This window comes from Streptococcus panodentis, assembly GCF_017884005.1.
Lineage (GTDB): Bacteria > Bacillota > Bacilli > Lactobacillales > Streptococcaceae > Streptococcus > Streptococcus panodentis.
Genome location: NZ_QFAY01000005.1, coordinates 20229 through 130719 on the forward strand (window position 1 = coordinate 20229; position 110491 = coordinate 130719).

Annotated in this window: 87 protein-coding genes and 1 pseudogene; 28 read left to right on the forward strand and 60 right to left on the reverse strand. The window is 48.9% G+C overall.

Going from position 1 to position 110491, the window contains the following annotated elements; genetic code table 11:
* Window positions 1-385: 385 nt before the first annotated feature.
* Both DHL47_RS03205 and pheS read right to left on the reverse strand, forming a co-directional pair.
* Window positions 386-898 carry a GNAT family N-acetyltransferase gene (locus tag DHL47_RS03205; RefSeq protein ID WP_209550877.1) on the reverse strand — a complete coding sequence of 171 codons (513 nt, stop codon included), beginning with the start codon at window positions 896-898 and terminating at the stop codon, window positions 386-388.
* 14 nt (window positions 899-912) lie between these two features.
* Complete coding sequence (gene pheS, locus DHL47_RS03210; protein WP_209550878.1) at window positions 913-1962, reverse strand: phenylalanine--tRNA ligase subunit alpha; 1050 nt, start codon at window positions 1960-1962, stop codon at window positions 913-915.
* A gap of 373 nt (window positions 1963-2335) precedes the next feature.
* On the opposite strand from pheS, the gene DHL47_RS03215 reads away from it, so the two are divergent.
* From DHL47_RS03215 to DHL47_RS03225, 3 genes are all read left to right on the forward strand, one after another.
* Window positions 2336-2674, forward strand: a complete 339-nt coding sequence (locus DHL47_RS03215; RefSeq protein WP_209550879.1) for a hypothetical protein — start codon at window positions 2336-2338, stop codon at window positions 2672-2674.
* A gap of 63 nt (window positions 2675-2737) precedes the next feature.
* Entirely contained in the window at window positions 2738-3220 is a 483-nt protein-coding gene (locus DHL47_RS03220; RefSeq protein ID WP_209550880.1) for a CPBP family intramembrane glutamic endopeptidase, read from the forward strand.
* Window positions 3221-3245: 25 nt separating this feature from the next.
* Window positions 3246-3485, forward strand: coding sequence for a hypothetical protein (locus tag DHL47_RS03225; RefSeq protein ID WP_209550881.1), 240 nt, complete (start codon window positions 3246-3248; stop codon window positions 3483-3485).
* 103 nt (window positions 3486-3588) lie between these two features.
* Here the strand turns inward: DHL47_RS03225 and trpX are convergent, their stop codons facing one another.
* Entirely contained in the window at window positions 3589-4593 is a 1005-nt protein-coding gene (trpX, locus tag DHL47_RS03230; RefSeq protein WP_209550882.1) for a tryptophan ABC transporter substrate-binding protein, read from the reverse strand.
* Between the two features lie 822 nt (window positions 4594-5415).
* Here trpX and DHL47_RS03235 point away from each other — a divergent pair.
* A complete protein-coding gene (locus tag DHL47_RS03235) occupies window positions 5416-7065 on the forward strand; it encodes an Rqc2 family fibronectin-binding protein (RefSeq protein ID WP_209550883.1) in 1650 nt (549 codons plus the stop codon).
* A gap of 300 nt (window positions 7066-7365) precedes the next feature.
* On the opposite strand, the gene DHL47_RS03240 is transcribed toward DHL47_RS03235, so the two are convergent.
* From DHL47_RS03240 to DHL47_RS03300, 13 genes are all read right to left on the reverse strand, one after another.
* Window positions 7366-12954, reverse strand: a complete 5589-nt coding sequence (locus DHL47_RS03240) for a CshA/CshB family fibrillar adhesin-related protein (RefSeq protein ID WP_209550884.1) — start codon at window positions 12952-12954, stop codon at window positions 7366-7368.
* A gap of 347 nt (window positions 12955-13301) precedes the next feature.
* Complete coding sequence (locus DHL47_RS03245; RefSeq protein ID WP_209550885.1) at window positions 13302-21428, reverse strand: CshA/CshB family fibrillar adhesin-related protein; 8127 nt, start codon at window positions 21426-21428, stop codon at window positions 13302-13304.
* A 169-nt stretch (window positions 21429-21597) separates the two neighbouring features.
* Window positions 21598-22089: a flavodoxin family protein gene (locus DHL47_RS03250; protein ID WP_209550886.1), complete on the reverse strand. Its 492-nt coding sequence runs from the start codon at window positions 22087-22089 to the stop codon at window positions 21598-21600.
* A 472-nt stretch (window positions 22090-22561) separates the two neighbouring features.
* Window positions 22562-23281 carry an acetolactate decarboxylase gene (gene budA, locus DHL47_RS03255; RefSeq protein WP_128835990.1) on the reverse strand — a complete coding sequence of 240 codons (720 nt, stop codon included), beginning with the start codon at window positions 23279-23281 and terminating at the stop codon, window positions 22562-22564.
* A 31-nt stretch (window positions 23282-23312) separates the two neighbouring features.
* Complete coding sequence (alsS, locus tag DHL47_RS03260) at window positions 23313-24977, reverse strand: acetolactate synthase AlsS (RefSeq protein WP_128835988.1); 1665 nt, start codon at window positions 24975-24977, stop codon at window positions 23313-23315.
* An 83-nt stretch (window positions 24978-25060) separates the two neighbouring features.
* Entirely contained in the window at window positions 25061-26290 is a 1230-nt protein-coding gene (locus DHL47_RS03265; RefSeq protein WP_209550887.1) for a tetratricopeptide repeat protein, read from the reverse strand.
* Window positions 26280-27464: an AI-2E family transporter gene (locus tag DHL47_RS03270; protein WP_128835984.1), complete on the reverse strand. Its 1185-nt coding sequence runs from the start codon at window positions 27462-27464 to the stop codon at window positions 26280-26282. The genes DHL47_RS03265 and DHL47_RS03270 overlap by 11 nt, the downstream gene beginning before the upstream one ends.
* A gap of 467 nt (window positions 27465-27931) precedes the next feature.
* On the reverse strand, window positions 27932-29305 hold the full coding sequence (locus tag DHL47_RS03275; protein ID WP_209550888.1) for a sensor histidine kinase: 1374 nt from the start codon (window positions 29303-29305) through the stop codon (window positions 27932-27934).
* Window positions 29302-29958, reverse strand: a complete 657-nt coding sequence (locus DHL47_RS03280; RefSeq protein WP_209550889.1) for a response regulator transcription factor — start codon at window positions 29956-29958, stop codon at window positions 29302-29304. Before DHL47_RS03280 ends, DHL47_RS03275 begins: the two co-directional genes overlap by 4 nt.
* 273 nt (window positions 29959-30231) lie before the next feature.
* Entirely contained in the window at window positions 30232-31449 is a 1218-nt protein-coding gene (locus DHL47_RS03285; RefSeq protein ID WP_209550890.1) for an ABC transporter permease, read from the reverse strand.
* 12 nt (window positions 31450-31461) lie between these two features.
* Entirely contained in the window at window positions 31462-32136 is a 675-nt protein-coding gene (locus DHL47_RS03290) for an ABC transporter ATP-binding protein (RefSeq protein WP_128835980.1), read from the reverse strand.
* The gene (locus tag DHL47_RS03295; RefSeq protein ID WP_209550891.1) at window positions 32123-33388 is read right to left on the reverse strand and encodes an efflux RND transporter periplasmic adaptor subunit; all 1266 of its coding nucleotides are present in this window, start codon (window positions 33386-33388) and stop codon (window positions 32123-32125) included. The genes DHL47_RS03290 and DHL47_RS03295 overlap by 14 nt, the downstream gene beginning before the upstream one ends.
* 28 nt (window positions 33389-33416) lie before the next feature.
* Window positions 33417-33683 (reverse strand): hypothetical protein, encoded by a 267-nt coding sequence (locus tag DHL47_RS03300; RefSeq protein ID WP_128835976.1) that lies wholly within the window; start codon window positions 33681-33683, stop codon window positions 33417-33419.
* 342 nt (window positions 33684-34025) lie between these two features.
* On the opposite strand from DHL47_RS03300, the gene DHL47_RS03305 reads away from it, so the two are divergent.
* Window positions 34026-35036, forward strand: a complete 1011-nt coding sequence (locus tag DHL47_RS03305; RefSeq protein ID WP_128835974.1) for a lactonase family protein — start codon at window positions 34026-34028, stop codon at window positions 35034-35036.
* A 112-nt stretch (window positions 35037-35148) separates the two neighbouring features.
* Here the strand turns inward: DHL47_RS03305 and DHL47_RS03310 are convergent, their stop codons facing one another.
* On the reverse strand, window positions 35149-35739 hold the full coding sequence (locus tag DHL47_RS03310) for a hypothetical protein (protein ID WP_209550892.1): 591 nt from the start codon (window positions 35737-35739) through the stop codon (window positions 35149-35151).
* Window positions 35740-35819: 80 nt separating this feature from the next.
* Window positions 35820-37124 carry a surface-displayed alpha-enolase gene (gene eno / locus DHL47_RS03315; RefSeq protein ID WP_128835969.1) on the reverse strand — a complete coding sequence of 435 codons (1305 nt, stop codon included), beginning with the start codon at window positions 37122-37124 and terminating at the stop codon, window positions 35820-35822.
* A 194-nt stretch (window positions 37125-37318) separates the two neighbouring features.
* On the opposite strand from eno, the gene DHL47_RS03320 reads away from it, so the two are divergent.
* On the forward strand, window positions 37319-37774 hold the full coding sequence (locus DHL47_RS03320; protein WP_128835966.1) for a DUF1694 domain-containing protein: 456 nt from the start codon (window positions 37319-37321) through the stop codon (window positions 37772-37774).
* Window positions 37775-38113, forward strand: coding sequence for a nuclear transport factor 2 family protein (locus DHL47_RS03325; RefSeq protein WP_209550893.1), 339 nt, complete (start codon window positions 37775-37777; stop codon window positions 38111-38113).
* Here the strand turns inward: DHL47_RS03325 and DHL47_RS03330 are convergent.
* The 9 genes from DHL47_RS03330 to DHL47_RS03370 all read right to left on the reverse strand — a co-directional run bounded on the left by DHL47_RS03330 (window position 38110) and on the right by DHL47_RS03370 (window position 50918).
* Entirely contained in the window at window positions 38110-39228 is a 1119-nt protein-coding gene (locus tag DHL47_RS03330; protein WP_209550894.1) for a glycerate kinase, read from the reverse strand. The two genes, DHL47_RS03325 and DHL47_RS03330, sit on opposite strands and share 4 nt — an antisense overlap.
* Before the next feature lie 9 nt (window positions 39229-39237).
* Complete coding sequence (serB, locus tag DHL47_RS03335) at window positions 39238-39885, reverse strand: phosphoserine phosphatase SerB (protein ID WP_128836316.1); 648 nt, start codon at window positions 39883-39885, stop codon at window positions 39238-39240.
* Between the two features lie 111 nt (window positions 39886-39996).
* On the reverse strand, window positions 39997-41721 hold the full coding sequence (gene ezrA / locus DHL47_RS03340) for a septation ring formation regulator EzrA (protein ID WP_209550895.1): 1725 nt from the start codon (window positions 41719-41721) through the stop codon (window positions 39997-39999).
* A 243-nt stretch (window positions 41722-41964) separates the two neighbouring features.
* Complete coding sequence (gene gyrB / locus DHL47_RS03345; protein ID WP_128835961.1) at window positions 41965-43914, reverse strand: DNA topoisomerase (ATP-hydrolyzing) subunit B; 1950 nt, start codon at window positions 43912-43914, stop codon at window positions 41965-41967.
* 12 nt (window positions 43915-43926) lie between these two features.
* Window positions 43927-44493 carry an HAD-IA family hydrolase gene (locus DHL47_RS03350; RefSeq protein WP_338060079.1) on the reverse strand — a complete coding sequence of 189 codons (567 nt, stop codon included), beginning with the start codon at window positions 44491-44493 and terminating at the stop codon, window positions 43927-43929.
* 1008 nt (window positions 44494-45501) lie between these two features.
* On the reverse strand, window positions 45502-46050 hold the full coding sequence (locus DHL47_RS03355; RefSeq protein ID WP_209550897.1) for a DJ-1 family glyoxalase III: 549 nt from the start codon (window positions 46048-46050) through the stop codon (window positions 45502-45504).
* 74 nt (window positions 46051-46124) lie between these two features.
* The gene (locus tag DHL47_RS03360) at window positions 46125-47360 is read right to left on the reverse strand and encodes an FtsW/RodA/SpoVE family cell cycle protein (protein WP_128835953.1); all 1236 of its coding nucleotides are present in this window, start codon (window positions 47358-47360) and stop codon (window positions 46125-46127) included.
* A gap of 12 nt (window positions 47361-47372) precedes the next feature.
* A complete protein-coding gene (locus DHL47_RS03365; RefSeq protein WP_209550898.1) occupies window positions 47373-48347 on the reverse strand; it encodes a YeiH family protein in 975 nt (324 codons plus the stop codon).
* A gap of 111 nt (window positions 48348-48458) precedes the next feature.
* The gene (locus DHL47_RS03370; protein WP_209550899.1) at window positions 48459-50918 is read right to left on the reverse strand and encodes a bifunctional DnaQ family exonuclease/ATP-dependent helicase; all 2460 of its coding nucleotides are present in this window, start codon (window positions 50916-50918) and stop codon (window positions 48459-48461) included.
* A gap of 132 nt (window positions 50919-51050) precedes the next feature.
* On the opposite strand from DHL47_RS03370, the gene DHL47_RS03375 reads away from it, so the two are divergent.
* Entirely contained in the window at window positions 51051-51692 is a 642-nt protein-coding gene (locus tag DHL47_RS03375; RefSeq protein ID WP_128835948.1) for an MBL fold metallo-hydrolase, read from the forward strand.
* 368 nt (window positions 51693-52060) lie between these two features.
* Here DHL47_RS03375 and ftsX read toward each other — a convergent pair whose 3' ends face one another.
* From ftsX to DHL47_RS03395, 4 genes are all read right to left on the reverse strand, one after another.
* Window positions 52061-52987, reverse strand: coding sequence for a permease-like cell division protein FtsX (gene ftsX / locus DHL47_RS03380; protein WP_209550900.1), 927 nt, complete (start codon window positions 52985-52987; stop codon window positions 52061-52063).
* Window positions 52980-53672 carry a cell division ATP-binding protein FtsE gene (ftsE, locus tag DHL47_RS03385; protein WP_128835946.1) on the reverse strand — a complete coding sequence of 231 codons (693 nt, stop codon included), beginning with the start codon at window positions 53670-53672 and terminating at the stop codon, window positions 52980-52982. The genes ftsX and ftsE overlap by 8 nt, the downstream gene beginning before the upstream one ends.
* A gap of 45 nt (window positions 53673-53717) precedes the next feature.
* A protein-coding gene (prfB, locus tag DHL47_RS03390) for a peptide chain release factor 2 (protein ID WP_209550901.1) occupies window positions 53718-54813 on the reverse strand; the annotation gives its coding sequence in 2 pieces (ribosomal slippage) (window positions 53718-54740 and window positions 54742-54813; 1095 coding nt in all).
* Window positions 54814-55019: 206 nt separating this feature from the next.
* Window positions 55020-55820 (reverse strand): Cof-type HAD-IIB family hydrolase, encoded by an 801-nt coding sequence (locus DHL47_RS03395; RefSeq protein WP_209550902.1) that lies wholly within the window; start codon window positions 55818-55820, stop codon window positions 55020-55022.
* A 137-nt stretch (window positions 55821-55957) separates the two neighbouring features.
* Between DHL47_RS03395 and DHL47_RS03400 the strand changes: the two genes are divergently transcribed.
* Entirely contained in the window at window positions 55958-56818 is an 861-nt protein-coding gene (locus DHL47_RS03400) for a metallophosphoesterase (protein ID WP_209550903.1), read from the forward strand.
* On the opposite strand, the gene DHL47_RS03405 is transcribed toward DHL47_RS03400, so the two are convergent.
* The 3 genes from DHL47_RS03405 to DHL47_RS03415 form a co-directional block, all read right to left on the reverse strand.
* Entirely contained in the window at window positions 56812-57603 is a 792-nt protein-coding gene (locus tag DHL47_RS03405) for a DUF2785 domain-containing protein (protein ID WP_209550904.1), read from the reverse strand. The two genes, DHL47_RS03400 and DHL47_RS03405, sit on opposite strands and share 7 nt — an antisense overlap.
* An 87-nt stretch (window positions 57604-57690) precedes the next feature.
* The gene (locus DHL47_RS03410) at window positions 57691-60387 is read right to left on the reverse strand and encodes a cation-translocating P-type ATPase (protein ID WP_209550905.1); all 2697 of its coding nucleotides are present in this window, start codon (window positions 60385-60387) and stop codon (window positions 57691-57693) included.
* Between the two features lie 731 nt (window positions 60388-61118).
* Complete coding sequence (locus DHL47_RS03415) at window positions 61119-61505, reverse strand: YwiB family protein (protein ID WP_209550906.1); 387 nt, start codon at window positions 61503-61505, stop codon at window positions 61119-61121.
* A gap of 141 nt (window positions 61506-61646) precedes the next feature.
* Between DHL47_RS03415 and DHL47_RS03420 the strand changes: the two genes are divergently transcribed.
* The 4 genes from DHL47_RS03420 to DHL47_RS03435 are packed head-to-tail and all read left to right on the forward strand — an operon-like array spanning window position 61647 to window position 66223.
* Window positions 61647-62960, forward strand: a complete 1314-nt coding sequence (locus DHL47_RS03420; RefSeq protein WP_209550907.1) for an HD domain-containing protein — start codon at window positions 61647-61649, stop codon at window positions 62958-62960.
* Window positions 62950-63759: a sugar-phosphatase gene (gene yidA, locus DHL47_RS03425; RefSeq protein WP_128835929.1), complete on the forward strand. Its 810-nt coding sequence runs from the start codon at window positions 62950-62952 to the stop codon at window positions 63757-63759. The genes DHL47_RS03420 and yidA overlap by 11 nt, the downstream gene beginning before the upstream one ends.
* Window positions 63759-64973 (forward strand): aminoacyltransferase, encoded by a 1215-nt coding sequence (locus tag DHL47_RS03430; protein ID WP_209550908.1) that lies wholly within the window; start codon window positions 63759-63761, stop codon window positions 64971-64973. The genes yidA and DHL47_RS03430 overlap by 1 nt, the downstream gene beginning before the upstream one ends.
* 14 nt (window positions 64974-64987) lie before the next feature.
* A complete protein-coding gene (locus tag DHL47_RS03435; RefSeq protein ID WP_209550909.1) occupies window positions 64988-66223 on the forward strand; it encodes an aminoacyltransferase in 1236 nt (411 codons plus the stop codon).
* Between the two features lie 373 nt (window positions 66224-66596).
* Here the strand turns inward: DHL47_RS03435 and DHL47_RS03440 are convergent, their stop codons facing one another.
* The 6 genes from DHL47_RS03440 to ftsW all read right to left on the reverse strand — a co-directional run bounded on the left by DHL47_RS03440 (window position 66597) and on the right by ftsW (window position 77055).
* Window positions 66597-70184 (reverse strand): GBS Bsp-like repeat-containing protein, encoded by a 3588-nt coding sequence (locus DHL47_RS03440; protein ID WP_209550910.1) that lies wholly within the window; start codon window positions 70182-70184, stop codon window positions 66597-66599.
* 62 nt (window positions 70185-70246) lie between these two features.
* Complete coding sequence (gene tpiA, locus DHL47_RS03445) at window positions 70247-71005, reverse strand: triose-phosphate isomerase (protein WP_209550911.1); 759 nt, start codon at window positions 71003-71005, stop codon at window positions 70247-70249.
* Window positions 71006-71342: 337 nt separating this feature from the next.
* Window positions 71343-72539, reverse strand: coding sequence for an elongation factor Tu (gene tuf / locus DHL47_RS03450; RefSeq protein WP_128835923.1), 1197 nt, complete (start codon window positions 72537-72539; stop codon window positions 71343-71345).
* A gap of 122 nt (window positions 72540-72661) precedes the next feature.
* Window positions 72662-72892, reverse strand: coding sequence for an anti sigma factor C-terminal domain-containing protein (locus DHL47_RS13685; protein ID WP_338060080.1), 231 nt, complete (start codon window positions 72890-72892; stop codon window positions 72662-72664).
* A 53-nt stretch (window positions 72893-72945) separates the two neighbouring features.
* Window positions 72946-75792: a phosphoenolpyruvate carboxylase gene (gene ppc, locus DHL47_RS03460; protein ID WP_209550912.1), complete on the reverse strand. Its 2847-nt coding sequence runs from the start codon at window positions 75790-75792 to the stop codon at window positions 72946-72948.
* Between the two features lie 36 nt (window positions 75793-75828).
* On the reverse strand, window positions 75829-77055 hold the full coding sequence (gene ftsW, locus DHL47_RS03465; protein WP_209550913.1) for a cell division peptidoglycan polymerase FtsW: 1227 nt from the start codon (window positions 77053-77055) through the stop codon (window positions 75829-75831).
* A 149-nt stretch (window positions 77056-77204) separates the two neighbouring features.
* Here ftsW and DHL47_RS03470 point away from each other — a divergent pair, with 149 nt between their 5' ends.
* From DHL47_RS03470 to lysS, 6 genes are all read left to right on the forward strand, one after another.
* Entirely contained in the window at window positions 77205-77693 is a 489-nt protein-coding gene (locus tag DHL47_RS03470) for a glutathione peroxidase (protein ID WP_209550914.1), read from the forward strand.
* Between the two features lie 120 nt (window positions 77694-77813).
* Window positions 77814-78668: a glycoside hydrolase family 25 protein gene (locus DHL47_RS03475; RefSeq protein ID WP_128835914.1), complete on the forward strand. Its 855-nt coding sequence runs from the start codon at window positions 77814-77816 to the stop codon at window positions 78666-78668.
* Between the two features lie 491 nt (window positions 78669-79159).
* The gene (locus DHL47_RS03480; RefSeq protein ID WP_128836308.1) at window positions 79160-80002 is read left to right on the forward strand and encodes a DUF368 domain-containing protein; all 843 of its coding nucleotides are present in this window, start codon (window positions 79160-79162) and stop codon (window positions 80000-80002) included.
* A complete protein-coding gene (locus DHL47_RS03485; RefSeq protein ID WP_128835912.1) occupies window positions 80002-80502 on the forward strand; it encodes an aminoacyl-tRNA deacylase in 501 nt (166 codons plus the stop codon). Before DHL47_RS03480 ends, DHL47_RS03485 begins: the two co-directional genes overlap by 1 nt.
* 60 nt (window positions 80503-80562) lie before the next feature.
* Window positions 80563-81210, forward strand: a complete 648-nt coding sequence (locus tag DHL47_RS03490; RefSeq protein WP_128835909.1) for a histidine phosphatase family protein — start codon at window positions 80563-80565, stop codon at window positions 81208-81210.
* Window positions 81211-81338: 128 nt separating this feature from the next.
* Window positions 81339-82829, forward strand: coding sequence for a lysine--tRNA ligase (gene lysS / locus DHL47_RS03495; protein ID WP_209550915.1), 1491 nt, complete (start codon window positions 81339-81341; stop codon window positions 82827-82829).
* Window positions 82830-82978: 149 nt separating this feature from the next.
* Here the strand turns inward: lysS and DHL47_RS03500 are convergent, their stop codons facing one another.
* From DHL47_RS03500 to DHL47_RS03510, 3 genes are read right to left on the reverse strand one after another with little or no spacing between them, the layout of a single operon-like run.
* Window positions 82979-84247 carry an ABC transporter permease gene (locus DHL47_RS03500; protein ID WP_209550916.1) on the reverse strand — a complete coding sequence of 423 codons (1269 nt, stop codon included), beginning with the start codon at window positions 84245-84247 and terminating at the stop codon, window positions 82979-82981.
* Window positions 84247-84945: an ABC transporter ATP-binding protein gene (locus DHL47_RS03505; protein WP_128835907.1), complete on the reverse strand. Its 699-nt coding sequence runs from the start codon at window positions 84943-84945 to the stop codon at window positions 84247-84249. Before DHL47_RS03505 ends, DHL47_RS03500 begins: the two co-directional genes overlap by 1 nt.
* A complete protein-coding gene (locus tag DHL47_RS03510) occupies window positions 84929-86095 on the reverse strand; it encodes an efflux RND transporter periplasmic adaptor subunit (protein WP_209550917.1) in 1167 nt (388 codons plus the stop codon). The genes DHL47_RS03505 and DHL47_RS03510 overlap by 17 nt, the downstream gene beginning before the upstream one ends.
* 208 nt (window positions 86096-86303) lie before the next feature.
* Between DHL47_RS03510 and gorA the strand changes: the two genes are divergently transcribed.
* The gene (gene gorA, locus DHL47_RS03515) at window positions 86304-87653 is read left to right on the forward strand and encodes a glutathione-disulfide reductase (RefSeq protein ID WP_209550918.1); all 1350 of its coding nucleotides are present in this window, start codon (window positions 86304-86306) and stop codon (window positions 87651-87653) included.
* 620 nt (window positions 87654-88273) lie between these two features.
* Here gorA and DHL47_RS03520 read toward each other — a convergent pair.
* Together DHL47_RS03520 and DHL47_RS03525 are read right to left on the reverse strand one after the other, a co-directional pair.
* Complete coding sequence (locus DHL47_RS03520) at window positions 88274-89005, reverse strand: cyclase family protein (RefSeq protein WP_128835899.1); 732 nt, start codon at window positions 89003-89005, stop codon at window positions 88274-88276.
* 20 nt (window positions 89006-89025) lie between these two features.
* On the reverse strand, window positions 89026-90168 hold the full coding sequence (locus DHL47_RS03525) for a 5-methyltetrahydropteroyltriglutamate--homocysteine S-methyltransferase (RefSeq protein ID WP_128835897.1): 1143 nt from the start codon (window positions 90166-90168) through the stop codon (window positions 89026-89028).
* Between the two features lie 450 nt (window positions 90169-90618).
* Between DHL47_RS03525 and DHL47_RS03530 the strand changes: the two genes are divergently transcribed.
* Window positions 90619-91158 carry a biotin transporter BioY gene (locus tag DHL47_RS03530; RefSeq protein WP_209550919.1) on the forward strand — a complete coding sequence of 180 codons (540 nt, stop codon included), beginning with the start codon at window positions 90619-90621 and terminating at the stop codon, window positions 91156-91158.
* Between the two features lie 406 nt (window positions 91159-91564).
* Here DHL47_RS03530 and DHL47_RS03535 read toward each other — a convergent pair whose 3' ends face one another.
* The gene (locus tag DHL47_RS03535) at window positions 91565-91777 is read right to left on the reverse strand and encodes a YdbC family protein (RefSeq protein WP_128835892.1); all 213 of its coding nucleotides are present in this window, start codon (window positions 91775-91777) and stop codon (window positions 91565-91567) included.
* 90 nt (window positions 91778-91867) lie between these two features.
* Between DHL47_RS03535 and DHL47_RS03540 the strand changes: the two genes are divergently transcribed.
* Window positions 91868-92224 (forward strand): hypothetical protein, encoded by a 357-nt coding sequence (locus DHL47_RS03540; RefSeq protein WP_209550920.1) that lies wholly within the window; start codon window positions 91868-91870, stop codon window positions 92222-92224.
* 346 nt (window positions 92225-92570) lie between these two features.
* Here DHL47_RS03540 and DHL47_RS03545 read toward each other — a convergent pair whose 3' ends face one another.
* The 3 genes from DHL47_RS03545 to DHL47_RS03555 all read right to left on the reverse strand — a co-directional run bounded on the left by DHL47_RS03545 (window position 92571) and on the right by DHL47_RS03555 (window position 95739).
* Complete coding sequence (locus DHL47_RS03545; protein ID WP_209550921.1) at window positions 92571-92903, reverse strand: CHY zinc finger protein; 333 nt, start codon at window positions 92901-92903, stop codon at window positions 92571-92573.
* Window positions 92904-92917: 14 nt separating this feature from the next.
* On the reverse strand, window positions 92918-94204 hold the full coding sequence (locus tag DHL47_RS03550) for a peptidase U32 family protein (RefSeq protein ID WP_209550922.1): 1287 nt from the start codon (window positions 94202-94204) through the stop codon (window positions 92918-92920).
* Window positions 94205-94809: 605 nt separating this feature from the next.
* A complete protein-coding gene (locus DHL47_RS03555; protein ID WP_209550923.1) occupies window positions 94810-95739 on the reverse strand; it encodes a peptidase U32 family protein in 930 nt (309 codons plus the stop codon).
* A gap of 130 nt (window positions 95740-95869) precedes the next feature.
* Between DHL47_RS03555 and DHL47_RS03560 the strand changes: the two genes are divergently transcribed.
* A complete protein-coding gene (locus DHL47_RS03560; protein WP_128835881.1) occupies window positions 95870-96175 on the forward strand; it encodes a DUF3270 domain-containing protein in 306 nt (101 codons plus the stop codon).
* Between the two features lie 209 nt (window positions 96176-96384).
* Here DHL47_RS03560 and DHL47_RS03565 read toward each other — a convergent pair whose 3' ends face one another.
* The 10 genes from DHL47_RS03565 to DHL47_RS03610 all read right to left on the reverse strand — a co-directional run bounded on the left by DHL47_RS03565 (window position 96385) and on the right by DHL47_RS03610 (window position 104598).
* Window positions 96385-96882: a YtxH domain-containing protein gene (locus DHL47_RS03565; RefSeq protein WP_209550924.1), complete on the reverse strand. Its 498-nt coding sequence runs from the start codon at window positions 96880-96882 to the stop codon at window positions 96385-96387.
* Between the two features lie 15 nt (window positions 96883-96897).
* Window positions 96898-97296: a DUF948 domain-containing protein gene (locus tag DHL47_RS03570; RefSeq protein WP_128835877.1), complete on the reverse strand. Its 399-nt coding sequence runs from the start codon at window positions 97294-97296 to the stop codon at window positions 96898-96900.
* The gene (lgt, locus tag DHL47_RS03575) at window positions 97286-98095 is read right to left on the reverse strand and encodes a prolipoprotein diacylglyceryl transferase (protein WP_209550925.1); all 810 of its coding nucleotides are present in this window, start codon (window positions 98093-98095) and stop codon (window positions 97286-97288) included. Before lgt ends, DHL47_RS03570 begins: the two co-directional genes overlap by 11 nt.
* Entirely contained in the window at window positions 98088-99023 is a 936-nt protein-coding gene (gene hprK / locus DHL47_RS03580) for an HPr(Ser) kinase/phosphatase (RefSeq protein WP_209550934.1), read from the reverse strand. The genes lgt and hprK overlap by 8 nt, the downstream gene beginning before the upstream one ends.
* Window positions 99024-99645: 622 nt before the next feature.
* On the reverse strand, window positions 99646-100137 hold the full coding sequence (locus tag DHL47_RS03585; protein WP_209550926.1) for an NUDIX hydrolase: 492 nt from the start codon (window positions 100135-100137) through the stop codon (window positions 99646-99648).
* 74 nt (window positions 100138-100211) lie between these two features.
* Complete coding sequence (locus DHL47_RS03590) at window positions 100212-100625, reverse strand: hypothetical protein (protein WP_209550927.1); 414 nt, start codon at window positions 100623-100625, stop codon at window positions 100212-100214.
* A 205-nt stretch (window positions 100626-100830) separates the two neighbouring features.
* Window positions 100831-101106: a PspC domain-containing protein gene (locus DHL47_RS03595; RefSeq protein WP_277592702.1), complete on the reverse strand. Its 276-nt coding sequence runs from the start codon at window positions 101104-101106 to the stop codon at window positions 100831-100833.
* 306 nt (window positions 101107-101412) lie between these two features.
* Window positions 101413-101847 carry a SprT family protein gene (locus DHL47_RS03600; RefSeq protein WP_209550928.1) on the reverse strand — a complete coding sequence of 145 codons (435 nt, stop codon included), beginning with the start codon at window positions 101845-101847 and terminating at the stop codon, window positions 101413-101415.
* Window positions 101834-103966: a Tex family protein gene (locus DHL47_RS03605; RefSeq protein WP_209550929.1), complete on the reverse strand. Its 2133-nt coding sequence runs from the start codon at window positions 103964-103966 to the stop codon at window positions 101834-101836. Before DHL47_RS03605 ends, DHL47_RS03600 begins: the two co-directional genes overlap by 14 nt.
* 167 nt (window positions 103967-104133) lie before the next feature.
* The gene (locus tag DHL47_RS03610) at window positions 104134-104598 is read right to left on the reverse strand and encodes a TM2 domain-containing protein (protein ID WP_206512676.1); all 465 of its coding nucleotides are present in this window, start codon (window positions 104596-104598) and stop codon (window positions 104134-104136) included.
* A 154-nt stretch (window positions 104599-104752) separates the two neighbouring features.
* Between DHL47_RS03610 and DHL47_RS03615 the strand changes: the two genes are divergently transcribed.
* The 5 genes from DHL47_RS03615 (at window position 104753) to zwf (ending at window position 110022) form a co-directional block, all read left to right on the forward strand.
* Entirely contained in the window at window positions 104753-104896 is a 144-nt protein-coding gene (locus tag DHL47_RS03615; protein ID WP_209550930.1) for an SPJ_0845 family protein, read from the forward strand.
* Complete coding sequence (locus DHL47_RS03620) at window positions 104893-105798, forward strand: permease (RefSeq protein WP_209550931.1); 906 nt, start codon at window positions 104893-104895, stop codon at window positions 105796-105798. The genes DHL47_RS03615 and DHL47_RS03620 overlap by 4 nt, the downstream gene beginning before the upstream one ends.
* Window positions 105795-106610 (forward strand): TIGR03943 family putative permease subunit, encoded by an 816-nt coding sequence (locus DHL47_RS03625; RefSeq protein WP_209550932.1) that lies wholly within the window; start codon window positions 105795-105797, stop codon window positions 106608-106610. Before DHL47_RS03620 ends, DHL47_RS03625 begins: the two co-directional genes overlap by 4 nt.
* Before the next feature lie 244 nt (window positions 106611-106854).
* Window positions 106855-108243, forward strand: a complete 1389-nt coding sequence (locus DHL47_RS03630; RefSeq protein WP_420853828.1) for an MFS transporter — start codon at window positions 106855-106857, stop codon at window positions 108241-108243.
* A gap of 318 nt (window positions 108244-108561) precedes the next feature.
* Window positions 108562-110022, forward strand: a complete 1461-nt coding sequence (gene zwf, locus DHL47_RS03635) for a glucose-6-phosphate dehydrogenase (protein ID WP_128835856.1) — start codon at window positions 108562-108564, stop codon at window positions 110020-110022.
* A gap of 97 nt (window positions 110023-110119) precedes the next feature.
* Here the strand turns inward: zwf and DHL47_RS03640 are convergent.
* A pseudogene (locus DHL47_RS03640) lies at window positions 110120-110491 on the reverse strand (transposase); the annotation flags it as partial.

The following is a 110491-nucleotide window of genomic DNA, read 5'->3' on the forward strand; positions in this document are numbered from 1 at the left end:
TCACCGAAGAACTTGAACGACCAAATTTTAGGGATTTGTCTGAAATCCTGATTTCAGAAACAAATCATCTAAATTTCAAGCTTTTAGGTCGTATTCCATTCCTCTCTTTAAATTTTCTGAACTTATACTGTGCCAAGACTACAAAGGATACCAAGGGCGTTTAAAACGACTGAAAAATAGGAGATTGACGAAGCATTCGATGAATGCTAGGAAATCTATCTTTTTTCCGAGTTTTTAGCCCGGGTTCCATTCCTTTCTCTATTCTATCACCGAAGAACTTGAACGACCAAATTTTAGGGATTTGTCTGAAATCCTGATTTCAGAAACAAATCATCTAAATTTCGAGCTTTTAGGTCGTATTCCATTCCTCTCTGTAATTTCTCTTTTAGTTCAATTTCTTGCGCAGCAGCCAGTCTGTATCCACTGTCTCGCCAGTGATATAGTCGTGCTGGCTGAATTTTTCAAAACCATACTGAAAGTAAAAGTCCTGAGCTCTAAAGTTCTTTTCCCAAACGCCCAGCCAGGCCCAGTCAAAGCCGCGCTTTCGGGCTTCTTCCAGGGCAAAGTCAAACAGTTCCTTGCCCAGCCCCTGCCCCTGATGAGAGGCCAGGACATAGATGCGCTGGATTTCAAAGGCATGATCCAACTCATGCTCAGTCTGGGCCTGTCCCCAGTTGAACTTAAGGAAGCCAGCGATTTTCTGGTCCGCATCCAGCACGAAATAATGCTCCGACTCAGGGTCGGCCAGTTCCGTTTCGATGGTCGCCAGCGACAGCTCATGGGCAAAATAATGGGCCATATCCGCTTCCTTGATGAAGGGTCCGAAGGTCTCCTGATAGGTCGCAACTTCCAGCTCCCGCAAAATAGGAGCTTCCTCTCTGCTTACTCGAACTAGCATGGGCTTACACTTCCTTACTTAAACTGCTGAGAAAAACGAACGTCTCCCTGATAAAAACCGCGAATGTCATTGATACCATAGCGCAGCATAGCCACCCGCTCCTGGCCGAGACCAAAGGCAAAGCCAGAGTAGCGATTGGCATCAATGCCGCTCATTTCCAGAACGCTTGGGTGAACCATGCCGGCACCAAGGATTTCAATCCAGCCGGTATGCTTGCAAACATTGCAGCCCGCCCCACCGCACTTAAAGCAGGAAACATCCACTTCCACTGACGGCTCTGTAAAGGGGAAATAGGAGGGGCGCAGACGAATACTGCGGTCTGCACCGAACATCTTCTGAACAATCAGCTCCAAGGTCCCCTTTAAATCAGCCATGGAAATCCCTTGACCGACAACCAGCCCTTCAATCTGATGGAACTGGTGGGAATGGGTCGCATCGTCCGTATCCCGGCGGAAAACCCGCCCCGGAGAAATCATTTTCAGCGGTCCCTTAGAGAAATCATGGGCATCCATGGCCCGCGCCTGCACTGGGCTGGTATGGGTCCGCAGCAGAATCTCCTCTGTAATGTAGAAAGTATCCTGCATATCGCGGGCAGGGTGGTCCTTGGGCAGGTTCATGCGCTCAAAGTTGTAGTAGTCTGACTCAACCTCAAAGCCGTCCACGACCTGATAGCCCATACCGATGAAAATATCCTCAATCTCCTCGCTGGTCTGACTGAGAATGTGACGGTTACCGGCCGGAATCTGACGGCCGGGCAGGGTCACATCCAGCGACTCTTCAGCCAGTTTCAAAGCGACCAGCTCCTCTTCCATTTCCTGGGCCGTCTTTTCAAAAGCTGCTGTTAGAATATCCCGGGCTTCATTGACATGCTTGCCGATTATGGGCCGCATCTCTGCTGAGATGTCCTTCATGCCTTTCAGCACTTCCGTCAGAGAGCCTTTTTTCCCCAAGACCGCCACACGCAAGTCCTGCAGTTCCTTTTGGTTTTCAGCCTTGAGCTCCTTGAGAGCAGCCAGGGTCTCTTCACGCAGGCTTTTCAGTTGTTCTTCAATCGTTTTTGTCATCTTTCCTCCAAAATAAAAAGCGCGCCAACACCCACAAGCGGAGCGTTGACACGCGGTACCATCCGTTTTTTATCCGGTTGCCCGAATCTTAATTGGTCAGTCCCTGTGCAAGTGAATTCGCTCAATTTCCATCTGAAAGGCTCTCAGTCATAACCTTTCTCCCTGTTAAACTTCCCTTGAGTTACTAGTCTTGCGGACTTCTATTCAATTCTCATCCATTCTACCAGATTTTACAGACTTTGGCAAGCCACTTCGATGGATTTTGGCAGACGGTTTCGCACGGTTTTTGCAATTTCTGCGAGCCTTGATTTAAACTTTCGGCCAAATCTTACAAAAATGTAAGATGGCGGGGGCAAAATGTAAGATTCATCGATTGTTCCTAAGTCAGGAGATTGCTACAATAGAAAGCATACTGCAAGAAACAAGGAGAAGAATTTTTATTCCGAAACAGATTAACGCACTGGCCCAGACCGCTGGTGTCATCCTCACTCTCATCGGGATTTACATCTTGAGCCTGCTCATCAGCAGCTGGATGACAGCTTCCATCATTTCCCTCCTCGATCTTTCCCAGCAGGAGCTGACCCAGCTTCCGATGGCAATGCTGGTATTGGTGCCCGGTTTCCTGACCAATCTTCTGCTGCTCTTTGCCTGGGTCAGATTGGCCGAAAAACGACCGCTGCAAGCACTGGGCCTGCCCAAAACAGGAGCCTAGAAAGACCTGCTGCAAGGCTGCCTAATTGCACTTCTGATGAACAGCGCCCTAGTTGCAATTCTGATGGCACTGGGCCTTGTCAGATTTCAAGGAATCGGCCCGGCATCGGTTCAGCTCAGAAACTTGCTCCTGCTTTTTGCCGCTACCTTGCTGCAAGGCGCAAACGAGGAAATCATTTTTAGAGGCTGGTTTTTCCCTGCCCTCAGCCGGCACTATGGCAAGTGGTTCGGCCTGGTAGCTTCCGCCTGTCTTTTTGGTCTCCTGCATATCCTATCCGGCTATCAAGATGCCGGGTTGGTCCTCAACATCGTCCTATTTGGCGCCTTTCTTTGTCTCTATGTCTGGGAAAAAGGCAGGATCTGGGGCGCTATCGGTATCCACGGCATGAACAATTTCCTCCTGACCGGTGTCTTGGTTCTCGACACGGCAAATCCTGCTGCCCAGACCTTTGGTCTCTTTGTCTTTGACAGCCCAAGCCCAGCTCTATCTGCCGGATTGATGGGAGCTGGCAGGCTTCAGTCCTGTACGGAGGCCTGGTCCTCCTGATGGTCATCCGACGGCTGAGGAAAGATTGGAAGAAAGACCAAACAGCAGGCAGGAAGCAATCAAAGAAAACTTTAAAACAGTTTTAGGACTAGCCTTTCATCCCCTTTTTGAAAAACCAGACAGAGGGCAGGAAGAAGACAAAGCTATAGCCAAGAATCCAAGGCAGGGGGGGCGATTCTGGGACAGACGCCCCCGAACCGCTGAAGCTGCAGCGGTCTGTGACAGTTTTGCTACTGAAAGGATGATGTTCAATAGTAAAATTTAGTGTAAGAGCTACCGCCCATTGGCCTGACTTTTATCCCTTGTCAACTTTTGATTTTCTTTGCGTATCAAAAGAAGCCTGCCGAAAGGTCAGACTTCTTTTCATTTTATTCAATCACCTGTCCGGCATCTTTCAGGACATCCTCGGGGATGGTGATGCCCAGCACTTGGGCGTTTTTCTTGTTGATGACGGATTTTCCGGTATTAAAGATTTCCACTGGTGTGTCAGCCGGTTTGGTACCTTTGAGTATCTTGGCTGCCATTTTTCCTGTCGCTACGCCTAGATCATACTGATCCACGACGACAGAGGCCAGGCCGCCTTCTTCAACCATAGCTGTCGCACTGGGATAGATGGGCTTTTTGGCTTCCTGATTGCTGGAGACAACCGTCGCAAAGGCAGAAGCAATGGTATTGTCAATCGGAATCCAGATGGCATCCACCTTGCCGGTCATGACATTCATAGTTGATGCAATCTCATTGGTCGAAGGCACAGAATATTCCTCAACTTTGTAGCCGGCTTTTTCAGCCAGAGCTTTAAACTCTTCGACCTGCGTTTTGGAATTGTCCTCGCTGCTGGAATAGAGGGCTCCGATGGTCTTGACATTTGGCGTCAGCTTTTGAATCAAATCCAGCTGCTGCTGAGCAGGGTTATGGTCAGAAACGCCGGTGATATTGCCGCCTGGCTGCTCCAGATTTTTGACCAGATTGGCCCCGACAGGATCGGTGATAGCCCCCATAACGATGGGCTTGTCCTTAGTCGCTGCGGCCAGACCCTGAGCCGACGGAGTGGCAATGCCCACCAAAACGTCATTGCCATTGGACACCAGCTGCTTGCTCATGGTAGAAACCTTGCTCTGATCCCCCTCAGCATTCATAAAATCAATCTTGAGCTGGTCGCCCTTGTAGCCTTCTGCAGCCAAACCATCCTGGATCCCCTTGTAAATCAAGTCCAGCGAGGGATGACTGACATACTGGAGAACACCGACCTTGGCCGTCTTGCTGCTGCCCGAGTCAGAACTGCTGCCCTTGCTGCCCAGACTGGAATAAATCGCAGCCCCCACTGCCAATACTGCTAAAAATCCGAGAATTACTGCTAACCGTTTATTTTTCATTATTGAAACTCCTTTTGAAATAATATTTTTCTGTCTGCATGTCTTTGCATCGCCATCGCTGAAACATCCTATCCCTCCTCAAAACAAAAAAGCCCCACACAGCTAAAAACTGCGTGAGGGCGTAAATCGCGGTGCCACCTCATTTATGGAAAAACAGACACTTTTTCCATATCTCTATCTTGTCATCAAACAAGCTGCACGGTAAGGTGTGCGGACCGAATTCTTATTGTTTCAAATTCCTTTTAATAGCATTAGTCCAATTTCACAAATGCCCCCTGCCTGCTTGCACCGACCGCAGGCTCTCTAAAAACAAAGCAAGTGCTACTTTCTAATTAATTTTATTTTAAGGTTTTCTGACAGGATTGTCAAGAGCTTTTGAAAGAAAATCACGCTAAACTTTTGAACAGAAATCAATCCTGTCTGCATTACACTATTCTACGGAAAAGATAAATATAGTCTTTTAGTTTGCTTTTAGTTCTTATACGGTATCCTCTAAAAGATACATCCCTCTGTGGGTGAGGGCGCAGCCATCATGGGCGTCTGTCCCACCGCCTTTGAGTCGGCAGATAAAGCTTCCGTGAGGAAGACTCAAAAGTACGGCAAGGCGAGCTAACAAAGTCATAAAAGATAAACTAAATAACGAGACCTGACAAAGCAGCAGACAGATTCGGCATTAAGATAAGGCAAGTACAGATTCTGCTCAAGGATATTCAGTTTATGAACGCCTCACTTATTAAATTGGCCTATAGCTGTTCCCGCTCCTCTACCTTTTTCTCTCATTTTCTGTTATAATCATCTGTAGCAACTTTCAAGGAGTCAATCATGTCTTTTGACGGATTTTTTTTACATCATATGGCGGAGGAGCTGAGGGAAAAACTGCTCTGCGGCCGCATTCAGAAAATCAACCAACCCTTTGAGCAGGAGCTGGTCCTGCAGATTCGCGGCAGGGGCAAGAACCACCGCCTGCTTCTGTCGGCCCATTCGGTTTTCGGCCGAGTGCAGCTGACCGAGACCGTTTTTGAGAATCCTCCCATTCCCACTACCTTTATCATGGTCATGCGCAAGTACCTGCAGGGAGCCGTGATTGAGGCTATCCAGCAGGTGGACAATGACCGGATTTTGGAAATCAGCGTGTCCAACAAGAATGAAATCGGCGACAGTGTGGCCGTGACTCTGGTCATCGAAATCATGGGCAAGCACAGCAATATCATTCTCTTGGACAAGGCCAGCGGCAAGATTATCGAGGCTATCAAGCATGTAGGCTTTTCCCAGAACAGCTACCGGACGATTCTGCCCGGCTCTGTCTATCTGAGTCCTCCCCAGACTGACAGCCGCAATCCTTTTACAATCAGCGATGAAAAGCTCTTTGAAATCCTGCAGACCGAGAATTTGGAAGCCAAGCGGCTGCAGCAGCTCTTTCAGGGACTGGGCCGAGATACAGCTGCCGAGCTCAGCAGCCGTCTGACTGCTGACAGGCTGAAAAACTTCCGGGCTTTCTTTGCCAGTCCGACCCAACCCAGTCTAACCGAAAAATCGTTCTCTGCTCTGCGCTTTTCTGACAGCAAAGAAGCATTTGCCAGCCTGTCCCAGCTGCTGGACTTTTTCTATCAGGATAAGGCCGAGCGTGATCGGGTCAGTCAGCAGGCCAGCGAGCTGATCCGCCGGGTGGAAAATGAGCTGGATAAGAACCGCAAAAAGCTGGGCAAGCAGGAAGCTGAGCTGGCCGCCACCGAAAATGCCGAAGCATTCCGCCAAAAGGGCGAACTGCTGACGACCTTTCTCCATCAGGTCCCCAATGACCAAGAGCAGGTCGAGCTGGATAATTACTATACGGGGGAGAAGATTGTCATTGCTCTGGACAAGGCTCTGACGCCGAATCAAAATGCTCAGCGCTACTTCAAACGCTACCAGAAGCTCAAAGAAGCCGTCAAGCATCTGACCGGATTGATTGAAGAAACCAAGGCCACTATCCTCTACTTGGAAAGTGTGGAGACTGCCCTTGCTCAGGCCAGTCTGGCTGAAATCGCTGAAATCCGTGAGGAGCTGATCGAGACCGGCTTTATCCGCCGCAGGCAGCGGGAGAAAAGCCAGAAACGTAAAAAGCCAGAAAAATATCTGGCTTCTGACGGCAAAACCATCATTCTGGTCGGCCGCAACAATCTGCAAAATGAGGAGCTGACCTTTAAAATGGCCAAAAAAGATGAGCTTTGGTTTCATGCCAAGGACATCCCCGGCAGCCATGTCGTCATCACAGGCAATCTTCAGCCCAGCGACGAAGTCAAGACGGACGCTGCGGAGCTGGCAGCATACTTCTCTAAGGCGCGCCTGTCCAATCTGGTCCAAGTCGATATGATTGAGACCAAACGGCTCAATAAGCCAACTGGCGGCAAGCCCGGCTTTGTGACCTACACTGGTCAGAAAACCCTGCGGGTGACACCAAACGAAGAGAAGATTAAGAGGATGAAAATGTAAAATCGCTCTCTAAAACTTGTCGTTTTCCAGCAGGTGCCAGCGATTCCTACGGAAATATCAAAAAAGAGATGAGAACCGATGTGCTCTCACCTCTTTTTCTGCTTTTATCGCCCTTTAGTTTATCTTTGATTAGGCCGTTAGCTCGTCTTTCCGTACCCCGGTACAGCTGACACTTCCTAGCGGAAGCTTTATCTGCCACCCTGTGTTTCAAGCGATAGGCTGAAACTGTCCCTCGGACAGTTCGTAAACTAAATGACTATATAAACTTCTGCTGGTTTATCGGAAGCAGTTTTGAAAATCTTAGTCTTCTGACTTTTTCTTTCTTTTGGCCAATCCCAGCAGGCCCACGCCTGCTGCCGCTGCCAGCAGTCCGGAAGCCAGATGGCCTCTTTCTTTTGTGCCCGTCTCAGGCAGGGCTGCCTGTTGGGCCTGCGGCTGAGGCTGACTGACAGCGACAGCTGGCGATACTGACGCCAGAGCCGGCGGTGCCGGTCTGACAGGCATTTCTGACGGCTGTTCAGGCTGGTCGGTAACCGTCGGACGATAGACCGCTGAAAGGATATTGCCGTTGCGATCCTTGCGGATGACTGTCACGCCGCTGGCCACCCCGACAAAGTCTGCTTCCGGAATGAAAGTGACCGTGCCGTCAGGATCAAGACTGTAAGTCCCCTGACCAGAAACCGTTTTTTGAGTGCTGCCGTCATCAAAAGTCGGCGCCACAGCCAGATCAAGATCCCCCTCAAAGACTGGTCTGCCAGTCTGAGGCTGGCCTTTGCGGCCGACCGATGTTTGGTCTTGGCTCACAGCCGAACCCAGAACCGTCGGTGTGTAGCTGGCAGTCACTGCATTGCCGTAAATATCCAGACGTTTGACAATCACGCCGCTGGCCACCCCGACAAAGTCGGCTTCCGGCACGAAGGTAATAGCCCCCAGAACCGCAAAAGTGTAAGTCCCTTCACCCGGAACGACTTTTACGGTGCTGCCGTCATCAAAGGTCGGATCAACTGTCAGATCAATAGCTCCCTCAAAGGTTGGGCTGCCTGTTTGAGGCTGACCCTTGCGGCCGATTGAGACCGTATTCTGACTGCTTGCTGCCTCGACAACTGTCGGCCGATAGTGAGCACTGGCCGCCGTGCCGTTTACATCTCTGCGGACCACTGTCACACCGGTGCCCTGACCGACAAAGTCTGCTTCCGGAGCAAAGGTTACCTGACCTGCTGCATCGACACGATAGGTTCCTTCGCCGACAATCCTTCTCTCCTTTGTCCCATCATCAAAGCTTGCGGCTGCTGTTTCATCCATCGGTACAGCTGGGTCACCGGCGGTAAAGACCGGTTTGCCCGTCTGCACCAGCCCTCTGATATTGGTAGATGCCGCATCTTCACCTATCGGAGTCACCTTCTCAACTGTTGGTGTGTAAGTCGCCGTCACTGCCGTACCGTTCTGATCCACACGTCTGACCGTGACTGGATCCGGCGTTCCGACAAATTGCTTGTCTGGCCTGAAAGTAACTGTGCCATCTGCTGCCAGCTCAAAGATACCGATATTCGGCACTTCCTTGCGGCTGCTGCCGTCCTCAAAGGTCGCTGGAATACTGCTGTCCAGTTGGATGGCTGGATTTCCAGCGGTGAAGTCTGGCCGACCAGTCTGCACCTGGCCTTGCTTGCCGGTGGATGTCGCATCCGTTGCACTTGGAGTGACAGCTGTCACTGTCGCTTGGTAGGTTGTCTTCGCCACTGTTCCATTCACATCCGCCCAGCTGACTTCGATTTCTGCCGTCTGGCCAGTGAAAGTTTTAGCCGGGGTGAAAGTGACCTTGCCTTTGGCATCCACTTCAAATCTGCCGACATTTTCCACTTCTTTGACATTCGTACCAGTGTCAAAGATTGGTGTGCTGCCGCTTGGGAAGCCGATGGAGGAAGCGCCCGCTGTGAAAGTCAGCTGGCCTGTTTGGACTTGACCCTGCAGGCCTTCTGTTTTAGCACCTGTTGCGCTTGGAGTGACAGCAATCACTGTCGCTTGATAGGTCCCTGTGGCTGGTGTCCCATTCATATTGACCCATCGTACAGTGATTAAATCTGTCGTACCGACAAAGCTTTTGTCTGGAATGAAGTCAATTCTTACATTCCCATCTGAAAAAGTAATGAACCGACCGACATTTTCTACAGTGAGAGTGGTGCTGTTACTTTCAACAAAGACCGGTGGGACTGATCTGTCCATTCCCAGACCGGATCCGCCATTAAAATAAAGGCTAACTTCTTGCATCTGACCCTGAAGTCCCGTAGTTGATTTGTGGTCTCCTGTGGGAATGATTGGTCTAACAATTGCTTGATAAGTCGTTACCAGCTCATCAGAAATGAGATCTTTTTGATGCAGGACATCAAGCTTATATACAACTTTGATTTCAGCTGTCCCGACATAGCTCTTAACCGGTGTAAAGGTTATTTTCCCTTGACTGTCTATTTCAAACTTGCCGACACCTTCTCTGACAACCTCGGTCACTCCTCCTTCAAAGCTGATACTGGATAGCGGAACGGCTGGATTTTCTTCATACCATAATTGAGCTTTTTGAACGGATCCCTGCTCACTGGAAGAGGAAGTATCATGCAGAACTGGAGGAGTATAGATAACCTCTGGCTGATAGACTGCTTCCGTCACATTGCCGTTCTGGTCAACTGCTCGAACAACAGCCGGTTCCGGCTTACCGTAATAGTCAGGATTCCATGCAAATGTAACATCCCCATTTTGATACAGGGTATAGGTTCCAGCAATTTTTCCCGGAAGCCAATGGGGAACCTGCAGGGTATTTCCTGTCTGCACCTGCCCATTGACTACAAACTGCAGCTGACCGACAAAAGGCACTCTTTCTGTCTGACCATAAATTGTCGCTTCTCCCGGAATAAATTCAAGATTGCCAACGCTGCTGCCTACATATTGATCTTCCCGCGTCTCAGCTCCTTTAGAGCTAGGGAGGGCCTGCTTGACCTCAGCCTGATAGGCCGCTGAAGCTGCCGTGCCATTGATATCCACCCGAGTGACGGTCTCAGCTGCTGGCTTGCCGCTGTAGCTAGGATCTGGCTGGAAGGTCACCAAATTGTTATTATCAATAGTATAGGTCCCGACACCAGCCACCGTCTTGGTCTGGCTGCCATTGTCAAAGGCCGGCAATTTGCCTGTATCAATCGGAATGCGGGCATCCCCCTCAGTGAAGACCAACTGACCAGTCTGAACCGCCCCCTGAATCCCCTCGCTTTTAGCATCAGTTCCGACAGGACGTACAGCTGTCACAGTCGGCTGATAGCTTGCCCGGTGACGAATGTTTCCTGTATCCAGCACCTGCAGAGTGACAGCATCTGCAAGCCCGACAAAGTCCTTATTAGGCTTGAAGGTCACGCGTCCGCTGGCCCCATCAAGCTCATAGGTTCCGACAGTCTGCCCATTTGAAGTAGCAGCAACTGTATTGGAGTTAAGCGGCTCGCCCGCAGCATCCAGGAACTGAGCCGGTCTGCCCGCATCAGGATTGGTCGGAATATTGTTCTCAGAACCATCATTAAAGACCAGCTCTTGGACCTGCTCCAGCCCTTGGATGCCGCTTGAAGTGTAGTGAGACGTTTCCAGAACAGTCGGTACAAAGCGGCCGTCCATATTGTGCAGCTGATCGTTGACATTGTCAGCTGACTGCCAGTCAGTGGTCAAACCATTTGAGTCAGAGCGGCGGATACTGATTCCTGCTGCTTGACCTGTGAAGTCTGCTTTAGGCTCGAAGACCACTTTCACATTGGCGCCGTCTGCCGTCACCTGGTAGCGGCCTTCTGAGCGTTCATACCAGCCTTGGGCGTCTTTCTGCAGAGAATGTCCTGCATCGTCCAAAACCAGCGGTTGGCTGCTCTCGTCAATAACAGCGGCTCTATCATAATCTTTCTGGTCCGCACCCTGAGCTGTGAAGAAAATGGTGGTTTCCTGTCTCTGCCCTATACCACCGACAGTTTCTTTCCTTTCCCCCTGAGGCGGGAGAGGCCGCAAGATCTGCAAATCCTCTACTTCTCCGCTGAAGGCTGTTCCAGTTGGTTTTTCGATGTCACCTGCATTGAGAGCAATCCGCAGGCGGACACCTAGTTTATCCAAAGTCTTATCATAGCTGACTGCGGTCGGTCCAAAGGTCAGAGTGTAGTCTCCTGCAGTTGTGACCTCGGTAAGAGCACTGGCTTCGCCATCATCAAACTGCCCGTTGTTATTAAAGTCAATCCAGGCCCTCATATAGGCTTTTTCATTGCCATTGGCCGAAGCCTTGACCTTGAGGGTATAGCTGCCATCCTTGAGTTTGGCAAAGTCAAAGAGATCCTTGGTCTTGCTGATCTGGTCGTCTGTCAGCAGCTGGGTCAGCCCTTCGTCTGCCAGTTCATCCTTGTCATCAAAAGTCCAGTCATTGCCGTCGGAAATATCAATATCGGCCTCATGGTCTCCCAAGTAAGGCTGCTGGATTGAAGCATTGGTCAGGGCGTCCTTTGTGGAGACGGTATGATAGGCCCTGCCGTAGCTCTCCGGTGCATCGCCTTCGTCCACTACCATAATCCCCATCATGGCCGCCTGCTGACCTGAGGAAGCCACATAGAAACCAACTTCAGAAGCACCGCGGGTCATCACGATAGGCACTGTTCTGTCTTTAGAGACATTCGGGCCAAATACCTGACTGCCCAATCCTCCAGTGACTTGATCCGGACTGAGAAAAGCCAGCCAGTCAACAGTTGTATCCTTAAAAATAGAGTTACCAGTAATCCATTTATCAGTTGTCTGGTAGGTATCTGTGATATTACCGCGTTTCCATTCAGCTACATATTCCCAGCCGGATCCGTTGGTGGTAAAAATAGCAAATTCTGCCGGATTAGCCTCCTCGCCGTCCGCCATGACAATGGTCGGCTGCACGGGCTTACCGCGGTAGACAGCTTCTACTTTGAACTCCACTCCGTAGTTAGCAGAGTCAGTAGACACCAGGAGCTGGGTCTTGCGGCCCTGAGTGTCAATCCCCTGCGATTTAATAGCAGACCACTGATTCTGAGCCTCGCCTTTGATTTTTGGACTTGTTCCTTTTCCGTAATGGTCGCTGATGGTCAGCCAGCTGTTAGCCGCATCGGCCTTATAAGTTCCGGCAGTATCCTTTCCTTCCACCCGTTTCTTATAAATTTCGGTGGCATTAAAAGGGCGCAGCGCTGTTACTGTTAAGGTCAGCTGATAGCCCGGAGAAATCTCCTTGCTGAAGACTGTTCCAACCTGAAAAGCACCGTCCGCATCCAAGTTTGTCAGAGCGTTGGTATCTCCAAAATCCAGCCAAGTAATCTGCTTCATCAGATCTTCCGGCCGTTTCTTTTCTGAGTCAGCCAGAGTCGGCTTGGCTGCTTTCGGACTGGCAGTCGCATCTTCTATCTCCGAGCTGGCAGATGGAGCCGCTGCTGCTGAAGCTGCTGGTTCAGCTGAAACCGCTGCTGGACTTGTCTGATTTTCAGCTGCCGGCTGGGCCTGCGTTTGGGTCTGACTGACTGAGTCAGCAGACGGAGCTGCGGCTTCAGTCTGACTTGCAGGCTGCGGATTTTCCTGAAGCTGCGCTGCTGCAGATGGAGATTCTGAAGCCGCCGGCTGGCTGCTTTCTGCACCACCAGAGCCCTGATCTCCACTCTCTGCTTGGGCAGCGGGACTTGCAGCCGTTTCAGCAGGGACAGCCGGACTGCTGGTCAGCTCTTGCTGATCTGCTGAAGCTGCGGCTATCTCATCTGCACTGGCAGCAGCTGCTGTCCCTAAAAGAAAAAGGGTCGACAGCAAAACAGAGCAGACTCCGACATTGAGCTTGCGAATTGAAAACTTTCGCACATGAGGGTTAAATAAGTCTTTTCCCATAATAATCTCCTAAACCATAAATTATTAGTAATTCTTATTATACACTATTTCATTTTAGTTAGCTATATAAATGACCAAAATGACTGAGAATTTATCAAAAATTAGACAGATTGTACAAATGCTCCATTTTTCCCAAAAAGAAAAAAAGATTCGCAATGAATCTTTTCTCTTTGATACTGCTCCTCAATGAACAGTATCAACAAACAAGACAGGAGCAGGCGAAGTTTGAAGAGAGCTTCCAAGAGCATGAAATCAGACTATGCTCAAAAGCTCCTCTGTCCACCGCCATCCTCTCCTATTTTCCTGTTGTTATACAATCCGCTTGGAGGAAGTTTTGGAGCTGCATTTCAGTCTTCTGCCCTTTTCTTTCTCTTCTCCAGCCCAATCAGTCCCAAAGCAGCTGTTCCTGCAAGCAGGCCTGCAGCTAGGTAGGAAGTTTCTTCTGTACCGGTCTGCGGAAGTGCTCTTGGAGCCGCGCTCTTACTCAGCGCTGGTGGTGCAGGCTGAGCCGGCTGGCTTGGACGGTCCGGAGCTTCTGCTGGTACAGAAAGCTCTGTCACGGTCGGGATGTAAGCTGCGGAAATGGTATTTCCGTTGCGGTCTTTGCGAACGACTGTCACGCCTGTCGCTTGGCCGATAAAGTTCGGCTCTGGCCTGAAGGTCACCGTGCCGTCAGCTGCGATGGTATAAGTCCCTTCGCCTGGTACGACTTTTTCTGTACTGCCATCTTCAAATGTCGGCGGCACGATTGGGTCCACGTCGCCTTCAAAGATTGGTTTTCCAGTCTGCGGCTGACCTCTGAAGCCTGTACTTCCAGTATCTTCTGTAGCCGTACTTCCTAAAACAGTCGGAGTATAGGTCGCGGTCACGGCATTGCCATAAATATCCAACCGTTTGACGACAACTCCGCGGGCGGTTCCGACAAAATCGGCTTCCGGCACGAAGGTCACTGCGCCCAGCATCGCGAACTTGTAAGTTCCCTCACCTGGCACAACCTTTTCGGTGCTGCCGTCGTCAAAAGCCGGAGCCACTGTCTGGTCAATCGCTCCCTCAAAGATTGGCGTGCCGGTTTGCACTTCTCCCTTGCGGCCGACTGATGAAGTGTCTTGGCTGCTGGATGGCGCCACCACTGTCGGCAGATAGCGAGCGGTGACTGGTGTGCCATTGCGATCACGGCGGACAACGGTCACACCGCTGCCCTGACCGATAAAATCAGCTTCTGGCCTGAAGGTCACCGTGCCGTCGGCTGCGATGGTGTAAGTACCCTGACCCGGAATCGTTATTTCCTTGCTTCCGTCATCGAAGGCCGGCTCGGCTGTTTCGTCGATTGGCACCAACGGATTGCCTGCTTGGAAGATAGGTTTGCCCGTCTGCGCAAGGCCTTTGATATTGGTAGATGCCGCATCTTCACCTATCGGAGCCACCTTCTCAACTGTCGGTGTGTAAGTCGCCGTCACGGGCGTACCATTTTTATCTACACGTTTGACCGTCACTGGATCTGGCCTGCCGACGAACTGTTTGTCTGGCGTGAAAGTGACGGTGCCGTCGGATGCGATGGTATAGGTCCCCTGACCTGCAATAGTTTTCTCCTTCGTGCCGTCGTCAAAGCTTGGCTCTACGCTCTCATCGATTGGAACCAGCGGGTCACCGGCTGTGAAGCTTGGCTTTCCTGTCTGCGGAACTCCCTGCGGGCCGCTGCTGGTCACATTGGTACCTGCAGGAACTACTTCTTTTACTGCCGCTTGATACTTGACTGTCACTGGGGTGCCATTAGTGTCGATACGAGTCAGCTCTATTGCCGGTGTTTCACCCTTGAACTGCTTATCTGGCGTAAAAGTGACATTGCCTGCAGCGTCGACCTCAAACCGACCGACCTTGGCAATCTCTTTCACATTGGTTCCGGTATCAAAGACCGGCGTACTGCCAGCTGGGAATCCGACCTGCGGATTTCCAACTTCAAATGTCACCTTGCCATTTTGCACCTGGCCTTGCAGGCCTTCGGTCTGATCCCCTTTGCCAGTCGGAGTGACCTTGGTAACCGTAGGCGTGTAAGTCGCCGTCACCTCCGTGCCGTTCTTGTCCACACGTTTGACCGTGACTGGATCCGGCGTACCGACAAACTGCTTGTCCGGCGTGAAGGTGACAGAGCCATCCGGCGCCACCTCAAAAATACCGACATTCGGCACTTCCTTGCGCTTGGAGCCGTCATCAAAGGTCGCTGGAACATCATCATCCAGCGGCACAGTCGGGTCTCCGCCTGTGAAGCTTGGCGTACCCGTTTGCGGCTGGCCTTGAGGTCCTGTACTGGTTGCAGTCGTTCCGTTTGGCACGATTTCCTTCACCACCGCTTGGTATTTGACGGTCACTGATGTCCCGTTGGTGTCGAAGCGAGTCAGCTTCTGCTCTGGCGTTTCACCCTTGAACTGCTTGTCTGGTGTGAAGGTCACATTGCCCTCCGCATCCACTTCAAACTTGCCGACAGTTGGCACTTCTTTGACAGCTGAGCCATTGTCGAAAAGCGGGGTCGTGCCTGATGGGAATGGAACAGAAGCATGGCCTGGTGTGAAGGAAACTTGGCCTTTTTGCACCTGGCCTTGCAGACCTTCGGTCTTAATGCCTTTTCCGGTCGGAGTGACTTTCTCAACCGTAGGAGTGTACTGAGCTGTCACCTCCGTGCCGTTCTTGTCCACACGTTTGACCGTGACTGGATCCGGCGTACCGACAAACAGCTTATCTGGCGTGAAAGTGACAGAGCCATCTGGGTTGATGGTGTAGATACCCTGACCTGGGATTGATTTTTCTTTTTTGCCGTCAGAAAAAGCCGGTTCAATGGTTTCATCAATCGGAACCAGCGGATCGCCGCCAGTAAAGATTGGCATACCAGTTTGCGGAAGGCCTTGTGGACCGGTACTGGCTGCACTGCTTCCAGTTGGCACAACTGCTTTCACTATGGCCTGATACTTAACAGTCACCGGAGTGCCATTCGCATCAAAGCGAATGATTCCTAACTCTGGACTTGCACCTATAAATTGCCTTTCAGGCGTGAAGGTCACTTTGCCGTCCGCATCCACTTCAAACCTGCCAATGTTCGGCACTTCTTTGACTGCCTTCCCATTACCAAAGAGCGGAGCGGAGTCCGCTGGGAATGGAATAGAAGCATGGCCTGGTGTGAAGGAAACTTGGCCTTTTTGCACCTGGCCTTGCAGGCCTTCGGTCTTGGCGCCTTTTCCTGTTGGAGTAACAGCTCTTACAGTCGCCCGATAGGTCGCCTTGGCTACCGTGCCATTGCTATCTGTATGGCGGATTTCCAGCTCTGGTGTCTGGCCAATAAATGTCTTGACCGGTGTGAAAGTCACCTCGCCCTCCGCGTCGACTTCAAATTTTCCGACCTTGGCAATTTCTTTCGTATTGGTGCCGGTATCAAAGACGGGCGTTTTGTCTGATGGGAAGCCGACCTGCGGATCTCCAGCTTTAAAGGTCACCTTGCCTTTTTGAACTAAACCTTGCGGTCCGTCTGTCTTAGCGCCAATTCCTGTCGGCGTGACCTTGGTCACGGTTGGCGTGTACGCAGCTGTGACCGGCGTACCGTTCTTGTCCACACGTTTGACCGTGACTGGATCCGGCGTACCGACAAACTGCTTGTCTGGCGTGAAAGTGACAGAGCCATCCGGCGCCACCTCAAAAATACCGACATTCGGCACTTCCTTGCGCTTGGATCCGTCATCAAAGGTCGCTGGAACATCATCATCCAGCGGAACGTTTGGATTGCCTTCTGTAAAGCTTGGCGTCCCCTTTTGCGGCTGGCCTTGCAGGCCTGTACTGGTCGCCGTTGTGCCGGTCGGTACAACGGCTTTCACCACCGCTTGGTACTTGACAGTCACTGGAGTGCCATTCTCATCCGCTCGGATCAGCGTTATTTCAGGAGTTGTTCCCTTGAATTGATTGTCCGGCGTAAAGGTCACCTTACCATCCGCATTCACTTCAAACTTACCTACACCGGCCACTTCTTTGACAGTTTGGCCATTATCAAAGAGCGGAGTTGTTTCAGATGGAAATGGGACTGATGCATGGCCTGGCGTGAAGCTGACTCGGCCTTCTTGAACCTGCCCCTGCAGGCCTTCTGTCCGATCACCAGTTCCAGTCGGGATAACAGCTTCTACAGTCGCCCGATAGGTCGCCTTAGCCACCGTTCCATTGACATCGGCATAGCTGATGTCAAGTTCTGGTGTTCTGCCGACGAAGGTCTTATCCGGCGTAAAGGTCACCGTGCCATCGGCAGCCACTTCGAATCTACCGACTTGGTCAATTGCTTTGACATTGGTGCCGGTATCAAAGATAGGCGTTTTGTCTGCCGGGAAGCCGACTGATGGCGCCCCAGGGGTAAAGGTTACAGTGCCTGTCTGTACTTGGCCTTGCAGGCCTTCTGTCTGCGCACCTGTCGCTGTCGGAGTCACAGCCACCACAGTCGCCCGATAGGCGGCCTTAGCTACCGTTCCATTGACATCGGCATAGCTGATGTCAAGTTCCGGTGTTCTGCCGACGAAGGTCTTATCTGGGGTAAAGGTTACCGTGCCATCGGCAGCCACTTCGAATCTACCGACTCGGTCAATTTCTTTGACATTAACGCCGGTATCAAAGACGGGCGTTTTGTCTGCCGGGAAGCCGACCTGCGGATTTCCAGCTTTAAAGGTCACCTTGCCTTTTTGCACCAAGCCTTGCAGACCTTCTGTCTTGCCGCCAGTTCCTGTAGGAGTGACCTTGGTAACGGTTGGGGTATAGGTTGCCGTGACCGGTGTGCCGTTCTTGTCCACCCGCTTGACGGTGACGGGATCCGGCGTACCAGAATAGGACTTGTCCGGCGTAAAGGTCACCGTGCCGTCTGGCGCCACCTCAAAAATACCAACTTTGGGTACTTCCTTACGCTTGGATCCGTCATCAAAGGTCGCTGGAATATTATCGTTTAATGGCACATTGGGGTTGCCGCCCGTGAAGCTTGGCGTGCCCTTTTGCGGCTGGCCTTGCAGACCTGTCGAAGCAGCGTTCGTGCTGGTTGGCATCACTTGGGTCACCTTTGGCTGATACACCGCTTCAGCTCTTGATCCGTTCTTGTCCGTCACACGCAGGCGCGCTGGCGTAGGTATTCCATAAAAATCCGGGGCAGGTTGAAAATGAATTTCGTCATTTCCCTGCAGCGTATAGGTCCCTTGAAGCTTGCCGTTTGTATCATAAACCAGCAGGCTGTTTCCTGGCTGGACTTGCCCATCAACCACGAATCGTGGTCCTTCTGTTGCTAGGGGGACAGTCACCTTCTGTCCATTCACAGTTGCCTGTCCTGGCATAAACTGAAGGCTGCTCTTTTGCAACTGACCTTGAAGCCCTGTCGTCTGTGCATCTTGGCCTGTCGGAGTCGCGGCTTTGACATCCGCCTGATAGCTAGCGGTCACTTCTGTCCCATACACATCCACGCGCTTGACAGTCTCTGCATCTGGACGGCCGGTATATGCCGGTAACGGGGTAAAGGTGACCAACCCTTGCTCATCCACCTGATAGGTCCCTACACCTGCCACCGTTTTGGTCTGACTGCCATTGTCAAAGACTGGCAGCTTACTACTATCTATCGGTACACGCTTATCACCCGAAGTGAAGGTCAGCTGGCCTGTCTGAACTGCCCCTTGAATGCCTTCACTGCTAGCGTCTTGAGCAGTCGGTTTGACTGGCCTTACCTTTGGCTGATAAACCGCTTGGTGGAAAATACCATTGGCATCCATCATCCGAACAGACACCGGGTCAACCGTTCCGACAAAGTCCTTATTTGGCTTGAAAGTAATCTTACCAGTAGCCGGCTCCACTTCAAATCGGCCAACTTCTTGACCATTTGATATTGCCGGAAGACTTCCATCATCTGTTGTCGTGCCATCAGCCTTCACGAATTTCACAGGATGCGCTGCGCTTGGACTCGCTGGAGTTCTAGTAGCATCGCCATCATTAAAGACCGGAGTCTGTTCCTGATCAACTCCTTGGATATCGGTCGTTTCATACTTGCTATAGTTGAGAACTGTTGGAACATAGCGCCCATCCATGGTATTCAGCTGGTCGTTGATGGCCCTTTCAGCCTGATTTTTCGCAGTCCAGTCTGTGCTGGCGCCATTGGTATCAAAGCGGCGGATATTGATCCCCTGCGCCGTGCCGATGTAGTCCGCCTTAGGCTCAAACACCACCTTCACATCTGCGCCGTTCGGCGTAACCTTATAGCGTCCCTCAGCCGTGCTGTACCAACCCTCTGCATCAGCCGTCAGCTCATTTCCTTTCGCATCCAAGACCAAAGGAGCTTTCGTCGTGTCAATGGCTACTTTCTTACTTTCATCGTTTTGATCGATGCCCTGAGGTGTAAAATGAAGAGTGGCCGCTTGCTGCTGGTTGCGGATGCCGACGCTTTCTTTTTTCTCACCCTTTGGCGGATAAGTCAGTTCGACCTGCAGGTCTTCAACTTCACCGCTAAAGGCCGTGCCTGTAGGCTTTTCAATATCTCCTTTATTCAGAGCAATACGGACCCGCATCCCCAGCTTGCTCAGAGCCGGATCAGTCATGGCAGGATTTTTCTTGAAGCTGACAGTATAGTCACCCGCAGTCGTTACTTCGGTAAACTCACTGGCTTCATCTTCATCAAAGACGCCATTGTTATTAAAATCTATCCAAGCGCGGACATAGGCCTTTTCGTAGCCATTCGCCGAAGCATGGAGCCGCAGAGAGTAGTCTCCGTCATGAAGACGGTTTACTCGGAAAAGGTTGTTGGTTTTTCCGACCAAATCATCAGACAGCAGCTGATCCACCCCTTCATCGGCCAAATCTGTTTGCTCATCATGCTTCCAGTTATTCCCAGACGTGGTGTCAATGTCCGCCTCTACTCGGCCTAAAAACGGCTGTGGGTTTGGGCCTCCTGTTTCAGCATTATACCTTGAAATCGCATGGATGGCCTTGCCATAAGAGTCCGGCGCATCCCCCTCATCTACTGCCATGAAGCCAATCATCGCAGCCTGCTGACCAGAGGAAGCAATATAGATTCCAACCTCTGAGGCACCGCGCGACATCACCAGTGGAATGGTATTGTATCTGGAAACATTCGGACCGAATACCTGACTGCCCAGTCCGCCGGTCTTTTGATCCGGACTGACATAGGCCTGCCAATGAACGCCACTGGCGTCCTTCCCAATATACTGGCCTTCAGTAGTCGGCTGCATAGGCTTGTAGGTTTCTGTGATTTCCGTCGTCGCACCGTTCGTGTCTATGACAGTCCGCTTCCACTCTGCTAAGTGCTCCCAGCCCTGTCCATTTGTCGTAAAGATGGCATACTCACCTGGGTTGGCTTCTTCTCCATCCGCCATGACGACTGCAGCCTTGACCGCCTTACCGAGATAGGTGGCTTCAACCTTGAATTTCACACCATAGTTGGCTTCATCTTTAGGAACCTGCAGTTGGGTCTTACGTCCCTTGGTGTCAATCCCCTCTGACTTGATAGCCGACCATTGATTCTGCGGAGCTCCTACGATTTTAGGACGATAGTCATCACCGTACCAATATTGATAGGCATAATTTGTGCTGTTATTATACTGCAGCCAGGTATTCTTGGCATTTGGATCATAGCTGCTTTCATATTCTGTCCCTTTTACCCGGTCACGATAAATCTCTGTCGCATAGAAAGGTTTCAGCTCGGTTACCGTCAGCTTGATACGATAGCCCGGTGAAATCTCTTTTTCATAGACTGTTCCAACCTTAAGAGAGCCATCGGTGTCTAGGTTTTTGAAAGCATTGGTATCCCCAAAATCCAGCCAGTTGACCTGCTTCATCAGCTCATCCGACCGCTTCTTCACGGACTCTTCCAGCGTTGGCTTAGACACAGCAGGGTTTGCCGTCGCATCTTTCAAACCAGAAGCAGCAGTTGCTGTTCCTGCAGCATCGGCAGCGCGGAAGGATGTTCCTGTCTCCATGGGCTGGCCGTTGCGCTCAGACCTTGGCATCGCCGCAGTAGCCGGCTTCGGTGTGACCTCTGCTCTATATGAGCGAGGCTGAGCTGGTGCGGCAGAAGTCGCTTCATTAGCGGAGACAGCTGTTTCTGCCGCCGGAGCAGCCCTTGTTTCAGTGTCTCTTGCGTCTTCAGTCGGTTCAGGTGCTGCCTGCTCGCTAGCTGCAGTTGGACTCACTGGCTGGTCCTGCCCCTCCCCAATTTCTGGAGCAGGGGCCTCAGAAACAGCGGCTGCGAATGTGTCAGCAGCCGCTGGCTGGCTGACGGCTGCATTCAGCCCGCTTTCCGGCAGCGATATGCTGTCATCCGCTGATCCGCTGGTACTTTCATCTGCACTGACCGTAGCCGCAGTCCCCAAAAGGAACACGGTAGATAACAATACCGAACAAACTCCAATGTTTAATTTTCGAATCGAAAACTTACGCAAATGGGGGTTAAATAAATCTTTTCCCATAGAATCTCCTAATATAATAAATTATTCGCAATTGGTATTATACACTATTTCATTTGAGTTATCCAAGTATATGACTGTAATTTCGGACAATTCTGTACAAAAATAGACAGATTAAAAAAAGGCTCCAATTTTCAGCCATAAAAAAAGATTCGCGAAGGAATCTTTTTTCTTATTTGTCCGCAAGGAGCTTCTCCAATTTCTGCTGCAGAGGCGCCAGCTCCCAGCCCTCAATCTCTTGCAGTTCATAATTGGTGACCGCCAGTCCCTGGTATTTAAGTCCGTAATTGCGACAGAAACGGTGCATGGCATAGTCCAGCATTTCAATCTCCTTACTGGGCTGAGAACCCTGCAGGAGAAAGAAAAGCTGCTTGCCCCTGAGAGCCTCCGGCGGATAGGGGATGTCAGCAACCCTGTCTAAGAAAGTTTTGAGCAAACCCGAAAAAGACCACCAATAGATGGGGCTGGTAAAGACCCAGACATCGGCCTCTGTCAGTTTTTCATAAACCTGAAAAAACTGGTCCTGCTCTGCTTTCTGACCGTACTGCTCAATATGAAAGTCCACCAAATCCAAGGTCTCATATTTTCGGCCTTTCAGAAAGAGGCGGGCTAACTGCACACTATTGCCGTTTTTGTTGGGGCTGGCATTGATTAGATAAATCATGGCTTCTCCTATCTTGGATTTATTCCTATCGTTATTATAGCAGAAAAAAGCTCAGCAAACAACGGCTGACAAAAGAAGCTGGGACAACCCTACCCAGCTTCGTCTATTTCTATCGTTTGATTGCAAGTTGCAGTGGTTGGGGGGGAGATTTTGTTGACTTTGGTCAACCAACATCTCCCCCTGCACAGTTCATCAAGCGCTTTAGCGCCATCACCCCCCTGCTGAACAGCTTCTCATTCGTTGATAAATCAGCTCTTACAAGCCGCTGTTTTGACAGCATGCTTTGTTTGGCTGTATTCACCAGCTCAGACCATCATTCCCTGATTGATGAGCTGTGCGGAGGGGGAAGACCAACTCTTTTGACTTGTTTGGCGTTCTTTCCCACTCCTCCGGACTGCCAGAGCAAGGCGGCGCTGGCCTGATTTGCAGAGTTCTTGAGCAGTATCAGCCCGATATTCTTCAGCTATCAATGCTATTCAACCCGATCAATATCTTCTCTCATCTCATCCATATTAAACTTAGCAAACAGATACTTGCGGTCCTGCACCGGAAAGCGCTGATCCAGCTGATCAACCGCTCCCAGCTCGACAATGCCTTCTCTGATGACAAAGTCCATGACATGACCGCCAAAGGTCAGGTCATCGGATACAAAATGCAGATGATAGCCCGCCAGACTGACCCCATGGAAAATTTCCGGTGTCCAAATGCCGACAATGGTCCCCGACACATTGTCCTTGCTGTATTCAGGCTGGTTGACGGCCACTTCCGCAAATTTTCGCTCAGTGGTTGACTTCGGAATCATCCGGACATGCATATGGGCAAAATCTCCGTGAATCTTGATAGAGCGGAAAAGATTTTCTCCGTCATAGTAAGACTCAATCCGCTTTTCCAGCTCCTGATCATCCATCTCAAAGCGCTGGCGGAAAATAACCTCGGCTTGATGAGGCACTACAGCTGCATAGGGAACCGTCACATCGTCTGCCAGCTCGACCACTTCCAGCTGGTCGCCTGACCCCTTGGCCTGATAGGCCTTGCCATCCAGCACAATCAGCTCACCATCAATGGAGTCCAGAGTCCCCAGGCCCAAATCTCCGTACTGCAGCAGCTCACCAATCGTCATGCTGCCGTCATAAAGCCCGGCCATGAGAGCTCCCAGAGTATTGTATTGAAATAATTTTACTGGCTCTGCCATTTTTTCTCCTTTTCTATCAACCTTTTTCTAACTAATAAAACTCATCCGGCAAAATAGTCTCTCCCAGAGTGCTGCTGTCCTTGTAGTCAACCGGCAGGTCAATGATGACCGGCCCCTTTTCCTCAAAGGCAGCCTGCAGCAAATCTGCAAACTCCTGCTGAGAAGTTGCACGGAAGCCTTTGGCTCCAAAGCTTTCTGCGTATTTTACAAAATCAACCGGACCAAAGTCAACACCGGACGAACGGCCGTATTTCATCTCTTCCTGAAATTCGACCATATTGTAGCGGCCGTCATTCCAGATAATGTGGACAATGGGCAGCTGAAGGCGGACAGCTGTTTCCAGCTCCTGGGCCGAAAAGAGAAAGCCGCCGTCTCCGGATACTGAGATAATCTTGGTATTGGGACGGACCAGAGCTGCGGAAATGGCCCAAGGCAGGGCCACCCCCAGCGTCTGCATTCCATTTGAAAAGAGCAGATGTCTAGGCTCATAGCTCTTAAAATAACGGGCCATCCAGATATAGTGGGTTCCCACATCCACTGTCACCGTCATGTCATCCTTGGCATTTGCCTGCAGGACCTCAATGATGTCCAGCGGATGCAGACGGCCGGGCTCGGTCTGACTGCGGTCAAACTTGACATCGCCATCCATCTTATTGCGCAGGCTCTGCAGGTATTCTCTGGAGCCTTCCGGCAGCTGGTAGCCGTTGACTGCAGGCAGCAGCAAATCCAGCGTATTGGCAATATCCCCAATCAGCTCACGCTCAGGCTGGAAGTAGGTATCAATCTCAGCCGGCTCCACATCAATGACAACAATGCGGGCAGAGATTTCAGCATTCCAGTTGCGGGCTTCATATTCAATGGGATCGTAGCCGATAGCGATGACCAGATCCGACTTCTTCAGCAGCATATCGCCCGGCTGATTGCGGAAGAGCCCCACCCGTCCAAAGAAGGTGTCTTCTTCCAGCTCCCGGGACACAATGCCGGCTCCTTGGAAGGTTTCCACCACTGGCAGCTGGACCTGCTCCAAAAGCCGGCGGAGTGCAGCTGTTACGGTAGCATTGGAAGCGCCGTTGCCCAGCAAGAGCACCGGCAGGACAGCGTTTTTAATCGCCTGAGCCAGATAATTAATATCGGCTACTGAGCTGGAGCCCAGCTGAGGATCCGTCAGCGGCTTGATAGCCTTGACCTTGACCGGGCTGTCAACTACATCCTGGGGGATAGAGATAAAGCTGGCTCCCGGCATTCCAGACTTGGCGTGGCGGTAAGCATTGGCAATAATTTCCGATAAGGTATTGCCGTCCTGAACCTCTACCGAATACTTGGTAATCGGCTTAAAAAGGGCCGCATTGTCCATAGACTGGTGGGCCCGCTTCAGCAGGTCCGAGCGCTTGACCTGACCAGCCAGTGCCAAAACAGGGTCGCCCTCTGCCGTTGCCGTTACCAGACCTGTCGCCAGATTGGACGCACCGGGTCCGCTGGTTGCGATGACGACCCCCGGCTCTCCGGTAATCCGGCCAATCCCCTGAGCCATAAAGGCAGCATTCTGCTCATGGCGGGCTACAATCAGCTCCGGTCCCTTGTCTTCCAAGGTATCAAAAACCCGGTCAATCTTGGCACCCGGGATGCCAAAAACATAGTCTACCTTGTGATTGATTAAACTGTCAACAATCAGATCTGCTCCAAATTTTTCTGTCATTTTCTCATTCCTTCCTGATTTTCATGACAAACATTATAACACAGGTGACTTAAAAGATTCTAAGAAAGCGCTTGTTAAAGATTTTACAAACTGTCAAGCACATCCTGCATCCCGCCGTCATCCGGCACCAGCTTGAGATATTTCTGAGCCTGAACTTTCGCCTCTTCAAAGCGGCCCAGCTCCCGCAGCAGATAGGTATAGCTCTCCAGAAATTCTGGATTTTCCTGCAGATCACGGGCCAGCCCGTCGTAGGCTTCCGCTGCCCGGTCCAGATTTTCCAAGGCCTGATAGGCACGCGCCAGATTCCATCGTGTCAGGACATTGTCCACATCCTGCCCCTCAAAAGCCAGAACCTCGTCATAGCGTTCCTGCTCCAAGTAAAGAGTGGTCAGGCGCAGAGCTGCCTCTTCTATGTCATCCGCATTTTCAGCGGCCTGCAGAAGATAGGCTTCCGCTGCCTTCTCATCATGGAGCTCATAGGAGAGCTGGGAAGCCAGCAGCAGGAGGCGGGTATCGAAGGGATTCTTATCCAGACCCTGTTTTGCTATAGCCAAAGCTGCTTCTGTCTTGTGCTCAGCATGCAGAGACAGGGCATAGCCGTATTCATAGCCTTCAAAATCCGGCGAAATCGTGTCCAGCTGCTTAAAATAGAGACTGGCTTTTTGGTATTCCTCCTGCTCGCAGAGCAGGCTGGCCAGTTCATAGACTGCCCTGTCATCATATTCCAGCTCAATAGCCTTTTCCAGAAACTCAATGGCTGCTTCAAACTTCCCCAGACTGGCATAGCAGAGACCGATCCGCTGGTAGGTCGAAACCCCAGTCTGCTGGTAAACGGAGCGGTTATCCAGACTGGCATATTCCTGAATCGCCTGCGAAAAATTCCCCAGCTCCAGATCTATCTCCGCCAGGCCAAAAGTCACCAAGGGCTCCTCGGTCAGCTGTGCTGCAGCGGCCAGTTTCTCTCTGGCCACATCGGGCAGGCCCTCCATTTGATAGAGATCTGCCTTGGCCAGAAGAGCCGCAGGATAGAGCGGACTGTCTGGCTCAATCTCCTCCAGATAGGCAAACGCTTCCTCCAGCTCCCCGTCATCGCTGGCAATGGCTGCCAAGCTGATATAGGACTCAGGATAAAGAGGGGCCAATTTTTCATAAATCCGCTTGGCCTGCGGGAAAAAACCGATACTTTCCAAGTAATCGGCTAGATCCAATAATTCTTCCTGACTGTCACTGGCCAACGCCGCTTCAAAATACTTGTCCGCCTGGACCAGATCTTGATGCTGCAGGGCTTCCAGCATGTTCTGACTATTGCTCACTGGCTTCTCCTATTTCTGCTGCTTGCTGAGAATCATCCTCATAGAGACCGCTGACCTTTCTGTACCACTTAAAGAGAGCGGCAATGGCTACCTTGGCCGAGGCATAGACCGGTATTCCCAAGAATACCCCCCAAATCCCAAACATGGATCCCGATGTCAGCAATACGAATAAAATCGTAATGGGATGAATGCTGAGCTGACTGCCCAGAACCAAGGGAGAAACGAAACGGCCTTCGATGGTCTGCTCAATGATGAAAACAAGGATTGTCTTAGCCAACATGATGGGCCCGCCGGCAATAAGGGCGATAGCCAACGCCGGCAGCATGGCCAGAAAACTTCCCAGATAAGGGACCAGATTGAGGATGCCCGCAATCACGCCCAGCGTCACCCCGTAGCGCAGACCGATAATCTTGAAAAAGATGATAAACATGACCGCCACAATAATAGCAACCGTCACCTGACCGCGTACATAGTTAGCCAGCTGGGTATTGACATCGGTCATCACCTGACCAAAAGAATCGCGAAACTTGGTCGGAAGGAACTGCACCACATAGGACCGCAGATTTTTACCGTCCCGCAGGAGATAAAAGAGGATAAAGGGCATGATAATAATCGCCACCACAATCTGCGAGGTGGTGCTGATGAGATTGCTGGCCCAGTTGACTGCCCGCGAGGAAAAATTGCTGGCCCAGTCTGTAATCTGGCTGGACAGATTGCTGGTAAACTCCTCCAGCTGCGGCTTGACATCCTCCGAGATATAATTTGTCAGCACATTGTCAATAAACCGTTCCGCTTCTTTCAGATAGGCCGGCACATTCTTGACAAAGGTCATCATCTGGTGCTGCAGGCTGGGAATCGCCACAGCCAGCCCCCAGACAATCAAAAAAGCTATCAGCACAAAGACAAGGGTAATGGCCACCAGCCGATTGATTTTATGCCTTTCCATAAAGTCCACAATGGGATTGAGCAGATAATAAAGCAGCCCGGCCAGAATGACCGGCAGCATAATAACAGTCAGAAATTCAAGAATCGGGGTGAAAATAAAGGTGATTTTACTGAGAATAAAAATATTGAGTCCCAGCAGTAAAGTCACTAAAAAGACTGTAATTGCTTTGTTATCTAAGAACCATTTAAAAAACCAAGACAGGCTGAAATCTTTTTCTTTGTGTTCCATATCCTTCTCCTTTACCATGTCACTTCATTGTAACATTTTTTTCAGAAAAATTCTCAGCTCATACTCAAATGCTGTCTATTCCTGCCTAATTGCAGAAGATTTTCCTGGAGATGAAGAAGCAAAAAACGAATGATAAGGGCAGGTGACAAGGGCTCAGCCATCATTCATTCGTTTTCTATTTATTTTGAATCCTTCTCACTGCAGGCAGGCTGTTACAGTTTCGAAGCGCTCTGCTTTGCTGCAGTCCCAGCCAGTCAGCACCCCCCGCTCTCTTCACTATCAACCGCAGCATCCGTAACTCTTGCATCCAAGAGCCTATGAAACTCCTCTTCAGGAATAGAGCTGCTTATAGCCGATGAACATCAAAAACCAACAAGCTAAGGAAGGGCAGCACAGGCTCAAGCACTGCTCTGATCTTGCGGATAGAGCTGCCGCCAAGAAGTATCGTCTGAGGTTTTGGCAGAGGGTTAGCTCTCCATGGACGGCAGAAAAATAGTGAACCGCATGGCTTTCAGATCCACAGCCTCAAACAGATAGCTCAGACCATGCTTGTCCAAAATCTGCTGAACGATGAAGAGTCCCAGACCAGTGCCGCCATCCTTGCGGTTGCGGCTGTAATCCGGCCGGTAAAAAGGCTGAAAAATCTGCTGAATCTGAGTCTGATCCAGTACCCGCTCCGCTTCATTTTCGATGATTAGCTGTCCGCTTTCCAGCCGGAGGACTATCTGTCCGCCCGCCACTGTATAATGAAAGGCATTGTCCAGAAGATTCTTGATAGCCTTGAGCAGGTAAGTCCGATTGCCCTTGACCCTTGCTTCTGCCAGCTCCACCTGAAAATGGTAGTGCCGCACATCCGCTAAAATCCGGTAGCTGCCTAGGTTTTCCTCCAGCAGCTGCTTGAGGGAGAAGACTTCCTGCTCCTTTTCTGTCTGCATCTCCAGCTTAGAAATGGCCAGGATGGATTGGACCAAGTCCGACTGCTCTTCCAGAATTTCCCGGCACTTCTGCAGATAGCGGTCACGGTCCTTGAACTCACCGACTCCGTATATCATGCCGTCAACCATGCCCATCATGCTGGTAATAGGGGTCTTGAGCTCGTGCGAGGTCATGCGCAGAAATTCCGCCTTCTCCCGCTCGCTTTCGGCCACCTTTTCATTTTCCTGCCGCAGGGCCTCCATACTGGTCAGCAGATTGGCGTAGAGGCGATTGATATCATCAGCCAGCTCGGCAATTTCATCCCGGCCTTTGACCGGACAAACCACATCCGGAGCCAGGCTGATCATCTGCCGGGTACTTCTGGAAATAGCCTTGATCCGCTGACTGGAGGCACGGCTGTACAGATAGGCAGCAATCCCCCCCAGACTGAGCGACAGCAGCAGCACAAAGGGGTAGAGATTGAGCAGAATGCGGCTGGCATCCGACACCGGCTGCAGGGAATACTCACCGTTCAGAGTCAGCTCCTGACCATCTGCTGCCGCAATCGTTTCCGTCAGAGTTTTGCTTTCATAGTCGCTGTTGGCAATGGTCGGAACAATGGTCAGCTGCAGAGAATCCTCTGCACCGCTCTCCACAGAAGGATAAAGAATGGTATTGTCCTTGGCCAGCAGCGTGAACCAGATTTGATTGCTTTTTTTGCTGTAGTCCGTTAAGAGTTCACCGATTTCCTGACGGGACTTTCCCTTTATCTGCCGGGCAACCTGATCAAACTCCCGCCGGGCTTCACTGCTTTTGACCTGCTGGTAGTAGAGCGGCATGGCAAAGTAGAGAGAGGCCAGCACAACCGTCACCACGACAAAGATGATAGAGGAGGTCAGAAGAAAATTCTTTTTGACAATTTTCACTCTTCTTCTCCTCCCAGCTGGTAGCCCATGCCGGTGATGGTTTTAAGCGGCAGCCCCGGGATTTTCTTGCGGATATTCTTGATATGGTTGTCCAGCACCCGGCTGTCCAGCTCGCTGTAGCCCCAGATGCCGTTCATCAGTTGGTCGCGCGTCACCAGATGTCCCTTGCGCTTAGCCAGAGCCTGCAGGATTTCAAACTCCTTTTTGGTCAGGGCCATCTTCTGCTCCTGCCAGTAAACCGTACAGTCATCCAGAGAAACCCTTAAATCACCGATGATAATTTCTGAAGGAAGCGCATTTCGGCGCAGGATATTTTCAATCCGCTTGACCAGAATCAGCGGTGAAAAAGGCTTGGTAACATAGTCGCTGATAAGATGGTTAAAGCTGACCAGCTGAGTATACTCATCATCCAGCGCTGTCAGGATCATGACCGGAATCTGTGAGGTCTTGCGGATTTCTTTCAGCACTTCCAAACCGCTTTTAGTAGGCAGCATCATATCCAAAATCACCAAGTCAAAGGACTCTGACTCAAAAGCCTGCAGGGCTTCCCCGCCGTCAAATACCGGCTTAACCTCGTACCGGCTTTCCTTTAAAAACTCGCAGATAACCTGATTGATGGTGCTATCGTCTTCCACTACTAAAATTCTGTGCATACGTTCTTTTTCTCCTTGTACTTGTTTGGCCTTTCCAGCAGCTGGTCCAGCACGCCTGCTCCTGATCTGCTTTTGTGCTCTTGCCGGCTCATTCTCAAACAATGGGATTCACAGTCCCGGCAGCAGCAGACATGAGGGCAGACTCTGATACTCTTTTTATTTTTAGCTTCGCATCCTTCTCTCAAGCGGCGGCAGACGGCAGATTCTTTGAGAATCCACGCCAACCGTCGTTCGCTCCAGCAGCCCCACTATTGGAGCTTGCAGCATGTGGGCTTATTCAAATCGCAGAGCCTCGATCGGATCCAGCTTGGAGGCCTTGACAGCCGGCAGAAGACCAAATACTACTCCTATTATACAACAAAAGAGCAAACTGACAAAGACCGAAAAGAGGGATAAAATATAAGGATAGGCCAGCGATTGCGTAATAGCAAAGCCCGAGGCAATACCAGCAAGCACGCCAATCATCCCGCCCATGAGAGTCAGGATGACCGCCTCAATCAGAAACTGCTTGAGAATGATCTTGCGCCGAGCCCCCAGAGCCTTTTTAATCCCAATCTCACGGGTCCGCTCAGTCACCGACACCAGCATGATATTCATGACACCGATACCGCCGACCAGCAGGGAAATACTGGCAATGCCGGCCAGCAGGACAAAGTTGGACTGATTGAGATTATCCAGCTGGCGCTCAAATTCCTGCAGATTGAGCACACCAAACATATAGTCTGACGGCGGTATCTGCTGGTTGAGATAGTCACTGACTTTCTTGGCTGCCTTCTTCAGATCATCGGCCTTGTGGGTCTGGACTGTCACTTCCGGATTGACATTGATGGTATCAAAAATCCGGTGCCACTGCTGCAGAGGGATATAGGCTGTTTTTTCAGCTCCTGCTGTTAGGCCGCTTTGCTCCTTGGACTCAAAAACCCCGATGACCTTAAAAGGATTGCCCAAAACCTCCACATACTTACCGATGCCGTCTCCCTGAGGAAACAGGCTGTCGTAGAGACTCTTTTCCAGATAGGTCACCTGCTCTTGATTTTTAAAGGCTGCTGACTCAAAGCCCTCTCCTTCCAAGAGGCGCAGCTGCATGATGTCTGCTGCTGTCTGCGAAACGGCCTGGACCTTGCCGGACGACTTCTTGCTCAGATAGTAAAGTTTCTCGTCTGTCCCGTAAGTCATCAGGGCATTTTTGACTCCAGAGATTTCCTTGATCTTGCTTAATACCTCCTCTCCCATAAAAGGGATATAAGAGGGCTTCTGAGCTTGGGCTTTCTCTGGGATAGAGGGATCGATGGCACTTTTCTTGTCGTAGACGACCTTGATGGTATTGTTGCTGCCGCCAATCAGCTGGCGCTTGGTATTTTCCGTATTGCCCTCAATGATGGAAAAGATTGCAATAATGGCCCCAATCCCGATGATAATGCCCAGCATGGTCAGCATGGAGCGCATTTTATGCGACAAGATTGAATTCAGGGCTACAAAAATATCTTCCATACAGCCTCCTCTCTATCCGATGGCCTTGGTCTCTATATTGCCATCCCGCAGGACCACCGTCTCCTTGCATAGCTGGGCTACTTCGGGCTCGTGGGTAATGATGACAATGGTTTTGCCCTCGTCATTAAACTGCTTGAAGAGATCCATAATCTGAACACTGGTCTTAGTATCTAAGGCCCCAGTCGGCTCATCACCCAGGATAAAGCTGGGATTGGTGACCAAGGCCCGCGCAATAGCCACCCGCTGCTTCTGCCCGCCGGACAGCTCCATGGGCTTAAAGCCGCTCCGCTCTTCCAGACCGACCAGCCGCAGCATGTCCATGGCCCGCTCCCTTCTTTCCTTTTTTGAGATTTTCATATAAGTCAGCGGCAGCTCTACATTTTGGCAGGCTGTCAGCTTGGGCATGAGGTTGAAGTTCTGGAAAACAAAGCCAATCTTCTGATTGCGCAGATCGGACAGCTGATTGTCCGACAGCTCAGAGACATCAGTCCCTTCGATATGATAAGAGCCTGAGCTTGCCTTGTCCAGACAGCCGATGATGTTCATCAGGGTGGACTTGCCAGAGCCAGACGGCCCCATGATGGCTAGAAAATCCCCTTCCTTTACATGCAGATCGATGCCTTTTAAAATCGGGAACTCCTGACTGCCCTGCCGATAAGACTTGTGGATGTCCTTAAGCTTTAACATGCTGACCTACCTCCATCCCTTCTTCCATACCCTTTCGCGGTGTCGAAATGGTGTCCTGCAGGCTCAAACCGTCCGTGATCTCTACCAAACGGTCGGAGACTTTTTTGGTCTTGACTTCCTGCATCTTCAGGGTCTTGCCCTCTACCTTCCAGACATAGGTCTTGCCGTTTTTGCTGAAAGTATAGGACTGATTGACCACCAGCTTACCGGCTTCGGGAGCATTTTCCATGATATTGACGTAAGAGTGAGAGCCGACCAGCGGCATATCGCCCCCCTGATCCAGCTCGACAGTATAAGGGTACTTGCCTTGGTTGGGGTTTTCCTGTTGTTTATTCCCACCATTATTATTGGAAGTATTTTCTGCTGTCAGACTGCCGACCTGGGTCACCGTGCCGCTCCAGCGCTTCTTAGGATCTTTGCGGTCCACGACTTCCACTTTCTGGCCCACGCTGAGCTTCTCACGGTCAAATTCGCTGACCGAGCCCTTGACCAGAGTCTTGGACTTATCCATGATTTCGATGAAGTTTTCTTCTTCCTTTTTGGCCTTGGACTGGGTCGGCAGGTCTTCGTTCATAGAGGTAATTGTTCCGGCAGTATCGGCCGTGACGGTATCATACTTCATTCGGTCTGACTCTGTCTGGGCTGTCACCTGAGCCTTCTCAGCCTCGATCTGGGCTGTCGTCACCTCATTGTCCGCAGTCTTGGCATCGCTGAGCGCCTGAGCCAGCTCATCTTCGGCGGACTTGATCTGCTCCAGCAGGGACTCGTCCTGACTGGCATTGTACTGGTCCTTGAGAGCATTGAGGCTGGCCAGCTTGCGGTTATAGGTTTCCCACTTGATGGCAGCGCTGTTTTGAGCCGCCGTAATGCTGTTGGCCTTGGACTGAGCGTCGTATTGAGCCGATTGGGCTGTCAATTCCTGCTCTGTCACATAGGAAAAGAGGGGCTGCCCCTGTGTGACGGTGTCGCCATTTTTGACAAAGACTTCCTTGACTTCCCCCTTAGAAGGGTCAATCTTGACCTTACTGCTATTGTTAGCAACGACTTCCCCAGATAAAACCAGGCTTGTTTTTTTGCTGTTATAGACAGCTTCCTGGACCTTCAGCGAATCAATCTTCCTGTCTGCCATTTGCATGGCCTCCTGTTGATTGACCTGTCTAAGAAGCAGGTAGCCTCCCAGCCCAGCACAAGCGAGAATGACCGCGCTGCCCAATAGAATGGTCTTACGATTCATTTTTTTTCTTCGAAACATATTGCCTCCAGCCTACACGTCTTATACTTTATTTATCAGCTGATCCAGATTCGTCTTCTGGGATTTCCTCACCATCAGCTGGAATCTGAATGACATTGCCGTCTGGCATGGTGTATTCTGTGACTTCCTTGCCGTCAACGGTCTTGGTTTTCTGATCGACCGCGTCTTTTTTAAAGTCCACTTCTTTGCCGTCCATTACTTCCTTATTGTCGGCATTTTTATTGCCGCATGCGGCTAAAAAGAATCCAGACATTCCGATAAGGGCTACAAGCATCGCAAATTTTTTTGAGTTCATTTGTCTTCTCCTTTGTTTGAGCAAGCAGGAAGATGAAAGCTTCCTGACAGTTATTATAGTCTTTTAGTTTGCTTTTAGTACGAGGCAGCGAGCTGCAGACAATACTGGCGTACAGCAAGACGAGCTAACAAAGTAATAAAAGATAAACTAAATGACGATATTTTTTGAACAATTCTATTCTAACAAAGCCATCTATCCCCTTCCTACCCGCTATCTGTTTTTTGTCTGTTTTTTCCTGCTGATACTATCCTTTTGAAAAGCAGGCATATCCTCTGCAAGCAAACCCGCTTATCTGCTTTTATGGTATAATAAGAATAAGTCCAATCTAAAAGAGGTAATGCAATGACACAAACGATTTATTTCGGAACCTATACCCGCAGAGATTCCAAGGGGATCTACAAGGCAGACTTTGACCCCTCCAAGGGAGAACTGGCAAACCTGACCTTGGTCGCCCAAGAGCCCAGCCCCACTTATCTGGCTTTTGATCAGGCCGGCCATCTTTACACGGTAGGCGCAGAAGACGGAGCTGGCGGGATTGCTGCCTACGACCAAAAAGCTCAGCTGCTCAACCATGTCGTCCAAGAGGGGGCTCCGCTCTGCTATGTAGCAGTCGACGAAGAGCGCAGTCTGGTTTACGGGGCCAACTATCATAAGGGACAGGTCTTGGTCTACAGACGCTTGGCTGACGGCCGGCTGGAACTGGCTGATTCTGACACCCATGAAGGCCAGGGACCGCATGCCAACCAAGCCTCCGCCCATGTCCACTATGCAGATCTCACCCCAGACCAATACCTGATTACCTGCGACCTAGGAACTGACCAAGTGACTACCTATGATGTAGCCGAAGATGGAAAAATAACTCCCCTAGACACCTATAAATGCGCCGCTGGCGCTGGAGCCCGCCATATCGTCTTTCATCCTCACTACAAGATAGCCTATCTCATCTGCGAGCTCAACTCAACCATTGAAGTCTTGATTTACGATGGAGTTGGCCACTTTGAGCACCTGCAGACCATCTCCACTCTGCCAGCGGACTTTGACGGAGCAAACGGAACAGCTGCTATCCGCCTCTCTGCTGACGGCAAGTTTCTCTACGGCTCCAACCGCGGCCACGACTCGATCGCTGTTTACAGCATCTTGGCCGACGGCAGCTTGGAGCTGGCTGACATTGTCCCAACTAATGGCCAAAATCCGCGGGACTTTAACATCACCCCAGACCAAAACTATATCATCGCAGTTCACCAAGACTCTGACAACGCTACAGTCTTCAAACGCGATGCCGAAACAGGGAAACTGACCGAAATCTCACATGACTTCTATGTTCCGGAAGCTGTTTGCCTGACCTTTAAATAAACTGCTAAGTCCCGTCACTGCTCCTAGCAGCAAATAATGAAACCTGCATCATGATTCAAAAGACTGCAAAATAAGAGCCCCTGAGAAAACAACTCAAGGGCTCTTATTTTCACTATCTTCTACGAGAATCTCTCTCCTTCATAAAATCTTTTAATTCTTCTAATCGTTCTCTTGTTAGCGATTGAGCAAGAAAAGCTTCTTCGTTAACATCTTTACCTTCATTAAATTCATGCATAGGAACATTATCATACTGCTTTACATTTACTGGTATAAGTTTCCCTTCGCCATAAGTTATAATCTCTATATTACTATCACTAAAAAAAGCTCCATAGTAGTCTTCTCGAACCACTACCGTCTGCCCTTTTTCCTCAAGATAGGCATAATGGCTTACTGGAACATAAATTGTAAAAAATAAGCCAATTATTGGAGAAACTGCCAACAGCAACAAACCTAAAGCAAGAGCAGGATAAAGAACCCATTTGTATCTTTTAATCAATAAATAGAAAGCGAGGAATAAAAAGAGAAAAGCAAGCCACGGACTCAACTGAGGTTTCCACAATATACTGGTAATCAAAAAGAATAAAATAACCACCAAAGGCGCCAGATTCCTCGACTTCCATCGATTAGATACAAGAAGTCCAACAACCAAGAGAATAAGAGCTGGCAACTCTCTGCTTAGAATATAGAGAAGAAAATAAATCATCTCCCGAGTCTCCCTTTACTTTATTCAAAAATCCCTCAAGTCAAGCTTGAGGGACCCTTAATTCATTCAATCTGAATGAATTATTTTTTCAAGTTGTAGAAAGCTTGAAGACCTTTGTATTGAGCAACTTCACCAAGTTGATCTTCGATACGAAGCAATTGGTTGTATTTAGCAATACGGTCTGTACGTGAAAGTGAACCAGTCTTGATTTGACCTGCGTTAGTTGCAACGGCAATGTCAGCGATGGTTGAATCTTCAGTTTCACCTGAACGGTGTGATACAACTGCAGTGTAACCAGCTTCTTTAGCCATTTCAATCGCTTCAAAAGTTTCAGTCAAAGTACCGATTTGGTTCACCTTGATCAGGATGGAGTTAGCAGCACCTTCTTTGATACCGCGTGCAAGGTAGTCAGTGTTTGTTACGAAGAAGTCGTCACCAACCAGCTGTACTTTCTTGCCAAGACGTTCAGTAAGAGCTTTCCAGCCATCCCAGTCGTTTTCATCCATACCGTCTTCGATAGTGATGATTGGGTATTTGTTGACCAATTCTTCCAGGTAGTCGATTTGCTCTGCAGATGTACGAACAGCAGCGCCTTCACCTTCAAATTTAGTGTAGTCGTATACTTTACGTTCTTTATCGTAGAATTCTGATGACGCGCAGTCAAATCCGATGAATACGTCTTTGCCTGGTACATAGCCAGCAGCTTCAATCGCAGCGATGATTGTTTCTACGCCATCTTCAGTTCCTTCAAAGCGAGGAGCAAATCCGCCTTCGTCACCAACGGCAGTTTCCAGGCCGCGTGATTTGAGGATTTTCTTCAGAGCGTGGAAGATTTCAGCACCGTAACGCAGCGCTTCTTTGAAAGTTGGAGCGCCAACTGGCAGAATCATGAACTCTTGGAAAGCGATTGGAGCATCTGAGTGAGAACCGCCGTTGATGATGTTCATCATTGGAGTTGGAAGAACTTTTGTATTGAAGCCGCCAAGGTAGCTGTAAAGCGGAACTTCAAGATAGTCAGCAGCAGCACGTGCTACAGCAATAGACACACCAAGGATTGCATTGGCACCCAGTTTTCCTTTATTAGGAGTACCGTCAAGAGCAATCATTGCACGGTCAATAGCTTGCTGCTCACGGACATCGTAACCGATGATTGCTTCAGCAATCACATTGTTTACGTTGTCCACTGCCTTTTGTGTACCAAGACCACCGTAACGGGATTTATCTCCATCACGAAGTTCCACAGCTTCATGTTCACCAGTAGAAGCTCCTGAAGGAACCATACCGCGTCCGAAAGCACCTGATTCAGTATAAACTTCTACTTCAAGTGTTGGGTTTCCGCGTGAGTCGAGGACTTCGCGAGCGTAAACATCAGTAATAATTGACATTTCTTACTCTCCTTATTATTTAAAATTATTTACTAGTCTATGATACCCTAAAAACGCCTTTTTTTCAAGGAAAAATAATGGCTTTGCATAAAAAATCACAATAATTTGCTTGCAAGCGATTGCAACTCCCTGATAAAAAGGGATTTGCAGATTTCCAAAGAGAAAAATCAACATAATTATGTTATACTGGAAGCATGACAGACATCGATAAAGTAATTATGGAAAAAGCAAACGGCGGCGCTAAATGCAGCCCTGATGAACAGCGGAAATACTTAGAAACATTTGAAGAACGCGTCATTGCCGACTGCTCAGTTGAAGAAGCCAACAGTTCGCTGATTCGCAGTCATTTTAAGGAAATGCTGGTGAAAATCATAGAGGACTACAGCCCTGTGACCGTCAAAATCTCTCCCCAAGTGGAATCCAGCAATCAGATTTTCTATCTGAAAACAGCCAAGGAACTGGGCTGCCAGGCCAGCATCGTTTCAGCTGACTGCCAAGCCTCTCCTTTCGGTCTGGTCATTCACAGCGACCAGCCGGTGGAGGTGGACGAAAAAGAAATGCTGCGGCACTTTGCCGGCCTCCTCCATACCGAGGAAAAAGCGGCCCTGCAGCAGAAAAAGCCTTCTTTCTGGGAGAAATTATTTAAATAAATGAAAAACATTGACAGACTGCTGGCCTTTTTTGAGGCCGAAAATCAGCGAGACTGGGACACATATCAGACTTTTCTGGCCGAGCAGGTTGTCTGGGAACTGCAGAGCGACAGTCTTGAGGTCATCTGTGGGAAAGCGGACTATCTGGCTAGGATCCAAATGGCCTACCGGAATAACCCTGTTCAATTCCAATGCAGCCATTATCATCTCAGTCCTGACCAACATCAGATTGTCACCATTTTGAAGAATAATCTCGGTGACCTCTCGTGCGACATCTTCTATTTTGAAGACGGCTTGATTGTCAGAGAAAGGGAATATGTACTGAAAAAAGCGGACTAACCGCTTTTTTTCATCTTCAGTACATTGCCAATGTTTCTGGCCGTTCGAATCAGGTTGACCTCAGCCTGCGCCAGAACGGCGGGCAGGCTGTCGGCCTGAGCCATGATGGGAAAAGCCGCCGCTATATTTTCTGCCGGAAAAGCTGGCAAATCTGCTGCTAAACTGCCGCAAACAGCCAGTACCGGTATGCCTTGAGGCGTTCTCCGGGCGATACCGACTGGAGCTTTCCCGGCCAAGGACTGACGGTCCATCCGTCCTTCACCCACGACTACCAAGTCTGCTTTTTTGACTCTTTCATCAAAATCCAGTAAATCTAGGCAGGTTTCAATGCCTGAAACGATTTTTCCGCCGGCAAAAGTGACCAGGCCCGCAGCCATCCCGCCTCCGGCGCCTGCTCCTGCCAAACCGAAAACAGCTGGATTGGCCAACTCATAAAACTGCCTCATAGCCTGATCGGTCTGGGCGAAGAGCAGATCCGGCAGCCCCTTTTGGCCGCCGAACATATAAGCTGCTCCCTGAGGACCGCAGAGAGGATTGGTCACATCCGTCAATATTTCAATCTCCAGCTCTTTCAGGACGGCAGGGACATGCTGAGCAGAAATCCGGGCAGCCCGGCCCAGAGAAGAGCCGACCGGCCGCAGCACATGCTGATCACTATCGTAAAACTCATAGCCTAGGCCTGCTGCCAACCCGATACCGCCGTCATTGCTGGCCGAGCCGCCGACCCCGACCAGCATCTTTCTGACCCCTTCACCCGCCAAATGGAGAATCAGCTCTCCCAATCCTCTGGTCTCAATTACTAGGGGATTTCGTTTTTCCTGCGGAATGGAGGCCAGACCAACCAAATCAGCCATTTCAAAAAGAGCCTGCTGACCTTGTCTGGCATAAGTCATCTTGACCGGCTGGCCAAAGGGGCCGGTCACCGTATGATAAAACTCAGCCCAGCCCAAAGCAGCTGCCAGCGCAGCCATGGTCCCCTCACCGCCGTCGCCAATCGGCAGCAAGTCAAAAGTCGCATCCGGCAGCGCCTGCGAAAATCCCTCCTGTAAAGCCTGCGCTGCCTGCGGAGCCGACAGGCTTTCCTTGAAAGAATCCGGTGCAATCAGAATATGCATACTTGCCTCCTATTGCTCTCTCTGATCCAAGAGGTCAATCACCCGATAGAGATTGCACTCCTCAATCCGATAAGGCGCCTGCTCGCACACAATCGGCTTGGCCATAAAGGCAATCCCCAGTCCCGCCGCCTGAATCATGGGCAGGTCATTGGCTCCGTCTCCCATGGCAATCGTTTGATTTAATTCCAAATCATTTTCTGCTGCCCAGGCCTGCAGCATAGCCAGCTTGGTTTCCTTGGTGACAATCTCCCCTAATACCTGACCGGTCAGGCAGCCTTGTTGGATTTCCAGACGATTGGCCTTGACATAGTCAATCCCCAGCTGCGCAGCCAGACTGTCTACCGTTTCGTGAAAACCGCCCGACACCAGACCGACCTTATAACCGCGTCTATGCAGCTCATTGACCAGCTCCTGAGCCCCTGGCGTGAAGTGGATACGCTCCGCAATCCGAGAAAAGATGCTGTCTGGCAGGCCTTTCAGCAGAGCAACCCGCTCACGCAAGGCTGCCTCAAAGTCCAGCTCTCCTCGCATAGCCCGCTCCGTAATAGCTGCAACCTGAGAGCCGACTCCTGCTTCCTCTCCCAGCAAGTCAATTCCTTCTTCCCTAATCAGGGTACTGTCGACATCCATGACCAAGAGACCTTTTACCTGTCGCATCATTTCACCTCATACTTTCCATGTTTGTTGTATTATACCGAAATTTCTGATACAAGACAAGCCCTGACTTAACGCTCCGTACTGCAAAAGAAAAAGCTCCCGCAGGAGCTTTTAAAAACGAATATTTTCGCGTGTTTTCTCATAAGAGGTCACAAAGCGCTCTGTAACGCCTGGCTCTACAATATCCAGAGCTTTGGAAATCACATCCAAGGATTTGGCATAGTCAAAGTTATGCTCAAAAACATAGAGCGATTCATTGAAAGCTTCCTGAACATTATCGTCAAAAGAACGATAGCGATTGGAGTATTGCAGCAGCTGCTCTGTCAGCGTCGCATTCTGAACGATACGGTAGGTTTCTGTTTCCAGCTCGTGCATATCATTGGTCAGAATTTCCAGCCAGCGGTTAACCGATTCAATGTTCACCTGCTTGGCTTCCAGCTCGCCCACCAGTTCTTCAATGTTATTGCTGGTCGCAAAGAAGATTTTCAGGAAGGACTGAGGAATGCCCGGTAGGTTGCGTTTCTCCATGTAGCGCTTGATTGTATGCAGTTTATTAGCATAGATATTGACCTTCTGACGGGCATTGGCGTCGTCTTTTTCAATTTCAGCCAATTCGTCTCCCAAAGAGATTTGCTCGTCTTCAATTTCTTTCAGGCGCTCTTGGATGGCTTCCAGCTCTTCCTGCAGGACAGAATAGGCCTGCTTACTGTCAGAAGAGTCTTCTACTGCTCCCAGCACTACATCTTCCTGAGCAGACAGCTCAGCCTGCAGCTCCTTGACATGTGACGTTTCAGGTTCAGTCAGAAGGAAGGTCTGAGACAGACGGTCCATTTCCTGCTGCAGCTGCTGGTTATTTTCCTTAGTATGAGCCAGATAGCTGGGGAGATTTTTAATCAGTTTTTCAACGACCTTATGCGCTTCGATTTCCTTAGTGAAAACAGCATAAAGGGCGTTGATTTCTTCCTGAGCCTGTTCATTTTCATACTCAGCATTGTCCAGCTCTAAGGCAGCAATATTGCTTTCATTGCGCTTGAAGCTGGCATGCAGCTGCTGAAAACGTGATTCCAGATCTGTTTCAATGAAATGGTAGCCAGACTCCAGTAATTTGCGGTGGCCGGACTCCAAGTCTTCCAGCTGATCAGGCAGTTTGACCGTCAGCTCTTCGACGATGGACGGCACTTTCTCTACGATATGGGTCAGTGCCAGAATATGATCCTCTGCCTTATCTAAGATTTCAGCCGCCTCAACTGGGTCACCCGAAGAATTGAGGGTGACAAACTGAGAAAACTCTGACTGAATATGCTCCAGCTGCTTTTCAATCTCAGGCAGGGCCTGACCATAAGAATCTGAATGGTCAGCCACCCGAACCTGCAGTTTGTCAAAGAGATCCAGAGCGTGCAGCACGCGGCCGCTGTTCTTAGACTCCTGCTTTTCCAAGTCTTCCAGAGCCCGGCGAATGAGCTTGATATCCTCATCAATCAAGTCAATCTGACTTTCGATATTACCAATAGCATGCTTGGCTTTCATGAAACGGAAAGAATTATTATAGCCCTCTGCTTCAAAGAGATTATTTTCAATATCCGCAAATGAATTGAGAGACAGGTCCACCCATTTCTGATTCCATTCCCGGAAAGTCACCTGACTCTGTCCAATCAAGTGCATATTTTTTACAGCTTCCACTTCATCGTTTACAGGAAGATTGTAGAGTTCTTCTTTTCTATCTTCCAATTTTTGAAGTAGAGCTTCATTTCTTTTTCTCATCAAAACTGCAGTAAAGTACCCTAGAATCAAAAGCAGAGCTACCACAATAATGAGAATAATTAGTCCAATAGACATACAAAACTCCTTCATATTGTTACTATAGTCATTCAGTCCGGCTTTTATGCTGTTTTCAGCCCAGCTTCGCTAAGTCTGAGAATGCCTGTGCTTGGCTGCGGCAGCATGCCCTTGACCAGATGTTTTCAAGGCCGCTCTTCTGCTCTTGTTTCAGCCGCCTAAAAGCAAACCATAAGACTATATATAGCAAACATACTGATTATATCATAATTTTGTCAGTAATGGTTGATTTTTCTGATTTTTTTAGACATCAAGTGTACTGTACACTGCATTTTCTTCGATAAATTCTCGGCGCGGTTCGACACGGTCGCCCATGAGCATATCAAAAATCCTGTCAGCCTCTGCGGCATCATCCACAGAAACCTGCGCCATTAAGCGGTGTTCAGGATTCATAGTCGTCTCCCATAGCTGGTGGTCATCCATTTCCCCCAGCCCCTTGTAGCGCTGAATGGTGGGTTTGGAACGGCCCTCGCTGTAGCGGGCCAAAGCAGCCTGCAGCTCTTCTTCCTGATTGGCCCCGGGCTGGATATACTCTTTGACATCGCTTCCGACCTTAACGCCATAGATAGGCGGCTGGGCGATATAGACAAATCCAGCTTCCAAAACCGGCTTCATATAGCGGTATATCAGGGTCAGAAGCAGGGTCCGGATATGGGCACCGTCCACGTCGGCATCGGTCATGATGACCAATTTCTGGTAGCGGGCCTTGCTGACATCAAAATCAGCACCAAAGCCTGTTCCCATCGCTGTAAAGAGACTGCGGATTTCTTCATTGGCCAGGATTTTGTCCATGCTGGCCTTCTCGACATTAAGAATCTTACCGCGAATCGGCAGGATGGCCTGAAATTCCCGGTTGCGGCCGGACTTGGCTGAACCGCCGGCTGAATCTCCCTCTACGATAAAGAGTTCGGTCTCTGCCGGATTATTGGACGAACAGTCGGCCAGTTTGCCGGGCAGATTGGAAATTTCCAGACCGGACTTCTTGCGGGTTACTTCCCGGGCCCGCTTCGCTGCGATACGTGCCTTAGAGGCCAAAATCCCTTTTTCTACGATTTTCTTAGCAACCGCAGGATTTTCCAAGAGGAAGTCTGAAAAAGCTTCACTGAAGAGACGGTTGGTAATCTTGACCACTTCGCTGTTGCCCAGCTTGGTCTTGGTCTGTCCCTCAAACTGAGGATTGGGGTGTTTGACCGAAATAACAGCTGTCAGGCCTTCCCGGACATCCTCACCGGTCAGATTGTCCTCATTTTCTTTCAGCAGCTTGTTTTTCTTGGCATAGTCATTGATGACCCGCGTCAGGGCAGTACGGAAGCCTTGCTCGTGCGTTCCGCCCTCATGGGTATGGATATTGTTGGCAAAGCTCATAACCGTTTCATGGTAGCCGGTCGTGTACTGCATGGCTACTTCCACGGTGATATCGTTCATCTCCCCGTCTGTATAAATAGGCGTTTCAAAAATGACATCCTTATTTTCATTGATGTACTGGACATAGCTGGCAATTCCGCCCTCATAGTGGTAGTCCTTGGTCTGCTCCAGCCCTTCCCGCTTATCAGAGATAGAAATTCTGAGGCCGCGGTTAAGGAAGGCCAGCTCCTGCACCCGCTTGTTGAGCTTTTCAAAATCAAATTCGACTGTTTCAGTGAAAATTTCCGGATCCGGTGTGAAATGGACCGTGGTACCGGAGCGGTCTGTTTCTCCGATAATCTCCAGATCAGCCACGACCTGACCGCGGCGGTACTCCTGAAAATGAATCTGACCGTTTTTATAAACGCGGACATCCAGCTGGGTCGAGAGGGCATTTACAACGGAAGAACCAACCCCGTGCAGACCTCCTGAGACCTTGTAGCCGCCGCCGCCGAATTTGCCTCCGGCGTGAAGGACGGTAAAGACGGTTTCCACAGCCGGCCGGCCGGTCTTTTCCTGAATATCGACAGGGATGCCGCGCCCATTGTCCACAACCGTGATGGAATTGTCTTTTTCAATAAAGACCTGAATGTGACTGGCAAAACCAGCCAAAGCTTCGTCAATGGAATTGTCAACAATTTCCCAAACCAAATGGTGCAGACCTTCCTTGGAGGTCGAACCGATATACATGCCCGGACGCATCCGAACGGCTTCCAAGCCTTCTAAGACCTGAATCTGACTGGCGTCATATTCCTGCGCTTGTATGTCTTGTTGCTTTTCTTCTGTCATAGTGTTCCTTTTCTAATCAATGGCTATAAATTCTTCAAGATGCTGCATACTGTCAAAAAGATAGGTGTCAAATCCTGCTGCCTGACCAGCCTCCATGTCCAGAGGACGGTCTCCAATCACTAAACCCGCAGCAATCCGGTACTTGTCTTTTAAATAGAGCATGGAGGCCGGACTGGGCTTTCTCTCAAAGCCATTATCCGCTGTGACCACCTCAGTAAAAGCAGCAGCAATGCCGGTCTTGCTCAGAATTTCCCAGACCTGACTGCCTCGGTGGGAAATCAGGAAATTCCGGCCGCCCTTGGCCACAATCCGCTCGAGCAGCTCTGCCGCCCCGTCAAATAAGACAGGATGTTCCAGCTCTTCTGCTTCGCTGGCCTTATAGAGCTGTAAAAAGTCCTTTTCTTGGGAAGCAAACTGCTGAACGGCATAATCCGTAGAAACCTTCAAGGCCCGATAAACCTCATCATGGCCGGCTGACTTGCCAAACTTCTGCAAAGTATGGACAAAGGCTGCCGTCGAAGTTTCATAATTATCCAAGAGCGTTCCACCTAAATCCCAGATGTAATCTTGATAATTCATACCTTTCATTATATCATATTTTTTGCAAAAAAGGTGCGAATATTTACCAGAATCTGCCTGTTAAAGCCATTCTTTCAAAAGAGATTTCATACCCATTTAAACTTAGATTCATATCCTTTTTCTCAAGCAAGAGCGGACGGCAGCTTCAGCACTCCACTCCCCCGAAGGGGAACCGTTTCAGCCTATCATCTTGAAATAAGAAAATGAAAGGCTGCGAGCTGCTCAAAAGATAAAGCTTCCGTTAGGAAGTGTCAGCTGTACTGGCCTACGGCAAAGTGAACTAACAAAGCAATATAGTCTTTTAGTTTGCTTTTAGTACGAGGCAGCGAGCCGCAGACAGTACTGGCGTACGGCAAGGCGAGCTAACAAAGTAATAAAAGATAAACTAAAGGACGATATAAAGATAAACTAAATAATGATATCGTCCCAAGCTCTTTGCCTCGCTTGCTCATTTCCAGGATTGGGCGGTTGGAGCAAGGCGGAGGATGACAGTCTAAACAGCCTGACGAGGCTCTTTGACTTTCGCTGTTCTTGCTTGGCAGGCAAGCCCCTGTGCAAAGCGCCTCTTCAGCAAAAAACACCTCCAAAAACAGGAAGTGCCCTTTGCTGGATTCGGCCAGTAGTATCTAGTCTTTTAGTTTACTCTTATACTAAATTCAAACCACGTCAGCAATCCTCATGCTGTACTGATATACGGCAAAGTGAACTAGCAATATAAAGATAAACTAAATGGCGGTAGAGTCTATATTAAACTGATTCGGAAATGTTCTCTTTTCCCCAGATTGCCTTCTGCCGCCAACAGTGCCAAAATCGGGCGATGGGCAGTCTCCCACGATGGCTGCGCCATCCTTCCAGACCATTGGAAGCTCGCAGTATCATCTTTTTCAAGATGCAGGCAAGGGGTTCGGGAATTGGCTGCTGTCTCTTCTTAGCCAAGAAATGCAAAAGAAGAAGGCGGATCCGTTTCCGAACAGGTCTCTTTGATAAATCGCTTTTGCCATGAAAGGCCTATTGGCCAAATAGATCTGTATAGAGCATGGCAGCGGCCAGTTGGTCTGCATCTCCGCCCAGCTGGCGAACCAGCTCATAGGCAAAGGCCAGAGCAGTCGAGGGACCGCGGCTGGTAATCAGGCTGCCGTCAACGACTACGGTCTCTTTGCGGTAGTTTCCGTCCTCAATCCCTTCCTGAACACCGTCATAGCAAGTGAAGTCCTTTCCTTTGAGCAGGCCTGCACGGCTGAGGGCAATCGGTGCTGCGCAGATAGCTGCTGTAAACTTCCCCTTTTCCTGGAAGCTGCGCAGTTCCTGCATCAGCCGGTCATCATCGCGAAGATTGGCTGAGCCCGGCATGCCGCCCGGCAGAACAACCATATCATAATCCTCCAGCCGGCCGCTCCATACTTGGTCTGCCTGAACGGTAATACCGTGCGAACCAGTCACGGTTGCTGCAAATCCAATCATGTGGCAGGTCATTCCTGCCCGGCGCAGGACATCAACTACCGTCAAGGCTTCAATTTCTTCAAAACCGGGAGCTAAGAGTAATGCTATTTTTTTCATAAGCTTTCCTTTCTAAAATGAGGGCTGGCAGCAGCCGCGCACCACGGCTGCTGACTGTCGGCCAAAAACATTGGCTATTTTAATTTTTTCAGCACCACTTTCTTGCGGACCAGCGGCAGCTTCTCTTTCCTTTCATCATGGAGAGTGTTTTGATAAGAGAATGACAGCAAGAGACCAACACCAATGAGATTGCTGATGATGGAGGACCCCCCCTGAGAAATAAAGGGAAGCGGAATCCCAGTCAGCGGCAGAATACCAGTGACCGCTCCGATATTTTCAAAAATATGAAAGAGCAGCATCATGATAAATCCCGTTGAAATATAGGTGTAGAACTGATTATTGGATTTAATGGTAATTTTCAGCATCCGGTAAATCAAGAGCAAATAGAGAACGATGACCAGCGTTGAGCCCAGAAAGCCAAAGTCCTCAGCTATGACCGTGAAGATCATGTCGCTTTCACGAACCGGCACCAGAAGATTGGACACATTGAAACCTTGGCCTGTCAAGCCGCCGCTGCCGATAGCAATCTGTCCCTGAGCCTGCTGATAGGTTGTTGTCTGGGCATAGTCAAAAGGATGCAGCCAAGCTAGGATACGGTTGATTTGATAGGTTGGCATGCCCAGAGTATTGTGGAGAAAGGCCCGCCCGCCGTCCGAGATGAAAATAAAGAGAAAAGCAGACAGCAGCACTGCTCCTGTCAAAAAGACAGGCAGGATGATTTTCCAGGAAACACCTGACAGGAGGATGATGCCGCAGTAGATAGCGACAAACACCAGAGCCGTTCCCAAATCGCTCTGCAGCGCCAGCAGCAGCAGCACCGGCAGGGTCAAGAGACCCAGTTCAAAAATCAGCAGAAAATCCAGTTTCAGCGTGCGCACTTCCTTCTTGTGCTTCTGCAGAAACTGCACCAACAGCCGGGACAGCATGAGGATGTAGGAAATTTTCATAAATTCCGACGGCTGAAAGAGTGTGACACCGCCGACTGCAATCCAGTTTTTGGCTCCTGTCGAAGCAACCAGCGAATCATTGTAAAAAATCAGCGGCAGCACCATCAGGCCCAATCCTAAAACATAAAGATAAGGCGTCATCTGCCAGAGAAATTTGGTATTGAAAAACATGACGATGAAGCTAATCAGAAAACCGACTGCAATCCAGGCAATCTGCTGACCGACAATATTCCAGACATTGTCAGGATAGTCGTGGCTGACAGCAATATAAATGGCTAATACGCCGATAGCCAGCAGAATCAGCACCGGCAGAATCAGGCTATAGTCAATTCGGGACTCAAAAGTCCGCCTTTGGTAAGACATATTCCCTCCTTGTTAGAAAAAATACTGAATCAGTAAGCTGGAAAGAGCGACACAAAACCAGGCAAAGGCTCCCGTCAGCAAAGGGGCTGCGCCAGCCTCCCTAAACTGTTTGAAGGAAACTTTGGATCCGATGGCTGCCAGAGCCATGGCCATGAGCCACTGGGACAGCAGTTTGCTGTAGGGAAGCAGGGCTGCGGGCAGGATACCCCAGCTGCTGACGAGCGAAGCCAGCACAAACCACAAAATAAACCATGGAAAAATCTTTTTCAGCTCTACCTTTTTAGCAGCCTGCTTTGAGCGAGCATAGCGGCAGCCGGCAAAAATCAGGCAGGCCGGCACAATCATCAGCGCCCGGCTGAGTTTGACAATCGTTGCCAAATCACCGGCCGGCTGGCTGTAAGTATAGCCGGCAGCTACAACGGATGAAGTATCGTTAATGGCCGTCCCTGCCCAGGTCCCAAAGAAAGCATCCGGCATTTGCAGCAGGTGTCCTAAAAAAGGAAAGATAAAAACTGCCAAAATATTGAAGAAGAAAATCGTTGACATAGACAGGGCGATGTCCTCTTCTTCTGCTTCTAAAATCGGAGAAGCCGCTGCAATAGCAGAGCCGCCGCAGATTGCTGTTCCAAAAGCAATCAGCAGGGTCAGCACCTGCTTCATTCCAAAAAATCTGCCAGCCAGACCTGCTGCACAAAAAGCAATGAGAATGGTTAAGATGCTGACTCTGAGCGAAGTAAATCCTGTTTCCGAAACCTGACCGATTGACAGGGAGAAGCCCAAAAAGATGATGGCATACTGCAGAAGTTTTTTGCCGGAATAGCCCAGACCTGCCTGAAAGGCAGCTGGAATTTCGACAGTATTGCTGCAGACCATTCCCAATACAATAGCAAAAACGCTGGAGCCAATCAGGGGCAGCTGGCCGCCCAAGAAAATAGAAAGAGCCGCCAGCCCAAAGGACAGGAGCAGACCGGGCAGATATTTTTTCACGAATAAACCTTCTTTCCTATTCTTACCATTATAACAGATTTTGAAAAGAGTAACTGAGTCAATCTGCAGAATTTTTAAAAAAACAGCCTGACTGGCTGGAAACTTTCCAAATCAGTCCGACTGTTCCTCGTCAAAAAAATCCGCTGCTTTCTGTAATATTTCCGGCTGAGACAGGCTCTCAAAAGAAGCCAGCTGGCTCAGATGATGCTGAATCTGCTTGCCGTAACGCTTGGTCAGGATGCGGTTGTCCAGTAGAATGACTGCTGATTTCTGGCGCTCATTGCGGCGCGTCCTGCCGATAGCCTGCTTGAGACGCAGAATAGCCAGCGGCAGCTGATAGTCATAGAAGGAATTTTTGCCGTCAGCTTTCAGATAGCTGTTGATTTTCTGCACAAAAAAGTCCTTGGGATTGTCAAAAGGAAGCCGCGTAATCACCTGGACAATCTGCTCCTGCTCGGCAAAATCCGCTCCTTCCCAAAAGCTGCCCGAACCCAGCAAGATATTGGCTTCTGCTCTGTCAAAACGCCGTTTGATATTGCTGGCATCGCCGTTTTTGTATTGGGCCAGATGAGGAAGGGACAGCTGCTCAGAGGTCGCAAGCAGAAGGTCTCTGGAAGTGAACAGCGCTACGATAGGCCGGCCCAGTGCTGCCAGCTCCTGCAGAGCAACTGCAAGCTGCTGGGCAAAATCCTGGCTGGACAGGTCGGTCACATTCGGAAAATCTGTATTTAAAAAGAGCTTCTGCAAGGGCCTTTTTCTGTTTTTAAGCTTATAGAAATGATAGGTTTCAAAGCCCAGCAGCTGGGCCAGGTTGACCTTGGAGCTGATTTCCAGCGTGGAGGAGACCAGAATGACCTTGGCAGTCTCCGGCAGAAACTCTGTAAAGCGCAGGAGGTCCGAACGCCCAGCATGCAGCTTTTTCAGCCTGTAATCCGCTCCCGCTTCGTCTGTCAGCCAGTAATACTGGTATTTGGGGCTGAACATGGCCTGAAGCTCTGGCAGCAAGTGCTCATCCAGTTCGGACACATCCTGCCGCAGTTTCTCAACAACTTCCGTCTGCAGCTCAGAGTCCCGTTTTCTCTGCCGCTCCGCTGCATGGGCCAGTTCAAACTGGATGCTCTGCAGCAGCCTTTCCTGCACCAGACGCTGCTTGGTCTGCAGCAGCTGGCTGATCTGCTGCAGGAGCTTGGTCAGATTCAGGCTGGCCTGAGAAAAGCTCTCTAAGGCAAAAAACAGCTTCTGGGCCTCATCTACCACTAAGATCCGATTGTCCAGCAGTGACTGGTCGTCTTCCAGGCGGGTCAAAAGATAGGCATGATTGGTAATCACCACCCGGCTGACAGCTGCTTTGACCTGCCCCTGCCGCCAAAAGTCCTCCTGATAAAAAAGTGATTTTCTGCTTAATTTTCCGTCATGGCGAATCTCACTGAAATAAGCCGAAAAGCGATGGGCCTGACCGATTTCATTCAGGTCTCCGGTCTCGGTCTCGGTCAGCCAGACCAGAAGCTGCATCTTGCAGCGATTCGTCAGACGGTTATCGTCCTGGACAGCCAGACTGTCGTAAAAGCGGTCCAGCTTCAGATAATTGTCCGGACTCTTGAGACTGTGGAAGGTCAGCCCAAACACTTCCTGCAGAATCCGGCCTTCCTTTTGCAGGAGCTGGTCCTGCAGCACCTTGGTCGGCACTGTTACCAGCACCCTCTCCTTTCTCCGAGCCAGGATTGGCAGCAGATAGCCAAAAGTCTTGCCCAGACCGGTCTGAGCCTGCAGAAAAGATGGTTCCTGCTGGTCCAGAGCTTCCTCCATAAAATGGGCAAAGCGGAGCTGCTCCGGCCGTTCTTCCAGTCCCAGCAGATAGAGATTGGTCAGAAAATCCTGCGATAATTTCTTTTCAGAGCCCCTGCTTGCAGGCTTTTTCAGAAAAATTCCCTGACAGTCCTGCAGGCCCTTGACCCGCCCATTCGGCAGGCTCTGGTAGACTTCCTCAATGGCTAGGCGCGATTCATAAATCAAACTGTCTCCGAAATCCAGAATTTTTTCGACCAACGCCTTGGGCAGGCCTCTGATTTTCTCCTGTATTTTCAAAAAAAGCTGGGCAGTCGCCTGGGCATCTGCAAGGGCCGTATGGGCATTTTCCAAGGGAATGGCCAGCGTCCGGCAGAGCTGTCCCAAAGAATATTTGTCCAGGCTGGGATAGAAAACCTGAGCCAGCTCAACGGTATCCACGCGGGGAGTCAGCAGTTCAAATCCTTCCCAGAAAAGCGCCTCCGCCAGAAAATTGGCATCAAACTTGACATTGTGCGCTACAAAAATGGCATCGTGAATCAGATCATAGACTTCACGCGCTACCTGCGAAAATTCCGGTGCCTTTCGAAGCCGTCTGTCATCAAGCCCTGTCAGCTCTTTGATATGCTCATCCAGCTTCTGATGAGGATTGACATCGGTCTCATAGATCTGCGTCACCGCGCCGTTTTCGATAATGACAATGCCAATCTGAATAATTTTCCCACTGCTATTGGCCCCCGTGGCCTCCAAATCCACGACGGCATACTTATACTGTTTGTCTGTCATACTGCTATGATTATATCATAAAAGCGTCTCTTAGACATCTGAAAATTCCCTGCTGCGGCTGAATTAATTCTGTGCAAAATCTGCATTTTTCTGTTACACTCAGTAACAAGAAGAATTTTGCGAGGAAAGCCAATGAAAATTCACCGAATCATCAATATCGTTGCCTTTGAAAATACCTATATTCTGGAAAATCAAGACCATGTTCTGGTCATTGATCCCGGCAGCGAATGGAAAAAAATCCAAAGAACATTAGAAGAAATCGGCAAGCCTCTGACGGCTGTTCTTTTGACCCATACCCACTATGACCATATCATGAGTCTGGACAAGGTCAGAGACAGTTTTGCCCAGCCGCCGGTCTATGTAGCCCAAAGCGAAGCCAGTTGGCTCTACAGCCCTGCAGACAATCTGTCCGGTCTGGACCGACATGCCGACTTGGACGACATCATCTGCCGGCCGGCGGAGGAATATTTCAGCTACCATCAAGACTATCATTTAGACGGCTTCCGCTTTTATGCTGTTCCCACACCCGGCCATTCTATCGGCGGCGTCTCCTTTGTCTTCCCGGAAGAACGCATCGTCCTGTCTGGTGATGCACTTTTCTGCGGCAGCATCGGACGGACGGACCTGCCGACCGGAAATCTCGACCAGCTTTTAAACAGCATCCGGCAGGAACTCTTTATCCTTCCCAAAGATTATCGAGTCTATCCCGGTCATGGAAATGAAACGACTATCGCCCACGAAAAAAACTTCAATCCTTTTTTTCAAACTCAATGAAAATCAAAGACCAGACTGGGAAGCCAACCGCAGGCTGATATTCTTCGGAAATCCATACCAACTATCCCTCATTTCGACTTATCGTCATTTAGTTTATCTTTTATTACTTTGTTAGCTCGCCTTGCCGTACGCCAGTACTGTCTGCGGCTCGCTGCCTCGTACTAAAAGCAAACTAAAAGACTATATCATCTGCCAGCTGAAGGCGAACTGACTCAACAGACGGTTTCCCAACAAGACTAAAGGCTAAATCGCTGACGGCCGGCTGTGAAACAGAAATTTAACAGACACTGCAAAAAAAAGAGTTTGAGGCTGGACCTCAAACTCTTTTTTGCAGCTATCTGTGCATACAGCTGCTAAACTGTTGGTTCTTAAATCTTCAGGAAACGCCTCATAGAGAAGACCGAACCGATTGAGCCGATTAAGATTCCCAAAACAAAGAGGGCAGCAATCATAATCGGAATGAAGAGGGCTGGCTCAATCATAGAAAGCCCCTGAGCAACCAAACCTTTGTTCATCGATTGGAAAACCATGGTGTAGACAAAGTAGACCAAGGCTGCCGGAACGGCTGCACCCAAAAGACCAATCCAGGCGCCTTCAAAAAGGAAGGGGCCGCGGATGTAGCTGTTCTTAGCCCCCACCAGTCGCATGATTTGGATTTCACGGCTGCGGGAAATAATAGTAATCCGGATGGTATTGGAAATCAGGAGAATGGCAATAAAAATCAGCAATCCTGCACCGACCAAGCCCCAGGTCTGGATAAAATTGGACAGCTCAAAGAGACGTTTGGTATTGGCACCGCCGTTTTGGACCTCGGAAACACCGTCTATTTTCTTGGCTTTGTTTGTGACGGATTCCACATGTTTAGGGGAAGTTGTGTCTACAATATAAGCGTCATAAAGCGGATTCGAGTCGCCTTCAAAGACCTTCCACTCACTTCCCATCGTTTCGGTCAGTTTTTCATACTGCTCTTCCTTGCTGGAAAACTCCACCTTGGCTACATTTTTCATGGAAGACAAAGCATCATAAACCTTGTGGTAGTCCTCATTTTGGACCGTCTGTCCTTCTTTGACAATGGTTTCGCTATTATCAGCGGTATCCTTGCGCATGTATACCATGACGCGGACATTGTTGGAAATATCGTTTGCCAGCTTGGCCGTATTGAGGATAACAGAGGCAAAGATAGCCACCAAACCCAGAGTAATCATGACCGAGCTGATAGCTGCTACAGTCATCCAGCCATTTCGCTTAAGGCTCTTAAGCGATTCAATCAAATGGCGAAAAAATCTACTAATCATCGTATCCGTATTCTCCTTCCGCTTCATCACGCACCACACGGCCATTTTCGATGGCAATGACGCGGTGACGCAGAGTATTTACAATCTGGCTGTTATGGGTCGCCATCAAAACTGTTGTACCTTGGAGATTGATGCGTTCCAACAAATTCATAATTTCCCAAGAATTATCGGGATCCAAGTTCCCTGTCGGCTCGTCTGCAATCAGCACTTTGGGATTGTTGACAATGGCCCGGGCAATGGCAATCCGCTGCTGCTCTCCCCCAGAAAGTTCATTGGGGAAAGAGCGGACCTTGTGTTTGAGACCGACCAGATCCAGAACCTCCATGACGCGCTTTTTAATATTGCGGCGGCGCTCGCCGATTACTTCCATAGCATAGGCAATGTTTTCATAAACGGTCTTTTTGGGCAGCAGCTTATAATCCTGGAAAACGACTCCGACCTGACGGCGCAGCATGGGAATGTCCTTCTTTTTAATCTTGGCCAGATTAAAATCAGCCACATTCAGACTGCCCTTATCCAGCTTCACTTCACGGTAAAGCAAGCGGATAAAGGTTGACTTGCCGGCGCCTGAAGGTCCTACAATGTAGGCAAACTCTCCCGAATCTACCTTGATAGACACACTGCGCAGGGCAGTGGTCCCGTTGTCGTACTTCTTGACAACATCTTTCATTTCAATTATTGACATGTATTGAAAAATCCTTTCAATCTGAATTCTAATCCTTTTAATTTCCTAGTTCAGCCGCCATTTGAGATAGGCATCAATAAAGCCATCCAAATCCCCGTCCATCACCTTGTCAACCAGAGCAACCTCATAGCCGGTCCGATGGTCCTTGACCATGGTATAAGGGGTGAAGACGTAGGAGCGGATTTGGCTGCCCCAGGAAATTTCTTTCTTATCTCCTTTAAGCGAGTCCACTTCTGCTGCTTTTTTTTCCTGCTCCAGCTGATAGAGCTTGGCCTGCAGCATTTTCATGGCCCGGTCGCGGTTGCCGTACTGGGTCCGGTCTACTGTCGACTGCACGACAATTCCCGTAGGGATATGTGTCAGCCGCACACCGGTCGAAACCTTATTGACATTCTGCCCGCCGGCTCCGCCTGAGCGGAACGTGTCCATTTTTATGTCATCCTCGCGAATCTCTACTTCAATCGTATCATCCAGCTCTGGCATGACTTCTACTGAGGTAAAAGACGTATGCCGGCGCTTGGCTGAGTCAAAGGGGGAGATCCGCACCAGCCGGTGGACGCCCATCTCAGACTTGAGGAGACCATAGGCATGCGGCCCTTCAAATGATAAGGTCACCGACTTGATACCGGCTTCATCGCCCGCCTGATAGTCCAAGACTTCCACTTTGAAGCCCTTGGCATTGCCGAAGCGCGTGTACATGCGCAGCAGCATATCGCCCCAGTCCTGTGCTTCCGTACCGCCCGATCCTGGGTGGATTTCAAGGATAGCATTGTTATTATCATAAGGCTCAGACAAAAGCAGGGTCATTTCATAGCTGGTCATCATTGCAGACAGTTCAGCCAGCTTTTCTTCTAATTCTTCCTGCAGCGTATCATCTTCCGCTAAAAAATCAAGCAGAATTTCTGATTCATCAAACAGGTCTGTCATCTGATGAAAATTCTCGTAGGTCTGCTTGAGTTCATTCAGTTCCTGAGATGTCTTTTGGGCAGCTATATTGTCATCCCAAAAATCAGGCTCTGTCATCTTATTTTCTAAGATAGCAATTTCTTCTTCCAGTCCCTCTAAGTCAAAGAGACCCCCTGAAAGAAGCTAATTTTTCACGATTTGCGTCAATCTTCTGACGAATTTCTGAAATGTCCATAAATACCTCTTTTCATATATCGTTTAATTATAACATAAATTCATTTTTTTGACTAATCTCAAAATAAATGCGGGTTTCATTGTAACCAATTTTCCGCTGAGAGGCAAGAAAACTGCTCCCTTGTCACGGAATTGTTAGATAGACCAACAAAAGACAGCAATCCGCAAGCAGCAATCAGACAAGAGGCTGGAGAAAAACGGCAGCGATTAGGATAAGATTTTCTTTTCAATGACTGTGAGAACGCCTGACTGGTCATTGCCGGGTGCTTGGTACTTGGCCTTTGCTTTGACAGCCGGAGAGCCATTGGCCATGGCATAGCTCTCACCTACATAGCCCAGCATTTCCAAATCATTGCCGCCGTCTCCAAAGGCCATCATCTCCTCAGGCTCAATCTGCAGATACTGGCTTAGATAAGCCAAAGCCGCTCCCTTGTGAACGCCTGACTGAATCATATCAATAGAACCGTGGCCGCTGGAGACCGCCGTCATCTGCTGACCAGCGGCCTGATTGAGCAGCTCCAGCAGACGGCTAGTCTGCTCAGGCGGAACCAGCAGAGCCAGCTTGACAAAATCATCAGCCGGCAGATGATCAAAATCCGGCACTTCTGTCAAAGCGTGGTAATAAATACCGATTTCGTCCTTATAGCTCTGGGGAGCCGATGCAAGCAAATAGGCCGAATGCAGGCCGCAGAGGGTCGTCTGCCGGTCCAGGCCTTCCATTTTCAAAACCCGCAGAACCTTGGCAATAAGCTCCGTCGCTATTTTTCTTTCCATAAGCAGACGGCTGCCTTCAAAAATCAGGGCACCGTTCTCAGAAACGATGAAGAGCTCCTCCTTATACTGTGGAAAAAAAGAAGCCAGCTGGGCATATTGGTTGCCGGAAATGACGGTCACTTTGATTTCCTTTGCTCTCAGCTGCTCATAAACAGCCTCAAAACGTTTCAAATCATAAGTATTGTCCGAGCGCAAAAAAGTACCGTCCATATCAAAAGCAATGAGTTTTATCATGGCATTCCCCTCCTTCTCTCTATTTTACAATAAAAGTCTTAAAAAATTAAGAAAAGCAGCAGGAAAATTCAAGACTGGCTCTGCAGCGGACCGCAAAAAAGTTTTCCAAGTCGGCTAAAATATGCTAGACTAAGGTCATGACAAAAATCGGATTTATGAGCGATCTGCACTTGGACTCCAATCAGTTCGGCGCCTTTGAACGGCAGACACTCCAGCACCTTCTACAGGAGCAGGGACTGGAGCATCTGCATATCGCAGGCGACCTGTCCAATGACTTTTACGGCATCAGCCTGCCTTTTATAAGAGAACTAGAGCAAGTCCTGCCTGTTTCTTTCAATCTGGGCAACCACGACATGCTGGGGCTGTCAGAAAGCGAGATTGCGGCCACTGATTTTCAGGTTCAGCAGTTTGGTCAGACTAAGCTGATTAGCTTTTCCGGCTGGTATGACTACAGCTTTGTCCCTGAAAAAAGCAAGGAAGAGCACCTGCGGACTAAAAATAATTTCTGGTTTGACCGCAGACTGCAGCGGGACTTGGACGACTCGGCCATCACCCAGCAGCTGGTGCAGCGGCTGGATGCACTCCTGACCAGTCTGCAAGGGCCTTTGATTGCCGCCCTGCATTTTGTCCCCCACAGGGATTTTCTCTACGACCACCCCTATTTTCAGCGCTTCAACGCTTTTTTAGGCAGTCAGACCTTTCATCAGGTCTTTCAAAAGCACGGCGTTCAAGAGGCTGTCTTTGGCCACCTGCATCACCGCCATCAGAGCCGGAAGATTGACGGCATCCGCTACCACATGCGGCCGCTGGGCTATATCCGTGAATGGGAGCTGACCCGAACATTTTTTGAGGACTTCCCCCAATACCGTATCTCCCAGCACTACCGACTGCACAAGCGCTACAATGCTGTCAAAGACCTGCCGGAATTTCAGGATTATAAGAAAAAGCACCTGGCAGCCGAACTGCGGGATGCTTTAACGGTGATTGAGGTTCAGTAATGGAAATGTTGAATAGCAGTTCTCAGCTCATCTGAGAGCTGCTTTTTGCTGTCCAGCTGCACATAGACTTCTAATAAACAGGAGCGAAAATTGGAAAATGCGATGAAGTCTTGCTTGCTGTCCAATGGAAAATTCAGTGACTGCAGCCAGAGGCTGAGTTCATGCTGTGACAGTTTTCCCTTTAAGACCGCTTGATAGAGCACCTGCGCTAAGCGCCAGTCCTCGTCATTTCCGAAGCGGATGGAAACTCTTTTAAAAACTTGCTGAATGACCTGTAATACTTCTGGCATCTTACCTGAAGGAAAGTCTGGATGACAGGCTGCTTCCGTCAATAAATCTGCTCCATGAGCGAAGGCGTGGACCCAACCGTATTCCTCTGAGTAACCGCTTGTATCTTTTTCTGTTAGCAAGTAGGCTAGCCCGTTATCCAGTAGGATTTTTCTTTCTTGCACTGATAAAGCCTGATAATACGAAGAGTTTGGATTTCCATCACAGTTTAAGAGATTCGCATAAAGCAAAGCTGTAAAAGAACGCGTTAAAGCAGCTTGACCATTTTCATCGTTCTTGTAGAAAAGTCCCTGTCTTTTGACTGCTTCTTGAGCCAAGAAACGAAACTGTTCAGCTGAAAACAGGTCAGCCTGAAGTCCCCTTGCTAAGGACGAAAAGACTAACTCATCACGGATTGTCGCTTCTGGATGACCAATATGATCCAGTAACCATAAGATTTCTTCCTCATAATATAAAGGAGAAGCTTCTTCCAACTTCTTTCGTAAGTTTTGATACATACTTTCACCGGCCTTTAGAGTTGATTTCTTTGAATTTGATTATACCGCCTTGTACGCAAAAAAGCCATCCGTAGATGACTTTTTCTGTTAAATAGCATTCTTGTCCATCCCCAGTTTGCGCTGAATGAACTTGACAATTTCAACAATAACAATCATGGCAAAGCTGCCAATCAGAACAGCCAGCCATTGCGACCAGTCAAGCTGGGTCACATGGAAGATACCTTCCAGCGGCTTAATCAGAATCGTTGCAGCCAGCAGGACAAAGGACACCAGAATGGACCAGTTAAAGGTCTTGGACTTGAAAGGACCGACGGTTAGGATAGACTGGTAAACAGACTTGACATTGAAAGCGTGAAAGAGCTGGATAAGCCCCAGAGTCGCAAAAGCCATGGTCAGGGCATCAGCGTGGATTGCTTTCAAATCACCGACATGGACCGGATTGGCAATAGCATAGCCATAGACAGCCAGCACCAAGAGTCCCTGCAGAACTCCTTGATAAATGATTGAGCTCAAGACACCGCCTGAGAAGAAGCTGGACTTGCGTCCGCGGGGTTTGTGGTTCATCACACCAGGCTCTGCAGGCTCAACACCCAGAGCAATCGCAGGGAAGGTATCGGTTACCAGATTGATCCAAAGCAGATGGACCGGCTGCAGCACGTCCCAGCCAAAGAGCGTAGCCAAGAAAATGGTCAGCACTTCAGCCGTATTAGCAGACAGCAGGTACTGAATTGTCTTTTGAATATTGGAGAAGACCTTGCGTCCTTCCTCAACAGCCACGATAATGGTCGCGAAGTTATCATCCGCCAGAATCATGTCAGAAGCACCTTTAGATACCTCTGTGCCTGTAATTCCCATGCCAATACCGATGTCAGCAGTTTTCAGAGCCGGCGCATCATTGACCCCGTCTCCAGTCATGGCCACAACCTTGCCTTGATTTTGCCAGGCCTTGACAATCCGCACCTTGTGCTCAGGTGATACACGCGCATAGACAGAATATTGGCCGACCACTTTTTCAAACTCTTCATCTGACAGTTCATTCAGTTCTGCACCAGTCAGGACATGGTCTTCAGTATCTCCTTCTTCGATGATACCCAAACGCTTAGCGATAGCTTCAGCTGTATCTTGATGGTCACCAGTAATCATAATCGGACGAATACCAGCTTCCTTGGCTACGCGAACCGCTTCTCCTGCTTCGGCCCGCTCAGGATCAATCATCCCAATTAAGCCGGTAAAAATCAGGTTATTTTCCAGATCTTCCGTCGTCAGCTCTGCCGGAACAGCGTCAATTATCTTATAGGCACCGGCCAGCACCCGCAAGGCTTCATGGGCCATAGCAGAGTTGTTGGTTTTAATCAGCTGTGCCGTTGCTTCATCAATGGCCGCAATGTCACCGGCCTTATCGCGGGAGACACAGCGCTTCAGCAGCTGATCTGGTGCACCCTTGACGGCTACCAAGTATTGGCCGTTCGACAGAGGGTGAACCGTTGACATGAGCTTGCGGTCTGAATCAAAGGGCAGCTCAGCTACACGTGGGTATTTTTCAAGGAAAGCCTTGACATCATAGCCCTTGTCCAGGGCATACTGGATAAAGGCCGTTTCTGTCGGATCCCCAATCAGCTTGCCTTCTTGGTCAATCTTAGTATCGTTGGCCAGAACAACTGAACGCAGCAGCGGCAGCTCTAGTCCCAGCTCAATATCCTGACCGGCTTCTCTGAGTTCGCCGTCATAAAAAACCTTCTCAACCGTCATCTTGTTCATGGTCAGGGTACCGGTCTTGTCAGATGCGATAATCTCAGTTGAGCCCAGTGTTTCAACAGCCGGCAGCTTGCGGACAATGGAATTGCGCTTGGCTAAAACCTGAGTTCCCAGAGCCAGCACAATGGTCACAATCGCCGGCAGTCCTTCCGGAATAGCGGCAACTGCCAGAGCAACAGAGGTCATCAGCTCTTCCAGAGGCGCCTTTCCTTGGATAAAAACACCCACGACAAAGGTTACAGCTGCAATGACCAGAATGACATAGGTCAGCACTTTTGAGAGACTATTGAGATTCTGCTTGAGCGGCGTGTCCGTTTCGTCGGCATTTTGCAGCATACCGGCAATATGCCCCACTTCGGTATACATACCGGTATTGACCACAACCCCAACTCCGCGTCCATAGGTCACATTGGAATTTTGGAAGGCCATATTGACCCGATCGCCGATGCCGGCATCTTCAGAAACTTCCACTGTCAAATCCTTGTCAACCGGAACGGATTCACCTGTCAGCGCCGCTTCTTCAATCTTGAGGGAGTTGGCTTCCAAGAGGCGGATATCCGCCGGAACGACATCACCGGCTTCCAGTCTGACAATATCGCCGGGCACCAATTCTTTGGAGTCCACTTCCGTCACATGGCCGTCCCGCAGCACACGCGCTGCCGGACTGGACATGGACTTAAGTGCTTCGATTGCTTCTTCAGCCTTGCCCTCCTGATAAACACCAAAAATGGCATTGATGACCACAACGGCCAGAATGATAATCGCATCTGCAATATCTTCGCCGCCTGAGGTAACAACGGAAAGGACCGCTGCTACCAGCAGGATGATAATCATCAAATCTTTAAACTGCTCTAGGAATTTCATGAGGAGAGATTTATTTTCTCCCTCATCCAGTTCATTGCGGCCATAGTCAGCCAGACGCTGCTGGGCTTGACTGCTGGACAGACCCTGATCCGAAGTTTCCATTGCCTGCAAAACTTCTTCAGGACTTTGAGTATAAAAGGCTTGGCGCTTTTGTTCTTTTGACAATTTTTCCTCCTTTGCGCTGTAAGGCCCGTCAGAAAGCGAGAGCTAGAGGGAATACCAGACTAGCAACTCCTCACCTTCTTAGGACAAACACCTTGGTCTCTCTTTGGATAAACAAAAAGAGACCTGTTGATTAACAAGTCTCGCTATTTCATACAAGGCCGGAAATTTCTTTCGTATTGACGACCTTGTAACGGTGTTACCGTTAGCTACTCCCTTGAGTGTTTTATATTGTATCAAAATTCCCCCTGTTTCGCAAGAGCCAGTCTCTTGATTTTTGAAAAAAATTCAGGAATTTTCAACACCAGCACCAGATGTCGGCTGATAAAGCCCTCCCCTATAAACAGATAGGCAGTGAAAATCATCAGCAGACCAGGCAGGAGCAGCCAGAACGGCAGAAACGCTTGAATTGAAAATAATGGCTCCCATGCAGTCAGCGGCGGAGCTAACCGCTCAAACTACTGTTTTGAGGCTGCGGATGGGGCTTCCCATAAGAAGCTATAAAAGCCCTCCCCCTCACCGCATCTTCAAACTCTAAATGATGATGGCCCCACCCGCAGGCGGTGGGACAGACTCCCAGATTTTCGGCTAAGATTCTCTTTGAAATGGCCTGATGGTTCCTGTCCAAAAACAACTATTCAAACCAGTATTCATGAAAAGAGCCCTCATACTTTGCTCAGAAAGAAAAAGGAGACACTGGCTGACCTGACAAAAGGGCTGCAGGTTTTTCCTATTTAACTCCAAGAAATTTCCAGTCGATAGCGGGCAAAAGTCTGCACGCTGTCCGGTGTTTTCAGCTCATAGCGGAGCTGAATGGTCTGCTCTTTCATGTCCAGCTGATAGTGCTCTGTCTGGGTGATGAAATGCTGCAGGCCAAGCGGAGTAGGAATGCTGACCGGAGCCTGTCCGCCTTTGATAAAACGCATGATGGATTTAGGGGTGGAAAAACGAGTCATGACCAGCTCCTCCTCCTGAAATTTCAGGACTGCTTTTTCTCCTTCTTCATTTGTGTAAATCAGGTAATGGCTGCCGCCTTTCTGGGTCCAGTCCGCCTCGTAGATCTGGTCAATGATTTCTGTCTGGTCGTCTATTTGAATCTGATTCCTTAGTCTGATTTGCATTTACTTATTCCTTTACATTGATTACTTTCTATTGTACCAAAAATCGGGACATTCTGTTCAGCTGGCTTTTCATTTTTATCAGACTCTTTCACTTTTCTTTTTCCTTTTCTGTCTATCCTGGATTTATGATATAATGGACCTATGATTGAAAAAGTATTTCGCGATCCTGTGCATAATTATGTCCATGTAGACCATCAGGTCATTTATGATTTGATTAACACCAAAGAATTTCAGCGGCTGCGCCGCATCAAGCAGCTGGGAACATCTGGCTATACCTTCCACGGCGGGGAGCACAGCCGCTTCTCCCACTGTCTGGGAGCCTATGAGATTGCCCGGCGGATTACCAAGATTTTCAGTGAAAAATATCAGGATAGCTGGGACAGCCACGAAAACCTGCTGACTATGGTGACCGCGCTCCTGCACGACGTGGGCCACGGGGCTTATTCCCACACCTTCGAACGTCTCTTTGATACCGACCACGAGGAGCTGACCCGGCAGATGATTACCAATCCTGAAACTGAAATCCATCAGGTCCTAGTGCAGGTGGCACCTGACTTTCCTGATAAAGTAGCCAGCGTGATCCATCACACTTATCCTAATAAACAAGTGGTGCAGCTGATTTCCAGTCAGATTGATGTAGACCGGATGGACTATCTGCTGCGGGATTCATTCTACACCGGAGCCTCTTACGGTCAGTTTGACCTGACGCGCATTCTGCGGGTTATTGTCCCAGTGGAGAAGGGCATTGCCTTCAAACGCAACGGCATGCACGCAGTAGAGGACTATGTCGTCAGCCGCTATCAGATGTATATGCAGGTCTACTTTCATCCGGCCAGCCGGGCCATGGAGGTCCTGCTGCAGAATCTGCTCAAGCGGGCTAAGTTTCTCTATCCTGAGCAAAAAGACTATTTTGCCCTGACTTCGCCCAATCTAATCCCTTTTTTTGAGAAACAGGTGACACTGCAGGACTATCTGGCTCTGGATGATGGGGTCATGAACACCTACTTTCAGGTCTGGATGACCAGCCCCGACATCATTCTGTCGGATTTGGCCCAGCGCTTCATCAACCGCAAGGTCTTTAAGTCCGTCATCTTTTCTCAGAAAAATGAAAAACATCTGGGAATCATGCGGGATTTGATCAGTCAGGTTGGTTTCGATCCTGATTATTACACAGCTATTCATCGGAATTTTGATTTACCCTATGATTTCTACCGGCCTGATGCTGAGAAACCACGGACCCAGATTGAGATTCTGCAAAAAGACGGCAGTCTGGCAGAACTGTCCAGCCTATCTCCTCTGGTCCACTCTCTGGCCGGAACCAGGCAGGGTGACAATCGTTTCTATTTCCCTAAGGAAATGCTGGCGGAAGCCGGACTCTTCAGTGAAAAAAATCATGCCTTTATGAATTATATACAAAACGACTACTTTATCTATGGAGAAGCAAATGACTGTTAAATTAGTGGCTGTCGATATTGACGGCACCCTCTTAAACAATAAACGCGAAATTACTCCGGAGGTCTTCAGCGCCATTCAGGACGCTAAGGCGGCCGGGGTCAAGATTGTCATCGCAACCGGACGCCCTATTGCCGGTGTGCAAAAGCTGCTGGAGGAGCTCCGCCTAAGGGAGCCGGACAACTATGTCATCACCTTCAACGGCGGTCTGGTGCAGGATACGGCTACTGGACAGGAGCTGATAAAGGAAACGCTGAGTTATGAAGACTATCTGGAGCTGGAATTTCTCAGCCGCAAACTGAATGTTCACATGCATGCCATCAGCAAGGACGGCATCTACACGGCTAACCGCAACATTGGCAGGTATACGGTCTATGAAGCCAATCTGGTCCATATGCCGGTCTTTTACCGGACGCCAGAAGAGATGGCGGACAAGGAAATTGTCAAAGTCATGTATATTGACGAGCCGGAGATTCTGGATGCGGCCATCGCCCGCCTGCCTCAGGAACTTTATGACAGCTATACCTTGGTCAAGTCTGCTCCCTTTTACTTGGAAATTGTCAAAAAAAACGTCAATAAGGGCGCCGCAGTACTGCATCTGGCAGAAAAGCTGGGGCTGACCAAAGATCAGACCATGGCCATCGGAGACGAAGAAAACGACCGGGCCATGCTGGAAGCCGTCGGCCATCCGGTTGTAATGGAAAACGGCCGGCCAGAGCTGAAAAAGATGGCCGAATACATTACCAAATCAAATGAAGAATCTGGTGTGGCACACGCCATTAGAGAGTGGGTATTAGATTAATGTACAGCTATAAAATTGGAATTTCTGCCCAAGAGCATGATGATTTTGTCACAGACAGTCCGCTGGCCAATCTGCTGCAAAGCTCGGCCTGGGCACAGATCAAGGACAACTGGGCCAATGAACGGCTGGGTTTTTATAAGGATGAGCAGTTGGTCGCTGCTGCCAGCGTTCTTATCAAGCCGCTGCCTCTGGGCTTCACCATGCTCTATATCCCCCGCGGCCCCATTATGGACTATGGCAATAAGGAGCTGACAGCCTTTGTACTCAGCTCTCTCAAGCAGTTTGCCAAGCAGAAAAAAGCCCTCTTTGTCAAGTTCGACCCCAGTCTCTTTCTAGCGGAAAGCAAGATTGGACAGGATTGGCAGAACAAGGAAGAGACCCTGGCCTTGATTGCCGAACTGCAGCAGGCCGGAGCCCTTTGGGTCGGCCGGACTGAATCGCTGGATGAGACGATTCAGCCTCGCTTTCAGGCCAACATTCACCGGGAAGATTTCAGCGAGGAGCTCCTGTCCAAAAGCACCCGGCAGGCTATCCGTACAGCCCGCAATAAAGGTATTAAAGTACAGTTTGGCGGTGCTGAACTGCTGGATGACTTTGCCGGCCTGATGAAAAAGACGGAACAGCGGAAAAAGATCTCTCTGCGTGGCAGGGATTATTACCAGAAACTGCTGGATACCTATCCTCAGCATTCCTATGTCACCCTTTCCAGCCTCAATCTGGAACAGCGGCTGCAGGACCTAGAGGACCAGCTGGCCAAAGCTCAGCAAGAAGCAGCGAAATTTACAGAAAAAACCAAGCCCGGCAAAAGAGACAACAACCAGCAGGAGCAAAAACGCCTGCAGGAAGAAATAGACTTCCTCCAAGGAAAAATCAGTCAAGGGGCTAAAACAGTTCCTCTGTCCGGAACCCTGACCTTAGAATATGGAGCCACATCCGAAAATATCTACGCCGGTATGGACGAGGAATACCGCCGTTACCAGCCAGCCATCATCACTTGGTATGAAACAGCTAAGCATGCCTTTGAGCGCGGCGCCGACTGGCAGAATATGGGCGGTATCGAAAACAGCCTTGACGGCGGTCTTTACCATTTCAAGTCCAAATTCAACCCGACCATTGAGGAATTTGCCGGTGAATTCAACCTGCCGACCCATCCTCTCTACCACCTGTCCAACCTTGCCTACACTGTCAGAAAAAAACTGCGCAGCAGGCACTAAGAGAAAGGAACAAGATGACTTTCAAAATTCTCAGCCAGAAAGAATTTACAGAGCATGCTGCAGCCTGCTCCCAGCGCTCTTTTATGCAGACCGCTGAAATGGCGGAACTGCTGCACAAGCGAGGCTTTCACTGCCAGTACATCGGCTATGCTGATCACGAGGGGCAAATCGCTGTCTCTGCTGTCCTGTACAGCATCCCCATGACCGGCGGCCTCCATATGGAGATCAACTGCGGCCCGCTCTCAACCAAGCCGGAATACCTCACGGCCTTCTACCAAGCCCTGCAGACCTATGCCAAAGAAAATGGGGCTCTGGAATTGATTGTCAAGCCCTATGAAAGCTACCAAAGTTTTGACAGCAGCGGTCAGGCAGCTTCTGCCGAAAGGCCGGAACTGATCAAGCAGCTGACAGACTTGGGCTTTGCCTTTGACGGCCTGCAGACCGGCTATCCCGGCGGCGAGCCCGACTGGCATTATGTCAAGGACCTGGCAGGACTGACCGAGAAAGACCTGATCAAATCCTTCAGTAAAAACGGCAGGGCTACAGTCAAAAAAGCCAATACTTTCGGCATCAAACTGAGAAAACTAAAACGGGAGGAGCTCAACCTCTTTAAAGACATAACCGCTGCTACCTCTGACCGCCGCGAATACGATGACAAACCGCTGGACTACTATGAAGATTTCTATGATGCTTTTGGCAATCAGGCTGATTTTATGATAGCCAGCCTGAATTTTCAGGATTACCTCAGCCATCTGGAAAACGACCAACAAAAACTGGGGCAAAGAATCCAAAAACTGGAAGCAGACTTGGAAAAAAATCCCCAGTCCGAGAAAAAGAAAAACCAGCTGCGGGAGATTTCCAGTCAGTTTGCCACTTTTGAAACCCGCAAGACTGAAGCACAGGATTTGATTGCCAAGTACGGCAATCAAGACCAGATTTTGGCTGCCAGCCTCTTTATCTATAGCCCTCAGGAAGCTACCTATCTTTTCAGCGGCTCCTATCCGGAGTTCAACAAGTTCTACGCTCCGGCCCTGCTGCAGGAATATGTCATGACCGAAAGCATCAAAAAAGGCATTCCCTTCTATAATTTTCTGGGAATCATGGGAATCTTTGACGGCTCAGATGGGGTGCTGCGCTTCAAACAAAACTTCAACGGTTACATTGTCCGCAAAATGGGCACCTTCCGCTACTACCCAAACCCTCTGAAATTTAAAGTGCTCAGCCTGCTGAAAAAGCTCTTAGGGCGTTAACACTACCGCTCGAAGCACTGCTCTGAGTTTTCGCAACATAAAAAAGACTGTAAAGAAAACAACCAAGCAAACACTTGGTTGTTCAGAACGTAGACAAATTCCATTTTCTTTGTAAAAATTTTCTTAATTCTTACAAAGAATTAAGAAAAAGCTCATTGCTATAATTAAAACAAAGATCAACCAAGTCTTTCCGCTGTGAGAAAAGCGCCTGAAACTCTTTAGTTTCAGGCGCTCGGAAGATTTGAGACTTTAGGCTCAAATCTTAGGTATGGAATTCCGAAGGAAGTCGCTACCGTCCGCACTCACTTAAGGAAAGACTTTGGATAACTTTGTCTTCAGTCTCAACAACCAAGCAAACACTTGGTTGTTTTCTTTATTTGTAACGCGGAGTTGCGAAGCCGCGGATATTGCCATGGCCAATCCGGTAGGTATTGCGTTTAACCTGATTGTTGCTGTTGCCCTCAATGGTATGGATAATGCCGTTTTCGACCTTCTCCACAATACCGATATGGTCGGCCCAGCCGTTATTCTGCTGGCTGTTTTGGTCCCAGTTAAAGGTAATAATATCACCGGCTTTAGGAGTTGTGTTGCCATCCTCATTCCAGATGCCCAGATTTTTAAAGATCTGAATATGGCGTTCCACTCCGCACTCACGGCCGATTAAATCGCTGAGGCCTTCCCTTTGGAAAACAACCGTCGTGAAAACATCGCACCAGTCATCGGTATTCTTAACAGCATAGCCGACAGGCAGCGGACGGACACTGTTGTAATCATTGACCAAGCGCTGGTGCTCAGCACTGCCGCCGCGCACTCCGACCAGAGCCGCTGCTGCTGCAAGGACACGGTCGCGCTGACTGGAAACCGGCTGCGGACGGTTGACAGAGATAGCAGTCGTTTGCATACCAACTCCCTGTAACTGCCCCTGATTATTCAGGTAGTACAAATGAATATTGTACTCACCAGCAACATTCTTGTGCTGATTAGCATGGACATGCTTGCGGTAGCTGCCATCACCCTGACGTTCAGCAGTGTACCACTGCACATCATCCTGACCGTTAGCCGTTGACCAGGTCGGCAGGTAAACTGTCTTCAGACCTTCCGGCGCCACAATGCCTGAAACAACAATGTCAAATTCACCGGTATCATTATTCTTATTCTGAATACTGATCTTGCCCTGCGGCTTACTGATGGTCACTTTTGTTTTGGCAGAAGCTACACCGTGCAGTTTACCGTCATTATCAGCATAATACAAATGGATATTATAGTCACCCTGTCCATTATCATGGTTGCTGGCTGAGACATGCTTCTTGTAAGTCCCATCGGCCTGACGCTCAGCTACATACCACTGCACATCATCCTGACCGCCCGCTTCTGACCAAGTCGGAAGATAGACCGTCTTCACGCCGTTTGGAGCCGAAATTCCTGAAACAAGGATCTCAAAATCGCCATTGTCCTGATTCTGATTCTGAATGCTGATTTTGCCTTGAACAGCTCTTGGAGCAGCTGCCTTGGAGACCGTTGTCTTCTCCATAGCAACTCCCTGCAGCTTTCCTGCATTGCTGAGATAATAGAGGTGGATGTTGTACTCACCCAGAGAATCCTTGTGATCGCCGGCCTTAACATGCTGTTTATAAGTACCATCAGCTTGGCGCTGCGCTTCATACCATTTGACATCATCCTGACCGCCTGCAGTTGACCAAGTCGGCAGATAAACCGTCTTCAGCCCCTCTGGTGCGACGATGTCTGAAACCACAATGTCAAACTCCCCGGAGTTCCTATTGTTGTTTTGGATGCTGATTTTGCCTTGGGGTTTATTGATTACAACCTTGGTCTTTTCAGCTGCAACAGCCTGCAGCTTATTCTCAGCTGTCACATAGTAAAGATGGACATTGTAGTCACCAACAGAATTTTTATGGTCGCTGGCCTTGACATGCTTCTTGTAAGTCCCATCGGCCTGGCGTTCAGCAGTGTACCACTGGATGTCGTCCTGATCATTGACCGTAGACCAAGTCGGCAGATAGACCCGCGCCAGACCCTGAGGGGCATGAATTTCGGAAACAACGATATCAAATTCGCCGCTGTCCTGATTCTTATTTTGAATGCTGATTTTGCCCTGAGCTGTTTTTGACTGGTTTTTAGCAACTGTCGTCTTCACAGACGCTACGCCCTGCAGCTGATTGGCACTGTTGACATAATAGAGATGGATATTGTACTCACCCAAAGAATCCTTGTGATTGCTGGCTGAGACATGCTGCCTGTAAGTACCGTCAGCCTGACGCTCAGCGGTGTACCACTGAATATCATCCTGACCGCCCGCAGCTGACCAGGTCGGCAGGTAAACGCGCTCCAGACCTTGAGGAGCCACAATCCCTGAGACCACAATATCAAATTCGCCCGTACTGTTGTTTTTATTTTGGATACTAAGCGTGCCTTCAGGCTTTTTGACAGAAACGGTTGTCTTCGTGCCGCTCACACCGACCAGCTGACCGTCATTGCGGACATAGTAAAGATGGACATTGTACTGACCCGTCGAGTTCTTGTGTCTGCTTGATTCAACGGTTATCTTATACGTCCCATTAGCCTGTCTGCCAGCCTCATACCAGATGATATCATCTTGGCCGTCTACCTCAGACCAGACCGGCACCTTAACAGCAGATACTCCATAAGGAGCAGAAACATTTGAAATGACTACATCAAAGCTTCCATTGGCAGTATTGTTGTTTTGAATGCCGATGTCGCCTTTCAAAGGCTGATTGGCAAGAGCCGATTGCTTGGTAAACCGCCCGGTATAGTCAATGCTGTGATCAAAGACATGCTTGCCAGCCAGCAGCTGGGCCTGAGAAGTAAACTGCCATGCCCCTGCTCCGCTGTTGTATTTGAGAGACTTGGCGCTGTCCAGTTTTAGATTGGCAGACGGATACTGAGCCACCCAGAAATTGCTATAACCAAACTGAGCAGTATTGACCGGTCCCTTGCTGCGGAGATTATTCTGATCCAGCCAGCTGGCGCTGGTGTAATACATGAGATTGGCATAGCCAAGCCTGCGCATTTCATCTGCCCAAGCCTGCGTATGCTGGTTAATCCCATTTTGCATCTTAGGATCTTCCATATCATTGACCATGACTGTGCTTTTCGATAAGCCGAGCCGATTGGCAACCGATACATAATAACGCGCTTCTGCTCTTGCTTCTTCATCACTGGTATAGTGTGAAAAAGCATAGGTAGACACCTGCAGACCGGCACCTTGGGCGTTTTTCACCTGCGATTCAGCAAAGGGATTGGTATAGGTTGTGCCTTCAGTCAGCTTCACCACGACGCCTCCCACGCCTTGCTGGGCCAGTTTGCGATAATCCTCAACGCTGATCTGGCCATTGTGGCTGCTGACATCCACAAAGGAAGAACCCTTGATTTCCGCCTGCGGATTGCTGCGAGCGGTCTGGGCATTAGCTGCTGCATTGTAAAATCCGGACTGGCCCGCTGAACTTGCACTTGCAGCAGACGGCTGTGTTTCCACATTGGCTGCGGGAGCTTTTGCAGCTTCTTTTTCTTGGCTGGCTGCTGCCGCTGGATTTGCAGCCATGCTTTCCTGAGTGGCTGCCTGCTCTTTCTGGCCTGCAGCTGGCTCTTCCGGCTGAGCTGGCACTTCCGTTGCAGCAGAGGCAGAGGGTTGAGCTGCTGAGCCTGCCTGAGTCTGACCAGCCGCTGCTGTCTCCGACGCTGTCACAGTCGGCTGTGTTTGCACAGCGGGCTGACTGTCTGCTATACCTGTCTGATCGGCCCTTTCATCGGCAGCAGACACCGCTGCTTCTTCGCCTGCTGCTTGGCCCTGCAGACCGGCTGGCTGCTCCGTTACGAGTATCCCGGAATCAGCAACTGTCTTTTCCTCAGCCTGAGCCACATTTGCTGTTGCGGCCAATAAGATGGCCGTACTCGCTAAATAAACTAATTCTTTCGATTTCACCTTTTCTCTCCAATTTTTAAAAAACTTGTCACCTTTGAGAAGACAAGTCTTTTGATAAAATGTTATTTTACAAAATCAAGCAAGGCCAAGAAGCTTTCTGCTTCAAGGGATGCACCGCCGACAAGCGCTCCGTCCACATCTGGGCAAGCCATATACTCTGCAACGTTTTCAGGTTTTACAGAACCGCCGTACTGCACACGAACTTTATCTGCAACTTCCTGACCGAAGTCAGCAGCCACGACATCACGAACCGCTTTACACATCTTTTGTGCATCGTCCTGAGTCGCAGATTTGCCAGTACCGATTGCCCAGATTGGCTCGTATGCAATAACAGTTGAAGCAACTTGTTCAGCTGTCAATCCCGCAAGCGCTGCTGATACCTGAGCACCTACAAATTCAGCAGCTTTACCCGCTTCATAAGTCTCAAGTGATTCACCACAACAAATAATTGGAAGCATACCATTTGCAAAGATTGCTTTTGCTTTTTTGTTGATGTCTTGATCTGTTTCATGGAAGTAGTCACGGCGTTCTGAGTGACCAATAACAACGTAGTTAACACCCATTTCTGACAATACTTTTGGAGAAGTTTCACCAGTAAAGGCACCCGCATTCTCAAAATAGCAGTTTTGAGCTGCAACTTTCAATTCTGAATCTTTTGCAAACCAAAGCAAAGCATTCAAATCAACTGCAGGAGCAGCAATTGCTGCTTCAACAAGGTCTGAAGATGGCAATTTACCTACTAAAGCTTCCACAAAAGCTTGAGCCTCTTGCGGATTTTTATTCATTTTCCAGTTACCGGCAATAAATGGTTTACGTGACATTTCACATACCTCTTCTATTTTTATTTATAGCTAGTATTGTACCACAGTTCCGCCAATTAATAAAGGTTATCCACAGAATTTCATCAAATTGAAACATCTTTATTTTCACACACCCTGTTCCTGTTGATAAGCAGTGATTACTGCCGGGTCTGGGCTGTTGGGGCACGAAGGTCTGCTCATTCAATTTTAGGTTCATCTTCTTCTAACATCAAGAGCAGAAACCCTTCGGCTCGGCTGGCTCCAGCAGTCCGCTGCAGTGACGCTCAGCCGCAAAAAAGCCCCGCCGAAGCGGAGCTTAGTGTCTGATTATAATTGTTCATCTGGGAACGGAACCGAATTAAGCTTCGATTTCTGTAACCATACCTGAACCAACGGTACGTCCACCTTCACGGATAGAGAAAGTAGTACCTTGTTCAACGGCGATTGGGTGGATCAATTCAACTTCAATTGTAACGTTATCACCAGGCATTACCATTTCAGTACCTGCAGGCAGTTCGATTGAACCTGTAACGTCAGTTGTACGGAAGTAGAACTGTGGACGGTAGTTGTTGAAGAATGGAGTGTGACGTCCGCCTTCTTCTTTAGTAAGGATGTAAACTTCGCCCTTGAATTTAGTGTGTGGGTTGATTGAACCTGGTTTCGCAATAACTTGTCCACGTTCGATTTCATCACGTTGGATACCACGGAGAAGCACACCTACGTTGTCCCCTGCAAGACCTTCGTCAAGCTGTTTACGGAACATTTCCACACCAGTAACAACTGCTTTTTGGATTTCTTCCTTGATACCAACGATTTCGATTTCGTCGTTGACTTTAACAATACCGCGGTCGATACGTCCTGAAGCAACCGTACCACGACCAGTGATAGAGAATACGTCTTCGACAGGAAGGAGGAGCGGTTTGTCAGTATCGCGTTCTGGTTCTGGAATGTACTCATCAACAGTATCCATCAATTCCATGATGATGTCTTCGTATTTAGAGTCGCCTTCAAGAGCTTTCAGAGCTGAACCTTGGATAACTGGAAGATCGTCACCTGGGAAGTCGTATTCTGACAAGAGGTCACGGATTTCCATTTCAACCAATTCAAGCAATTCTTCATCGTCAACCAAGTCAACTTTGTTCATGAAGACGATCAAGTGCTTAACACCAACCTGACGAGAAAGCAGGATGTGTTCACGAGTTTGCGGCATTGGTCCGTCAGTTGACGCTACTACAAGGATAGCTCCGTCCATCTGAGCGGCACCGGTGATCATGTTTTTAACGTAGTCCGCGTGTCCTGGAGCGTCGATGTGAGCGTAGTGACGCTTAGCAGTTTCATACTCAACGTGCGCAGTGTTGATGGTGATTCCGCGTTCGCGTTCTTCTGGAGCAGCATCGATTGAAGCGTAGTCTTTTGGTTGGTTCACTGAACTTGGAAGACGACGAGCCAATACAGTTGTGATTGCTGCAGTCAGGGTAGTTTTACCGTGGTCAACGTGTCCGATAGTACCAATGTTAACGTGCGGTTTACTACGATCGTATTTTTCTTTTGCCATTTGAGTAAAAGCCTCCAATAAAATATATTTTATAGATAGACAGTAGGCAATACAGTCTAACTTTCCTTACTATTTTATCAAATTTTAATGAAAAAGCAAGCCTTTTAGCATTTTTTTGTGAATTATTCCCTGTCTAATTGATAATAAGGTTGATTGGGTGCAGAGGCTCCGATACTGGAGGCATAAATCCAGTCTTTCCCCTCTAACTGGGCGAAATTCTCGGCCTTGCCGGTCAGGATAATGCCGGAAAATTTGCACTCCTCTGCTGTTTGATAAGTCTGATTAAGATAAGCTAACTCTTTGTCCGTATTGTAGACCTCTCCCTGAGATGTTTTAACGCTAAGAGACTGTATAACAAAAAAACCGGGAAGAACCCGATTTTTTTACAGCTATTTCTGGGTTTCCATCAGCCAGAGTTCCGAAGTCCGGTGGCGATTCCGTTGATGGTGATATGAATCAGTCTTTCCTGCTCTGGTGAGAGTTCGCCGCGGCGCTGGCGCTTGATCAGCTCCAGCTGGATATAGTTGAGAACATTAAAGTAAGGCATGCGGTAGTCCAGACTGTCCTTGAGATAGGTATTTTCTGCCAGCAGTTCCTCATGGCCCTCAATCTCCAAAATCACATTTTTAGTCAGCTGCCATTCATCCAGGATGATAGTGAAAATATCCTGAACTTCCTGCTCCTCACAGAGCTGGGCATACTCAAAGGCGATGTTCATATTGGACTTAGAAAGGACCATATCGACATTGGACAGGAGAGACTGGAAGAAAGGCCAGCGCTTATACATAAACTGGAGGAAGGCCAGATTCTTTTCTGGATCCTCGTCAATAAACTCCTTGAAGCTAGAGCCGACACCGTACCAGCCTGGAAACATGACCCGGCTCTGAGACCAGGAGAAGACCCAAGGAATGGCCCGGAGACCGCCTATTTCGGTGATGGTCTTGCGGGCTGCCGGACGGGAGCCGATATTAAAGCTGGAAATAGCCTTGATTGGACTGGATTCAAAGAAATAATCATAGAAGCGCTCGTCGCCAAAGACCAGATCGCGGTAGATTTGGTAGCTGCGGCCGACCACTTGGTCCATGATGCGCTCGTATTCATTGGAAGTATGAGTATCGCTCTTCTTATGCGTCACCATCCGGTTGATGGCGGCCGATACCAGCATTTCCAGATTGTAGTAAGCAGCATCTTTATTGCCGTATTTGTTGCCGATGACTTCGCCCTGCTCAGTCAGGCGGATGCGGTCATTGATACTGCGCAGAGGCTGAGAAGTGATAGCCTCATAAGTCGGACCGCCGCCGCGGCCCACGGTTCCCCCACGGCCGTGGAAGAAGGTAATCTTAACCCCAAACTTGTCTCCAATAGCGGTCAGCTGCTGCTGGGCCTTGTAAAGAGTCCAGCAGGATGACAGGTAGCCGCCGTCCTTGTTGCTGTCTGAATAGCCCAGCATGATTTCCTGATAGTTGTCCTTGGATGCAATCCACTTCTGAGCGATAGGAAGAGACAGGTATTTCTCCATGGTATCACAGGAATTATCCAAATCCTCAATGGTTTCAAAAAGTGGTACAATCTGCACACGGGCACCATTTTCATCAATCAAGCCCACTTCCTTGAGCAGAATGGCCAGCTCCAATAAATCCGATACACTGGTTGAATGTGAGATGATATTTTGCTTAATCACTTCTTCACCAATCGCATCCTTAAGCTGACGGGCTGTCCTGAAAATTTCCAGCTCTTTCTGCAGCAGATCCGATTTCGGAACATGGGTTGCAGACAGAATCCTAGGATCCTCCAGCAGCTGCTGGAGCAGAATCTGGCATTTTTCCTCTTCAGGCAGGCTGCTGTAATCTTTCACAATGTTGGCTGAGGCCAGAAGTTCAGCCACACAGGCTTCGTGGACACTGGAATCCTGCCGCATATCAATGCTGGCCAGATAGAAACCAAAAATATCCACAGCCTGCAGCAGCTCCGTCAAATCACCCGTGACCAAAGCTTCCCCGTGGTGCTCAATCAAGGAATCGCGAATAATCAGCAGATCGTCTTTGAACTCCTGAGCCGTCTTATAAGAAGGAGTGTCCTCCTTCTTCAGCTCTGTCAGGGTTTCATTGATGCGGGACTGGATATAGTTGGGAATGATCTCCTTGCCCTTATTGCTGACGGCAAGACTGTTCTGGCTGTCCCGATCTGCCCCCGGTCCGCCTGCCTTATGGCGGCCGCTGCCGGAAAAGTCGCCTTCTTTCAGATAGAGCAGAGTCTGAATCAGCTTGGACTGGATATAATGAAAGGCACGGCGGTAGGGTTCATTTTCACGGTAAACAGATGTATCGCTGGACCGAGCCGCCAGCTCAGCTACTGCCTGACTGGTTTCTGACAGATTGGTCGACAGGGAAAAGGTGCGGTAGAGGGTGTAAACCTTGTCGATATAATAGTTGAGAATGACCTCACTCTGCACGGTAGCCGATAATTTCAGGGTTTCAGCCGTTACAAAAGGATTGCCGTCGCGATCGCCGCCGATCCACATTCCCATGGTAATGGGCTTGGGATTTTCCAGCTGAATCCCCTTCTCTTCAGCCAGCCGCCTGTACTCTACCATAAAGTTGGTGATAGCCTGCAGGAAGGAGCTGTTATAGTATTCCATGACATTGGTAATCTCATTGGTCACTTTCAGCTTCTTCTCCCGAATCATGTCCGTCTGCATCATGAGCTCAATATAGCGGCGCAGATTGGCCAGCCATTTCTTTTCATTGACCAGACCCGCTTTGACATCGCGGTGCTGGCGCAGCAGGCTGTGGATATGATTGGTCAGATCCAGCATGGTCTTGCGCTGTACCTGAGTCGGATGAGCTGTCAGAACCGGCACAACATTGAGGTGTTCCAGAATGTCCTGAGCATTGTCCCGAGTGGAAATCAAATCAATGGTCGTGGACAGCTTCCCCAGATAATCGCGGTTGATATTATTCTGATGATTGATTTCATAAGCTAAGTCGACATCTTCGGAAATGTTAATCAAAAGCGGCAGAATGGAGAAATAGCGGGAAATATAAACCATTTCGTCAGTGGTCAGCTCTTCTACAATGGCTTTTAGTTCCTGATAGTTAGAAGCCATTGCCAGCTCTTCCATGACAGAAATTTTTTCAAAGGTTTCTGGACTGAGAATGTTGCGCGTAATATCAGAGAGCAAATCCGTCAAAATAGCAACTTCTTCGCGGATGACTTCTTTATTGCTGTAGCTTTCTAGTTTCTTAAAGGACATGTTTTCACCTTTCAATTTTTACATAGACTATTCACACTAGTTTTCTTCCTGCTCCTTCTCAGCCCGCAGCTGCTCATAAAGAGCATCTCTGCGCTCATTGGCATCGATATTCAGCACAAAAGCTATGGCCACTGACAGGACCAAGAGGCTGTTTCCTCCCTGTGATAGGAAAGGGAAGGTCACTCCTGTTGAAGGAATAAGGCCGGAAATGCCGCCGATATTGATGAAGGTCTGCATGAGCATCATACCTCCGATGCCCAGAGCCATCATGGAGTTAAAGGGATCCTTGGCCCGAATCCCGACCAAGATAATCCGCAGAATGAGAAAGAAAAGCAAGGCCAAAATCAGACTGGCTCCGAAAAAACCAAACTCTTCAATGACAATGGAAAAAACAAAGTCTGTATGAGCCTCCGGCAGATAGCCGCGCTTTTCAATGGAATTTCCCAGCCCCAGACCAAACCAGCCACCGTTGCTCATAGCATAGTAGGAATTGGCCAGCTGGTGCCCCGAACCTGACAGGTCTTTGAAGGGATTAAAAAAGGCACTGAACCGCTTGGCCACATAGCCGAAAACAGGAATCTTAGCGACCCGCTCCACTCCAATCAGCCAGATACTGGCTAAGATGATCGTGGAAACCCCGACAATCGAGCCCAGCATGGTAGAAAACCAGCGGTAGCCGATCCCGCTGACAGCTATCATAATGACAACAGTCAGCATCAGAATGGTCGCATTGCCCAAGTCAGGCATGATCGCGACAATCCCTATCAGCAAAGCTACAATGACCCGCCAGTCATTAAAGGCCCGCGGGATCCAGCGGTTGAGGGTCAGGGCCTGGTAATCATAAATGCCAATCTCCTCCTGCTTTCTGGAAAAACGATAGGCCAAGAACCAGACAAGGATAATCTTCAGATACTCCGCCGGCTGCACACTGAACGCTCCGATTCTCAGCCAGCCGTGAGCCCCGTTGATGGTCCCTGATACAAATCGGGACAGGAGCAGGAGAATGATTTCGATAAAAATAATCAGAGTGATAAAGCTCCCTTTTTTTAAGAAATCCAAGCGCATCCTGTACAGGAGTGCAATCGCACATAAACTCGCTATCCAGAAAATTCCCTGGTTCAAGACCATCCCGAAACCATTTCCCCCAGCTTGAATCGAGGTTGGACTTGTCGTCGAATAAACCACTATCAGCCCCAAAACAGAAAGAATCATGTAAGGAATCAAGATGGAATAATTCAGCAAGTGCTTCTTATCAATTTTCATACTTCACCATCAAACTTCTAAAAATTCAACTCTCATTATACCACCTTTTGGCCTGAAAAAAAAGCATTAGCAGGAGCCGGAAGGCAACTTTTGGCATGAAATCTCAAATAAAATATGATAGGATAGAGAAGATATAGAAGGAGGTTAGGATGACAACGATTTACCAACTCCCTGTCAGGAAACAGGACGGCAGCGAGCAGACACTGGCAGACTATCAGGGCCGGGTACTGCTGATTGTCAATACAGCGACCGGCTGCGGACTGACTCCGCAGTATCAGGAACTGCAGGAGCTCTATGAGCGCTACCACGAAGCCGGGCTTGATATTCTGGACTTCCCTTGCAACCAATTTGCCCAGCAGGCACCAGGAAATGCTGACGACATCAACAGCTTCTGCAGCCTTACCTACGGCACCAGCTTTCCCCGTTTTGCCAAGGTCAAAGTCAACGGCCCCAAGGCAGCTCCGCTCTTTCAGTGGCTGAAAAAGGAAAAAGGCGGGCTGTTGAGCCGGGACATTAAATGGAATTTCACAAAGTTTTTGGTCGGCCGGGACGGACAGGTCGAACAGCGCTTCTCTCCCCAAACCTCTCCCCGGACCATGGAAGAAACAATCCAAAAACTGCTGAACAAAAAACTTTGAGCTTTCAAAATAGGTCTCCTGCTTTTCTTATATTTCAGTTGTATTACATTTTATCTATTTTCATGCAAAATTAGAGATATTTTTTGCTTTTTTATTTATTTTAAGTTAAAATGAATCAGTATGAGGAAAAGGATTAAACCGCTTGCAGTCCTGATATTTTTTAGCTGTTTTATTGCATTTATTTTAATTAGCAAGCAGTTAACAGACTCTCAGGAGCGGCAAGTACAAGCACAAAATTCAGACCCTAAGACAACATCGTCCAGTTCCTCAAAGGAAGGAACTCAGGATTTGGAGTTAGATGAAGAATTCATTTCCAGACCGATTATTGATATTTCTGGCTGGCAGCTGCCCAGTGAGATAAATTATGATGTATTATCACAAAATATCTCAGGAGTTATCGTCCGTGTCCACAGCGGCGCTCAGGCCAAAAAAGAGAATGCCGCTACTCATTTGAACGGACTTGACAAGGCCTACGAGACGCATATCAAGGAGTTTCAGAAGCGCAATATCCCGGTGGCTGTTTATGCCTATGTGGCTGCCAACAGCAAGAAAGAAATGGAAAAAGAGGCGGAAAGTTTCTACAAGGCTGCTTCAAAATACAATCCAACCTACTATTGGCTTGATGTTGAAGAAAAGACCATGTCTGATATGAATGCAGGAGTCGAAGCCTTTCGGGCCAAACTCGCATCCCTAGGTGTCAGCAATATCGGAATCTATATCGGAACCTACTTTATGGAAGAACACAGTATTTCTACTGACAAGTTTACAGCCATCTGGATTCCGACCTACGGCAATGACAACGGCTATTACAATGCCGCTCCAAGTACCGATCAGGATTACGATCTGCACCAATACACCTCTCAGGGACAGCTGACTGGTTTTTCACATTATCTGGATTTGAACCAGCTGTCTACCTTAAAAGACAGCCTGGCAACCTATCAAAAATTATTCTCCGTACCTAAGGCCGAGGAATAAACGAATAAAGCGACAGCAGGCACCTGAAATGCCACTGCCGCTTTTTTGTTGCAAATCCTTTACTTTTCACTTATTTTCCCAAAAAAGACTGTCGCTATCAGTAGACTTTATGGTATAATAATTTAATTACTACTTAATGAAATCATCCTTCTGATTCTCAAACTATTTTAGACTTCCCGATAAAAATCAACAGCAAACAAGGGTTCAGCGGAACACCAATGGCCGATAAATCGTCTCAGGGACTTACGAGACTGGGACAGAAGCAGCTATCTTCCTATCGTGATTGCTTTTGGTGTACAGGATGCAGCAGCGGGGAGTCTGTCCTGCTGCCTGCCCGACTCCCTCTCTTGTTTCTGGCTGCAGGCTGAAGCACCTTCCCCAGCCTGCCCCGCTCTGGAATCAGATCTGCCGGATTGGGCTGTTGAAGGCTGCCTGTCAAAAATGAGGGTTCTTTAAGTAGAAAATATGAAATGATAAAAAAGGGAGAAATTATGGTTTCTTGGTTTGCAAGAGTATTTAAAGGCATGGTGATTGCTCTGGGCTTTATTTTACCAGGAGTTTCAGGCGGTGTTCTGGCTGCTATTTTGGGTATTTATGAGCGGCTGATTCATTTTCTGGCTCATATCAAGGAAGATTTTAAAAAAAATGTCCTCTATTTTTTGCCGGTGGGCATTGGTATGGTTGCAGGGATTGCGGCTTTTTCCCTGCCAGTCGAATTTTTGCTGCGGCATTATAAGGTCATTGTCCTTTGGGGCTTTGCCGGCGCCATTATCGGAACCATTCCCAGCCTGATTCGGGAGTCTGTCCAGAAAAGCGAGCGCGACCGCGTGGACATAGCCGTCTTCTGGCTGACTTTCATCCTCTCGGGAGTCTTTCTTTATTCCCTAAATGGAATCACAGGAACCCTTCCCGCCAATTTCCTTTCTTTCATTCTGGCCGGCGCCTTAATCGCTCTGGGCATACTCGTCCCCGGACTCAGTCCCTCCAATCTGCTCCTGATTTTAGGTCTTTACAGTCCTATGCTGATTGGCTTCAAGCATCTGGACCTCTTGGGGACTTTCCTGCCGATTGCCATTGGCGGAGCGCTGGCTCTGGTTCTCTTTTCCAAGGCGATGGATTATATTCTGAATCGCTACCATTCCCGTGTCTATCACTTTATTATCGGTATTGTCCTGTCCAGCACGCTTTTAATCGTCATCCCTCAGACTGGCAACAGTGAAAGCATCCATTACAGCGGTATCTCCGTCTTTACCTTCGTTCTCGCTGTCTTTTTCTTCGGACTGGGAACTTGGCTGGGACTGTGGATGTCGCAGTTAGAAGATCAGTACAAATAATGGCTAAAAAAACAAAAATGAAAAAGACCTTGGTTGAGCAGATTCTGACCAAGGCTGAGATTCCGCATCAGGGCCTGCAGCTCAATGCCTTAGAGGATCAGGAGCTGCCAGCCTGCAACCGCTCAAAAATATATAAAACACTGGCCCTGAAAGGTGACAAAACCGGGACAGTCATTGGCATCCTGCCCATTACAGAACACCTTTCTGAAAAGAAACTGGCGAAAATTTCCGGCAATAAAAAGGTCAGCATGATTCCGCAGAAGGACTTGGAAAAGACGACCGGTTACATTCACGGAGCCAACAACCCAGTGGGAATCCGGCAAAAGCACAGCTTTCCTATCTACATTGACCAGCAGGCTTTGACTGAGGACAGGATTATTGTCTCTGCCGGCGAAGTCGGCCGCAGCATTGCCATTCAGGCTCAGGAACTGGCCGATTTTGTACAGGCCAGCTTTGCTGATTTAAAAGAAGAAAGACAAGAAAGCCCGATTTCCTATTGAAGATTGGGGCTTTTCCGTTTATAATGGACTTAGAAGAGAAGAAAGAGGCAAGGATTAACAATGAAACTCTATTTTATCCGACACGGCAAAACGGAATGGAATGTGGAAGGACGTTTTCAGGGAGCCGGAGGCGATTCACCCCTGCTTCCTGCGGCTATCGAAGAGCTGCACCTGCTGGGCAGGCACCTGGCCCGCACCCGCTTTGATAGGATTTACACCAGCGATTTACCGCGGGCCGTCCGCTCCGCCCAGATCCTGCAGGAAGAAAGCTGCTTCCCCGCAGAAATTATCCAGACGGCAGCACTGAGAGAATGGCGGCTGGGCAAGCTGGAAGGGGCCAAAATTGCGACCATTGAGGCCATCTATCCTCACCAAATGACGGCTTTCCGTCACAATCTGGCAAAATTTGATCACAGCATGTTTGAAGCAGAATCGGTCTACCAGACCACCCACCGGACCACCTCTTTTATCAAGAGTCTCAAAGATGAGGACTGCAGGAGGCTGCTTTTTGTCGGCCACGGTGCCAATCTGACAGCCAGTATCCGGACCCTGCTGGGATATGCCACTCCTCTGCTGCGCAAGAAAGGCGGCCTGGCCAATGCCAGCGTGACCATTTTGGAAACGGAAGATTTCGACAGTTTCCAGCTGCTCACCTGGAATAATTTGGATTACCTGTATGAGGATGAAACTGCCATTTCCCGAAAATAGCAGTTTTTCTTATTTTCTGACCAAATATAGGTGAATTTCCACACTTTTTATGATAGAATAGTAAGGCGATTTATACTCAAACTATGAGAGTTCTATCATTTGAGAATTATAACCTTTAGGAGGAAAAAATGACCACCGAACATATGGAAGAATTAAATGACCAGCAGCTGATCCGCCGGGAAAAAATGGCTGCGCTGGCTGAACAGGGAATTGATCCTTTCGGCAAACGCTTTGAGCGCACTGCAGATTCCGCACAGCTAAAAGAAAAATACAGCGATAAAAGCAAGGAAGAACTGCACGATTTAGCGCAAACCGCTACTATCGCCGGCCGGCTCATGACCAAGCGCGGCAAGGGCAAGGTTGGCTTTGCCCACATCCAGGATCGGGAAGGCCAGATTCAAATCTATGTCCGCAAAGATGCTGTCGGAGAGGAAAATTACGAGATCTTCAAAAAGGCTGATTTAGGCGACTTTCTCGGTGTAGAAGGCGAAGTGATGCGGACGGATATGGGGGAGCTGTCCATCAAGGCAACCCACATCACGCATTTATCCAAGGCTTTGCGGCCGCTGCCTGAGAAATTCCATGGTCTGACGGATGTGGAGACTATTTACCGCAAACGCTATCTGGATTTGATTTCCAACCGCGAGAGCTTTGAGCGTTTCATTACCCGCTCAAACATCATCTCTGAAATCCGCCGCTATCTGGACGGTCAGGGCTTTCTGGAAGTGGAAACGCCTGTCCTTCACAATGAAGCCGGCGGTGCAGCAGCCCGCCCTTTCATCACCCACCACAATGCCCAAAACATGGACATGGTGCTGCGCATTGCGACTGAGCTCCACCTCAAGCGCCTGATTGTCGGCGGTATGGAGCGGGTCTATGAAATCGGCCGTATCTTCCGCAATGAAGGAATGGACGCCACCCATAATCCGGAATTCACTACGATTGAGGTTTACCAAGCCTATGTGGACTTCCAGGATATCATGGACCTGACCGAGGGCATCATCCAGCATGCGGCTATCGCTGTCAATGGAGACGGCCCTGTCAACTACCAAGGTACTGACATCAAAATCAATGAGCCTTTCAAGCGTGTTCACATGGTGGATGCCATCAAGGAAATCACGGGCATTGACTTCTGGCAGGACATGAGCTTTGAGGAAGCTGCTGCTTTCGCCAAGGAAAAGCATGTACCGCTGGAAAAACACTTCACTGAAGTGGGCCATATCATCAATGCTTTCTTTGAAGAATTTGTCGAGGAGACCCTGATTCAGCCTACCTTCGTCTACGGTCATCCTGTCGCTGTGTCTCCGCTGGCTAAGAAAAATCCAGAAGACCCTCGCTTCACCGACCGCTTCGAGCTCTTTATCATGAGCAAGGAATATGCCAATGCCTTCACCGAGCTCAATGACCCCATCGATCAGCTGAGCCGTTTTGAAGCTCAGGCAAAAGCCAAGGATCTGGGTGACGACGAAGCCACCGGCATTGACTACGACTATATCGAAGCGCTGGAATACGGCATGCCGCCAACCGGCGGACTGGGCATCGGCATTGACCGTTTGGTCATGCTGCTGACCGATGTCACCACCATTCGCGACGTCCTGCTCTTCCCGACCATGAAGTAAATCACAACCTAGACAAATAGAAGAAGATACATACCGCTGGAAATCCGGCGGTATTTTTTTGGAAATGCTGGAAAAATATTGATGACTGGTGGATAGATGGCGCACCATCAAATACAAAAAAGCCTGGTCTCCCAGACTTTTTGCTGCTATTATTCATACCTCAGCGCTTCAATCGGATCCAGCTTGGAGGCTTTGTTGGCCGGCAGGATGCCAAAGACAATACCAATGCTGGCTGAAAAGAGAAGGCTGACGATGCTGACTGTCAGGGAGACCGTCACCGGTGTTCCTTCCAGCATTTGACTCATAGCGGAGCCCAGTAGAGAGGCGAGGCCTGCAGCAAGGATCAGTCCAATCAAACCTCCAATCAAGGTTAAAATCATAGACTCGATCAAGAATTGCATCAGAATATTGCCGCGTGTCGCCCCTAGAGCTTTGCGCAGGCCGATTTCCCGCGTCCGCTCAGTGACAGACACCAGCATGATATTCATGACACCGATACCGCCGACAAAGAGCGAAATTCCTGCAATAGCCCCGATAACGCCGGTCATGGCACCATAGATGTTCTGCACTTCCTGATAAATAGCACTGTCATCCGTCACTTGGTATTCTCCCTGCTGAGGAGAGGCCAGCTCTGTCAGTTTCTTAGCAACCTTAGGGCCCAGCTCGGGCACCAAAGAGGTATTGTTGACCCGGACGGTAATATCGGTAATTTCATCTAAGCCAAAGTTGGCTGCCAGCAGGGTATTGGTGGTAATGGCATTTCCTCCGTAGACCTGCGCCATGCTGCCGGCTGAATTGTCCGGATTCTTATAGACACCAATGACACGGTAGTTGTAATCTCCTACCATGACAACTTTGTTAAGTGCTTCTTCAGGGGAGGAAAATAGATTGTTGGCCAAGCCCTCATCTAAGAGAACGACACTGGCAAAACCTTGATAATCCTGCGGTATCAGAGAGCGGCCGGCAATGATTTTGTAGTTCTGCACCTGAATGTAGGTCAGATTGGCGCCGATGAAGTTGACCCGCTCAGCCTTTTTGGACTCATAAGTAAAGGTTTCCATGGCAGAATTATTGACATAATAACCATCTACACCCGGAATTTCAGCCAATTCCTTAATCCAGGCTTCCTGAACCTTAGGCGGCTCTACAGTTGCTTCATCGCTTTCTTCGCCCAAGTCAACGGCATATAGATCAGCAGTCTGGGTATAGGAGCCATCCTTGCTCTTTTTCGGAGAAAAGACCAGACGCATATTTTTCTGATTCTTGGTAAAGCTCTCATTGACCCGCCGAGTGATAGAGTCTCCCAAGGCCATAATCACGACAACCGAGGCCACTCCGATGATAATGCCAATCATGGTCAGGAAAGACCGCATCTTGTGGCCAAGAATGGAACTGATGGCAAATTTCCAGTTTTGCATTAGACCTGCCCTCCTTCCTTAGCGCTGTCCGATGAGATGACACCGTCCCGGATGATAATCTGCCGCTTGGCATAAGCCGCAATCTCCGGCTCGTGGGTGACCATGATAATGGTCTTGCCCTCTTTATTCAGCTCGGTCAAGAGTTCCATGATCTGCTCGCCGGTCTTGGTATCCAGGGCTCCAGTCGGCTCATCTGCTAAAATGATAGAAGGGCTGTTAACCAAGGCACGCGCAATGGCGACCCGCTGTTTTTGACCGCCGGATAATTCCGAGGGCAGATGGTGCATCCGTGTGTCCAGCTCGACCTTGGTCAGAAACTGCTCAGCCAAAGCCTTGCGTTTGGATTGGCTGACTCCGGCATAGATGAGCGGCAGCTCGACATTCTGCAGGGCATTGAGCTTAGACAGCAGAAAGAACTGCTGGAAGACGAAACCGATTTGCTGATTGCGGACCTTGGCCAGTTTTTTATCACCCAACTTGGCAACTTCTTCGCTGCCCAGATGATACTCACCAGTCGTCGGCCGATCCAGCATACCGATAATGTTCATCAGAGTGGATTTTCCCGATCCGGACGGCCCCATAATGGCGACAAATTCTCCTTCTTCCACTTCCAAATGGATATTTTTCAGAACCTGAAGCTCCTGATCACCATTTCGATAGCTTTTGTTGATGTCTTTTAACTCAATTAGCTTCTTCATAGGATTTCACCTCTTGACCGTCTTTCAGGCTATCTGTCGGATTGGTGATTACTTTGCTGTCTTTTGTCAGACCGGATGAGATTTCTTGATTTTCAGCATCAGCATTTCCAAGGGTTACCTCTACTTTCTTGGCAATCCCTTTTTCCAGAGTCCAGACATAGTTTTTGTCTCCATCTGCTACCACGCTGCTGGCTGGCACCAAAATTCCCTGCGTATTGTTTTTCACTTCCAGATTGACAGAAAAGCCTTGCTTGAGCTCGCCGATTTCACTGGTAATATCCACTGTGTAGGGATATTTGGAGGAAGAAGCTGTTCCCGTTCCGCTGCTGCCTGCCGCCGGAGCGGCTGTTGCCTGCTGGCCGTCTTTGGGATAGTTGGAAATATAACTGATTTTGCCGGTCCATTTCTTATCCGGATAAACCTTTGAGGTAATCGTGACCTCCTGACCGACAGACAGGTTGGCCAGATTGTACTCTGACAGCTCCCCTTTGACCTGCAGATTGCCATTGCTGACGACATGGACCAAGGTCTGAGTGGTGCCGGTTGTTGATTTGGAAACATCGCGGTTGACTTCTACTACGGTGCCGTCGGCTGTACTGGTAACCGTCAGAGCGTTCAGCGCAGCCTGTGCCTTGTTCATATTGTCAACGGCATCAGCCCGGGCGTCGCGGAGATCAGCAGCCTGTGAGTCAGCAGAACGCTGAGCCTGGGCCACTGATTGGCCGTCCGTCTCTTCATCGCCAGTCGTATTGACAGTCACACCATTCGTCTCTAAATCATGGAGCTGACGGTCGGCCTTATTGACAGCGCGGACAGCCGCATCATAAGCAGCCTGAGCTTCTGCGCTCTTATAGGTTACCAAGGCCTGACCTGCAGCTACTTGGTCGCCGACATTGACCAAAACGCTGTCCAAGTCACCTTTGGTACTGTCATAGTAAATGTACTGCTCATTATTGGCTGTCACATTTCCTGTCAGCAAAACAGACGAGGCTATGGAGCCTTCCTTGGCCTGCTGAACATATGGTTTCGATTCTGCTGCTGTTTCAGAGGAATTTCCTCCATTTAAAAACATGAAGAAAAGTGCACCGACTACAACCGCAAGGCTGGCTCCAATAATGCTAAATAATTGCCACTTCTTTAACTTTCTCATCTTTTTTCCTCCTCTTGATGAAAACGATTTTCTTTTGTTTTATTATATCATAAGCCTATCATAATTTTCGTAAAAAATATCACAGATTTCATAAATGGTCGCTATCTCATCCTCAATGGTGGTTTCGGGCAATCCGTAGCAGATTTTTGCAATCACCTGCTAAAAAGGGTACAATTACCTCATATAAAAGAAGGAGATTACCAAGACCATGAAAGAATTTGATATCATTGCGATCGGCGGGGGGAGTGGCGGAATTGCCACTATGAACCGGGCTGGCGAGTACGGTGCCAAAGCAGCTGTCATTGAAGCCAAAAAGCTGGGCGGTACCTGTGTCAATGTCGGCTGTGTGCCCAAGAAAATCATGTGGTACGGAGCTCAGATTGCCGAAGCTATTCAACACTATGGACCTGATTATGGCTTCACATCAGACAATCAGCAGTTTGACTTTGCCACCCTGCGCAGAAACCGCGAAGCCTACATCGACCGGGCCCGCTCTTCCTATGACGGAAGTTTTAAGCGCAACGGAGTAGAGCTGATTGAAGGTTATGCCCGCTTTGTTGATGCAAACACTGTCGAGGTTGACGGTGAGTTGGTCCGAGCCAGCCATATTGTCATCGCAACGGGAGCCCACCCCGTTATCCCCACTATTCCAGGAGCCGGTTTCGGTGAAAATTCCGATGATGTCTTTGCCTGGGAAAAGCTGCCTCAGTCTGTAGCAATTGTCGGAGCCGGCTATATCGCCGTTGAGCTGGCCGGTGTCCTCCATGCTCTGGGGGTCCAGACAGACCTCTTTGTCCGCCGCGACCGTCCCCTGCGCAACTTTGATTCTTATCTGATTGACGGTTTGGTCGAAGAAATGGCCAAGTCCGGTCCAAGCCTGCATACCCACAAAATCCCGCAAAAGCTGGAAAAACTAGCAGACGGCCAGCTCAAGCTTTACTTTGAAGACGGCAGCAGCCACACCGCTGAGCGCGTCATCTGGGCGATCGGGCGCCAGCCTAATATTGCGGGACTCAACTTGGAAGCAGCCGGTGTGACCTTGAATGAGCGCGGCTTCATCGCTGTTGACGAATACCAAAATACCTTTGTCCCGGGCATCTACGCTCTGGGCGATGTCACCGGTGAAAAAGAGCTGACTCCTGTTGCCATTAAAGCCGGACGGACCTTGGCAGAACGCCTCTTTAACGGAAAGTCAGATGCCAAGATGGACTACAGCACCATCCCGACAGTTGTCTTTTCCCATCCCGCTATCGGAACGGTCGGTTTGACCGAAGAACAAGCGGTAAAAGCTTATGGTGCGGACAAGATTCATGTCTACACTTCCAGCTTTGCCTCCATGTATTCGGCTGTGACCCAGCACCGCCAATCAGCTAAGTTCAAGCTCATCACCGCAGGGAGCGACGAGAAAGTCGTCGGCCTGCACGGTATTGGCTACGGGGTGGATGAAATGATCCAGGGCTTTGCCGTTGCTATCAAAATGGGGGCCACCAAGGCGGACTTTGACGCCACGGTTGCCATCCACCCGACTGGTTCCGAAGAATTCGTGACCATGCGGTAAAAAATCAGAAGAGGTTTGGAATCCCAGCCTCTTTTTGACTTCTGCTGCTATTTTATAATAAATATCCTGCCCATTCCATAACCTAACCTTTCATTTTGCCGACGAATCTTACATTTTTGTAAGATATCGTCTTTTCGTTTGCTTTTAGCAGTGAGGCTGAAGGACTTTTATACAATATCTTCCAAAAGATCCATCCCTCTGCGGGTGAGGACGCAGCCATCATGGGAGTCTGTCCCACCGCCTTTATCTCCAGCCTCCGACAGTCCTTCTGGACTGTTGGAGCAAGGCGAGCTAGGGACGGAATAAAAGAAAAACTAAATGACGATAAAAACACAAGTCATTTCGAATGGTTCCACCACCCCCTTTTCTATAATATTTTAAGAATACATGTTCAGATTTTTATCAGATTATAAACATCTCTATTCATTATTCTAAAGCAAAAATATCAAGAATTTCTAAAGAAATTCTAAAATATTTCTAAAGAATAGGAAGTCAGACTGATGGGGCTGATGCGGTTTGAAGAGAAGTTCAACGAGTAAAAGCATAAAAAACAATAACAGCAGACAAAAACCACCCTCTTCTATTTTCAGAAAAGACGGGTGGTTTCTTTGATGGATTGGCTAAGGCAGAATTGCCAGAGCACGTACCGGCGATCCTGTCGCCTGCTCCCAATTTGGAAATGCAATGGAAATCAGAGCACCGGTTGCCGGCAGCTGGTCTAGGTTGGCCAGCACTTCGACTTGGTAGATATCCTGCTCTAAAAGATAATATTCATTGACCAGGCCAGATGCTGCCGCCGGAACTCCGGCATCGGTGTCAAAGGTTTCATGGCCGACCGCCTTAACGCCGCGTTCATGGATCAGAAATTCCAGAGCATCACGTCCCCAGCCCGGGGTATGCTGAATATCCTGCTCATCCAGATTGCGCATCTGCTCCTGACTGGGCCAGCGCTTGGACCAGTCCGAGCGAAAGGCCACGAAAGCTCCCTCAGGAACAGCACCGTGCTCCGCTTCAAAATCCACAATATCCTGCTTCCTCAGAATGTAGTCTGGATTTTCAGCCACTTCCTGCGACTTGTCAATGACTACTAAAGGCAGCAGCAAATCCTTCAAATCCAGCTCCTCCAGCCAGCGGCCGCCTTCCACAAAGTGAATGGGAGCATCAATGTGGGTGCCGTACTGGCCAACCACAGAAAACTGCTGGACATGAAAACCATCTGCCAAGGTGAAAATATCTTTTTTCTCCAAGGCCGGCAAAGCCGGAAAACGCGGGCTGTCCTCTTTGATTTGATGAGAGAGATTAACCCATTTTTTGCTTTTCAGCTCCTTGCATAATGTCAGTAAATCCGTCATCTGTTTCTCCTGCTCCTCTTCTAATCGCCCCAGACTTCTTTAGCAATTTCTGAAATCAGAGCGATTTTTTCCCATTGATTTTCCTCAGTCAGAATATTGCCTTCCTCTGTGGAAGCAAAGCCGCACTGAGTAGACAGATAGAGATTTTCCAGCGGCACATACTGACTGGCCTCCTTGATGCGGGCAATCACCTCTGTCTTATCTTCTAGGTCTCCGCTCTTGGAGGTCAAGAGGCCCAGAACGACCTTTTTGCCCGGTGTGACCTTGGCCAATGGCTCAAAGCCGCCGGCCCGCTCCGTGTCAAATTCCAGAAAATAGGCATTGACCGCTTCTTTTTCAAAAAGCTCTTCTGCGATAGGAGCATAGCCGCCTGACGAAGCCCAGGTAGAATGATAATTGCCGCGGCAGACATGGGTATTGAGGGTCAGACCAGCCGGAATATTCTCGTAGACATCATTATTAAGGGTCAGGAAAAGCTGGGCCAATTCATCCCGCACCTGATCCTTGCTTTTCCCCTGTGCTGCTCCCCAAGCAGTCAGAAACTGATCATCTACCAGCACTCCCCAAGTACAGTCATCAGCCTGCAGGGTCTTGAGTCCCGCATCCACCAAATCCTGAATGACTTGGAGATACGCTTCCTTGATGTCCCGGCGAAGCTCAGTAAAATCTGGATAAATCTGATTGAGTTTTTCCACATGCTCTGCATCGCGTATAAGCTCAAAATAAAACTGAGCCGGAGCAGGAATCGTGTACTTCGCTTCTACTTGGTCCTGTTCAGCCACCAAATCCCGCAGAAATTTATAATGCTCCACAAAAGGATGCTGCCGGCCGGAAATTTTGCCGGCAATGAGAGCCGAGTCAGCCTTGGTCGTTTCTCCGTGAAAGTGATAGCCCTCTGCTGCCTGCACATGGTCAATGCCTTGGAAGCCCCAGAAAAAGTCCAGATGCCAGTAAGCCCGGCGGAATTCCCCATCTGTCACGCTTTTGAGCCCAGCTTTGACTTCTTTGGCCACCAAGTCGCGAATAGCCTTGTCCTCCGCTGCGGTCAGCTCCTCACGGCTAAGTTTGCCCTCCGCATAGGCCTCACGGGCTTCTGCCAACTCCTGAGGGCGCAGAAAAGAACCAACATGGTCCACTCTGAAAGGTGCATGTGTCTGTGTCATAAAATATACCTCTTTTGTATCATATCTTTAATCCGGTTATAAGGTTTGAAACCCTTATCGGATAAAAAACATTATATCAGCCAAGCCCTGTCTTATCAATCATTTGGAGCAGTTTCAGCTAATCTCATTTCATTGATAAATCTATAGTTTATAACTATAGCAACGGTTTGATGGTTCTTACTATTCAAGATTGATTAATTTTGATATGATAGAAAAAAGACTGCAGAAATGAGGATTTCTTCTGATGAGTAAGACAAAAAAGGTTCTGGCCGCTTCGGGCATTCTTTTCTTTAATATTTTTGGCCTTATCGCCTTTATCATCCTGCTGATTAGAAGCAAGAAGCGGACAAAATAAGCAAAAACTGTCTAGTCTGATGCAGCCGGTCTTGACTTTTTTGAATTTTCTTTTTAAAATAGTTACCATAAATAACAATAGAGGTTTACTATTTTATGAACAAGACATTTTCCTTAGTGCTTCCGGCCATCGGAGCGGCTCTGCTGGCTGTTCTGTCACAGCTCAGCTTCAGTATCGGCCCAGTGCCAATCACTCTGCAGACTTTCGCTGTCGGCCTGCTTGCCACGGTCTTCAAAAGCCGAGAAGCAGTTTTGTCTGTCGCTCTTTATCTGCTGCTGGGAGCTTTGGGTCTGCCGGTTTTTGCAGGCGGAAGCGGCGGCTTTCAAGCTCTGCTGGGTCCAAATGCAGGCTACCTCTGGGCCTACCTGCTCTTCGCCTTGGTCACTTCCAGCCTGACTCATAAGGACCGGCCTTTTTATGTGACCTTTGCAGCCAATCTCTTGGGCGATGCTCTGGTCTTTGTCGGCGGCGTACTGGGACTGCACTTGCTCGGAGGCTTTGAATGGTCTTATGCCTTTTCCGTCGGCGTCACTCCTTTCATCCTGCCTGATCTCTTGAAAATTGCGGCCATCACTCTTATCAGCATCCCTCTTTTTAAAAGCCTCAGCTTTCACCCTTATTTTTCAAGGAAATAAACCGATGCAGTCATCTTATTTGACTGGCTGCCTGGTGTGAATGCTCCTGATGTCCGTAGAGGGCAGACCGGCAAAAGAAAGCTTTATGAACTATTCCATATAAAAAAGGCGGTGGGACAGACTCTTCAGAACGTATACAAATTCCATTTTCTTTGTAAAAATTTTCTTAATTCTTACAAAGAATTAAGAAAAAGCTCATTGCTATAATTAAAACAAAGATCAACCAAGTCTTTCCGCTGTGAGAAAAGCGCCTGAAACTCTTTAGTTTCAGGCGCTCGGAAGATTTGAGACTTTAGACTCAAATCTTAGGTATGGAATTCCGAAGGAAGTCGCTACCGTCCGCACTCACTTAAGGAAAGACTTTGGATAACTTTGTCTTCAGTCTCAAACTGATAGATCGAATCTATCAGTTTTTAAATGCTTTGACCAAGGTGTCAAATTCTTCATTGGACAGGGTGATGCCCTTGCCCATCTTGCTATGGTCTGGGCTCCAAGTGCGGATATCATACTTGGCTGGTGCGCCGTTAAAGCTGACGCGGTTGAGCTCCTTGGTCCAGCCCTTGTCATTTTCCGACAGGACCAGCAGCTTCTCTTCGATTTCAAATGTAAATTCTGACATGTTTCACCTCATTTTTTACTTTCCACCTACATAATTCGTAAAAGATTTTACTTTTTTGTAGATTTTATTATATAATGATTGTATCAAGTTATGGAGATTTTAGCTATGAAAAAATATCTCGAAATGATTTTACAAAGAGCCAATGAATTTATCAACTCCAAAAGAATGGACAGGGATTTTGAGGACAACAGCCGTATCCTGCGCACCATTGAGCTGGCACTGCGAAAAAAATCCGGTGTGCATGTCATCTTTCTGGATAAAAGCTTTACCGGCGATATTGTCAAATATGACCGCGACCGTCAGCAGCTCATTATCAAGAATTTCAAGAAAAGCATGACCACAATTATCCGTGTGCAGGACATTAAGCGCATCAGTCTGGTCCCCAATAATATCCGCGAGGCTCAGAAAAAGGATATCCGCCTCAACAGCCCCAAGATAAGAAGATAGCTCCTCAGCCCATAACGCTGAGGAGTTCTTTTTCTCTGCTTCTTCGTAAATCCAGTCTAATACTCAATGAAAATCTTCAGCAAAGCAGGCAGGAAAACAGACTGTTCAACTAGTCCGGGAGATTATTTGAGGTGGCAAATAGAACTCCGATAGGAAGCATCAAAAATATGGCTCTTTGACCTGCAGCCTCCCACTCCCTGCCTCACTATCTCGTTTCTGAGTTCGGGCTGAAAAGGTCTTCCGAGTCTTCCCTGCTTTCGAATTTTCAGGCAGGGCTGACACGATTTGAAGTGATTTTCGAAGAGTATGAAAAGGCAGGGCTTGAGAGGCTGAACAGATTGCCATCTTATTCAAACCTGCTGTCTGCCTGAAAGTAAATGGCAGCATGTGCCTTGCAGCCGGGATTAAAAGAACGGCTGCAGACAGGGCAGGCAGCTGCACTGTTCAAATACTGGGCAATGGTCAGCTCACTCCGGCAGCCGCCGCACAGCACTACCTTGTCTGCAGACCGGCTCATGGGATAGGGCACATAGGTATGCCTTTCATAAGTATCATGGCAGGCGAAACAGGGATAATATCTGCGGCAGGCAAAACATTTGAGTGCAATGATGTCCAAAGCGCTGTGATAATGAATACAGCGCGTCTCTTTGTCTATCAGATCGCCGTAAACGTTGACCATTTTCTCCTCCCGATCTAGGCACGAACCGTCACACTGCTGCCATCCTCCTTGTAGAGATTGAACAGACCTTCCTTGCGGGCGCGGACCATATCGCCAGGCTGAACAGGCTGTGGAACAGTAATAGTCAGCAATTCCATCGGTTTAGGTGCGCGGTCAATCTTCTGGCCATCCGCATCGCGAAGATCTGTGATAAAGGTTTCAAAATGCCGGAAGCCCGGTCCATAAAACTCCACCTGGTCCCCCTCGTTGATGACATTGCGCTGGCGGATCGTCGCCGTCTGAGTCGCAGCATCATAGGCCACCACTTCTGCTACAAACTTATATTCTGGAATCTTGCGGCGGGCACCGAAAAGCTGCTCGTTCTCCGTCGGAGTATGGTAGTAAAATCCAGTTGCCAGCTCCCGCTGGGCCACCTTCCACATCTCATCAACTAAATCCTGCTTAATGGCTTCAAACTTTTCAGGACTTTCTAAATAAGCATCCACCGCTGCCTTGTAGCAATTCGTCACAGTTGAAACGTAGTGAATAGACTTCATGCGGCCTTCTATTTTCAGGCTGTCAACGCCATTTTCGATCATATCCGGTATATGGTCAATCATGGACATGTCTACTGCTGACATGGAGAATTCTTCAGGAATTTCCCCCTGCAGGCTTCTTCGCTCTTGGCCAAAAGGCATATCATAGAGGTCGTATTTCCAGCGGCAGGACTGGGAACAGCCGCCGCGATTGGCATCCCGCATACTCATGTGATTGGACAGAGTACAGCGGCCAGAGTAAGAAATGCACATGGCGCCGTGGACAAAGGCCTCAATTTCGACATTGGTGCGCCTGCGGATTTCTGCCAGCTCAGCCATGGAGACCTCCCGGGCCAGAACGACCCGGGTCAGCCCCAGATTTTTCCAAAATTCCAGCGTCTCATAGTTAGTCGCACTGGCCTGAGTGGACAGGTGGATTTCAAGGCCGGGAGCATCTGCAGCCGCAATGGCAATCAGAGCCGGATCAGACACAATTACGGCTGCAATGCCAATATCACGAAGTTTACGGAAGAAGTCCCCGGCCCCTTCTTCATTTCCTTCGTGCATGACCATATTGGCCGCAACATAGACCTTGGCACCGTACTGGGCCGCAAACTGCACCCCTTCTTCCATCTGCTCAAAAGTAAAGTTGCCCGCCCGGCTGCGAAGGCCATAGGCCTGACCGCCGATAAAGACTGCATCTGCTCCGTAGCGGACAGCCACCTTTAATTTTTCCAGCGTCCCGGCAGGTGACAGCACCTCCGGCCGTTTTAAAATGTTTACCATCGTTTCTCCTATTTGCAATATAAAAGTTTGATGTTTTCTTTCTATTTTATAGCAATTCGAAAGCAAAAGCAAGGCGAGGCAGATTGTTTTGACAATTCTCATTTTCTGTTTTTCGAGTTAATTCAAAGATGTTTTTAGATTGCGGACAGACCTGCCGCAGGGAAGGATTAGCTTTGATTTTTGAAACGTCTAACCTTCAAAAAAGAAGCTGGGATAATCGAAACCCAGCCTCAATACTGTAAATAAAAGAACTCTTCTTACTCAATGAAAAGCCAAAACAGAGCAGGAAGTATCAAGGCGGCGGAACAGACTCCCATGATGGCTGCGGATGAAGCTCTTGTCAGGGAAGGAGGACTGTACCGGCCGATGCAAGCTTCGCTGAACTCAGCCACAACTGGCAACAGTTTCCCCCCAGATTGGACGAAAGCCGGGAACTGCTTTTTCTTTATCTGCGGCCTTCCCCTTCCTTATCTCCCCAACCTCTCTGCCTTGCTTTCAAATAGTTAGGCACGGGCCGAACCTTCTCACTCCCCAGACTGTTGGAACAAGTCGAAATGAACGACGGCCGGCCTTGATTTTCGAAGAGCAGAAGGACCATCAGGCATTTACTTGACCATATCAGGGTCATAGTCATAAAATCCTGTATCTAAGAAACGGTTTTTGGGATGCAGCCGATGAATCTGCTCATCCAGCATAAAGGCTCGATCGGGCGTAAATTCTCCTCTTTCCAGCAAACCCCGTGCCTGTACGAAAAGCTTGGCAATCTCTACAAAATTATGACCCGGTGTATAGAGGCCTTCCAGCTTCCAATGCGTAAAGCCATGTTGGGCCAACTCGCTCAGCTTGGTCATTAAATCCAAGTCGTTATTGGCAAAGATGTGGGTTCCATGCTTGTCCTCAAAAATCGAATAATGGCTCTGAGGATCGCTCGGTTCCGCTAAGAAAAGATCGCGTTCCCTGCTTTTTTCATCATCAATATGGGTGAAATTATAGTAATTCTGCAGCAGGGGGCGCTTGGAATGATGAATGACACTGGCCCCGTATACCAGAACCTCCGCCGGAATTTCCAAGATTTCCGGCATCTTGAAGAGCTCAGCAGACGGCACTTCCCGAGCCAGAACCGCCTCAGAAACACCAGCATTCCTGCCCCAGAAGTTAATCTGCCGGCTGCTGGTCACCATGGTCGAGGCATCGTAAATCGTTTTCAGCCGGTAGCCGTCACGCTGCAGGACATAAAAAACGCCCGCATCCCCGACCGTGATATAGTCTGCCTGAATCTCCTGCAGAAAATCCAGATAGGGCTTGATATGGTCCATCATTTCCTGATGCATGAGGGCATTGACAGCCACCGTCAGCTCTTTGCCGGCCGCATGAACCAGCTTGGAAATTCGATTTAATTCATCTAAATTGAAATTATGAGGCAGACGGAGGCCATAATGCTGCTCGCCAACATAAATACGGTCGATACCGACCGCCAACAGCTCTTGGACTTGCTCTATGCTTTCAGCTGTTGCTGTAATGATTATCTTTTTCATAGACCTATTATAGCAAAAAAATAAAAGCTGGTTGTTTTTCATTCGAATTTATTCGTTTTGTAACGCTTTTGTAATATTTTAACCAGCAAAAAAATGGTAGAATTAGAGGGTACTGTAAGGAGAGAGAATTATGCCCGTAAGAAAATACCAACAATATGACGATCCAACTGACTACAACTACCAACAAGAAATTGAATTTGAACAAACCCCGCTTTATCAGGAATACCTGCCTGAAGCAGAAACTTCACCAAGACTGAGTGAACTGTTCTTCTTCCTGAATATCGCTGTCTTCTGTGTCTTGACAGTGCTCTTTAGCTTTGTATTCCTGACAATGAAAATGAATACCTTTATGGCCTTTACATTGGCTATTGCGTCCAGCCTTTTAACTATTCAGACCTATCGTATCTTTGCTAAAAAACGACAAGCCAAAAAATAAAATGTGATTCGACAATGTTAAATATGATAAAAGAGGTTGCTGTCAACCTCTTTTTGCTGTCTTTTTTGACCTAATCCTCTTCAAATGATGTCAGCTCCAACAATCTGGGCAGGGAAGATTGGGGGAACCTTTTTAGCCCCTAGAGACAAAGGCGGTGAGACGGAACTAAAAATTGAATATTTTTAGTTCCGTCTCACCGCCTTTATTTGCTAGTCTTTCTTGTCTTGATCTGCTGTTTCTTCTGCTGCTGTCCGATCTTGTTCGGCAGCTTCAGCCTCCAAGTCAATGATAATATCTTCTGATTCTATTGCTGCCGGTGCTGCTTCCTCCTCAGCCGGAGCCTCAAAGTCGTCTTGCTCAGCAGATTCTGCTTCTTTTTCAAATTTGTCTTTCACCACCTGAAAGGTTTCCTGTGAGTAGTCCACAACTGATTTCGTCTTTTCTTTCACAGATTCGATGACGGTTTCTGTCGTAATTTCGCCATTCTCAACCTTCTCCTTGGTTTCATTGATGACGCTGACTGCCTGATTCGAAAAATCCTTGGCTGACTGAAGGACTGCATCATGGATATCGTCCGGATTTTCCTGATAGTCCTTGACAAATTTGCGAACCTTATCTGTCGTTTCTTTGCCTTTCTTGCTGGTCAGAAAATAAGCGACTGCAGCACCTGAAACGGCACCCAATAAAAGCGATGAAAATTTTCCCATAGTAGACCTTCTTTCTTATTTCTTAAATAGTTTTGATGCAAAACGCAAAGCAGATAAACCTGCTGTTGTTTTGGCTGTTCCCTTGCCGGCTGCGACTGCTTTCCTGCTGAGTGTGCGCGCCTGATCATTCAGGTCAGATACAGACTCAGACAGGTCGGCCACCGCTGTAAACAAGGGATCAATAGTGGCAACTTTCTGGTTGATGTCGTCTGTCAGCACATTGACCTTAGCCAGCAAATCATTGGTTTGATGAAGGGTCACATTGACATCAGAGGTCAGAACCTTGATGGTGTTCTCTGTTTCGTCCAGCATTCTGCCGGCTTTGTCGCCAAGATTTTTGACCGTGATGGTCAGGTAAATCACAAAGACGATGAGGGCGACTGCCAATAAGGCATAAGCAATTTCAATTATCATTTTTTATCTCCTCCTCATTCTGATAATAGGGGGCCTGTCTCCTGCGCTGGTAAATAATGATGGCAAGTCCTGCAAAAATCAGCAGGAGAGACAGCCATTGAGAGACGCGAAGGCCTGCAAACATGAGACTGTCTGTTCTCATTCCTTCAATAATCATGCGGCCGAATCCGTACCAAACCAGATAAAAGGCGGTAATCTCACCCTGTCTCAGGAATTTCGGCCGGCGGCGCAGGAACAGAACCAGACTGAAACCAAGCAGATTCCAAAGAGATTCATAGAGGAAGGTTGGCTGACGGTAGCTGCCGTCTATATACATATTGTCACGGATAAAGCCAGGCAGGTAATTGAGGCTCTTAACTGCCGCGCCGTAAGCTTCCTGATTAAAGAAATTCCCCCAGCGGCCAATACTCTGGGCAATCATAACACTGGGTGCTGCAATATCCAGAAAATCAATGGTGTTGATCAGACGCCTGCGGGTGAAGAAATAGAGAACGATAGCGCCTGCAATCAGGCCGCCGTAAATGGCAATACCGGCAATGCCGCCGTTCCAGAAATCAATAATCTTAATAGGATTCTTGCTGTAATAGTCCCATTCAAAGGCCACATAGTAAATACGGGCACCGACGATAGCCAAAGGAAAGGCAATGAGGATAAAATCCAGAATATCGTCGGGAATGATCTTCTTGCGCGGTGCTTCTTTCATGGCCAGATAGACTGCCAAGACAAGACCGGTGACAATGCAGACAGCATACCAGCGGATGCTGAAAGGACCGAGATGAAAAGCTACTGGATCAATCATGTTTCACCTCGTTCTGGTTAATGAGATTTGTCAGGCGCTCTTCAAAAATCTTGGTGGCATCAAAGCCCATCTCCTTGGCCCGATAGTTCATGGCTGCTGCTTCAATTACGACTGAGATATTGCGGCCGGTCTTGACCGGAATCCGAATCCGAGGAACGCTGACCCCGGCAATCTCCAGCTCTTCCGCATTGTTGCCCAGACGGTCAAACGTTTTATTGGTATCATAATTTTCCAGATAAACAGCCAGCTGCACCTGTGACGAATCTTTGACGGCGCTGGCTCCATAAAGACTCATGACATCGATAATCCCGACACCGCGGATTTCCAGCAGATGGCGCAGAATTTCGGCCGGCTCGCCCCAAAGGGTCATTTCATCCTTGGCAAAGATGTCCACTCGGTCATCGGCAACCAAACGGTGCCCGCGTTTGACCAATTCAAGCCCTGTCTCACTTTTACCAATCCCGCTGTCGCCCTGAATGAGCACGCCCATGCCGTAAATGTCCATGAGGACACCGTGGACGCTGGTCCTTTCTGCCAGCCGTGAATCCAGATAGCTGGAGATTTCCCCAGACAGGCGGCTGGTTGAGGTCTTGCTGCGAAGAATGGCAATCTGCTTCTGCTCTGCCGCCCGGACCATTTCCTCGGGAATCTCTAAATTCCGGGCAACGATAATCACCGGCGTCTCAGGCTGAAACATTTTAAGGAGCACTTGGTGGCGGTTGTGGGAGGTCATCTTGGTCAGATAGGACCACTCCTTCATTCCAATCAGCTGGATGCGCTCAGGGGTATAGTAATCAAAATAGCCTGTCATTTCAAGTCCTGGACGGGAAATGTCCGAAGTGGTTATTTCTTTGTCCAGCAGGCTTTCATCTCCGTAAACCTGATGCAGACGGGACTTTTTCAAGAGGTCTTTGACCTTTACAGACATCATCTTCTCCCTTCAAAATTTTTCTTCCTCTATTATAGCAGATTTTTAGCTCAAAAGAGTTTTTAAGGCAGGAAATTGAAAGAGAAATTTTAATTTGAATTAAATCATATCCCCCTTCTTTTCTTTCATAATATAGTCTTTTAGTAGTGAAACTGTCCGGGGGACAGTTTCAGCCTACCGCTAAAAATATAGGACGATAGGGTAACGAGCTCAAGAATTTTTTACCAAAACAAAGCAAGGCTGAAGAACTTTATACAGTATCTCCCTTAAGAGCCATCCCTCTGTGGATGAGGACATAGCCATCATGGGAGTCTGACCCTGCCTCACTCCCTCGGACTGAACGAAAGCCGGCGGTGGGACAGAACTAAATTTTTAAAAATTTAGTTCGTCGTCCCAGCCCCGCGAGGATGATTAGGAGCTTTTTGGAGTCTAAAAGACGAACAAAAAGCCCAATCAGCTACCGCGCCAAAAGTTTTTTACCAAAACAAAGCGAGACTGAAAGACTTTTGCCTCAGCCTCTTTATCTCCAGCCTCCAACAGTCCTTCTGGACTGTTGGAGCAAGGCCAGTTAACGACGGAATAAAAGAGAAACGAAATGACGATAAAAAAAACCGAGCAGTGCTCAGTCAATTAATCCAGACAGGACTTCCTTTTGATGACGGAAAAAAGGATGAGTCTCCATAAAATCAGCAACTGCTGACAGCGGCAGCCAGAGATGGGCATCGGTTTCGCCGGCTTGATAGCGGACACTGCCCTTGTCAGCAGAAACCGCCGCTTCGTAATAGTCAAAATGACACTGGTCTTCAGCTGAGCTGGCCTGTGCAATCAATCGGATACTGTCAGGCACCAGTCCTGTTTCTTCCTCCAATTCCCGCAGGGCAGCTGTCCGGCTGCTCTCACCAGCCAGCACACTGCCGCCGGCTCCACATTCGTAGTAGCCGGGATAGAGAGACTTGCTGGCCGCTCGCCGCATAAAGAGCAACTCTCCATCCGCATGGCGGACAAATACATTGACACAGAGGTGAAAGAGCCCCTCCGGAACGGGCTCGCCTCTGACTAAAAGGCGGGGCAGTTTATTTCGATTTAAGTCATAAGCATTCCAGATTTCAGACATTATTTTTCCTTACATTATTTCAGCAATTCTCATAATCTTGCTTCCTCAAAATGAGTCTGCTCCCAGCTCTTTTCCTAGGCCTTTTTGCCTGCTTGCTTTTTCTTCCACAGAAACTTGACAGCATAAGCCAAAGCGTAAATGATGGCATTTGAAACAATCATACCAAGCAGAAAAAGCAGAAGGATTGACGTGATATAGAGCATATACGGCGAATCATTATTGAAGACAGATGAGCCAATCATATAAGCAAGGAAAGGAGACGCCAACAGGGGCAGGCCTAAGACAGAACCTAACCAGACTTGGGGTTTGAGGGCCTGCTCCACAGGCGGGGTAAAAATAAAGAATAAAAAATTCCACAAGCCCAAAGGAAAAGAATAAAGTCCAAAGATTAGACCCACTAAACCACCGGAGGATCCTCCCTGCATCAAAGAGAAAACCATTCCAAAAAGGAACAGGTGAAGAAAGAAACTCCCAATCAGATAAAGCAAAAAGAACAAATAATAAAAAGGCAAAGAAAACCGTTTCATAAACTGCTCCTCCTTATTTTAGAGATTCAGGTTGGACTTTTTCAGCAACAGCTATATACAGCATCAAACTGTTACTGACTATTCTAAAGGTGCTGCCTCTTTCACAACCTCTCCTCACGGGAATAGAAAAATCGGTCAATTTCCCTAGGCTGCTTATCCTTGTCCCTTACCAGGTCCAGCCATCCTTGTCATCCTTGACAGCCTCTGCTTCTTTTCGCTTGCGCGGCCCAGTTCCGTACATTTCTTCCTCAATATCTTCCTTGTAGGGCATGGCCATGGCCAACAAGATATAGATGACAATGCCCAGACCAAAATGCAGCACGGTAAAAATGATAAAGAGGAAACGAAGCAGGCTGACATCAAAATGAAATTTATCCGCCAAACCAGCCAAGACGCCGGAAATGATTCGGTTTTTTCTTAATTTGTAAAATGTTGCTTTCATCATCATCGACCTCGCTATCCTAGTCACCTTTTTAGAGTCTTTTAGTTTGCTTTTAGCTATGAAATGACCTGGGAGAGTAAAAAGGTCCGAGGGACCTTTTTAGCCCCTGCCCAGAAATCCACAAGCTGGGTAGGTCCGGGGGCCTTTTCACTCTTCCTGACTGTTAGCTGACAAAGTAATAAAAGATAAACTAAATGACGATAGCTTATTCTACCACAGTAAAGGAGCAACTGCATCAGCCCAAAGGCTGATTCTGGCAAATCGAATAGTGGCAAATGCGGCGGAATGATTCATGGCTGCAGGCTCTCAATCCTCTAATAAACGTAGTTTGCCCATACAGCGGCCGCAGCGGTATTTCTGCAAATCAACCCGCTTCTTACGGACAATGACCGCTTGGCACTGCTGACACTGATAGTACAATTTCTTCTGAGCAGTGGGCAGGGCAGGTGCATAGCGCAGGCCGTCCACAGCCTTGAGCAATTCCTTAAAATCTCTGTCCGTATGCCGGTAGCCCTTGCCCTGATAGTAGAGATGGTAGTGGGCCAGCTCGTGACGGACAATCCTGCGAAAGGTCGCAAGGCCAAAAGTCTCGTAAATCCTGGGATTGAAATCCAGATGGCCGTCTTTAGGAAAGAAGCGTCCCCCAGTGGTGCGGAGACGCTTGTTCCAATAGGCTTCATGCTGAAATTCCTGACCGAAATCCTCCAGCGAAACCTGCTTAACATAATCAGTTAGATTCATTTGGTGCTATCAGGGAGAGGTTGACCTTCTCCCGCTCCACATCTAGTTTGTCCACCCAGACAGTGACTAAATCACCGACTGATAAGAGCTGGCTGGGGTGCTTAATATAGTCCTTGCTCAGCTTGGAAATATGGATGAGACCGTCCTCGTGAATACCGATGTCAACGAAGGCACCGAAATCAACGACATTGCGGACAACGCCCTCCAGCTTCTGGCCGATACGCAAATCGCGGATATTGAGCACATCCTGCCGCAGAACCGGCGCATCGAACGAGTCACGCAAATCGCGGCCGGGCTTGAGCAGATCAGCAATAATATCCTTGAGAGTCTCCTGACCGATGCCCAGCTGGGAAGCCAGCTCTTCTACCTTGACGGCCTTTAATCTGGCCTGAGCGGCTGCATCCAGCTGGCGGATGTCCAGCCGTTCAAACAGACGAGAGACAGCCGGGTAGCTCTCTGGGTGAACACCGGTATTATCCAGCAGATTGTCGCTTTCGGGAATGCGGAGGAAGCCGGCAGCCTGCTCAAAAGCTTTAGTACCCAGACGGGGGACCTCTTTGATTGCCTCCCGTGAGGTAATCAATCCTTCGGTCTCCCGGTACTTGACGATATTTTCAGAGATGGTTTTATTCAGTCCGGCAACATGGGCCAGCAGGGCCGGGCTGGCGGTATTGATATTGACCCCGACCTGATTGACCACTGTATCCACTACGAAATCCAGACTTTCCGTCAGTTTCTTCTGGCTGACATCATGCTGGTACTGGCCGACTCCGATGGACTTGGGATCAATCTTGACCAGCTCTGCCAGCGGGTCCTGCAGGCGGCGGGCAATAGAGATAGCCGAACGCTTCTCAACGGTCAAATCCGGAAATTCGTGCCGGGCCAGCTCACTGGCAGAATAGACCGAAGCTCCGCTTTCATTGACGATGACATAGCTAACCTGCGGATGCTCTTTCAGCACTTGGGCAACAAAAGCCTCGCTCTCGCGGCTGGCTGTGCCATTTCCAATAGCGATAATTTCTACTCCGAACTGACCAATCAGCTGAGACAGTTCTTTCTTAGCTGCCTCAATCTGGGCCGGTTTTGCCGGCGGCACCGGATAGATGACCTGTGTCGTCAGCATCTTGCCGGTCGCATCCACCACAGCCAGTTTGGCTCCGGTCCGAAAGGCTGGGTCAAAGCCCAGAACCACGCGCCCCTTCAGAGGTGCAATCAAGAGCAGGCTGCGCAGATTGTCCGAAAAAAGCTGAATAGCCCCATCCTCTGCTGCCTCTGTCAGCTCGGTGCGGATGCGGCGTTCCATAGCAGGAAGGATCTTCTTTTTGACTGCCTGCTGAACGGCTTCCACTATGTAGTTATTTTTAACCTTGAAGCGCACTTCAAAAAAGCGAATGATTTTATCTACATGATGCTCAAAGCCAACCTTGAGAATCCCCAGCTTTTCTCCGCGGTTGAGGGCCAGCGTGCGGTAGCCCTGCATGGTTGCGACTTTTTCAGAAAAATCATAGTAAATCTGAAAAACCTGCTTGTCATCCAGATCCCCGTCTTTAACCTTGGAATAGATAGCAGAGTTGGTCTGGATTTCATGATAGGTCCAGGCCCGCAGCTTGGTGTCTTCTGAGATGGCCTCGGTCAGAATATCCACCGCTCCGGCCAGAGCCGCCTCAGCTGTCGGAAAGGCCTCACTCGTAAGTTTTTCAGCTTCTGCCTGCAGATGAGACGCATCCTGCAGGATGAGCCGGGCCAGCGGAAAGAGACCCGCTTCACGCGCCAGAGTCGCCTTGGTCCGGCGTTTTTCCTTATATGGCAGGTAGAGTTCTTCGACATCGGCCAGCTTTTCAGCCGCTTCAATCTCCGAGCGCAGCTGGTCTGTCAACTTGCCCTGCTCCCCAATCTTGGCCAGAACCACAGCCTTGCGCTCAGCCAAAACCGTCAGGCTCTTGTCCAAGTCAATGATGGACTTAATCTGGACCTCATCGAGGTTGCCTGTTATTTCCTTACGGTAGCGGGCAATAAAAGGAATGGTATTGCCTTCGGCGGTCAATTCCAAAACTTTAGTAATCTGACTTTCTTTAATGCCCAGTTCCTGAGCGATTTTTGCAATAGTTATATTTTCCATATCGGCTCTATTATACCATAATAAGTTTGAAACTTAGAACTTTTTACAACTATTTAGTGACAGTTTAAGAAAAGTTTCAGGTAAGGCGGCGAGGAAGGGAGAACGACAGTTTCGAAGCTCATTTTGGGAATAAAAAATGCTGAAGAACTTCTCCAGCTTTTCTATCCTTATACAAAAATATTTCCATTGGCATCCGCAGGTCTCAGCAAGGCTGAAATACCTTGGAACAGACTCACGATGGTAGGAATACCTGTCCAAGAAAAAATCAGATACATAAAACCTGAACCGATCTTTCCAGCATAGAACTGATGTACACCAAAAGTCCCCAAAAAGATAGCCAAGAGAGCATAAACCATTTTGTTTACGAGCCGCCCTTGACCAGCTCCGTAAACTATCTGACTTTGGCTGTTATTATTTTCGTTGACAATATTGATATTGATTTTATCCTGCAAGTTATCCGCTGTCGTTTGTCTTGAACGATGAACAATAATTTCTTCTCCGGTATCATAGACTTCTACAATTTCTCCAGAAGCAGGTTCAAAGTCCAAATTTGAACGCAGAACTTTGATGACAGATGAGTCATCTTTTGCAATTGTAACTTCCGACTCAGTTACTTTGATAATTTTAGCCATAATAATCTCCCAATTTTTTCTCAACTTTAATTATATATATATATATATATCACTTGTCAAGTGCTTTTCTGACTTTTTTCTCATGTTTTAAAATATCATTTTTTCCTTTTTGGTAGTATAATGGAACTAAATAATTTTTGAAATGAGGTTTTTTATGGCTATTAAATTTACCAAATCCGATGACTTGGACAAGATGTTTGAAGAGTTCGCGGCTCTTCCTAAGGTCGAAAAGGTTGAATTTCCGGAGGATGAAAAAGATAAGAAAAAAACGCAAGATCAGAAGGCTGACAAAAGATGAATTTCTTTTCCCAGCTGCCGGACAGCGTCCTGCAGGCAGGAGTCATCTTTCTATCCATTATCATTGAGGCCCTGCCCTTCGTCCTGATTGGGAGCATTATCTCAGGATTTATCGAAGTTTATATCACTCCGGAAAGGGTTTACCGCTTTTTACCCAAAAACAAATGGCTTCGAATCTTCTTTGGAACCTTTGTCGGCTTTGTCTTTCCTTCCTGCGAGTGCGGAATTGTCCCCATTATCAACCGTTTTTTGGAGAAAAAGGTTCCCAGCTATACAGCTGTGCCTTTTCTAGTGACAGCGCCGGTCATTAATCCCATCGTGCTCTTTGCGACCTACTCGGCCTTTGGCAATTCCTTTCGAATGGCTCTGCTGCGGTCTCTGGGGTCCATCATCGTGGCAGCTGTTTTGGGGATTTTTCTGGGATTTTTCGCTGATGCCACTATTCAAAAGGAGAATCGCAAGCATCTGCATGAGCATGATTTCTCAGGTCTCAGCAAGGGGCAGAAAATGTTTCAGGTCTTTGTACAGGCTATTGATGAATTTTTCGATACCGGCCGCTATCTGGTCTTTGGCTGCCTCTTTGCCAGCCTGGTGCAGGTCTATGTGCCTACTAGGATCCTGACCTCCATCAGCTCGACCCCTTTTATCGCCATCCTGCTCCTTATGCTGCTGGCCTTTCTCCTGTCGCTCTGCAGCGAGGCCGATGCCTTTGTGGGCAGCTCCCTGATTGCCAGCTTTGGCCTAGCGCCGGTCCTGGCCTTTCTGGTCATCGGTCCCATGCTGGATGTAAAGAATCTCCTGATGATGAAAAATTACTTTAAAACCCGCTTCATCTGGCAGTTCATCGGCTTGGTGACGCTGGTTGTCCTCCTTTATTCTTGGCTTGTGGAGGTGATGCTATGATTCGATTTTTAATTTTAGTCGGTTACTTTGAAATTACCATGTATCTTCAATTAACCGGCAAGCTCAATCAGTACATCAACCTGCACTATTCTTATCTGGCCTATCTGTCCATGATTCTGTCCTTTGTCTTGGCAGTGGTGCAGCTGATTGTCTGGATGAAGCAGATGAAGGTGCACAGCCATTTGACGACCCGCTGGGCTCAGTTTGGCAGTGCAGCACTCCTGCTCCTGCCGCTCTTTGTCGGCATGTTCTTTCCAACCGTCACTCTTGACTCGACCACTGTTTCGGCCAAGGGCTTTCATTTCCCGCTGGCTGAGGGAAATTCTGCTGCTGTCCAGCAAGATGAGGGCACCAGCAGTCAGTATCTCAAGCCAGATACCAGCACCTATTTTACCAAAGGCGCCTATGAAAAGGAAATGCGGGCCGCTGCCAAGAAATATGTCGATAAGGAGACCATCGAGGTCACGACAGAAAACTATATGGAGGTCATGGAAGTCATTTATGACTATCCGGAGGACTTTGTGGGCAAGACACTGGAATTTACCGGCTTTGTCTACAATGACCCCAGCGACTCTAAGAACCAGTTTCTCTTTCGCTTTGGTATCATCCACTGTATCGCTGACTCCGGCGTCTACGGTCTCCTGACCACCGGCAGCAGTCAGCATTATGATGACAATACATGGATCCATGCCAAGGGCAAAATTGCCGTCCAGTATCACAAGAGTCTGGGTCAGAGCCTGCCAGCCTTGGAAATTGAGAGCTTGGACAAGGTTGAAAAACCAGACAATCCTTACGTCTATCGAGTATTTTAGCAAAAATCCTATAGAAGATGAATGAAAGCTTCTATAGGATTTTTTATCTGGCATTTCATTTTCTTTTGTATTCTTCGAACATCTCTTCAAACCAGATCAGCTCCAGCAGTTTCCCAAACAGTTGGCGGCTGTCGAAATCTACAACGGCAGATTTTGCTGTTTGAAGAGGATGAGTTTCACTTTCCCTCTTACATAAATGTTATAAGCATGATACAATAAAAGAGAAATCTTTCTTGGAGGTAAAATTTTGAAACAAGTACAAAAAGTGGAGCGGGCCGACCTGCTGGCTATCTTAGCCACTGCCTTGGTCGCCTTTGCCGGCATCCTGTCCGAAACCAGTATGAATGTGACCTTTCCGCATTTGAGCAAGGTCTTTGGTCTGAGTCTGGGGGTGCTGCAATGGATTACGACCGGCTATCTTTTGGCTGTCGCCATTACCATTACGCTGGGAGCCACTCTGGCCCACAACTGGACCGAGCGCCGGATTCTCTTTACGGCCCTGTCCATTTTCACACTGGGCAATGGAGTAGCCATGCTGGCGCCGGATTTCAGCTTCCTCATGCTGGGGCGGATTTTGCAGGGAGCAGCGACGGGGGTGGCTATTCCGCTCATGTTTAATCTCATTGTCGAGCGGGTGCCCCGGCAGAAAATCGGTCTCTACATGGGCTTAAGCGGTCTGGTTGTCAGCTTAGCACCTGCTATCGGCCCCACTTACGGCGGCTATATGATTGGAGCCTTTGACTGGCACATGATTTACAGCTTCATTATGCCGGTGCCCCTGCTTTCTTTTGCCATCGCCTTTTTTAATCTGAAAAATTCCAGCGGCAAGAGCAAGCGGCCCTTTGATATTCTGTCCTTTCTCTTTCTGTCTGCAGCTCTGGTATTCTCCATTCTGGCGATTTCCAGTCTGGAAGAGGGAGCTGGGCTGAACTGGCTCTATGTAGCTGTTTTTCTGCTGACCTTTGCCTGCTTTATCTGGCGCAGCCTGACGGTCGAGCATCCCTTCCTTGACATCCGCATCCTGAAACAGCCGACCATTCTCTTTGGTATCCTGCCCTTCCTGATTTATCAGTTTACCAATCTGTCGTCCAACTTCCTCATCCCAAACTTTCTGGTCCTGTCCAAGGGCGTATCAACTGCTCAGGCCGGCTTCTCGCTGCTGCCGGGAACCATGATTGGGGCTTTTATGGCACCCCTGCTGGGAAAAATCTATGACCTGAAAGGACCGAAACTCTCCCTGCTGGGAGGTAATAGTCTTGTATTCATGGTCATGGCCGTTTACTCCTTCTTTACGTCCTGGCTCAATCTGCCAATCATTTTGGGCTTTTACGTCCTCTTTACGCTGGGCCGCAATATGGCTTTCAATAACACCATGGCCCTGTCCAGCTCTCAGGTCAGCCGCGAGAAGACAGCCGACGTTACGGCCCTCTTTCAGCTGGCCCAGACTTTCGCCGGAGCGCTGGGAACGGCTATCGCAGCGGTCTTGGTCAATCAGGCTCCTGACACGGCAGCCGGCGCCCATCACGTCTTCAGCCTGCTCCTGATCCTTGTGACCGGAAATTTCCTTTTTTACGCCTTCCTTTTCCGAGCTATTCAGAAAAAGCAGGCTGAGAAAACAGGCCCTAAGCAGTAAAGTCCGGCCCCGGATTCGGGACTGCTGAAAAAGCAGAGCTCTTCAGATATTTAACAGGCTTTTCAATGAGAATGACTGAAATACATAGAAAGAGCAGGGAATTCTTTTCCGCAAACGGCCGTGCTTCCTAATACAAACTTTGCAGCATTTGTGATAAAATAGAAACAGTTTCATTGCGGATAGGGGCTGCCGCTCCTGTTTGTTTTGAAAAACGAGGCGACCGAACCAAGTCTGAGTCCAGGCTATGCTGACGGATTCAGGCTGACTGATAGGACGGGCCCAGCCTTCGCTAATCTTCATTAGAAAACAGGTATAGAGATGTCATCAAAAGTTATTGTTACAATTTTCGGAGCCAGCGGGGATTTGGCCAAGCGCAAGCTGTATCCTTCGCTCTTTCGGCTCTATAAATCCGGCAATCTTTCCAAGCATTTTGCTGTGATTGGAACAGCCCGCCGGCCTTGGAGCAAGGAGTACTTCGAGTCCGTTGTCGCGGAGTCTATCGCAGACTTAGCAGACAGCCCAGAGCAAGCGCAGGAATTTGCCAGCCACTTCTATTACCAGAGCCATGATGTGCAGGACAGCGACCACTATATCGAGCTGCGCAAGCTGCAAAACCGGCTCAATGAACAGTACCAAGCAGAGCACAACAAGCTCTTCTTCCTGTCCATGGCACCGCAGTTTTTCGGCACCATTGCTAAGCATCTTCAGTCAGAAAAAATCGTGGATGGGCAGGGCTTTGAGCGTCTGATTGTGGAAAAGCCATTCGGGACGGACTTGGCCAGCGCCAGCCAGCTCAATCAAGAACTGCTGGCTGCTTTTGATGAAGAACAGATTTTCCGGATTGACCACTATTTGGGCAAGGAGATGATTCAGAATATCTTTGCCATCCGCTTCGCCAATCTGCTCTTTGAAAATATCTGGAACCGCGATTATATTGACAATGTGCAGATTACTTTTGCTGAGAAGCTGGGCGTGGAAGAGCGCGGCGGCTACTATGACCAGTCTGGGGCTCTGCGCGATATGGTCCAGAACCATACCCTGCAGCTGCTGTCTCTCCTGGCTATGGACAAGCCAAAGAGCTTTACCAAGGACGACATCCGGGCTGAAAAAATTAAGGTTTTCGAGCGCTTGCTGCAGCCCAGTGAAGAGGACCTGAAACGCTTCTTTATCCGCGGCCAGTACAAGTCTGGCAAGGTCAACGGCAAGAAGTATATTTCCTACCGCAGCGAGCCCAATGTCAATCCTGAGTCCACGACGGAGACTTTCGCTTCCGGTGCCTTCTTCATTGACAGTGACCGCTTTCGGGATGTGCCTTTCTTCTTCCGAACCGGCAAACGCCTGACAGAGAAAGGAACCCATGTCAACATTATCTTTAAGCAGATGGATTCCATTTTCGGTCAGCCTCTGGAGCCCAATGTACTGACCATTTATATCCAGCCGACTGAGGGCTTCTCCCTCAGCGTCAACGGCAAAGAAGTCGGCGAGCGTTTCAGTCTGGCACCGATTTCTCTGGACTATCGGACCGATGCAACAGCAGCTGGAGCATCACCAGAGCCTTATGAGAAATTAATATTTGATGTGCTCAACAACGACTCGACAAACTTCAGCCATTGGGACGAAGTCAAAGCCAGCTGGGAGCTGATTGACCAGATTGAAAAGCTCTGGAGCCAGAATCAAGTACCCCTGCACGATTACCCCGTAGGCTCTATGGGGCCTTCGGCCTCCTTTGAACTGCTGGAGCAGTTCGGAGCCAAATGGCAGTGGGAACCGGATAAATAACCGAAGAAAAAACTACTAATCCTTATTTGGTTAGTAGTTTCAGATTGTAGACAAACTGAACTGCTCCCTGTCAAGTGGACAATAAAATAATAAAAGATTAAGCAACGGCCTTGTTCCTCATTTCAAGAGGGGCAAGGCCGTTGTTGCACTCTTGAAATCGTTAGGTGTTGTAGAAGTAGATGTAATCATCAATATTAGCGACCAGCTCCTCAAATGTCTTATACTTCTTCAAGTCATAACACTCCGTCTTAAAATGGCCGAAAAAGCTCTCAATCGGCGCATTGTCAATGCACTTGCCTACTCGTGACATCGAACGAGTTATCTGATATTGAGTAGTTACCATACGGTATTCTCGTGATGTGTACTGTGAACCACGGTCGCTGTGAATGAGTGGTGCTGCTCCTGGATTGGCTTCCATAGCCTTTCTCAGATTCTCCATGACCAAAGGATTATCATTGTGCTGGCTGAT

Coding starts and splice junctions, on each gene's coding strand:
- ftsE (WP_128835946.1), bottom strand. CDS start 53,672: ATGTCAATAATTGAAATGAAAGATGTTGTCAAGAAGTACGACAACGGG.
- DHL47_RS03330 (WP_209550894.1), bottom strand. CDS start 39,228: ATGCATATTCTGATTGCACCGGATTCTTTCAAGGAAAGCCTGTCGGCT.
- DHL47_RS03280 (WP_209550889.1), bottom strand. CDS start 29,958: ATGCACAGAATTTTAGTAGTGGAAGACGATAGCACCATCAATCAGGTT.
- DHL47_RS03360 (WP_128835953.1), bottom strand. CDS start 47,360: ATGTCTTACCAAAGGCGGACTTTTGAGTCCCGAATTGACTATAGCCTG.
- DHL47_RS03320 (WP_128835966.1), top strand. CDS start 37,319: ATGACAGACATCGATAAAGTAATTATGGAAAAAGCAAACGGCGGCGCT.
- DHL47_RS03605 (WP_209550929.1), bottom strand. CDS start 103,966: ATGGAAAATATAACTATTGCAAAAATCGCTCAGGAACTGGGCATTAAA.
- DHL47_RS03350 (WP_338060079.1), bottom strand. CDS start 44,493: ATGAATTATCAAGATTACATCTGGGATTTAGGTGGAACGCTCTTGGAT.
- DHL47_RS03620 (WP_209550931.1), top strand. CDS start 104,893: ATGAATTTCTTTTCCCAGCTGCCGGACAGCGTCCTGCAGGCAGGAGTC.
- DHL47_RS03420 (WP_209550907.1), top strand. CDS start 61,647: ATGATTGAAAAAGTATTTCGCGATCCTGTGCATAATTATGTCCATGTA.
- trpX (WP_209550882.1), bottom strand. CDS start 4,593: ATGAAAAATAAACGGTTAGCAGTAATTCTCGGATTTTTAGCAGTATTG.
- DHL47_RS03500 (WP_209550916.1), bottom strand. CDS start 84,247: ATGCAAAACTGGAAATTTGCCATCAGTTCCATTCTTGGCCACAAGATG.
- DHL47_RS03480 (WP_128836308.1), top strand. CDS start 79,160: ATGGTTTCTTGGTTTGCAAGAGTATTTAAAGGCATGGTGATTGCTCTG.
- ezrA (WP_209550895.1), bottom strand. CDS start 41,721: ATGTCTATTGGACTAATTATTCTCATTATTGTGGTAGCTCTGCTTTTG.
- DHL47_RS03510 (WP_209550917.1), bottom strand. CDS start 86,095: ATGAGAAAGTTAAAGAAGTGGCAATTATTTAGCATTATTGGAGCCAGC.
- DHL47_RS03270 (WP_128835984.1), bottom strand. CDS start 27,464: ATGGAACACAAAGAAAAAGATTTCAGCCTGTCTTGGTTTTTTAAATGG.
- DHL47_RS03295 (WP_209550891.1), bottom strand. CDS start 33,388: ATGTTTCGAAGAAAAAAAATGAATCGTAAGACCATTCTATTGGGCAGC.
- DHL47_RS03565 (WP_209550924.1), bottom strand. CDS start 96,882: ATGGGAAAATTTTCATCGCTTTTATTGGGTGCCGTTTCAGGTGCTGCA.
- DHL47_RS03545 (WP_209550921.1), bottom strand. CDS start 92,903: ATGGTCAACGTTTACGGCGATCTGATAGACAAAGAGACGCGCTGTATT.
- DHL47_RS03370 (WP_209550899.1), bottom strand. CDS start 50,918: ATGACAGACAAACAGTATAAGTATGCCGTCGTGGATTTGGAGGCCACG.
- DHL47_RS03625 (WP_209550932.1), top strand. CDS start 105,795: ATGATTCGATTTTTAATTTTAGTCGGTTACTTTGAAATTACCATGTAT.
- ftsX (WP_209550900.1), bottom strand. CDS start 52,987: ATGATTAGTAGATTTTTTCGCCATTTGATTGAATCGCTTAAGAGCCTT.
- tpiA (WP_209550911.1), bottom strand. CDS start 71,005: ATGTCACGTAAACCATTTATTGCCGGTAACTGGAAAATGAATAAAAAT.
- budA (WP_128835990.1), bottom strand. CDS start 23,281: ATGGCAGAGCCAGTAAAATTATTTCAATACAATACTCTGGGAGCTCTC.
- DHL47_RS03585 (WP_209550926.1), bottom strand. CDS start 100,137: ATGTCTGAAATCTGGAATGCTTATGACTTAAATCGAAATAAACTGCCC.
- DHL47_RS03205 (WP_209550877.1), bottom strand. CDS start 898: ATGCTAGTTCGAGTAAGCAGAGAGGAAGCTCCTATTTTGCGGGAGCTG.
- DHL47_RS03290 (WP_128835980.1), bottom strand. CDS start 32,136: ATGTTAAAGCTTAAGGACATCCACAAGTCTTATCGGCAGGGCAGTCAG.
- DHL47_RS03325 (WP_209550893.1), top strand. CDS start 37,775: ATGAAAAACATTGACAGACTGCTGGCCTTTTTTGAGGCCGAAAATCAG.
- DHL47_RS03250 (WP_209550886.1), bottom strand. CDS start 22,089: ATGATTTATCTAATCAATGCCAGCCCCAACAAAAACGGCAATAGTGTG.
- lgt (WP_209550925.1), bottom strand. CDS start 98,095: ATGATTGATCCAGTAGCTTTTCATCTCGGTCCTTTCAGCATCCGCTGG.
- DHL47_RS03430 (WP_209550908.1), top strand. CDS start 63,759: ATGTACAGCTATAAAATTGGAATTTCTGCCCAAGAGCATGATGATTTT.
- DHL47_RS03595 (WP_277592702.1), bottom strand. CDS start 101,106: ATGAAAGCAACATTTTACAAATTAAGAAAAAACCGAATCATTTCCGGC.
- DHL47_RS03615 (WP_209550930.1), top strand. CDS start 104,753: ATGGCTATTAAATTTACCAAATCCGATGACTTGGACAAGATGTTTGAA.
- DHL47_RS03375 (WP_128835948.1), top strand. CDS start 51,051: ATGAAAATTCACCGAATCATCAATATCGTTGCCTTTGAAAATACCTAT.
- DHL47_RS03285 (WP_209550890.1), bottom strand. CDS start 31,449: ATGGAAGATATTTTTGTAGCCCTGAATTCAATCTTGTCGCATAAAATG.
- gorA (WP_209550918.1), top strand. CDS start 86,304: ATGAAAGAATTTGATATCATTGCGATCGGCGGGGGGAGTGGCGGAATT.
- DHL47_RS03560 (WP_128835881.1), top strand. CDS start 95,870: ATGCCCGTAAGAAAATACCAACAATATGACGATCCAACTGACTACAAC.
- lysS (WP_209550915.1), top strand. CDS start 81,339: ATGACCACCGAACATATGGAAGAATTAAATGACCAGCAGCTGATCCGC.
- DHL47_RS03475 (WP_128835914.1), top strand. CDS start 77,814: ATGAGGAAAAGGATTAAACCGCTTGCAGTCCTGATATTTTTTAGCTGT.
- ftsW (WP_209550913.1), bottom strand. CDS start 77,055: ATGAAAATTGATAAGAAGCACTTGCTGAATTATTCCATCTTGATTCCT.
- pheS (WP_209550878.1), bottom strand. CDS start 1,962: ATGACAAAAACGATTGAAGAACAACTGAAAAGCCTGCGTGAAGAGACC.
- DHL47_RS03470 (WP_209550914.1), top strand. CDS start 77,205: ATGACAACGATTTACCAACTCCCTGTCAGGAAACAGGACGGCAGCGAG.
- DHL47_RS03300 (WP_128835976.1), bottom strand. CDS start 33,683: ATGAACTCAAAAAAATTTGCGATGCTTGTAGCCCTTATCGGAATGTCT.
- serB (WP_128836316.1), bottom strand. CDS start 39,885: ATGCGACAGGTAAAAGGTCTCTTGGTCATGGATGTCGACAGTACCCTG.
- DHL47_RS03240 (WP_209550884.1), bottom strand. CDS start 12,954: ATGGGAAAAGACTTATTTAACCCTCATGTGCGAAAGTTTTCAATTCGC.
- hprK (WP_209550934.1), bottom strand. CDS start 99,023: ATGTCTGTAAAGGTCAAAGACCTCTTGAAAAAGTCCCGTCTGCATCAG.
- DHL47_RS03245 (WP_209550885.1), bottom strand. CDS start 21,428: ATGGGAAAAGATTTATTTAACCCCCATTTGCGTAAGTTTTCGATTCGA.
- DHL47_RS03490 (WP_128835909.1), top strand. CDS start 80,563: ATGAAACTCTATTTTATCCGACACGGCAAAACGGAATGGAATGTGGAA.
- DHL47_RS03525 (WP_128835897.1), bottom strand. CDS start 90,168: ATGACACAGACACATGCACCTTTCAGAGTGGACCATGTTGGTTCTTTT.
- DHL47_RS03220 (WP_209550880.1), top strand. CDS start 2,738: ATGGCACTGGGCCTTGTCAGATTTCAAGGAATCGGCCCGGCATCGGTT.
- alsS (WP_128835988.1), bottom strand. CDS start 24,977: ATGACAGAAAAATTTGGAGCAGATCTGATTGTTGACAGTTTAATCAAT.
- DHL47_RS03600 (WP_209550928.1), bottom strand. CDS start 101,847: ATGAATCTAACTGATTATGTTAAGCAGGTTTCGCTGGAGGATTTCGGT.
- DHL47_RS03310 (WP_209550892.1), bottom strand. CDS start 35,739: ATGATTTATTTTCTTCTCTATATTCTAAGCAGAGAGTTGCCAGCTCTT.
- DHL47_RS03415 (WP_209550906.1), bottom strand. CDS start 61,505: ATGCAAATCAGACTAAGGAATCAGATTCAAATAGACGACCAGACAGAA.
- DHL47_RS03355 (WP_209550897.1), bottom strand. CDS start 46,050: ATGAAAAAAATAGCATTACTCTTAGCTCCCGGTTTTGAAGAAATTGAA.
- DHL47_RS03505 (WP_128835907.1), bottom strand. CDS start 84,945: ATGAAGAAGCTAATTGAGTTAAAAGACATCAACAAAAGCTATCGAAAT.
- DHL47_RS03235 (WP_209550883.1), top strand. CDS start 5,416: ATGTCTTTTGACGGATTTTTTTTACATCATATGGCGGAGGAGCTGAGG.
- DHL47_RS03530 (WP_209550919.1), top strand. CDS start 90,619: ATGAACAAGACATTTTCCTTAGTGCTTCCGGCCATCGGAGCGGCTCTG.
- DHL47_RS03535 (WP_128835892.1), bottom strand. CDS start 91,777: ATGTCAGAATTTACATTTGAAATCGAAGAGAAGCTGCTGGTCCTGTCG.
- ppc (WP_209550912.1), bottom strand. CDS start 75,792: ATGTCCTTTAAGAAACTAGAAAGCTACAGCAATAAAGAAGTCATCCGC.
- tuf (WP_128835923.1), bottom strand. CDS start 72,539: ATGGCAAAAGAAAAATACGATCGTAGTAAACCGCACGTTAACATTGGT.
- DHL47_RS03485 (WP_128835912.1), top strand. CDS start 80,002: ATGGCTAAAAAAACAAAAATGAAAAAGACCTTGGTTGAGCAGATTCTG.
- DHL47_RS03435 (WP_209550909.1), top strand. CDS start 64,988: ATGACTTTCAAAATTCTCAGCCAGAAAGAATTTACAGAGCATGCTGCA.
- zwf (WP_128835856.1), top strand. CDS start 108,562: ATGTCATCAAAAGTTATTGTTACAATTTTCGGAGCCAGCGGGGATTTG.
- DHL47_RS03610 (WP_206512676.1), bottom strand. CDS start 104,598: ATGGCTAAAATTATCAAAGTAACTGAGTCGGAAGTTACAATTGCAAAA.
- DHL47_RS03570 (WP_128835877.1), bottom strand. CDS start 97,296: ATGATAATTGAAATTGCTTATGCCTTATTGGCAGTCGCCCTCATCGTC.
- DHL47_RS03305 (WP_128835974.1), top strand. CDS start 34,026: ATGACACAAACGATTTATTTCGGAACCTATACCCGCAGAGATTCCAAG.
- DHL47_RS03400 (WP_209550903.1), top strand. CDS start 55,958: ATGACAAAAATCGGATTTATGAGCGATCTGCACTTGGACTCCAATCAG.
- DHL47_RS03555 (WP_209550923.1), bottom strand. CDS start 95,739: ATGAAAAAGATAATCATTACAGCAACAGCTGAAAGCATAGAGCAAGTC.
- DHL47_RS03550 (WP_209550922.1), bottom strand. CDS start 94,204: ATGGTAAACATTTTAAAACGGCCGGAGGTGCTGTCACCTGCCGGGACG.
- yidA (WP_128835929.1), top strand. CDS start 62,950: ATGACTGTTAAATTAGTGGCTGTCGATATTGACGGCACCCTCTTAAAC.
- eno (WP_128835969.1), bottom strand. CDS start 37,124: ATGTCAATTATTACTGATGTTTACGCTCGCGAAGTCCTCGACTCACGC.
- DHL47_RS03540 (WP_209550920.1), top strand. CDS start 91,868: ATGGAGATTTTAGCTATGAAAAAATATCTCGAAATGATTTTACAAAGA.
- gyrB (WP_128835961.1), bottom strand. CDS start 43,914: ATGACAGAAGAAAAGCAACAAGACATACAAGCGCAGGAATATGACGCC.
- DHL47_RS03405 (WP_209550904.1), bottom strand. CDS start 57,603: ATGTATCAAAACTTACGAAAGAAGTTGGAAGAAGCTTCTCCTTTATAT.
- DHL47_RS03520 (WP_128835899.1), bottom strand. CDS start 89,005: ATGACGGATTTACTGACATTATGCAAGGAGCTGAAAAGCAAAAAATGG.
- DHL47_RS03395 (WP_209550902.1), bottom strand. CDS start 55,820: ATGATAAAACTCATTGCTTTTGATATGGACGGTACTTTTTTGCGCTCG.